We start from the raw sequence: 115,343 nt of genomic DNA on the forward strand, positions 1-115,343 counted from the left end.
TGAATCCGCGGTCGTGTCTGGTCGTGTCTCGAGCCACGATTCGCTTGATTCCTGCAATCGTTGAGACCTTATCCGCCAACGGTTTGCATCATGCACTGCTCCTGGTTGTCTTCTAGCCCTAAAAGAAAGGTTCCTGAAGATGACAGGAAATGCTAAGGTTTGGCGCGCGCCGCTCGCTGGCCTCGCTTCCGTCGCGATGATCGCGACCATGGGCGTGACCGCGTTCACGGCTTCCGCTGCCACGACTACTCCGAAGGTCACGTTCGTGGCTGCGAACGGCACGAAGACGGTCCAAGAAGGTACCGAGGTCAAGCCTGAGTGGCTGAATCCGAGCAAGACGGAAGATTCCGCTGTTACCGCAACTGGTTGGTACACTGCTGCTGGCATTGGTAACGGTACCAAGGTGAAGCCGGGCACGAAGGTCTCCTCTGACGTGACCTACTACGAGCACTACAGTGCTGACGTGTGGAACGTCTCGTTCACTGGTGAGGGCCTCGATGGTGTCGAGGAATACAAGAACGATGGCAACCCGTTTGAGACTGAGGTTGCTAAGGGCGATAAGCTTGCTGCTTGGCAGGTTCCGACCGATCACCAGGGCGATAGCAAGCTGGTTGACGGCTGGATCGCGACCGACGAGACCAAGACCATCAATCCTTCCGAGGGTGATCTTGCCGATTACGCTCGTCTGAACGAGAACAACATTGTGTTCAAGTCCAAGGTCGAGGCTGCTTGGACCGTCACGTTCGACCGTACTGATTTCAAGGGCGAGCGTTGGAACCAGGCTGATGCCGATGCTCCTGCTGCTATTGATGTGAAGAAGGGTGCGAAGTTCTCCGATTACGGTACCGTTCCGGAGTTCGTCAACGCTACCGGCGATCGTATGGTTGCTTCTTGGAAGGCTACTGCTTCCGATAAGACCGCGTTCGATCCGTCTGCTGCGGTGAACGCTTCCGTGGTGCTGCACCCGGCTTCTTCCTCCAAGTTCTACACGGTCACCCTGCATTATGCGGATGCCGCTGGTGCTGACGAGACTGTCAAGTCAGTCAAGGTTGTTGAGGGTACCACGCTGGCTGCCCCGACTGCTCCGACCCGTTCTGCTACTTCCAACTTCGAGTTCTCGTTTGGCGGTTGGTACACCAGCCAGTCCTACGCGGATGCTGCGAAGTACAACTTCGCTTCTCAGGTGACTGCCACCTATCCGAAGGATCTGTATGCGAAGTGGAACATTTCCAAGGTGAAGGTTTCCTTCTACCCGGGTTACGGCGAGAACAAGCCGACTGAGAAGTGGTTCGCTAACAACGACCAGTTCACCGTGCCGGAAGTCCCCGCTCGCGAGGGCTTCATCAGCAACGGTTACGTGAACAAGACCACCGGTGAGTCTGCTTCTAACGGCGAGGGCTACCTCGTTCGCATCAGTGGCCAGACCAAGTTCGGCTTCGACGCCAAGGACAACGACGCGGATACTCTGCTGCACTACGTGACCTCTGATGGTGACAACAACGTGAACAAGACCAACCGCCTGTACGCTTCCTATCAGGTGGATTGGGATGCCTACGAGGATCACCTCGCTTACGTTGAGGGCAAGGTTGACGTCAAGTCGAACAACGGCTGGTTCACTGCTGATTCCTACAAGACGTATGTGAACGCGTACAAGACCCAGTACCTGCCGGCCAAGACCAAGGCCACCGAGAACGGCATCAACAAGGCTGAGTACGAGACCCTCCTCAAGCAGCTCAACGCCCTGCAGTCCAAGCTGGTCGAGGTTGCTGACACCACCCTGTTCCGCGTGTACAACCCGAACAACGGTGACCACTACTTCACCGATAACTACGCGGAGCAGTCTGCTCTCGTTCGCATCGGTTGGAAGGCTGAAGGCGCCCCGTACAAGGTTGTCTCCAAGCGTGAGCGTACGGTCGTCATCAACCCCGGCACTCCCAAGGCTGACACTGATACTGTCAATGCCAACTTCGGTACTCCGGTTTGGAGCGCTTACAACCCGAACACTGGTGAGCACCTGCTGGTCTTCGAGGCTGAGGCTAACGCTCTGGTTAACGCTGGTTGGGTCAAGGAAGCCATCAAGTTCTACACCGTTAAGGGTGGTACTGAGAAGGTTCTTCGTGTGTACAACCCGAACACGAATGGTCCGGCCCACCTGTACACCAAGGCTTCCGAGGCTCGTGGCCTCGCCAAGCTCGGCTGGAAGATTGATAACAACGCCAAGCCGGTGTTCAACCTCAGCAAGTGAGCAATCGCCCACTAACCTAAAAGGCTGAATAGTTAAAGGCTCCCGTCCACTATGGGCGGGAGCCTTTTTGATTATTGTTGGTTCTGTTTTCCGTGTCGGAAGCTTTTGCCGTCGGTCTGGATGGGGTGGGGCTGACGTCTACTATGAGCGTGACTTTGACGGCGAATGCGAGATGAGGGATTTTTCGGCATGGGACGGTACGCGAATCATGGTTGGGTTAACCTTCCACGTGCTGTCCGTCGACGGCGCGGAGATATCGCGTATTGCGGCCCGAACCGTGTTTTTCGATGAGCCCTTCCGCGAGCAGGCTGCGCAATAGTTTGCCCGCGCCCGCGCGTGTCAATCCGGTTTCCTGTTCCACCTCGCTACGGGCTGTGCCTTCGGGGCGTCCAGCGAGTCGTAGGGCGGTTCTCCGGTTGAGAACGGGCGTCGATGCTTCGGCTGAAGCGGATGACAATGGCGTGGTGTTCTCTCGGGCCAACGGACGAGCTTGAGGATTGTGCGAGGGGAGCACGAGCTTGAACGCGTTGTCGCTGATCTCGAACGTTGGTTGGGTGGGACCATCGTGGTAGTCGTCAAGGATTTTGGGAATGCCGGTCCCGTACGCCTCGACCCAACGTAGCCGGTACAGGACGGCCGCGAGCCGGGGATTGCGCTGCAGCGAAGTGCCGAGCATCATGTCACCCTTGGTCATGCCCCGTGGCAGACCGCCGAAGTTCACGAATTCCATGCGATCATCGAACACGCTCACCAAAGCCGGCCCCGAGAACGAATAATCCCGATGCACCACCATGTTCAGCAATGCCTCACGCACCACGGCCGGATGGTAATCGCGTTCGTCATGCCGCTGCAACGATCCGTCGAACGTGGAACGCGTCGAGTTGAACCGGCCAATGTATTCGGCCACGCCGCGGAACTGCGCGAACAACGATCCGGAAAACTCCTGCCTGCTGGCGAACGTGAGCTTGTCCGTCCCCTCGAACACGGCCGCTTTGACCGACGTTGTGCACTGGTCCGACAGTAGCCATGCCAGATTTGTGTACAAGCCGTCCCCATTCAGCAGTCCCAAAGTCCTCCGCTCCCGCGAACCGAACGGAACATCCGCCTCCCCGAACACACGGGACGCCTCCCCGAACGTGAGATCCTGATCGACGCACGCGGCCTCCTCGAAGGAAAAACGCGGCACGCCCCGCAGCATCTCCAGAATGGCCGGCTCGGTCGCCGGGATCGACCCAGCCCCCAAACGCACATACACGCCAGCGGGACGCGGCCCCTTGTCCCGCAGATAATACGGACGATCCACGCCTGGCCTCACCTCCACCAGCACGATCATCTTTCCGCCACACTCCTCCGGGCGAATGTCCACGAAACGCGCCAGATCGGGGCTAATCCCATTGCTGATCGACTGCATCGCACGAAGCATGCACCCGTCAACGTCCGCCACGCCCATCACCGAACCATCGTCGTCCACGCCGATCTCGATCAGCCCGCCACCGGAATTCGCGAACGCCACCACGGTCTTCTTCGCACTGTCATTCCAATCCAGCTTGAACTCCAAATGCTGTCCCTCACGAGTCAACCGCCCACGCCTCCGTACTTCCACCCTTATGCCACTTTTCTGCTACCAACACATAAAAAGTAGCAGAAAAGTAGTACATGAGAAGCAGAAAACAGCGCGGACGAAAGAAACCACCGCCGCAACATATCACCGGAACCCATCCGAGCGCCAATCCCAGTGCGGCAAGCCTCACAACCCGCGCACAGGGATATTGCGAACATTGTCAGTCCGGTTTCCTCGAATCATCAACGCATCCGGGACGTGAATCGGGACCATGCCTCGCATTCCTTATCTATCCCGAGGACGGTATAAGCGAGGAATGTCGTTGGACCCGTGCCGCCAGACGGAACCACCATTCCTTCTCTCCCAGGAGCCGCAATCGTGTCCATTCGTGTCCAGAACCATGGTCCGATCGATTTTCTCGAGTGCGAAAACTCTTATCCGTCAACGGTTTGCGCCGTTTTGTGTTACCGGTTGTCTTCTAGCCCTAAAAGAAAGGTTCCTGAAGATGACAGGAAATGCTAAGGTTTGGCGCGCGCCGCTCGCTGGCCTCGCTTCCGTCGCGATGATCGCGACCATGGGCGTGACCGCGTTCACGGCTTCCGCTGCCGAGTCGCAGACGCCGACGATCACGTGGGTTAAGGCTGACGGTGAGACCAAGTCGTTCAAGTCCCCTACTGCTGAATACAAGGTAACTGCGGCTGTTCTGCAGGACAACGCTTCTGCTGCGCCTACTGGCACCGTGTCGACCGGCTGGTACACCGCCGCTGGTGTTGGTAACGGCGACAAGGTCAAGCCGGATACTACCGTGTCCGAGGATGTGACCTACTATCAGCACTACAGCGCTGATTACTGGACGGTTAAGTTTGACCCGACCGATGACGGCGCGAACAACTCTAAGGGTGTTCTTAACGCCGTCACTGATGTCACTGGTCACGCTGGTGACACCGACGGTGGATATCAGACCGTGGTCGCCAAGGGCGATAAACTGGCTGCGTGGCAGGTGCCTACCGAAAAGCAGGGTAACGGTAAGCTGCTCACTAGCTGGTATGCGACTGATGAGAACGCGAATGCTGACCCCGTTAAGGGCAATCTTGCCGATTACGCGAAGTTGAACACGAGCGAGATCAACTTTAAGTCTCGTCTTGAAGACGCATGGACTGTTGAGTTCAAGGTGGATGACTTCAAGGGCGAATCTTGGGTTCCGGCTCAGGGCGCTGTCACCAAGATCGATGTGAAGAAGGGCGCGAAGTTCTCCGATTACGGCACTGTTCCGGAGTTCACGAACGCTGCTGGCACGCGCTTGGTTTCCTCTTGGAAGGCTACCAAGGACGGTGCGGCGTTTGATCCGTCTGCCGCAGTGAATGCTTCGGTGTCGCTGCATCCGGCATCTTCTTCGTCGTTCGTCAACGTTACGTTCAATTATCAGGGCAACGGCACTGCCGATAAGACCGTTAAGGTTGTCACCGGTTCTTCTCTGCCTGTTCCGGCAACTCCGACTCGTGCTTCTAACGACAATTACGAGTACACGTTCGGTGGCTGGTACGATTCCACGTTTAAGACTGCCTACAACGCGTCTTCTACTGTGAACAACGCGATGACCGTGTACGCCAAGTGGAACATCTCCAAGGTGAAGGTTTCCTTCTACCCGGGTTACGGTGAGAACAAGCCGACCACTAAGTGGTTTGCCAACGGCGACGCTTTCGAGGTTCCTGCTGTTCCGGAGCGTGATGGTTACAAGGCTGTCGGCTATGGTGTTCAGACTAGCGTTGATTCCGATAACAATCCTGTTTATGCCTATGCCGAGGATGCCGAGGGCTACCTCGTGAAGATTAAGCAGACTGCATTCGGCACGACTCCAGCGGCCAGCCTGTCTTACGTCGACACTATTTACGGCGACGGTAACGATGTGCAGCCCTACGCTCTGTCTACCAAGTACACCGTTGTTTGGGAACCGTTTACTTCTTACCTTGAGCGTACCGAACGTCGCGTGGCTCGTAATCTGAAGTCTGACCAGAACCTGTACACGGCTGCTTCCTATGCCGCGTATGTGAAGGCGTTCAAGGCCGAGTACCTGCCGGCCAAGGAGAAGGCTGCCGAGAACGGTCTGAACAAGACTGAGTTCGATACTCTGCTCAAGCAGCTCGAGGGCCTGCAGGCCAAGCTGGTGGAGACTGCGAACGACAAGCTGTACCGCGTGTACAACCCGAACAACGGTGACCACTACTTCACCACTGATCTCACGGAGCAGGCCGCTCTGGTCAAGCTCGGCTGGAAGGCCGAAGGCGCCCCGTACAAGGTCATCGTTAATCGCAAGGATCGCGAGAGCAAGGACAAGTACACTCGTCAGTACTACTTTGGCACTGCCGTGTGGAGCGTGTACAACCCGAACACCGGCGAGCACCTGCTGACCTTCGAGTCCGAGGCCAACGGCCTGGCCAAGGCCGGTTGGACCAAGGAGGACGTGAAGTTCTACACGGTTCAGGGCGGCACCGCTGAGGTCGTTCGTGTGTACAACCCGAACACGAATGGTCCGGCTCACCTGTACACCAAGGCTTCCGAGGCTCGTGGCCTCGCCAAGCTCGGCTGGAAGATTGATAACAACGCCAAGCCGGTGTTCAACCTCAGCAAGTGAGCAATCGCTTACTAGCCTAAAGGGTTGAATAGCTAAAGGGTCCCATCCAAATGGATGGGACCCTTTCTTGTTTCTGTTACTACTGCTCTGTTTCGGCTAACCCGTTTCATGCCTGTCGGTCTTGTTAGGGAGTCAGTGCGCGGCGATCAGGGATTGCACGCGTGAGGCGAACAGCGGGCATCCTGTGTTCGCGAGGTGTTGGATTTCTTCCTGCATGGTGCGTGGGGGTCGTTTCTTCGATGAGACGAGCATGGTCACGACTCGTAGTGTTTCTTCGGGGTATTCGTCGATGAGACGGGTCAGGAATGCGTCCGGCGTGACCGCAGCCAATCCGATCCCGTTGAGCGCGGACGAGGGGAAGTCCTTGATGTTGAATGTGACGATCAATTCCGCACCGGCCTGGCGTGCCGCGGCCACCACATGCCGATCATCGGGATCGGGCAATACCACCGTATCCTCGAGCGGTTCCCACCCATCGGTCATGGCTTGCGGGAACGCACGGTTCATTGCTTGAAAATACCGGGTGATCGCATCATCATCCAACATGCACAAGCGCTTCAACGGGTCACGAGCCTCGTCAAGCACACGACGACTCCACGACAGTTCACACAAGGCGGCATCCCCCAAGGAGAGGATGACGTCGTTCACCCATTTGACCACGAATATGTTCGCGTCGAGGAATACCTTCACCAAATACTCCTCATGATCAGTTGAACTGCTGAACGTAATCAGCGAGCACGCTGTCGGACACGTCCATGGAGTCCATGATCTCGTGAACCTGGTCAAACGCCTCGCGACGATCATGCTCACTGCGCTTCTTGTACTCCAACACGTCATCAAGCCTCATATACCGGTACGACTGGCTACCAAGCCGCGTGTACGGGATAAGACCGTTATCCAACATACGCATAACAGTCCTACGAGAAACCCCAAGGATCTTCGCCGCATCACCCGTCGTGATATGCCCGGCAGCCTTCCCTGCCGTATTCAACACAGCCTCACGAGCACGCTCGTACTCCTCGGCCGTCAACTCGATCACATGCCCCTTACCATCGGACAACTGCGCAACATGCGGGGAAACCCTTCCAGCAACAGCAATGTTCATAACCATTCCTTTCCCATGCTTGCTTACCTCATCCAATCCTACCGCAGAATGGTCACAGTGGACAGAATGGACACAATACGCACCATCACGACACGCAAGCCTGCAAACGTACGCCACGCTCTAACAAGCAGGAAACCCACCCAACTCTCCTCCGAACACGATTCGCAACCAGGCGCACTCCCTACCATTCACCAACCCGCAAAACTGTCTGGAAACACAAACCTATTGACCAGCAAACAAACCCCCGCGATACCGCAATCGTGTCCGATCGTGTCCGGAAGAGCATCCAAACCCTGCCCGCTCGAGCGTCACCCGTTGCACGGCAACGGTTCCCATGCCCCGATACCAACCAGCGTTTCCTAGCCCTAAAAGAAAGGTTCCTGAAGATGACAGGAAATGCTAAGGTTTGGCGCGCGCCGCTCGCTGGCCTCGCTTCCGTCGCGATGATCGCGACCATGGGCGTGACCGCGATGACCGCGTCTGCGGCGACTTCGTCGTCGTTTGTGCCGGCGTCGCAGACCTCTTACACTGTGGTGCTGAACTCCGGTGTCGCGTCTTTTAACAAGGAAGCTGCTCTTGGTCTGGATACCACTCTGGGCGCGGGCAACGATGACGCTTCGCTGTCTTCCGATTCCAAGACGCTGACGATCAAGAACGTTCCGGCCGGCAAGACCGTTGCCGAGGTCGAGAATGCCGCCGAGGCCACGATGACCGCTCCGACGGGCTATGTGTTCACTGCCGGCGATTTCAAGTTCTGGTTTGACGGCGCCACCTATGGCACGTCGAACATGGTTGACGAGTCGCTCACCGTCGCTAAGGCCAGCAACGGCGGCCAGGTTTCTCTGTACGCCCACGTGCCGACCACCAACGGTATTGCGAACATCAACTTCGCTGGTTACTCGGACCCGGTGAAGATCCCGTCCAGCGATAAGCTTGCCACTTGGCAGGTTCCGACCACTTCGAACGGTCAGCATGTCAAGGCTTGGCTGCGCGACGGCGATGCGAACAAGGCGCTTGATCTGAAGACCACGTACACTGGCGACGCAAATTATTCCGCCCAGTGGTACGATCAGACCGATCCGGTCGTCACCTACAAGAACGCTAATGGTTCCACTACTCTTCCGGCTGATAAGACCCAGAATGTTGCTCCGGGCACCGCATTCGACCTGCTGAGCGCTTCCGAACTGGGCATCACCGGTGAGAACGTTGCCGTGGCTTACTATTCCAAGGCTGACAAGTCCGCTCAGTTCACCGCGAACAAGACTGGCGTCACTTCTGACACGGTCGTGTATGTTGCGTCCACTACCCGCAAGACGGTGACCTACAAGTACAAGACTGCGACCGCTAAGGACGACGGCACGTACGAAGTGAGCGCTTACGTCGATTACGGCACCGACACGATCGCACAGAACCAGAACGCTCTCGAGCCGCCGGCTCCGGCGACTCGTGCTGATGGCGCTAAGTTCCTCGGCTGGTACACTAACTCGGATCTGAAGACCAAGGTTGTGTTCCCGTACGCATTCACTGGCTCCGCTACCCTGTACGCCAAGTATGGCGATGCGACCGCAAAGAAGAACGTGAAGGTCACGTTCGACCAGCATTACAACGGTGCTCCGGCTGCCACGTCCGTCACGTACAAGGAAGGCGACAAGGTCGCCAAGCCGGCGACTCCGACCCGTAAGGGCTACGTGTTCCAGTACTGGTACGCGAACGGTGCCGACGACAAGGACGTGTTCAAGGATGATGACCTGAAGGCCACCGCCAACGTCACGTACTTCGCCAAGTGGGCTACCGAAGGTGAGGACGCTTACAACAAGATCTCCACCAAGCTGTCCAATGCCGACAAGCAGTTCACGAACGCTTCCTACAAGGCCTACGAGAAGGTGTACGACGAGTACATCAACGCGTCCGACAAGTCCGTCAAGGAAGGCAAGACTCAGGCTGATGCGACCAAGGCTGTCAAGGCAGCTAAGGAAGCCCTCGTTGAGAACACTGTCAAGCTGTACCGCGTGTACAACCCGAACAACGGCGACCACTTCTTCACCACCAATGCGTCGATCCAGTCCTCCCTCGTGAACCTTGGCTGGAAGGCCGAAGGTGCCCCGTTCAAGGTTGCCAAGCCTTATGCGGATAAGGACGGCAACTACCTGAACCTTGGTGAGCTGATTTACTCGGCTTACAACCCGAACACCGGCGAGCACCTGCTGGTCGCGAAGGGCGAGGCCGAAGGCCTGGCCAAGGCCGGCTGGACGAACGAAGGCGTGATCTTCGCCGTCGCGCAGGGTTCCTCCTCCAAGAGCGTGTACCGTGTGTACAACCCGAACACGAATGGTCCGGCTCACGTGTACGTGGGCAAGGCCGAGGGTGCTTCCCTGGTCAAGCTCGGCTGGAAGTGGGACAACAACGCCAAGCCGGTCTACAAGCTCGGCTGAGCTAGTCTCAACTGAATCAATAATGGTTCAGCATTAGAACGAAGTGTGGTCTCTCCCCTGATTGCGGGGAGAGACCACACTTTTATGTTTCCGTGGCAGTATTTCCTCGAATAAAAAGAAAGCGGTGGTTCTTCCAAGATCTGAATCTTGGAAGAACCACCGCTTCGTATGCTTATGAACCTATCGTGTTAGCGATTGGTGGTTCACTCGGCCTTGAACTTGACGGAGTCCAGCGACCAGCCCAGCTTGACGAGGTTGTTGGCCTCGGCCTTGTTGGTGGTGTAGTGGTGGAAACCGGAGTTCTTGTTGTACACGCGGTACACAGTCTTGGTCGCGCCCTGCGGAGCCAGGAACTGGTACTCGTCAGCATCGAGCACGCCATTCTTGTTCTCGTCGTCATCAAGGTTCCAACCGATCTTGGCCAGCGCCTCGGCCTCGCCCTTGCTGGAGGTCAGCAGGTGCTCGCCGTTGTTCGGGTTGTATACACGGTAAACCTTGGTGCCAAACACAGACTGGTAGGCAGCGGCCTCAGTGGAACCGGACCAAGAGATCGGGTTGAGAGCGGCCTTGAAGCCAACGCCCTCGGCCTTCCAACCGAGCTTGACGACGGCATTGTGCTCAGCCTCGTTGACGGTCAGCAGGTGGTCGCCGTTGTTCGGGTTGTACGCACGGTAGACCTTGGTGTTGGCCTTCTGCACGAGCTTCTTCTGAGCGGCCGCGAGGGTCTTCTGGGCCTCGGCGGTGTACTTGGTGTCGTACGCGGCATTGGCCGGATCGGTCTTGGTGGTGTCGATGTCGTCGACGACCTTCTTGTACTCGGCGAGGGACGCAGCGGTGAAGCGCACGTCGTTCTTCTTGGCACCGTTGAAGCCCTTGACCAGCACCTTGGCAGCGGTCTTGGCGTAATCTTTGGCGGTAGCCTGATCATTGGTCAGCCACTTGGCGGTGAACGTCGTGTTGGCAGTGACCTTCGTGGTGGACGGGTCGAAGACGCCGGCGGTCTCTTCGCTGTCGTAGGAGACGAGCTTGGTGTTGCCGATGTACCAGCCATCGAACACGTAGCCGGCGCGGGTCGGAGTCGGAGCATCGATGTCGCCGTACTTGGTGCCTTCCTTGACCTTGACCGAGGTCGGGGCCGGGGAGCCATCGTAGTACGGGTCGAACGTGAGCGTGTACTCCTTGGTCTTCGACGTCCACTGAGCCGTGTACGCCAGATCATCGCGCAGCTTCTCGTTGAGTGTGGCCTTCACCGCCTTACCGTCGGTGCCGACATAGGTCCAGCCGTTGAACGCGAAGTCATCATTGTCGGACGGAGCCTTGAAACGCTTGGAATCGTTCACCGAAGAACCCTTGAGCAGGTACATGACCTTGTTGGCGGAGTTATCGCCCTTGTTCTTGTACTCAGCGAACGTCGCAGTCACAACATCCGAGGTACCGGCAGAAGCAACCAGCTTGACCGCAGTCACGCCTTCCGGAGCGCCATCCTTGTTGTACTGAGCGATAGACACGGTCTTCAAGCTGCCACCAGCAGTGTACTGAACCTTCCAGTCAGCAGCCTTCGTGCCGAAAACGTAGCCCTGCGGAGCGGTCACATCGTCCGCACGCTCAGCACGATATTCCTTGAGCTCAGTGGCAAAGCTATCGGAAGAGGCAGTGGTCTTGTCGTAGGACACCAGAACCGGCTTCGCAGGAGCCGAGAACAGGAAGAACTCGGAACCAGCAGTCGCACCGGCCGGAGTAGCCTTGGTGCCGCCGTACACGTCCGTGTACCAACCCCAGTCATCGCCATCAGTCGTGTTGGCATCGGTCGGAACCTGCCAAGCAGCCAGCTTATCGCCGGAAGCCAGCCAAGTCTTGCCCGTAGTCGAGTTAGACAGCACCGGCCAAGTCATAACAGAAGCATTGTTGCTCAGCACGTTGAACGTGACCGCGCCATTGGTGGTGTAGTGCGCGTACAGGGTCTTGCCGGCAAGATCCTTCGAAGCCGGATCCACAGCCTCGCCAGCAGTGCCGTCCTTAGTAGTGTACCAACCGGTGAAGTGACGAGCTCCCGTGTTCTTCGGCTGATTGGCAGCAGCGTAGATCTCTTCCAGAGTACCGTTGCCGTTCGCATCCTCAACAGTCACGCTCGTCTTGTTGTTGCCGAAATCACCGTACGTGCCGGCATCCAGCGTCACGGACGCAGTGGCAGCGGAAGCGCTAAACGCGGTCACGCCCATGGTCGCGATCATCGCGACGGAAGCGAGGCCAGCGAGCGGCGCGCGCCAAACCTTAGCATTTCCTGTCATCTTCAGGAACCTTTCTTTTAGGGCTAGAAGACAACCGGTAACACAAAACGGCGCAAACCGTTGACGGATAAGAGTTTTCGCACTCGAGAAAATCGACCGTGCCACGGTTTTAGACACGACCGGACACGACCGCCGTGGCGGTGGCCTTCAGCCGGGAGCGTGTCCGGGATTGCAAGGCCCGTCAGGCTCCGTGTTTTTGCCTCAGGAATCGAGCGTTGCGGAGCGGCGTCCGCTGTCCGCCGTCGGGCGACCCGTTGTCCGTGTCATGCGCGTCCGTTTCATTGCATACGCTCGCATCACACGCTCGCCAAACCTCGACCGCACTGCCGGGAAGGCGTCTCCAGCCGTCGTCCTTTCGTGCTTCAGGAAGACACTTGGACCTGCTCTCAGACCGAGTTGCCGGTGGTCCATGCGTCGGCGTGCCGTTTGAGGTAGGGTTTCAGTCCGTTGATCGCCCATAGCGGCAGGTTGGCGACCCATGATTCGTCCCGGTAGCCGGCCAGACTGGTGCGGATGGCATGCGGGAGCGTGAAATGATCGCGGGCGTATCGCAGGCTTTTGGCCTTGAGGTTCTGTTCGGCCTTGACCTCGATCGGGTACACGACGCCGTCCTGGTCGATGGAGAAGTCTATTTCCGCGTGTCCGTTGGGATTGGCCCAATACGTGGGCTGGTATCCGGCGGCCACGAGCTGCTGGCATACGTACTGTTCGGCGAGTGCGCCCTTGAATTCGGTGAAGACCCGCTGCCGTTCGGTAATAATCGATGGTTCGAGGTCGGCCAGCGCGCAGAGCAGTCCGATATCGGAGATGAACATCTTGAACGTTGATGTGTCGACGTATCCGTTCAACGGTTCGCGCAGCGCGGTGACGCAGTGGATCTGGTGTATGATGCCGTAATCGCGCAGCCAGGTGATGCTTTCCTCGAAATCACGCGCCCTCGCTCCGGGACGCACCACGCCGTAGACGAATTTGCGGTTCTCCTTGGCGAGCTGGGCGGGCATCGTATGCCAAACCAGGCGAATGCGGTCGACCAGTCTGGACGGGGCGTGCTTGGAGAAGTCCAGATCGTACGCGTCGAGAATGTCCCGCTGTATGCCGCGTATCGTTCCGATACCGGCTCCGTTGAGGTGTGCGAGCACCGCCGCCGGCATGCCGCCGACGACCATGTAGCGTTTGAGCAGGTCTTCCAGCCGCGTGGCGAACGGCCCGGCCACGTGTTCGACGTCGCCGGCGACGATGTGCTCGGCAAGCCGCTCCTGGCCTGCGTTCTCGAGATATTCGGCGAAGGTGAGTGGATGCAGCGTGAGCATGTTGACCTTGCCCACGGGGAACGACGAGTCCCGATGCTTGGACACGCCCATGTAGGACCCTGTGGCGATGATGTGCTGTTCGGGCGCTTCCTCGCAAAAGTACTTGAGCGAGGTGAGTGCGCGAGGGCATTCCTGCACCTCGTCGAAAAAGACGAGCGTCTTCCCGGCGCTGACGTCGATGCCGGTGTACATAGACAGGTCCGAAAGGATTCTGCTCGGGTCGAGGTTCCCCTCGAACAGGTCGGCGGCATCCGCGTCGCGCAGGAAATCGATACGCAGCACGTCGTCGTAGTACCGTCGGCCGAACTCGTTGACGAGCCATGTCTTGCCGGTCTGCCGGGCACCCCTGAGCAGCAGTGGCTTCCGGTCCGGACGTTGCCTCCACTCGTCCAAAGACCCCATGAGATCGCGATGCAGTTTCTCTACCATGATCCCCTCCCATCCTCATATAACCGATCTACACATTTTATCATCCAAAAACGTGGAAGACTTACACATTTTTGGATGATAAAATGTGTAAGACTGACAGAGAAAAGGAAAATAAAAGGTCGGCATCGTCATCAAACAATGACAATGCCGACCAAACTTCCATGGCAGGAATGCCGCCGATTCCCGCACAGAACGGTTTCAGCGGCAGACAAAAAACCGCAGGAACCGTTCTGCTCGCTACTCGTCGTCGCTATCGGGCGTACGGTACTGCGCGATGTTCGCGATGGCGGACAGCGGATGCCCCGTGGTGAGCGTGTTGGGCTCGATCGCGGAGAAGCTGGTGTCCCACGTCCACGGCTTCTTGTCCGGACCGTTGCCGGGGATATCGGCCGTGCCGGTGAAGATGAAGTCGGTGCCGTACGCGTGGCCGCCGTGCGTGTTGTACTGGTCGTCGGTGGCGTTCACCTTGCCGAATTTGGAGATGGTGGATTTCAGACCGAAGTAGTTGAACGATGCGTTCCACTCGCCCATGGTGCCGTAGGAGAACTGGTCGTCGCCCGTTTTGATTCTCACGTCGCTGATGTATCCCTTGATCGAGTCTTTGTTGCGTGCGACGCTGCCTTCGGTGGCGAAGATGAACGGCGGTTCCAGCGTGGTTCGGGTTCGGCCGATCTCATGGTCGTTGACGAAGAACTTCACGGTTCCGTCCCAATACCAGGACAGGCGCACCCACGCGTTTTCCCCGCGGTTGGCAGCGGCGAGGTACAGGTATTCCTTGCCTTCCGGGCCGGGTTTGGTGGCGTGTTCCATCACGTTTTCGGCCAGGAACACGGTGTTGCCCGGATACTGCGGGTATCCGAGGTGGATGTCTTTCTCGTATTGGATGCCGAAGGACACCACCACGCCGCCGGAGGATGCGATGTCGATCTTCGTGTGATAGCCGGTGCCGGTACCGGTGAGGTTCATCATGGCGGAGATGGACGCGTACGAGTCGTCTTCCTCCATGGTCACCGGCTGCTGTTCATGGCCTTCCGCGACCGCGTACCAGCCGATGCCTTCGGCTTTCCAGCCGGCTTTCACCAGCGCGTCGTTTTCGGATGCGCTGGTCGTGTAGTTGTGGGAGCCTGCCACCGCGTGCGGATTGTACTGGCGGTAGAGCGGGACGGTCTTGTTTTCGTCCGAGTACCAGCCGACGCCCTCGTATTTCCAGCCTTTTTTCATCAGATAGTTGCGTTCGGTGCGGCTGATGGTGTAGTGATGGTCGCCCGCGTTCTTGTTGTACAGACGATAGACCGGCTTGGATGATGTTTCCGGCGCGTACCAGCCGACGCCCTCGTCTCGCCAGTGTTCGTACAGCAGATTGTCTCGTTCGTCCTTGTCCGCGGTGTAGAAGTGCTCTCCGGAGTTCGGATTGTACAGACGGTACATGGTCACCGAATCTGCGGGAGCGGGCGTTTCATGTCCGGAATTGTTTGCCGTGTTGTCGCTGGTGGTGGTGCTGTTTTCGACGGGATCATCTGCGACGGCGGTGTTGGCGATCAGTCCGCATGCGAGCATCGCGAGCGTCGCTGTGCCTGCGGCGATCACTTGATGCATGCGGTTGTGAAAACGACGATATGACAGACGCGGCATATGAATCCTTCCGGTCTTCTTTCCCCTAGAGTTGCACCGTCCACTATAACCGTGAACGCGGGACAGCGAACGGCATGCGATAAATAACAGCGAGGGTCCGTCATGAAAACGTTCATGACGGACCCTCGTTTATTGACGTCGCCTAACGGCTTCGACTGTCACTTGACTGTCATTTGCGACTGTTGCTGTTTCAGCGTGCCTGCGCGATGTTCACCACGGCGGACAGCGGATGGCCGGTCGTGTGGGTGTTCGGTTCGACCGCACTGAAGGACGTATCCCAGGTCCACGGCTTGCCGTCCGGACCGTTGCCCGGAATGTTGGCGCGGCCGGTGAGGGAGATGTCGACGCCGAGGCTCGGCGCGCCGTGCGTGTTGTACGCGCCGTCGCTGCTGACCGTGCCCTGCTTGGTGACGGTGCCGTTCAGGCCGAAGTAGTCGTTGCGATCGTTCCAGCCGGTGATGGTGCCGTAGGACTTGGCGTTGTTGCCGGCCTTCACCTTCACGTTCTTCACGGTGGCGTTGATCGTGTCGCCGTTGTGTGCGGCGCTGCCTTCGACCGCGAAAATGAACGGGGCGCTCAGCGTGCTCTTGGTGCGGCCGATCTCCTGATCGTTCACGAAGAACTTGACCGTGTTGTTGGTGTACCAGGAGAGGCGCACCTTGACGTTCTGGCCGAGCGGGGCGGACTTCAGATACAGGTACTGCTTGCCCGTGGTGCCGGCCTGCGTGGCGTGCGACATCACGTTTTCGACCAGATACACGGTGTTGCTGGAGAACTGCGGATAGGCGTAGTGGATGTCCTTCTCGTACTGGATGCCGAAGGACACCGTGGAACCGCCGCCGGACAGCACGAGCTTCGCGTGATAACCGGAGCCGCTGCCGCGCAAGTTCATCACGCCTTCGATGGAAGCGTAGGCGCCGTCATTCGCTTGGGTTTCTGCCGGTGCCGGGGATCCGCCGCCGATGCCGTACCAGCCGATGCCCTCGTCGCGCCAGCCGGCGCGCACCAGCTGGGTGCGCTCGTTGGCGTTGGTCGTGTAGTTGTGCGTGCCGGTCTTCGCATGCGGATTGTACTGGCGGTACAGCGGAATCTTGTGGCTCGGATCCGAGTACCAGCCGATGCCCTCGTAGCGCCAGCCGGCGCGCACCAGCGAGGTGCGCTCGTTGGAGTTCATCGTGTAATGATGGTCGCCGGCCACCGGATTGTACATGCGGTACACCGGCTGCGAAGACGAGGCCGGAGCGACCCAGCCGATGCCTTCATAGTTCCAGCCTGCCTCGCGAAGCGCTTCGCGTTCTCCCGAATTGCTCGTGTAGAAGTGCTCTCCGGAGTTCGGATTGTACAGACGGTACATGTTCACGCCGGATGCGGCTTCCGCCTTCGGCGTCATGTTGGGTGCCGCCAGCATGGCGATGGCGGACAGTGCGGCGCATGCGGCCGCACATGCGGCCTTGACCCGCTGCATAGCAGATGATGACATGGTCATCCCCCTATCTCGTTCTCTAATCGACAGCTTCAGTGTAGCGCCAAATACGTAGTAGGGGGTATGAAGTTTCGTCGCGTGGGAAAAGTCGACCGGCCGGGACGAACCGTTAGAGTTTGCCCACGAATCCGGTGATGCCGTCCGCCTGGTACAGCAGCGAATACAGGAACCCGTCGAACACAAGCAGGACAATGAACACAAGGCAAATGGCCGTTCCCAAGCTGGTCAGCGGCACCGGTTCGAGCCGCGCGGCCGGCCGGTTATCGTCCAAGAGCTGGGTTTCCTGCGATCGTGAGAACGACCGGCAGATCATCCAGATGATCGCGAACGCGAACACGGATATCACGCACAGGTAATACCGGCTGGAGTACGCTCCCGGATAACCGTTGTCATAGAAGCCGCGGAATGCGGAATATCCCTGGTATGCGGCGGTGATCAGGAACGCCGTTTCGGCGATGGCGAGAAAGTCGCGAACGCGGCTTTTTGCCAAAAACAGCACGCTCACGGGGATCAGCAGGATCGCGATCAGCCCGACGTGCGCCGGGTCGAACAACGAGAACGTGGACTGCGTACCGGTCATCGACGTGTCGCGAGCGCTGCCGACGATGTTCGTGACGTACGACGTCCATGTGTCAAGGAATTTGCCGACGTAGTACGTGACGTATTCCCACGCGCTGTATGGCAGGCGATCGTTGATACCAACGTAGAAGTACGAGTTGACGTATCCGGTGAAGTCCAGTTTCTGGAAGCTCGGCTGGATCGCGTGGTAGCGTGCCAGCAGCCAGCCGAAATAACCGACTGGAACCACGTACACCGGCAGTGACGCAAGGAATGCGGGCTTGCGGAACACGGCTGCGTTGCGCTCGCGGAAGATCGTGTACAGCACGAGTCCCAGCCCCATGAATCCGGCGACCATGGCCGCGGTGAGCTTGCTGAGCGACACCAGCGCGAATCCGCCGGCAATCAGGAAGAACGTGCACGCGTCGTATCGCCGTTCGCAGTAACGGATCACGCCGGCCACGAACACGGACATGGACAGGAGGGTCAGCGAGTCGTTGGACACGCCGCTCATGGTGTAAATCATGTTCGGCGGGCTGATGACAAGAAGCCCGAACAGCAGATGCAGCATCGGGATCTTGCGGATACGGCTGTATCCGAGGTAGAACACGATCGCAAGACCGATCAGTCCCAGCATGAAGGACACCAGACGCATGCGCGTGATGTGCAGTATCGCCATGTTGCCGTCGATGCTCATGCCGCCGAGCAGCCGTTCGATCTGATAGAACAGCGGCGGATGGCCAAGACGGTTGAATTCCTTGATACTGGTGAGGTCCAGCGCGGTGGAGTCGCCGTTGAAGTTGTAGATCTGCATCGAGGCGAAGTCGGGCACGAGCCCGCCGTGCTGCTTGAGATACGCCACGTACGAGATGTGTGCCAGCTCGTCGGGGAATCCGTGGACGTGCGTCACGTACACCGTGAATTGGAAGATTGCGTATGCGATCAGGCACACGTAGTTTGCCGCGCACAGCATGATCGACTGTCGTCCGGTAAACATGCGGTTGGCCAGCACGTTCAGCAGAATCAGGATCAGGAACGCGACGACGATGGCCGTCATGACGGCCTGATACGGGTACCCGGCGTAGCCGACGGACAGGTTGAGGTACGAGAAAGGGATGGTGCTGCGCACGGCCAGTTCGGTCGAGTCCGGCGTGGATCCCTGCGGCAGGATGTCGATCGGCGTGTCCAGCGAAGCGCCTTGGAATTGCACGGTCGCCGCATTGTCGTCGGTTTTGTCGATGGTGACGGTGAACCGCTTGCCTTTGGCATGGTCGTACCGCACGGGGATTTCGGCGCGGAACAGCGAGTTGGTGACGGTGACCATGTCCGGCGTGAGCATGGTTTTCGCCAGCACGGATCCGGTCTCGCTTTCCGTCACCGTGATCACGTATTTGTTGTGGTACTCGTGCGGCGTTTCGTATACCACGCCGTAATTCGGGTTGCCTACGTCGCCGGCGTCGATAGTCGGGTCGAGCGAAATCGGCAGTTTGACGGATCGCAGCTTGTCCTGCTGTGCGATGAACGACTGGCTGTATTCGTACGTGGAATGGTCGTCGATGTTCGCGGGCTGCGTGAACGCATATGAATAGTGGTACACGATGGGTTTTTTGACCAGCCACACGTTGGCCACAAAGCCGCCGACCAACAGCAGCACCAGCGCGCTGACCGCGAAATACCGCTTGTTGGCATGGCGCGCGATGGTCATGCGGCAGAGCACAATGAGATACAGCACCAGCAGGAACGCGAGCAGCAGGAGCTTTACTTCCGAGCGGAACGCCAGTGCTTTTTCCAGCGATTTCATCTGTTCAGCGGGAATGGAGAATCGGGTTGCCGTCGAACCGTTGAGGGTCGCCTTAGTGCCGTTGACTTGCACCAGGTCGATTGTCGCGGCGCGATACAGCGTCTGGTCTTTCGCGACGACGTTCGCGTCAAGACGATCCAGCCGCACGTTCTCACCGGCGGCCGTGACGGTCAGCGACGCGGAGTCGAGATTCAGTGGATCGACGTGGATCGTGGCCGTTCCGTTGTCCGGATACGCGTTTTGCGTGGCCGATTCGGAGTAGCCGGGATTGTCGTCGAATTGAAAAGTCACCTGCCGTTCCACATCGACGTCGCCGCTGAAGCGCGCGACGTAGTGGACGTTGATGGCGGGGAAACCAGCAATCCCGACGATGACGCCCAGCAGGACGAACAGTACGGTGACGGCGGCGATCCGGTGCGCGCGCACGGATGCGACGGCCTGCTGCAACGTGTTCTTCATGGGAAAACCTTCGATGGACGGCGACGGGTAACCACACCATTGTATACGTGTGCCGTCTCGCTATACTCGTGGTGTGATTAAGCGCAGTTCCCGCAACAGAAACCATACCCAATCCCATGCCATGCCCCGGGCGGGGCTTGCCGGCGTGCCCGCATCGCGTGTTCGCCGCACCCGCATCCCCCGATCCGGCCTGCTGCTGTTGGCGGCGGCATTGCTGATTTATTCGGGCGGGGACCTGTGGCAGAACATTTCGTGGCCGGCGTTCTACAGTTTCGACGAAACGTTGGAGGTGGACTACGTCTACCAGCTCACGCAGGGGCATTTGCCGACGTTCTTCGGCGGAGCCGAGTTCAATCCTTTGCATTTGCAGTATCCGTACGACGTGCAGTGGCGCTATCAGCATCCGCCGCTGTTCTATCTGCTGGAAATGCCGGTTTTTCTGCTGTTCGACACGTTGAATCATCCGATTCGCGGCATTTGGGCCATGCGCGCGCTGGTGTGGGTGATGGGCGTTACACTGGTCTGCACGTCGCGTTGGGCCGCGCGCTGGATGATCGGCCGCGAGGGTTTTGCCGTTTCGCTGGTTCCGGTGATCGTTGCGGCGAACCGTTGCCTGCCGTCGGTGGTGTTCAACTACACGCTGGCCAGCCTGTGGGTGACGCTGCTGATCGGCATGACGGCCAAACTGCTGCGCACGTTGCCGTTTGACGTCAGCACGCGGCGGGGAACGTTCGCAGGCTGGCTGGTCATTGTCACGCTGGCCCCGTTGACGAGGCTGTCCACGATTCCGATCATGGGACTGTGCCTGCTGATCGTTTTCATTGCGGTGCTGCTGGGTGACGAGCACAAGGCGCGCGGCGTGCTACTGCTGACGATTGTGCCGGGAGTGCTGGCCGTGCTCTCGTCCGCATGGTTCTACCTGCGTCTGCACGCGCTGTCGGGGAATTTCACCGGCTCCCAGCCAGAATGGTCCAGCACACACCTGCAGCGAGATACGCACAAGTCGTTCGTGGAATCGTTGCTGAACCCCGGATTCTACAAGAGCACGATGTCGCAGTATCAGAATTCGTCGGTGACCGGCACCCCGCACGGTTGGGCGTTCGTTCTCGCGCTGACGATTATTCCGTTGATGCTGGGATTCTTGGCCATGATTCGGTGGATCGCCTCGGCGGTCAGGAACCGCGATCGCGCCGGCGTGACGAATACGTCGCTGATGGTTGCGCTGCTGTGCTGCGCGTTTTTCGGCACGGTATTCCAGCAGCTGTTGTTCTACAAGCAGGGCGGCAGCGCGAACGCGGTGTACTTCAGCCTGATTTCCATCGTGTTCGCGGTGACGATCAGTCTTGGACTTACTCAGTTCGAGCGCGGGAACGGCGTCGTGGCGAAGTTGCTGGCCGGCTGTTGGCTGGCGTGCAAGCTCGCCACGTTCCTGTACGAGACGAAGCTGCGATGGCCGTTCGCTGCCGGCGGCACGATGGAACAGGCTGGTTCGATGATGCGGTCGGCGGCATGGCTTGCGATCGCTGTCACGGTGGTCGGCGTGCTGTTGGCTGCGGTCACGACTTGCCTGTCTTCCGCCGCACCCGCTCGCCCCGAGGCTCGGTGATCTTGCCAGCAGCGAGCCACTGTGCTGTCAGTTACCGGGTATGCGCGCGTACCCATTCGGCCAGCGGACGGGTGATCTTGTCGTCGGTGAACGATCCGGCCGCCGTGACGGCCGCTGCTTGAGCGGCGCGTAACGCGGCAGGATCGGCCAGCAGCCGTTCGATCGCGTCGGCCAGTGCTGTCGCGTCGCCGGGCTTGACGTACACGACGCCGTCGCCGAGCATGCGCCGCTGCGGCGCAGTGTCGCTGGTGATCACCGCGCAACCGGCGGCCATCGACTGGTACACCTTGTTCGGCACGACGTGCAGGCCCTTGGGCGTGGTGGAGAAAATGCCGAGCGAAATCGCGTGCGAGGCCACCAGTGCCGGCAGCTCCTCTGGCTCAACCCACTCGCGGAACTCCACATTGTCGAGCCCGTCGGCGATGCGGCGCACTTCGACGTAATCCTGTCCCTTGCCAATGAGCGTGAACTTGGACGTGATTCCACGCGAGGCCAATTCCTTCGCGGCCTGCGCGATGACCGGCACGCCCTGCAGCGGCGTGTACAGTCCGTAGAACACCACGTCGTTGGTGCGTGGTTTACGCTGTGCTGCGGCGGGATCTGCCTCGGCGGTCTGTCCGGCTGCGATTGCCGACGACGTGGCCTGGTTGGATTCGGCGATCGCCGTGTTGCCGTCGATCGTAGACGTTGCGCCGTTTTGCGCAGCTCCCGCCGCATACCACTCATCCGGCGCACCTACGGGCACGACCATGGTCTCGTCCCCCGGCTGGCACATGGCCTGATGCTCCTGCGTGTCAAGCAGCGTGAGCGTGGCCGCGTCGATCGCCATGCGGTCGAGCCGGCGCAGCAGCTTGACCTTGAGACCTTGCGCGCCACGGTCCTTGGCCGTGTCGCCGGCGAAGATGAGATGGTCGAGGATGATCGGCACACCCTTGAACACGTGATGCGCGAGCAGCACGTCGAAATGGCCCATGTAGCCGACGAGCACTGCGTCCGGACGCCCGTTGCGCTTCATCCACGCGCGCGCGTCGCGGCGCAGGCCGCGCCACAGGCCGAGCAGGTTCCATGCGAAGCTGAACAGCTTCCACGGCTTTTTGAGAATCTCCACGCGCTGCGCGGTCGAAAGCATGAGCGGACGATTGATCTCCTCCACCACACACCCGTTCTTGCGCAGCCCGTCGATCAGAATCCCCACCCGAGGGTGTTTCCTCACATTAAATGTCCCAAACGCCACCACTCGCGGCTCCGCCGCCTTGGCCCCCTCGGCTGAGGGGGCTCCCGGCGTAGCCGGGTGGGGGAGTGTCACACCCGCGACCTTATCCACAGAGCTATCAGCCACGAACTTCTCCACCGTCGATCCCCGTCGGCGCCCCGTCATACCCGCCGAACTCGTCCTGCTTGCCCCAAATCCGCTGATACGGCTCGCAGTACTGAATCTCCTTCACGCGCTCCAGCTGGTCCTCGACGAGCCTCCGCTGAATCCTCTGCACCTCCGAAATGATCTGCAGTGCAATGCAGAACGCGGCCAGCAGAATCAGCGCCACGCCTGCCAACATCGACTGCAGATGCCCCGCGGAATGCCCCTGGAAGAAGAACACCAGATACCGTACGAACGGAATAAGCCCCAGCACGCCGAACACGATCGCCGCCCACTTGAAAATCACGTTCGACTTGAACATGAGGAAGCTGCGGATGATCGCGCCGCCCGACTTGGCCATGTGCTCGAAAATGTTCGAGAACAGGCGCGATTCGCGCGTCTTCGCGTTCGTGGTGATCGGAATGCTGGTGATCGGCACACGCTTGTTGCCGGCCTGGATGATGGTTTCCATGCAGTAGCTGAATTCGGTGACGATGTTCAGCTGGATGAGCGCCTTCTTCGAGTAGGCGCGGAAGCCGCTGGCCGCGTCCGGAATGTGCGTGCCGGCGGCCTTGTTCACGACCCACGAGCCGAAGTGCTGCATGAGCTTCTTGAACGCGGAGAATTCGGCGATTTTGCTCGTCTGACGGTCGCCGACGACGATTTCAGCCTCGTGCCGCACGATCGGCTGCACGAGATCGGCGATGTACCGGCTCGGATACTGGTTGTCGCCGTCCGTGTTGACGACGATGTCCGCGCCGTGCTTGAGCGCGTAGTCGGCGCCGTCGCGGAACGCGCGCGCGAGGCCCATCGGCTTGGCATGATGCACGAAATGCTTCACGCCGTACGATTTGGCGACCTCGACGGTCTTGTCGGAGCAGCCGTCGTCGATGACCAGCCACTCGACGTCGTCGATGCCGGGAATGCTGGTGGGGAGTTCCTTGAGCACGAGCGGGAGCGTCTGCTCCTCGTTCAGGCACGGGATCTGGATGAAAAGACGCATAAGAAATCAGGCCCTGTCCGCTATAGGATATTTCGACTAGTCAGACACCTTATGGTAATAGCCGAGGCGAACATCGCGCCGGATCACCGCCTGCGCGGCTTGCGCTTCTTTTTGGACTTTCCGCCCGTCATGCCGTCCCGTTGGCTGCCACCCGGCGCATTTGCCGCCGGTCTGTTCGCCGTCTTGCCGACGGCAGCGGCCTGTTTCTGGGCCATCGCGCGTTCTCCTGCGGCCTGCGCCTCCGCAACGCGCTGTTTGTACAGGCGCAGCGCGGCATCCATCGTTCCATCCGCGACTGCGATCTCCCGTTCGCGACGTTCGACGCGCATCGCACCGATTCGCGCAAGCCGGGCGATCGAATCGAAGAACGCGCCCAGAACCAGCAGGGCGAGCGTTGCGGCCGCCGCATACGTCGAGTAGCGCAGCATGTCGTTCAGCTGCTTCGGCTCGTACCGCAGTTCGACGTGATGCGTACCGGCCGGCACTTCGACCGCGCGGAACAGATAGTTGCCCTTGTACACGTCGGTTTTCTCGCCGTCGACGTATGCGGCCCAGTTGCCGTCGTTGTATTCGTTGACCAGCACGTACCGGGCTTCGTTCACGGTTGCGGTGAACGATACCGTTCCGTTCCGGTCGTTGACGATATCGGAGACCGTCTCGTTATCGGCGAGAGGCTGCTGCGATGCCAGCAGCTGTCTGGGATGACTGTGTTTCTTGCTGAAATGAACGGTGGTCTGTTCAAACTCCGACGTCATGTTTTCGAGCAGCTGCTTGTCGTTCGAGAACATGACGGCGGAATCGGTGAGCTGGATCTGGTCGACGTGATCGACGATTTCCTTGGTGGACATGCCGTCGTCATGCGCCGTGGGCGTTCCGAACGACTCCATCTGGTCGATATCGTTGGTGTTGCCGACGATGTATTTCACGCCCAGATAACTGAGCAGATGATCGTTGGCGAATGCGAGGAACTGCGGTCGCGTCGGCGACGCACTGAACGCATGCTGGTTGAGACGTTCGAAATACGCTTTGATGTCGGCGTTCGTGTACACGAATCCGTGGCCGGTGATGTTGCGCACGCCGTAATACATGTTGGTGAGCGAGAAGAAATCCATGCCGCCCAGCGTCACGATTTTCTCCTGATGCTTCGTATTGCGCTGCAGATATCGTATCGTCGAGCTTGCGGCCGGCACGGTCGCCGCGTTCTTTTCGATCATCGGCAGATACGTCGACGCGAACGATCCCATGTCGTACGCGGATCCGCAGATCAGCGCCAGCGCGCACACGCCGGAAATCATGCCGGTCAGGATACGCGGGCCGCCGACCGGCAGCAACAGCAGCACGGCCACGAACATCAGCGCGACGATTCCCGCTATTACGGCATGGTTGTCGTCCGCAACGTCGCCATTGACGATGCGCGCGTACGACTGGTACGTCACGACGATCGCGCACAATATCACCGCGCCGGCGATCCACGTGCGGATCCTGCTCGCGAGCGTTATTTTGCATCGTGTGAAAACGTCGTCAATGTTGATTCCGGCAAGCACGGCAAGCGCAAAATCAAGCAGAATAATGATGCGCACCTTCAGCGACGTATTGACGAACGGCAGCAGCGCGAACACCGGGTCAAACACGTTCGTGAATATCAGCAGCACCAGCACGACAATCGAACCGGCGAAGAATCCGACGCGCTTCTTACGGCGAAAATTCACCACGGTCAGCGGCAGGCTGACGATCGGCAGAATGCCGACGTACAGCGACTGCTCCTGTACCGACTCGTCCGCCTTGTGCAGATAGGGAAACAGCAGGCTGCGCAGGTCATCCCAACTGGCCGTATGCGACGCCTGCCCGGTACGTGACGCGGCGTATCCGTTGGAGCCGATCGAATTCATGAGCGAACCCGTATACGGCAGCGACAATGCCGCACCCAACGCGACCGCAACCGCAAAACCGCACACGAATACGATCAGCCGATACGACGGTTCGGCCCAGTAATCCCTGACTCCACAAAACAGCATGTACGCGCCGGACAAATACAGAAAATACGCCGCATACGTAGGCATTCCAGCGGCCAACATCAAGCCGAGCACTAGTGCGTATCCGGCCCAATACCGCAGCGAAAAACGCTTCAGCGCCTTGTCCATGAACAGGAACAGCAGCGGCGCGTACATGCTCACTTCGGAATGCGGCCAGCCATGCCACATGGTCATCGAAGCGCACAACGCGTACGATACGCCGGAAATGAACGCTCCGCGCCACGTGCAGCCGATCTGCCGGACGAACAGGTACATCGAGCCGAAGGCGATCAGCACCTTGGCTGCGGAAATAAGCTGCTGCGCGGTATCCAACGGCAGCATGTACAGCCAGTTGAGCAACGACATGTATTCGCTCATCGACTGCGGCGCGCCAAGACCAAAATTCGGCAGCCATGCGGTGAACGTCAGCGGCTGAAACGTCTGCGAGGCGATCGGCAAAACATTATCGGCTATGTCGTTCAGCCGCGGTCCGCTGGTCTTCACCCCGGACGAGGAAAACGGCAGGCTTAAATAGTTGGCGTTGGTGAACGACAGTTTCCAATCGCCGAATATCACGGCGTTGTACAGCACGCACAACAGTACGACAAGGCCCGTCAGACACGCGCAAGCCGGCAGCAACCACCGCGTCAACCACTTCTTCATCGAGAAGAACTGTATACCGAGGAGCCGAAATGCTTCAGATCAGCAAGCGGCACGATGCGCAGCAGCGGCAGGCACACCAGGTACGCGGCGAAGATCGCCACGTACGCGAGCGCGAGTAGCAGCAGATTGTCGATCGTGACGAAATGGAACAGCACGCCGCACGCGACGGCCAACGCCGCGTTGAGAGCAAGTGTCTTCCACGCACGCGCGGTGAGCGGTTCGCCGGCCTTGGCACGCACTCGGGCGAACGAGACGAGCATCGCCGTGCCGGTGCAGGCGGCGCTGGCCACGGCGATATGCGTGATGCCGCCGTATTTCGCGGACACGATGAACAGCGGGATTGTCACGACGAGCGAGACGATCGACAGTGCGTCGGAGAATCGGCTGGAACCGAACGAGTTGAGCACCATGTTGAGCATTACGGTAATGCCCATGAAGAAGTTCGAGAACGTCAGGCAGCTCAGCGCGACGGCCGCGACCGTGAACGGCTGGCTGTAGAACGAGGAGAGCAGCGAACGGCTGGACGCGGCGATGATCACGGAGATCGGCAGGATCACCATGAACGCGATGAGCAGGAACTGCTGCATGCGTTCGACCGCTTCGCCGCGCTTGCCTTCTCCAATGAGCTTGGCGACGACCGGCAGGATGATCGTGGAGAACGCTTGCAGCAGATAGTACGTGATTTTGCCGAAGTTCATCGCGCCCGTGTAATAGCCGGCCATTGCGGCCGGTTCGACCACGGCCTTGACGACGAGCGTGTCCATGCTCAGCACGAGCGACACCATGATGAAGAAGAACGAGAAGCTCAGCGTGTGCTTGGCGATGTCGCCGAACGGGATGCGTTCGGGCCGGCGTTCGTTGAGCGGCGCATGGTTTGCGGCGAGCAGGATGCAGCCGAGCACGATGGTGAGCGCGACGGCGAGCAGGAAGCCGACTTCTACGCCGAGCACCGGATCGTCGCGGAAAACGAAGATGATGAGCGGGATCACGCCGAGTTTGGCGATCGGATAGAACGTGCTGAGCAGTGCGCTGATGCCGAAGCGCTGCAAACCGTCGTTGACGCCGAGCAGGATGACCTGCAGGCCGTTGACGATGACGAGGAAGCCAGCGACCTTGAAGTAGAAGTCGAGCGACGGATCGTTGAGCACGAGGCCGAACAGCGGCGCGCCGAAGAAGTCGATGCTGAAGAACACCGCGATGACGAGCAGCTGGAACAGCGTGGTTTTGGCGATCACGTCGCGCACGTCGTACTTGCGGCGTGAGATCTGGCTGGCGAGCGACTGGCGTGCGCCGTTCGAAACGAACATGTACTCGAAGTCCAGCACGGTGATGATCGTGCCGACAATGCCGTACGACGCGGCCGGCATCGTGTTGCCGAGGAAGAAATGAAGCGCGTACCCGCTGACGAAAAACATGATGTTGCTGATCAGATTCAGTACCAGTCCGCGCTTCATATTTGTTGTTATTCCCCTCGTTGCGCTTCCAGCCCCCTCGCCTCCGCCCCTTGGCCCCCTCGGGTGAGGGGGCTGTCAGCGAAGCTGACTGGGGGAGCGTCAGAAGGGACACGTCTCTGTGCCTGCAGCGCAACCGGAGTCCAGTTGCGCTGACATGTGAAATCTCAGTCCCTGCGGAACAAATCGCGCGTGAACACCTTCTCGCCCGCGTCCGCGAGATCGTCGTTCCACCGGTTGGCGACGATCACGTCGGCCTCCTGCTTGAACGCCGTCAGATCATGCGTGACCTTGGAACCGAAGAAGTCCGGCTTGTCCAGCGTGGGCTCGTAGACCACCACGGTCACACCCTTCGCCTTGATGCGCTTCATCACGCCCTGGATCGCAGACTGGCGGAAATTATCCGAACCACTCTTCATGGTCAGACGGTAAATACCCACCACCGGATGCTCCTTGCCAGCCACGCGCTCGAGAATCTCGTCAGCAATGAAATCCTTGCGCGTACGGTTCGCGTCCACGATCGCACCGATCAGATTCTGCGGCACCTGATCATAGTTCGCCAACAGCTGCTTGGTATCCTTCGGCAAGCAGTAGCCGCCGTACCCGAAGCTCGGATTGTTGTAATCGTTGCGAATACGCGGATCCAAGCACACGCCGTCGATAATCGCCTTCGTATTCAAATCACGAGACTCAGCGTACGTATCCAACTCGTTGAAATACGCCACACGCAACGCCAGATACGTGTTCGCGAACAACTTGATCGCCTCGGCCTCCGTCAAACCCACGACCAGCTGCGGAATACCGTGCGAACCATCCGGATTCACGCGATCCTTCTCCGCCGGATCCGCACCATGCGCCAGCAGATCAGCGAACACGTGCGCGGCCTCGACCGCGGCCGGATCATCCTGCGGCGCGCCCACCACGATGCGCGACGGATGCAGATTGTCGTACAAAGCATGACCCTCGCGCAGAAACTCCGGGGAGAACAGGATACGGTCATCATGGAAACGCTCGCGAATCTGCGCGGTATACCCCACCGGAATCGTCGACTTGATCACGATCCACGCGTGCGGCGCATGCTCGCGCACCGCCTCGATCGCCGCCTCTACGCTCGACGTATCGAAATAATTCTTCTTCGGATCATAATTCGTCGGCGTCGCAACCACCGCGTAATCCGCATCCGTGTACGCCTGAGCCGCATCCAACGTCGCCTGGAAATTCAACGGGCGACGGCCATCCGCGTTCTCATCCAGAAAATCCGTGATCTCACGATCCACGATCGGGCTCTTCGCGTGATTCAGCAGCTCGACCTTCTCCGGAACAATATCCAACGCGTGCACCTCATTGTGCTGCGACAACAGCAGCGCAACCGACAAACCGACATAACCGGTGCCGGCAACAGCAATCTTCATGTTCATCCTACTTTCCGCATTGCCGTGAATGATCATCCTTGAGCCATCCTAGTGGGCGGACGGCATTTTCAATGTCGACCAACACGCGACAGCAACGTACGAAAAAGGGTGCGATCCGATGTCGTTTCGGATCGCACCCTGTTCTCACATGGGCAACGTCAGCAGCAACGTTGGAAACAAGCCGTTACTTCAGGCTCTTCCAGGCGATGCCTTCCTGACGCCAGCCGGCCTTGCCGACCTGATCGTACTCACCCTTGCTGGTCGTGTACACGTGCTCGCCGCTGTTCGGATTGTACAGACGGTACACGTTCGTGCTGGCGGACGAATCCACGTACCAAGCGATGCCTTCATCGCGCCAGCCGATCTTGACGAGCTGGTCGTGCTCGCCCTTGTTCATCGTCCAGTTGTGGTTGCCGTCGTTCGGATTGTACTCGCGATACACGGGCTTGAGGTTCTTGTTCGCAGCCTCCTTGGCCGCCGCCGTGAACGAAGTGCCTTCGTCGCGCCAACCGAGCTTGACCAGATTGTCGCGCTCGCCCTTGCTGGTCGTGTAGTGATGCAGACCGGAGTTGCGGTTGTACACGCGGTACACGGCCACCGGCTTCACGGCCGGAACCGGCTTCTTCTTCACGGTCACGTCGGTCCAGCCCTGAATCGCGCCCTTCTCGTCCACAAGGCTGATCTTGTGATCGCCGGAATAGCTGTCCGGAATGTACGCTTCGAAGTAGTACTTGCCGGCGGAATCCTTCTCGATGGACGCGTACGGAGAGCCGTCCGGACCGGTCAGGCGAACCGGGTTGCTGTAGATGTAGGAGTACCAGAAGCAGCTTTCGCCCTTTTCGACCTTCGCCGCGCATTCCTTGGTGAGATTGTTGACGTAGACGCGTGCGACGCTGCCGGCATTCACCGTCTTGTCGGACGTCTGCAGACTGCCCTTGTTAGCGTCGGTCAGATCAGTCGACGGCTTGGTTGCAGGTTCGGCGGTGGTGGTGAAGTCTGGAACCTGCTTGGCGGCGTACGCGAACGGCACGTAATCGCCGTTCTTCAGCTCGATGCGGAAGCCGGCGTAGAGCTGGCTGAAGTTCACGTTCGAGGAATGCCCGCCCTGATTGTAGACCTTGAGCGTCTGGTTCCACAGGTTTCCGTAGAACGGGGCCAGACCGGACTGGGAGAGGTTGCGGTTGCCGTACGTGGTGTTCGGATTCAGGCCGATCAGCGTCAGGTTGAACGTGCCGCTCTCCTTATTGCCCCACGTGTCGTCGTCAAAGTAATAGAAACGAGTGAAACCCTGATACGTGGCCTTGCCGACCACCTTGGTGGCGACGTCCACGATGGCCTGGTCCTTGTGAAGTCCGTAGATCTGGTTATAGGTGGACTGGGTCAGATCGTTGTCCGAGACGCCGGAGCACGCCACGTCGTAAGGACCCCACGCGTAGCCCAGCGTCGGCTTGGCGGTGGTCGTGATCTCAGTGATGCGCTGCACGTCGGCCACGAAGCAGATGTTCTTGATCTGCGGCAGCAGCGACTTGTCGATCTTGTAGTCGATCGCCACGTTCGCCGTGTGAGCGCCGACATCCGACACTGTGATCTTGCTGACGGACGTTTTGTCGCCGATCACATTGCCCGTTGTCTGCGGCAGAATGGCGGTGCTTGAATCAGACTGGCCGTCTGCGTACGCCGTGCCGACGCCGCCGAACAGCGTGCAAGCCGCAACAACTACCGCGGCGAGCTTCCCCAGATTCTTCATGTTTCCTCCTTCATCGGAAGCATGTGAGACGGATTTCCGAATCACGCTTCAAAAAATACCCCCGTATTGAGACGAAAACACTCAGGGTTTTACAAGGTGAAATCGAGACAAAATCAAGGTAAAATCAAGGTGATTTGCAAGGTTTGACTGGAGAGGCAAAGGAGTTTTCTATGTCTGCGAATCGTATCGTACGCAAGATGACCGCCGCCGTGGCTGCGGTGCTGGGCATCATCGCCATGACGTTCGTTCCGGCGAGCGCGTTCGCCGCGGATTCCGGCGGAACGGTCGACATGTACCGCATGTACAACCCGAACAGCGGCGAGCATTTCTACACCGGCAACGGCGCGGAACGCGACCAGCTCAAGCGCGCTGGCTGGCGTTACGAGGGCGTTGGCTGGGTTGCTCCGGCGCATTCCAGCTCACCGGTGTACCGCCTGTACAATCCGAACGCCAGCGATCATCATTACACGCGCAACTCCGCAGAGCGCGATCAGCTGGTACGCTCCGGCTGGCGCTATGAAGGTATCGGCTGGTATTCGTCCGATACCAACCGCAGCTTTACCATCTATCGTCAGTACAATCCGCGCGCCACGTCCGGCTCGCACAACTACACGTTGAACAAGGCCGAGGAAGTCAATCTGGTGCGTGCCGGCTGGCGTGCCGAAGGCGTAGCCTGGTACGGCGTCGGCGGGGCGAAGCCCGCTCCGGCCGAACCGAGCACACCGTCTACTCCGTCCACACCGAGCACGCTTCCCGGTCGTCAGGTCACGCCGGGCGCTTTCTGCAAGAAGGCCGAAGCCGGCCAGCGTGGCACTGCATACGGCAAGATCTATGAATGCTCTTACCATAGCGGCAACAAGATCCCGCACTGGTATCCGGTCAACTGATATCCGCTGATTTCCCCTTATGCGGCGTCATTGGCGTTCACTGTTCAGGACCCGTCGGCATTCGCCGGCGGGTCCTGCTGTTTGTTCGCAGATCCAATCCGCGGCTTGCCGACATGTCGTTGGCTGACTACACGGTGAGATTTGGGTTCGTTGCGCGAGCGGTCTTGTGCGTATCTCGAATCCGATTCTGGTACTGTACGACATTTTTGATACTGCGGTACGATTTCTGGCGGTTATGCGGGGACAACAAAAGACGCTATCTTCACTCAACAAGCGAGGCATGTAGTCGCCGAGAATGATCGCATTTGATACCAAACCACAATGCCACTACTAATATGCAAACGTGTGCCGCCGCTCTACGGGCGTGCAATGCGGCCGTAATGAACAGCTCTTTCCGACGGGACAACGAATCCCGTTTCGACTCGAGAAGAACCAGACCACGGCATGCCAGTTCGATCAGAGAAACCCCCGGCTACAACTCCTATTTCCGCGATCGTGTCCGATCGTGTCCGGAAGAGCATCCAAACCCTGCCCGCTCAAGCGCCACCCGTTGCACGGCAACGGTTCTCGTGCCCTAACACCGACCGGTGTTTCCTGTCCCTAAAAGAAAGGTTCCTGAAGATGACAGGAAATGCTAAGGTTTGGCGCGCGCCGCTCGCTGGCCTCGCTTCCGTCGCGATGATCGCGACCATGGGCGTGACCGCGTTCACGGCTACGGCCGCTGACGTGACGTTCACGTTCAACGTGGACGGCACGAATCTGAAGTTTGACAAGGACAAGGCTCCTGCCAATGTGACCGTGAAGAGCGAGAAGCAGGTTACTGTCAAGGATCTGGACGGTAACGGCATCATCTCCGAGGCTGAGACTACTGCTGTGGACTCTGCCCTTTCCTATGACTCCGCGACTTTCAAGTTCACTGGCTGGTACGACTCGAACAACAACGCCGTGGCTGCGGTTGGTGGCAATGAATCTGCTGTTCGTACTGGCGATTCGAAGGCGACTACGGTTGATGCTCATTATGGTCGTGGCAATGATTACTATATCGTTGCTTTCCAGTACGGTGCGGATACTGTTGCCAAGGAATCTTACTGGTATGTCCTTAAGGGCGACAAGCTTGCTCAGTGGCAGGTCCCGTCTGAGGGCAACACCGGTGATGGCCAGATCCTGACCTCTTGGAAGGGTGATGACAATTCCACGGTTGATCCGACTTCGGATCTGTCGGATCTCCGGCTGAATGATACCAACTGGGTGAATCTGCATGCGCAGTACGCGGATTCCGCTGCTGTGACCTTCTCGACCACTGATTTCTGGAAGGAAGGCCGTACCATCAAGGTCAACGGCGAGAACGCCTCCAAGACCGTTGAGGTCGTGAAGGGTGCGAAGTTCGGCCAGACTGTTCCGTCCGCTACATTCGAGAAGGGCGGCAAAAAGTGGGTTGCTGCCGGTTTCGCCACCGAGGCTGAGGCCAAGAAGGCCGCTGATAAGCGTACCTTGTTCTCCAAAGATACCGTCGTTAATACCGATACCGTACTGTACGCTGTCACTCCTTCCGAGTACTTCACTGTCACGTTCGATCTGAACGGCGGCGAAGGTGAAGCTCCGAAGGCTCAGGACGTGCTCAAGGATGGTACTGCTACCAAGCCGGCCGACCCGACCAAGAAGGCTTCTGCGACTAACAAGTACGCGTTCACTGGTTGGACGACCGACGCCGCCGGTAAGAAGGCGTTCAACTTCTCCTCGAAGATCACCGATGACATCATTCTGTACGCTCAGTACAAGGTTTCCGAGGTCAAGGTCACGTTCGATCCGAACTACGGCAAGGAGCCGGTTGTTGAGAAGTGGTTCAAGGATGGCGACGAGTTCGCTTTCCCGACCGTGAATCGTGATGGTTACGTTCTTTCGTGGGGCGATAACACTGCTAATCTTGACGGCAAGAAGCTGAGCATTGAGCAGCACGTTGATCAAGACACTGGCGAACTGATTGGCAAACTGACCTATCTTGTTTCCGCTGGTGAAGGCACTGATACCGACTATATCCTGCCCTCGTATGTCGCGGAATGGACCGCCGCGGATGCTGAGACACTGACCAAGCTCGAAGGCAAGGTCTCGACCAAGCTCGACAAGGATCAGGATTGGTATACCGCTGCTTCCTACAAGCAGTACAAGGCTGATTTCGAAAGCTATCTTGCTAAGAAGGCCGAGTTTGAAAAGTCTGGTTCTGGCTATACCGTCAAGGAATACGCCGAGCTGATCAAGCTGCTTGCTGATGCTCAGGCGAAGCTCGTGGAAACCGGCAATGTGGCTCTGTACCGCGTGTACAACCCGAACAACGGAGACCACTACTTCACCACCAACCGGAAGGAAGCCACTCGTCTCGTCCAGCTTGGCTGGAAGGCCGAGGGTGCCCCGTACAAGGTCGCCAAGGCTCGTTCCAACAGCGTCTACACCGGTACCGATGAGAAGGGGAACCCGATTTATACCAAGGTTTCCGCTAACTTTGGTACTGCGGTGTGGAGCGTGTACAACCCGAACACCGGCGAGCACCTGCTGACGTTCGAGTCCGAGGCCAACGGTCTGGCCAAGGCTGGTTGGACCAAGGAGGACATCAAGTTCTACACTTCGCAGAACGGCAATGCTCCTGTGGTTCGTGTGTACAACCCGAACACGAATGGTCCGGCCCACCTGTACACCAAGGCTTCCGAGGCTCGTGGCCTCGCCAAGCTTGGCTGGAAGATCGACAACAGCGGCAAGGCCGTGTTCACCCTCACCAAGTGAGACTGAACCAGTCGTTGATCTGATCTAAACACAAAGAAGGTCATTCACTCCATCAGGAGTGGATGACCTTCTTTGCTATATCAGGGGCAGCGGTATGAGATCAAAACCCATATCGTCTTAAGCTCACTTGGCAGCGACCTTGAGGGCCGAAGCCTTCTCGAGCTTCCAGCCGAGCTTGACGAGGCTGCTGGCCTCGCCCTTGCTCGCGGTGTAGTAGTGCGAGCCAGCGTCACGCGCGTTCGGGTTGAACAGACGGTTCAGCGTGGTGGTCGCATTCTGCGGAGCGTAGAAGAACGGAACCGGGTTACCCTGCTTCCAACCAGTCGGCAGCTGGACAGAGTCCTTATACGCCGGAGCATCGTAGGTCCAACCGGCAGCCACAGCAGCGTCTGCCTCAGCCTTCTGAGCGAACAGGTGCTCGCCGGAGACCGGGTTGTAGATACGGTAGATAGCCGTCGCGTACGGAGCCTTCTTCAGCGTGGCCTTGAAGGACACACCCTCAGCACGCCAACCGAGGTTGGCGAGCATCGCGTACTCGGACTGGACGGTCGTGTACAGGTGGTCGGAGTTGTTCTTGTTGTACAGGACGTACACCTTATCGGAAGCCTTCTGCACGAGCTTCTTCTGAGCAGCCTTCAGATCCTTGGCAGCCTGGTTGTAATCGAAGTCACCGTCACCTTCACCGTCGGTAGCGGCGTTGTATGCATCCGTGTACTCAACCAGAGACTGACGAGTGTAGTTGGCCTTGTTCGCCTCATCAACCTCAGCGTCACCACTGTTGATGAGAACGGCGTTCTTCGCATCGTAGTAGGCGCTGCGCTCGGTGCGCTGCCACACGGCAAAGAAGGAAGCCTTGTTATCGGTGACCTTCAGCTCGGTAACCTTCACCGGGAAGAAGTCATCGAAAGCATCCTTAGACACAACAGCCTTGGTGCCGTTGGCCTTGGTGTACTCCCAGCCCTTAAACACGTAGCCAGCACGGGTCGGGGTCTTCGGCTGAGCAAGCCAACCGTTCGCCTTGACCGTCTGGGTCTCAGCAGCCGGAGCGTTGTCGTAGTACGGGTCGAAGGACACAGTCACGTCCTTGGCGACAGCATCCCACTTCGCATACAGGGTGACGTCGGTCTTGACGGAGGCGTCAAGGTTAGCCTTCTGGTTCTTCTTGAACTCGTTGCTCGTGTAGAAGCCGCCGAACGTGTTGTCGCCGGTGCTCTTCGGCTCAGAGAAACGCTTCGAGCTATTGACGGTCGTACCGTCCTTGACCAGCAGGGTCTTGTCGCTGGTCGTGGTCTTCTTGCCGTCATAGTTCACGAAGGTCACCACGTGGGCAAACGTCGTGCTCGCGGTAGCGGTGAACGTCAGATCGCCCTTGCCGTTCTCAATGCCCTTGTTGGAATCGTAAGCAGCGCCATTCGCGTACTTGCCGGTCCAAGTCGGCAGGAAACCACCGTCGTTGCCGTTTCCGTAGTAGTAGCCTTCCGGAGCGGCGACCTTAGTGCCGCTGGCGGCACGGTACTCGGTCTTCGTATCAGCGAAGCTGTCCTTCAGCAGGCTGGTGGTATCGTACTTGACCTTGGCGGAGTTGGTCAGCTGGGTCAGCTGCAGGTACGCGGTATCGCCGCCCTTCAGGTTCTTCACGTCGGTCTTGGAACCACCGTTAGCAGCGGTGTACCACTCGTACTGGTTAGCATCGAGCGGGTTGGAATCCGCAGGAACCTGCCACTCGGCGAGCACATCACCGGAAGCAACCGGCACCACGATCTCGTTGACCGCAGCAGACGGGGTCTTGGAACCATCAAGATTGACGACCGACACCTTGTCGAGGGAAGCGCCAGCCGGCTTGAACGTGACCTTGCCACCGTTCACGTTAGTGGTCCAGTGAGCGGTCAGGGTCTTGCCAGCCAGGGTCTCGTCGTTCGGAGAGACAGCGGTCTTGGAGCCGTCCTCATACCAGCCAGTGAACGTGTAACCTTCACGGGTCGGCAGCTCGTTGTTCAGATTCTCGATCTTCGCAGTCGAATCGTTGCTGTCGGTAATCGTCTTGGACGTCTTGCCATCCGCGAACGAGCCGGCACCAGTGTTCAGGGTGACCTCGGCCGCAGCAGCGGAAGCGCTGAACGCGGTCACGCCCATGGTCGCGATCATCGCGACGGAAGCGAGGCCAGCGAGCGGCGCGCGCCAAACCTTAGCATTTCCTGTCATCTTCAGGAACCTTTCTTTTAGGGACATCGGGTTTTCTTATGGAGACTTTCTCCATCCCGACTGGGTTCATTTTTACCTCTACCCCTAGGACATTGTCAACCCGGGGGCATGGTGCATATCAGCTCCGCATTTTCTACGTTGCCGGTATGCCCTTTCAAGATCGTCAACTTACAGGTACGCCTGTACAGGCGCGCAACGCCTGATATTCCGCCACTTGCGTGACCTATGCCGATGTCCCTAACGGCACTGTTCACCCTAGGGGCGGTTTCTGGGGATAAGCTTGCGGGGACCTTCCGAATGCTGGAAGATTACCTGTTTGTTACGCTTTGATGGGTTCGCTATAAGAACAGTCTATATATTCGGCGTGTCGTATTCGCGTGACGATGCATCGGTCGGCGTGCCCGTCAATCCGCCGATATCGGACCGTTTGCCGATCGTCCATCTGGCGGTCCATCAGACGATCACCGACAAGGAAGCCGTCATCGGCGGCGCTTATCTTCGACGCAACCAACGCGATGCAACGCCGATCACCGCGAACCAACATGGATCAGCGTTAAATCGTCGCCGTCAGCACCGTGCACCGGACGCAACACGCCGAAAGCGTAACTCCTGAAAAAAGTCTGGCAATACCTTTATAGTCCGTTTTAGGCGTGGAATTTGTGTGCGAGCACGGATTATGCACCTACACATAGCGCATGACCTAACTGCGCTGTGTTTTTTCGGGACATCGCGGTGTCGGGAACCCCCACAGGTACGCACAGTATCTGTGGGGGTTCCCGACATTTCAGGGTCGTAATACCGTATCCATCGTGTGAACGACCAGAATTGCAGATGGATGACCCATCCGGGTCGTGTGAACCCGGACGGGCTGAGTGTGCCGTTATTCGGCTCTTCATATTTTGGCGTGTATGAGTTCTGCGTTCCGGGGGCGGTCCGAAGTATCTGAATCGCGCTTTGCGCGATGCTGTGCTTGTTGGCGGCTGCGCCGCGACGCTCCCCCAGTCAGCCTGCGGCTGACAGCGTCCTGCAATTATGGACTCGCTTCGCGAGCGTTATTGCTGGCTCGCTATCGCTCGCTCCTCGCCTAAAAACAGTCCACTGGACTGTTTTCTTCACGGCTCGGCCTAGCCGGGGCCGAGGCTCCGCCAGCATCACAAGCGTTGAACACATGCGGGCGCGACGGCCGGGCCGCCGCTGGAAACACGGCATCGCGCGCGAGCACGATACCGATTTCCATCGCGCGGCAGCGCGATGCCGGGATTGCGCTACCGCGCAATCCCACGACAACACTGCATCACGCGACAACGTGATTCCGACACCACCAGAGGACGCCTACACGCAGCAACAATACGAAAACCCCGTAATGTACCATTTCCACCCACACCACGTCCGACGGGCACGGTGAATCAGTGTCATCCAAGACCGAGTGTGGGCATAGACGGATCATTATCCACAACAGGAAACCAGTTCAAAGACCGAACCCGTGCCAAGCGTGGGTGGAAGCGGATCATTTGATCTGATAATCGTGGGCATATCCGGTTCATTACGAGGAGCGTGGGCATAGACGGCTCATTAAACACGGTCATAAGCCACGCACATATACCGTCCATGCACACACCCTCAGCTACGCACCATCAGCCAACGGCCTTTACACACCAAAACGCGAAGAACCCTAAAACTTCGTAGGAATAAGTGCTAGGCCAGTTTGAAGAACATCCTGTCACTTCCCGGAACATGCTGGAACCCGTTCTTCTCGTAGAATCGTGTCGCGGCATCATCCACCGGATCCACCATCAACGCACGTGCGCCGATGTCGCGACTCACATTGAGCGCCCGGACCACGGCATCATGCAGTAATTTACGTCCAAGCCCCTTGCCTTGGAAACGATGATCCACGCCGAGCATACCCAGCAGGATCGCAGGTATCTGTTCCGGGGTGTTTCTGCGCAGCCAACCGCCGGCGACCGCGGCATGTTCCACGGCATACGCGCTCAACAAATAGAATCCCGCAAGATCGCCGGTCTCGCCAAAAGTTACGTAGACGGCTGCAGTCCCCTGCTTTTCCGCCGTTCTGGCACGTGTTTCCAGCCATTCGTCAATGAGCACAATGCCGCAGTCAAAACCGTCAAGCCGATCGTTCGGATCCAATCGGCGAGGTGCCGTAAATCTCACAGCCATTCAGGTTCCAGCTCGATCAGGTCTTTAGCGGACTTCGGCATAGGCTTGTCGAGAGCCTGCAAAAACTCGTCGAACGACTTGGACGGCAATGTCATCACCGTTTCTTCCTGAATGTCTCGACGCGCATCGGCAACAAGATGATTGATAGCCCATTGCGTGATCGAAGAGCCCTTGAGCGCGGCAGCCATGTCAATGGCCTTACGCTGCTCGGGCGTAAGCCGCATATTGAGGCGCGACGTCCGCGCCTGGTCTGTAGTAACCGTCGCCATGACACCAATGTACATCATTTTGACGTACAAAACAAACAATGTACGACTACCACGTCAATGCCATACCACGCACAACGACAAGGCCGCCGGCACCCGTTCGGTACCAGCGGCCCATGTCATGCGGCGCGGTTCATGCCGCGATTCCCGTCAAAACCGGGATCACAGTCCCTTCCACGCCACGCTTTCCTGATTCCAGCCGATCTTGCCGAGCTGGACGTATTCGCCGTAGCTGTTGGTGTACATGTGCTCGCCCGTGTGGCGGTTGTACAGGCGGTACACGTTCACGGTGCCGCGGTCGGAGGCGTACCATGCGATGCCCTCATTGCGCCAGCCGAGCTTGACGAGATGGTTGCGCTCGGCCGCGTTGAGCGTCCACAGGTGCTGTCCGTTGTTCGGGTTGTACACGCGGTACACGGCCTGGCCACTGCGCGCGGACTTGGCAGCGTTGAACACTTCGCCCTCGTAGTTCCAGCCAATGCGGTCGAGATAGTCACTTTCGGCCTTGTTGGCGGTGTAGTGGTGCAGGCCGCTGTGCGGATTGTACAGGCGGTACACCGGAGCCTTGAGGAACGGCTCGGCGAGCGCGTCGTATTCGTCGAGCAGCGACACGTACTGGTCCACGGTGAACGAGGCTGTGTAGCTCACACCGGCGTTCTGCACACCGGATGCGCCGAAGCCGCGCCATCCCTGCGTGGAACGGTATCCTTCGCTGGACTTGTCGTTCACGGCGAACGCGAAGCTGGCATTGCCGCCGGAGATGAGGTTCAGATAGTGGCCGGCGCCCTGGCCCTTGCCACCGTTGACGGACGAGGCCGAGTCGGTCCACCACAGTTCGGGGTACTTGGAGGCGAGCGTGCCGAGGTTGCCGGCCTTGATGCTCGCGTTGACTTCGTTCTGCGTGGCTTCGTCCTGCTTGGCCATCCACGAGTCGAAATACGATTCCTCGCTCATCCACGCGTCCCACACTTTGTCGCCAGTGTAGCCCCAGCCGAGGTTTTCGCTGCCGGCCACGGACTTGCACGAGTGCGTGCCCGTCTGCGATGCGACGTTGGTGCAGTACTGCGCGATGGCGAGGCCGACGATGTTCACGGTCGCGTCGTCGAGTCCGTACTGTGCGCGGATGTCGTTGAACTTGTGCATCTGCTTGGCCGCGGTGATCGTGTTGTCGAGGCTCGTCGCGTCCTTGTCCTGGCCGAGCTTGGTCTGCGCGATGATGTTGCCGTCGATGCCGAATCCGCTGGTCGCGGCGGAGTCGGCTGCGGTGAGCAGCTGATACGCGGCTTGGGCCGCGTTCTTCTGTTCGGCGGTGATGCGGGTATCGGTGCTGCCCGCGATCCACTTGAAGAAGCCGGCGGATCCCTGCGCGACCTGCGCGGCGGTCACGTCGTTGGTTGCGGGCGTATCGGTGTCGCCGTTGTCGCCGTCGGTCGCGTCGCCGCTGTTGCTGCCGTCGCCGGATTCGCTGTTGTCAGTATTATCGCCGTCGCCGTTATCGCCGTCGCCGCTGTTGTCGCCGGAGTCCGTGCCGTTGTCCGTGTCGCCGGTCGACGTATCGCCGGTCGTACCGTCGCCCGCATCACCGGACGTGTCGCCGGTCGTATCGGACGAATCGTTGTCCTGCGGCTGGTCGTCGATGACGGCCGGCTGGTTGCCGGTGACCGTATCGTCGGTACCGTCGGCGAGCGCCGGCACACTGCCGGCCATCATCATCGACAGTACCGCGGCGGCCGCGGCCAAGCTCGCGCCGACCTTGCCGGCTTTCGCGAAACGCTGCTTGTCGTCACGCTTCATCGCACATCACGCATCCTCTCATTACGCGCAATATCTTCCACCCCCGTATTCTAGCGGCGGGGCGTGCCGGCGCAACAAAAATACGGCGTCACGCGCGAAACGTGACGCCGTATCGGAAACTTGTGCCGTGTTGCCGTACCGCGATGCTGTACCGCAAGCCGGCCATCGAACCATCGAGGGTCCGGTCAGTGTCCGGTCAGTGGATGCGCACGGTGGTGCCCTGCGGCAGCTGGTCGAACAGCCACTTGGCGTCGGGCACGGTCAAGCGCACGCAGCCGTGGGATGCGGGCCGGCCGAGCTTGTTCGCCTCGGAGACGATGTAGCGGCCCTGCGCGTCGGTGGGCACGGTGTGGAACAGGTAGGTGCCCCAGTCCTTGAACGACACCCAGTAGTTCGCACCCATGCCTTCGGACGCGTTGTAGAACGAGGTGCCGCGGTTCTGCACTTGGAACGTGCCGAGCGGGGTCGTGCCGTTCATGCCGGTCGAAGCGAGCATAGTATATATGGTATTGTTGCCGCTTTTCACGTACACGCGCTGAGCGGCGATCGACACTTCGATGTTCAGGTTCGCCACGGCAGCGAGGTTCGGGTACGCTCCGCCGGACGGGCGCAGGTACTGCGGCGTGGGGGCCGCGGTCGCGCCGCCGACGCCGTACCAGGCGACGCCTTCGTCACGCCATCCGGCGCGCACGAGCATGTCGCGCTCGTTGCCGTTGAGCGTGAAGTTGTGCGAGCCGGTGGTCGCACGCGGATTGTACTGGCGGTAGAGCGGGTACGCGCGGTTCTTGTCGGACGAGTACCAGCCGATGCCCTCGTATCGCCAGCCGGCGCGCACGAGCATGTCGCGCTCGTTGCCGTTCACCGTGTACTGGTGGTCGCCGGAATGCGCATTATATAAACGGTATACCGGAGTGCTGGAGCGCACGGGGGCGCGCCAACCGATGCCTTCCCACGACCAGCCGGCCGCGGTGAGCTTGTCGCGTTCGACGGTGTTGGCCGTGTAGAAGTGTTCGCCAGTGTTCGGATTGTACAACCGCTGCATGTCGACCGAACCTTCGGCCGGCTGGGTCGCCATTGCCGTGGTCGGTGCGGCCGCAAGCGCGGTCGTGATGCCGGCGGCGGCGATCATTGCGGCGATCGTGCGGCGCAGATGCAAACGCATGATTCTGTCTTCTTCCTGTCGTTTCTTCGAATCCATCGTCATTGTAGGCGCGCCGCGGGAATACGGCGCGCTTCGCTGCCGGGATATGCGGAGGTCACCGGGTGAACGTCTTATGGAATTTGATGTGACGGGTCCCGGATTACCCCTCAATCACTGCGCGAGCCAGGCGGTGCCTTCCTGGTTCCAGCCGGCCGCGCCGACGGCGTTGTATTCCTTGACGCTGGTGGTGAACACGTGCTCGCCGGAGTTCGGGTTGTACAGGCGGTAGACAACGGTCTTACCGTTCTTGGGCACGTACCATGCGATTTTCTCGTAGTTCCAGCCGGCGGCGACGAGGTAGTCACGCTCCCCCGCGCTCATCGTGTAGTGGTGGTTACCGTCGTGACTGTTGTACAGGCGGTAGACTGGCGTGCCGGTTTCGGCCGCGTAGAACGAGACGTCCTCGTACCGCCAACCTTGCGCGACGAGCATTTTCACTTCGTCGTACGACGTGGTGTAGTGGTGCAGGCCGCTGTTCGGGTTGTACACGCGGTAGACAGGGATGCCGGTTTCGTCGGCATCACTGTCGTCGTTGTCATTGTCGCCTTCGTTTGCAGATGTGACCTCATTGCCGAACGCGTTGAGGTCGACGCGGCCGGTGATACCCGCGACCGAGCCGCCGGACGTGTACTGCCAGCCGCGCGACGTGGTCGGGAAGTCCGTGTAGTCCATGCGCGGGCCGTACTGCGCGACCCAGCGGGTCTTCGCGTGCAGGGCCGTGCTGTTGAGCGGACCGTTAAGATAGCTCGTGTACGAGTAGATGGACAGGTTCGCGTAACCCGCCTCGATGAGCTGCGCGTACCACGCGTTGACGATCTTCTCGTAGACGGCCGGGCTGGTCGGCGGCTTGTGGCCGGTCCACGTCCACTTTTCGAGGTCGTAGTACACCGGGTACGAGAGGTCGCTCGGGCTTACGCCGGCCTCTTCGAGCAGGGCGACGGTGTTCTTGCCTTCGGCCTTGCCTCCCGCCGCGTCTTCCGCGTACGAGTAGAGGTATACGCCGAACGGAATGCCGAGACGCTTGCATTCCTTGATGTTGCGCAGCGCGTACTTGTCAAGCCCGTTGCCCCAGCCGTAGCCAATGCGGATGATCGCGCCCTGGACGCCGGCCGCCTTGGCCTTGGCCCAGTCGATCGTGTACTGCCATTCGGATACGTCGACGACGCTTTTCGCGTCGGACGCGAACACGTTGCCGTCGGCGTCGTAGAACGCCTGCTTGCCCTGGTACGTGCCCCAGTAGGTGCCGTAGTCGACGTCCGGTGCGGAGAATGCGGCGAGGGTGACGCTACTGTCGGTCTTGGTACCGGACGTGCTGCGAACGCTTGCGTTGCGCACGGTCGCGGCAGCGCCGTACGACGATGAGCGGACCGTCGGGGTGCCATCGTTGGCGTCCCGCGTCGCGCCGGACTGTTCAGACTGTTCGGACGATGCGATGGCCGACTTGACGTCGCCCGCCTCGACCGGAATGAACGATTCGCCGTTGGTCTTGGCCAGCGGGTCGGCCGGCGCTGATTCGGTGCCGACGATGCTCGGATCGGTGACGGTCTTGCCGGTTTCAAGATCCTTGACCTTGCCGTCGGACGTGACGGCAAGATCCGGGGAGACAACGGTCGCATCGTCGGGGATACTGTCGTTGACCGTGTCCGGCAGGTCGACGATCGGATTATCCGGCATCGCACCGGTGCCGTCCGCGACCACCGCGTCGTCGGATAACGCCGAACGATCGCCAGCATCGCGATCGCCGGTCACGATCACCGAATCGGAACGGGTCTCCATACGCGGCTCGACCGCGACATCACGCAACGCGTACGCCGGCGCAGCCCCCGCAACAGCCAGCGTGGCGGCGATCGCGATCGTCGCCACGCACGCACGAATCTTCCGAACCATCGGTTCTCCCTCTTCCCAACAATCATTCACGGCCCGTCACACGGACGGCCGCTCGCGCAAACCGCATTCACCGCACAACTTCACCCCAGCGTAGTAGACGTTCGCGCCATCATGCGCGCCTTTTACCACAAATTCATGCAAAATGCTGACAACTCGCCACGGCGTTTCTCGGCATTCGATCGAACCGCGTCCACGGAGCCGTCGCATTGCGCCGAAATGGTATAACGGACGGGAAGAGTCTGGAAACAGGGAAGGATGACAGCCATGACCATGGCACATCGTCAACATCGCATCCGCCGCGCGACGAAGCAAATCGCGGCCGCCACGACGGCGATCGTATGCACCGCCACGCTTGCCGTCGGCACCGCGACGACATCGTTCGCACAAGACGCGGACGCGACGCAGCCGCAGACGACCGTCACGACCGATGGCAACGCCAACGGCGGCGATCAGGACAACGACGCGACGGTAACGTACGACGCGAACGAAACATCAAGCGAGTCGGACGACCGGTCCGACGCGCAGGAACCGTCGCAGTACGACGGCAACGCTGACGACACGACCGGCGACGGTACGACCGATGACGGCACGACCGATGACAACGATACGGCCGATGCGAACGACGGCAGCACCGACGGCAGCACCACCGGAACCGAAGACAGCACAGGCTCGGAAGACGGCACCGGAGATGCCGAGACGGGCAACGACGACTCGGACAAGGACACCGACAAGAGCGATACCGACAAAGACAGCAAAGACGACAAGGACGCCACGGACAAGCCGGCGAGCAAGCCGGAACAGAAGCCGACGACCAAACCGACCAAGCCCGCCGCCAAGCCGAAGCCGGAAGGCTCGGTCGACATGTACCGCCTATACAACCCGAACACCGGCGAGCACCTCTACACCAAGAACGCCTACGAGCGCGACAACCTGCAGGCGCACGACTGGAGCTACGAGGGCATCGGCTGGCGCGCGCCGGTCACGTCCAGCACCCCCGTGTACCGCCTGTACAACCCGAACGCGGGCACACACCACTACACGGTGAACGGCCACGAAAAAGACAACCTCGTGCGCCACGGCTGGCGGTACGAGGGCATCGGCTGGTACTCGTCCGACCACAACCGCGCGTATCCACTCTACCGCCAATACAATCCGCGCAACGGCGCCCACAACTACACACTCAACGGCAACGAGGCGAAGCAGCTGGTGTCGCGCGGCTGGCGCAACGAGGGCATCGCATGGTACGGCGTGAGCGGCGCCGGTAAATCGCAGGCCACCGTGTTCGCGCACAACGTGGCATGGGCCGGACAAGGACTCAACAACTGCGCGCCAACCAGCGGATTCATGATCTTCCGCGCCGCGCACAAGACCCGCTCGGCCAACGGCACGCCGCTGTCGATCGGCGCGATGGAAACGTACATGAAGCAGCGCTGGGACGGTGCCGACTTCTACAACATCGTGGCCGGCATGAACAACTGGGTGGGCCGCAACGCGTTCGTCGCGGTCGAACGGCCGACGTACGCGGTGACGAAGCAGCTGGTGCGCCGCTCGTACGACGCCGGCTACGCGCCCCTGCTCAACGAGGGCGAGCGCCGCGGCGGCCCGCACCTGAACGGGCACAACAACGGCACGTTCGACCATGCGATCGTCGTCGACAAGTACAACTCGTACACGGGCACGGTCACCATCGTCGACCCGCTCACCCCGGTGAAAAGCAAGTACAGCCTGCAGTGGCTCAACGACACGTTCCTGCAGAACTCGGTGATCGGCGACCACGCCGGCATCATCGCCCCGCGGTGACGCGCCGCCGGTTCCAGCCCAACCAGCAATCGCAACAAGGCCCGACGCCCGTATGGACGCCGGGGCCTTTTCCGTATCGCAGCGCGCGAGCGCGTGCGACCAGCGTCACGATGCGCGAGCGTGCGACCGACGCACGAACAGGACCGCATCGGCCTCGTGATCAGCACGCGCCCGATCACGAAGAGGCAAGCTTCTTGAGGCTCACCGGGCATTCGATCTGGGACTTGAGCTTGTTGAGGGAATCGAGCGTGAGGGCCGAGCCGGAGCCGTCCGAAGAAGAAGAAGAGGAGGATGAGGACCCCTTGCCGCCGGACGTGCCGGACGCACCGGACGCACCGGAACCAGCCGAACCGGCAGAACCCGACGTTCCGTTCCCCTCGCTTCCCGCGTCCGTACCGTTAATCGCGCCGCTGTCGCCAGCGTGCACGCCGCCGTCCGAAGAGGAGCTCGAACCGTCGCCGGTCCCGTTCTCCGCCGCATCCTCCGCGGCGTCCGGCACATCCGCGCCGCACTCGTCCGTCACGGCACCGCCGGTGCCCGTGTACTCGCCGTGCTCGCCGATCACCGGCGTCGTGACGAAGTCAAGCGGGCGCGCGCCGGCCTTTTCGGACACGCGCACCGTGTACACGATCACATCCGTCTTGCCGGGCGCGAGTCCGGTATCGGACGGGTCGAGCACGACGAACTGGCGGTCTTCGACCGGGCCGTTCGCCTGCATCACCGCGTTGCCGAACGAGATCGCGGTAATCTCGCCGCCGGCCGGCGCCATCAGCGTGGTACGCAGGTACATCCAACCGGTCTTCTTCTCCTTCTCCTTGCCGGTGACGAACTTGGGTAGTTCGTTGACTTCCCGTTCGGTCAGCGTGTTCTTCAGCCGCAGTACCACCGTGTATTCGTCGCCGAGCTGTGACTCGTCGACGCCGGCCAGCTCCGTGGACATGGCGGGCGCGTCCGCCGCCTGTTCGCTTGACAGCTGCGTGTTGGCGGCGTTGAACGTCTTGCCGCACGTCTTGGTGACGGTTGCGCTCACGTCAAGATACCAGCTGAGCTTGCTGGCCTGCAGTTCGGAAAAATACGCGCCGGTGATCGGCTCGGTTTCCGTGCCGGGCAGCAATCCGGCCGCGTTCGCATCGATCACGCCGGTCTGCACGAGCGCGGCGAACTCGTCGTCGGACTTCATCCACAGTTTGAGATGCGAGCTGGCCGATGTGTCGCGCACGGCCTTGAGCACAGCCGATGCGGTGGACGTGTTCAGCGACGAGAACACGTGGTTCATGATCTTCTTGGACGCGGCGTTCGTGTACTTGTTCTGTTCCTCGTACTTGGGGTGGTCGTTGTACAGGTCGTGCAGGAAGAACCTGACCGTGTTCGTCCCGTCGATCACCTTGCCGTCGGAGAGCGTAACCGACCCGGTCGCGCCGATAAGCGACTGCATGAACACCGGGTCGAGCGCGATCACGCCGGCCACGTCCTTCTTTTCGTTGCCTTTCTGCGATTTCCACAGGTTCGCGAGCGTGATCGCGGCGCGGCGATAGTCCGGGTTCATCGTGGTGGTCTGCGGATATTTCCAGATCCACTCGCCGAACACTTCCGCTTCCTTCGCGTTCTGCTCGTCGAGCGGCTCGCTCGCGTACGTGTAGTCGGTGGTAGTGACGAAGTCGCCGATGGTCACCTTGCCGTGATCCGCGGTGACCGGCGCGATGTTGCCGACCATGCCGCCGGACGAGCGCAGTTCGGCCGGATTGTAAATTGCGACCAGATACGTGCGTTCGCCGTTTTCGCCGAGCAGCTGCGGAATGAGGTCGATGAGCTCGTCGTATTCGTCGAGCAGGCTGTCGGCCGACTTGAGTCCGCTGCGGCCGGCGCTGACGAGCTGCGTGGTTGCGGACAGTCGCGTATCGTGCACGGTCGCAAGCCGTTGCTGCTCGATCGCGATGTCCTTGCGCGCGTCCTTGACGACCTGCGGCAGATCGGTGAGCGGGCTGAGATCAATGGTCTTGCTGTCGGCGGAGAAGTGTTTGAGCCGGGTCAGCACGTCCGACATGTCCGAGAACGGGCCGTCGACCAGATTGCCGACCGCGTCGAGCATGGCGCGCGCGGCGTCGATGTCGTTGCCGTAGGCGGTGTGGTTGCGGATGAACGTCCATTTCGGCGTGTTGAGTTCGTCTCGCAGGGCGCGTGCGGACGTGACGAACTGCTTCGATGCGGTGGGCACGTCCGTGTCGCCGCCGCAGCCGAGCGCGCTGTTGGCGATGCTTTCGCCCGAATGTACCAGTTCGGTCGCGTCGGCGTACATGCGCACGACGGACACGCCGTAGAACAATATGGCGGACAGCACCAGGCCGGTGGCGGCCACGAGCGCGTACGCCGCGATGCGGGCGGGTGTGAGCGGCTCCCTCTGCGGCTTGCCGGAACCGGTGCGGGCAGCGTGCTGAGAGGGGTTCTGACGCATGGGTGTCCTCCCGTCGTGGCTGGTTCGTTACGCGATACGCACCGTATCGTAGCGCGCCAAAATGAAAACGGGAGGCTGTCGGGGCTCGGCGTACGCGGATTGTTCACGTTCACACCTACCGCTACGTAGTTGCTGTGCGGGGTCGTGCGACCGCGATCCCGCCGAGAGGATCAGGAAATGCCCTTACAGTAGGTGACTTCGATGTAGCGGTTGGCGAGGCCCATGAACTGGCCGGTGTTTGGGTCAGTGATCGCGCCGGTTTCCGGGTCGATGATGCCGTTCGTGTCCGCGTCGATCAGCGTGCCGTCGGCCTTGGTGATCGTGTTCGTCGCCGCGTCGTACGTCGATCCGTCGTCCGTGCCGCTCGACGACGACGTACCGTCGGACGAACCGGACGATCCTTCAGTCGATGTCGTACCGTCGGTCGAGGCGTTCGAGTCCGTGCCACTCGCGTCGGAACCGTTCGACGACGTGTCAGAAGAACCATCGGACGAGCCGGACGACTGCGTGGTCGACTCGACCAGCGGCTTGCGGTCACGCAGCTTGGCCCACACGTCGTTCGCGGTCGAGGCCCACACCACCGTGGCCTGCGGATTGAGCGGGTCCGCCTCGATCGGCACGGTCTGCGAATACAAGTGCGACGTGTCGAAATCCTTGAGGCTCATTGCCAGACCAGCCAGCGCGGCCACGTCGGCGAGGCTCTCGCTCATCTGCACGGACTGGATCGCGGCCTTGGCGAGCTGGTACAGCTGGCTCGTCTGCGTGAAGTAGTTCTTCGACAGCGCGGTCTTGACCAGTCGCTTGATCAGATACTGTTGGCGCGTGGTGCGCATGATGTCCGAACCGTCAGTGCCGGTGCCTTTGCGCATGCGCGCGTACTGCGTGGCCTGCGTGCCGTCGAGATGATGGATGCCGCGCTTCAGGTCAAGCTGCGTGGTGTCGTCCTGCGTGTCGACCGGCACGCAGATGTCCACGCCGCCGATCGCGTCGACCATTTTGACCAGGCCACCGAAATCGACGACCATGAAATTCTTGATGCTCATACCGGTCAGCGAATTCACCGCGCTCAACGTGCAGCTCGCAGCCGACGCAAGATCGCCGCCCTGCGCGTACGCGTTCGCGAAAATCGAGTTGAACCGCACGTAATACTGCGCCGCGATCTCGCCGTTCGACGTCGTGCAACTCGGCACGTCGACCATGGAATCGCGCGGAATCGACACCAGATTGATGTACGAACGATCGGCGGCGATCTGCATGACCATCGTCGTGTCCGAATTATGGAGTCCCTGCGTATCGTCCGCAGCACCGCCGACGGCCGTATTGTCGCTGCCTTCGCGCGTATCCTGGCCGATGAGCAGAATGTCGATCGGCTCGTTCGCGTACGGGTCGATCAGTGTGTTCTCCGTATCTTCCTTGCCGTCCTGCACGATCGACTTCACGCCCTGCGCCTTCACCGTGCCGGACATGTCGCTCCACACGGCGGCCGCGGCAGTGCCGACGAACGTCAGCGCCGCGACCAGCACCATCGCGACCACGCTGACGGCACGGTGGCTCACGCGGTATCCCAGCGAGTGCCTCGGCGTGCCGGCGCGATGCCAGACAAGATTGGGCAGCTCCTCGGAAGCCGTGAGTTTATGTGCCGCCATGATCTACCTCCGTTCGCCGCGGACAACCACGACAATCCGGCAAAGGATCGTCGCGAAATGTCGCGATATTCGCGATACGACGCGGTTTTGCTCCTCATGGAGCCGCCGACGATGCGCTGCCGAGCAGCGAATTGCATGTACGTAGGGGAAGTATAACAGAAGGTATCGCGCGGGTTAATGGCGATCATCCAAGGCCAGGAGCGCGATTTCGGCTACGTTGCCCGCATGTTGGAGCTGCTCCGCGCATGTCGCATTCAGGGTTTTCCCAGACTTATTGCAGGACTACAGTAGACTTCGACAAGAAAACATCCACATATCACAGCCATAGTGTTGCCACGGGATGCCCACGCCCTTGCCGGCGCAGCATGGTTCCGACCATCGCCGGAAACGTTCGCCACCGGCCGGCGTCCCGGCCAACGCAACCGACGGCACGCGCCCACGACGGCACGCGACCGCCCAACTCAGGAGAACTGGAGAAGCCGTATGTTCGTTCTCAAGAACGCCTGGGGTCAGCTCATGCGCCACAAACTGCGCACGTTGCTGATCCTCGTCATCGCAGTCGTCGTCGCCTTCGGGTCGCTGTTCACGCTGTCCGTGCGGCAGGCGAACACCACGGCGACCGTCACCGACCGCGCATCCCTCGCACCGGGCGCGATCGTTCGTATGACCGCCGATCAGCAGGCGAAGTACGACGGCACCGACTCCAGCTGGGTGAAGAACTACCTGACCACCGACACGTACAACGGCTACTACGCTGTCGTCACCACCGCCAACATCACGCTCGCCAACGTCAACGCGTCCGAATCGTTCCCTGTGCGCCAGACCAGCGGCTCCATCCAGGCCATCGCGGGCAAGTCCGACGCCGACGCGAGCAAAACCGGCGGCGAATTCACGCTCAAGGCGTTCACGTCCGTCGACACCGCGCGCGACAACGACCTCGGCTCCTACAAGGTCGTCAAAGGCAAGCATCTGAGCTACTCCGGCAAGGCGGAAAAGGGCGCGCTCATCTCGCAGGCCCTCGCCAGCAAGAACAATCTCAAGGTCGGCGACAAGTTCACCGTCGCCAGCCCGTCCGACGCGAAGAAAACCACCGAACTCGTGGTGCGCGGCATCTACGAGTACACGGACGAGGCGCCCGCCGGCCACGGCTCCGACGCCAAGCTCGCCAAGGACAACCGCGACAACGCGATCTACGTGGCCTACAGCACCATGTACACCACCGAATGGGCCAACGAGAAAGCCTCCGACTGGAGCAAGCCGGACCTGAGCTACGTGTTCGAATTCAGCTCCATGAGCGACTACAACAAGTTCGTCAAGAACGTGAAGAAGACAATTAAGGTCGGCTACGAAGTCTCCTCGCCGACCATCGCCAAGTATGAGCAGAAGATCAAGCCGATCACCTCGCTCAACGAACGCATGAACACCGTGTCGATCGCACTGCTCGCGGCCGGCGGCGTGCTGCTGCTCGCGCTCGTGCTGCTCAGCGTGTGGAAGCGCGGCAACGAGATCGGCACCGCGCTGATCTGCGGCGTCTCCCGCGGCCGCATGGGCTGGCAGCTCATGCTCGAAGCGTTCATCCCGCTGCTCGTCGGTCTCGGCCTTGGCCTGCTGGTCGGAGGATTCGCGTCCAAGCCGCTCGGTGCTTCGCTCGCCACCGGCTACGCGACCACGATCGACGGCGGCATGATCTGGCACGTCGGCTGGATCGGGTTGGTCTGCGTGTTCGTGCTCGGCATCGTCGCGGCGCTGCGCGTGTGCTGCTTCGGCCCGAAGAAGCTGTTCGCGGCGCGCACCGGCGTGGCGGCCGGCACCACGGCCGCCACCGCAGCCGAGGAGGCGCAGGCATGAGCGACGCACTCGACAACGACATCGATCAGACCACGAACGAGTCCGCCAACGAATCCACTGACGACAGCAAGAAGGATGACATGACGAGCGACACTAACGATGAGGCCAAGCAGGCTGCCGAACGCGACGAGACGACGGCCGCCGACGCAACCGCCGAGACGACTGACGCGGCCGATACGAACGCCGCCGCGCAGGACGTGCAGTTCAGCATCGTGTTCGATGATGATGACGACGACCATGCCGACGCCGCCGAGTCCGCATCGGACACCACCGCAACCGACGACGACGCCGCCGTCGCCGTCGACATCGCGAACGTGAGCGATAGTCTTGCGTCCGCGGAATTCCCGGACGACAAGGCGACGGACGCCGGCGAATCATCCGCGGACGACGCAGCGGGAAGCGCTGTCATCGGCGACGTGGCGGGCGTGGCCGCGGCCAACGCGGCGCGCGTCAACGAAACGCTCGCACTCGGCAAGCAGGACGACGCGATCGTCGCCGCGGCAGCAACGGCACAGTCCGCCGCGATCTCGGCCGGCGCCGACGATCACGCCGCTTCGGCCGACGACCAGTCGCTGCGACTGTCCGTCCGTCTCGACAAGGAACTCAAGGCGGGCCGCGAGGACGACAAGCTGCTCAAGGCGTACCCGTCACTCGCATTCAACAAGGTGACGCTCACCGACCGCAAGAGCGGGCACAACACGCTCGACCGCGTGAGCGCGTCCTTCTACAAGGGCCACCTGTACGCGATCCGCGTGGACGGCGACGACGAGCGCGTCGCACTGCTCGGCCTCGTGACCGGTATGACCCGCCCGACCGATGGCGCGGTCATGAACAAGAGTCTCAACGTGCTCGAAATCGATCCGGGCGAACTGCTCGGCCACCGATTCGGCCTGATCCCGCAGCGCTACGCGGTGCGCGACGATCTGAACGCCGAACAGAACGTGCTGTACGCGATGGACGCCTCCGGCCGCACGTTCCTCAAGCCCAAGCCGGTGCTGGCGCGTGAGCTGCTCATGCGCGTGGGCTTCGACGCGGACACGCCGAACGTGCCGGCCGGCAAGCTGCCGGAAGCACAGCGCCGACTGGTCGCGATCGCGCGCGCGATCTCGTGCGATGCGGAGGTCATCATCGCCGACGAGCCGACCGGCGGATTGGATGCGGACGACAGCGTGACCGTGCTCAAGGCGCTGCTGTCGCTCACGCACGGCGACGACAAGCGCTGCGTGGTGGTGCTTACCTCCGACGACGAGGTGGCCGAAGTCGCGGAACACGTCACGTATCTGAGCGAGTAGGAGTGTTCGCGCGCTGCCGTGCTGCACGCTTTTCGCGGCTTGCGGCGCGGCAGCGGCGTTCATCGAAAAGCCTTCCGGCGAAACGTCGGAAGGCTTTTCTCTTGCGTGCGCCGGCGCTGCGACGGCGCGTCCGTCAATCATACGCACCAATCGCACGCATCAGCCGCACTCGTCACGGTCACACCATGCGCATGTGGTACTTCTCGGCGAGCGCGGCGATGTCGGGCCGGCCGTACTGTTCGACGAGGGCGAGCCAGCGGCGGCCGTTCTCCTCGCCGAAGCGCCGGGCCTTGGCCGTGTAGGCGTCGACGGACAGGAACTTGGGCGGCGTGGACTTGCTGTGGAATTTGTCGGCCACCATCACGGTTTCCTGCTCGAGGTTGACGGGCGCGTAGTCGTCGGGCGGCAAGGGCAGGTCCTGGCGGATCACGTCCTCGCGCGTGAGGCCCACGCCGGTGTGGTTGCGGGCGAACTGGGCGATCGACTCGTCCACGCCCTGTTCGAGCAGCCACTCGTAGCCGAGCAGGCCGTGCAGAATGTAGCGTTTGCCGTCGAATTTGAGCGGTTCGCCGTCGGAACCGTCGTGCTTGAGCACGCGGTAGGTGCCGATGTCGTGCAGCAGGCCGCCGATCATGACCAGATGCTCGTCGAGCAGGCGCGGCGGCACCTTACCGCCTTCCACTCCCCCGGTCGGGGGCACGATCCACGGCAGCTGCGTCGGCGTCGGTTGGTCCGGTTCAGCTGTCGTGACGGCGGCATCATCGTTCGTCGCAGCGGTTGTTAAATCGGCCGGCAGTCCGGCGTTCACGTCAACCGGCTGCAGTTCGGGCGCGTCCTTCGGCAGCGTGCAGCGCCGAGTGAACAGCGCGTTCTGCCGGCGCGCCAGCTGGCAGGCGATAGTGGCGACGATCACGCAATGCGTGTGGATCAGCTCATACGCTGCCTCGGATGGGGAAATACGGCGATGCAGTTCGTCGATTTGTTCAAGTGTGGGAATGTATCCGCTCATACCCGTCATTGTAGGACGGTGCGGTTCGGGCCGCTTGGGGGCAGGTCGGACGTCTCAGGCAGGGCGAACCGCCCGAACGTCAGATGGAGCGCACGCGGAATTCGCCGGTGCGGTTGGAGGCGACGATCATCTGGTCGTTGTTCAGCCGTGTCCAGCCGTCGGCCTCGTTCTGCTCGAAGCCGGAGCTGGCCACGACCACGCCGGACGGCTTGCCGGTGCGCGCGTCGGTGTCGATCGCACGGTAGCGGATCACGCGATAGTCGTGCGCCTTGTCGGCCTTGCCGTACTGGTCGTAGATCTCGACGATGCGCGGGCTGGTGACCTCGCGGCCGGCCGCGCACAGGGCGATGAACTGGTCCTCGCTCTGGATCATGCAGTTGTAGCTCGACTTCGGATATGCCTGGCGCAGCTGGCGCACGGCCTGCGCGACGGCCTCGTCGAGTGCGAAGCCAAACGCCACGTATTCGAGGATGACCGAGAAGAAAATGGCCGAGTCGGAACGGCCGCCCGTGGACAGGAATGCGCCGCGGTTGACCGGATAGTTGCGGTTGTGGATGATGTTCACGCCGTTCTCGTCGGAAATGTCGCCGTTGTGGATGAACGACAGGCCGTTGGCGAAGAACGGCTGCTGGTTTTCCATGATGAGCGGCTGATGTGAGCTGGCCAGGCGCAGGTGCCACAGCGCGCCGCGCGCCGGGTCGGCGGCGAAGTCGGCGGACAGCGGATCGCGATGGGCGGCGATGGTGCTCTTGTACAGTTTGACGCCGGTTTCGGGCGCGGGCGCGCCGCCGTCCCGGACGTGGGGCGGATCCGCGGGCTCGGAGATCAGCGAGGCTCCCCAACCGTCGTTGTGGATTTCGCTCAGCTCGATGAACTCGCGGGCTGCGGATTGACCGAGCACGTCGTTGAGGCTCAGGTTGGTACCTGCCGTTGCGTATCCCAGTAATCTGCACATGGTTGATTACTGTACCGGAGCCGTGCCGCGACATGACGACGCGGTTATAGGTGTTCTTTATAGCGTGGCCTTGGCGGTCGGATTGGCCTTCGGTCCGCGCTTCGATGCGTCCTTCACTCCGGTCGATTCGCCTTTCGATTTGGCTTTCGACTCGGTCGGTCCGCCTTTCGATTCGGTTGATCCGTTTTTCAATTCGGTATCTGCGGCCGACCCCGTCGCGCCGGTACCAGCCGCCGCGCCCGCTGCCTTTGCGTCACCGCCGGACTGCCCATTGAGGCTCCTCTTGCGGCCGGGCTTGCCGGAGGTGGCGGGAATGCGCTGCATGACGACCGTGGTTTCCCCGTCGGAGGGAAGCCGATGCCGCTGCGGTTCCACGGCGGGCCGCATGCCCGGCACGTTCGCTGAACCGGAGACGCCCCGCTCCGGACGACCCTTCGCGTCGCGCGCGCCGTCCTCGACGGAGGCGACGAGCTCGGCGAGCTGCCCGGATTCGGCCATGCGGCCGTCGTTCGGCTTCTTGAGCGGCACGCGCTTGAGCCGCGGCGGGCGGCGGGTGGCGATGAACAGCGGCTGGACCTCGATGATCGGGTTGAACGGCGCAAGTCCGAACCATTTGACCGGAGAACCGGCCACGTGGCGGATCGCGTACTTGGTGCGCAGGGCGATCGCGCCTCGCGTCGTCACCTTCGACTCCGGCATGAGGTCCTTGTGGACCAGCACGTAGCGGATCGTGCCGATGTCGGGATCGGCGTCGACCTTCGGGTACAGCGACTTCTGCTGCGGCAGTTCGCCGGAGCGGTTAAGGTCGTGCATGATCTGGTGCAGGTACACAGGGATCGACTGCGAGACCTTGAATCCGAGGCGGATGCGCACGCGGAACAGGAAGTTCGTGCCGAAGTTCTCGACCGAATACTCGCGCGTGAACGGCTCGTCGGTAGTTTGCACGGACACTGCCCACCATGCGCGGGCGCGCTTGGGATGGTCCGCGAAGATCGAGAAGAAGATGTCCGTGTCAAGCCGGCGCATTTCCGAATCGGCGGTCATGTACACGAGATTGTCGGCGAAGTACGGGATGCGGAAATCGCCGTGCAAACGTTCGAGCGCAGGCAGAAAATCGCCGGTCTTCATGTGCCGCCGCTGCGAACGTTCGATCTTCGTGCCCTCGTTCCACGTGTACATCACGAACAGGATGGCGAGCGTGAGCAACATGGTGAACCAGCCGCCGTGCAGGAACTTCGCCATCGACGCGATGAAGAACATGACCTGGATCGCCAGGAACACGAGCAGGAACACCGCAGCGCCGACCCGGCGCCCGCTGTACCAGAGGTACACGGTCAGCAGCACGGTCGTCGTGATCATCGTGACCGTGAGCGCGAGCCCGTACGCGGCAGAAATGTGTTCGGAGTCGCGGAACAACGCGAGCACGGACAGCGTCGCCGCCAGCAGCACGCCGTTGACGACCGGAATGTACAGCTGGCCGCGCGTGCGGGCCGGGTAGCGCACCTGCAGATGCGGCATCCAGTTGAGTCGCGTCGCCTCGGACACCATGGTGAACGCGCCGGTGATGAGGGCCTGCGAGGCGATCACGCCGGCCGCGACGGACAGGATCACGGCCACGTAGCGCACGTTCGGGTTCATCATCTGGAAGAACGGGTTGAGCGTGGCGACGCGGGCGAGCGCCGGATTGTGCTGGTTGCGCAGGATCCACGCGCCCTGGCCGAAGTAGCACAGCACGAGCGCGATCTTGATGAACGGCCACGTGAAGTAGATGTTGCCGCGGCCGACGTGGCCCATGTCCGAGTAAAGCGCCTCCGCGCCGGTGGTGGACAGGAACACGGTGCCCATGAGCGCGATGCCGGCGGCGTTGTGCGGGCTGAACAGGAATTTCACGCCGTAGACGGGGTTGAGCGCGGCGAACACGGTCCAGTCGCCGGCGAGGTTGACCGCGCCCACGACCGCGAGGAACGTGAACCAGACGAGCACGACGGAGCCGAACACCTTGCCGATGCTTTCGGTGCCGCGCGACTGCACGCAGAACAGTACGACGATGATGACGACCGTAATCATGAGCGTCAGATCGGGGTTCGCGTCGAACAGCGGCTCGATCTGCGGCAGCGTCGTCAGGCCTTCGACCGCGGAGCTGATGGACACGGCCGGCGTGAGCACCGAATCGGCCAGGAACGCCGCGCCGCCGACCATGGCGGGGATCGCGAGCCATGATCCGTGGCGCCGGATGAGCGAATAGAGCGCGAAGATGCCGCCTTCGCCGTTGTTGTCGATGCGCATGGCGATCAGCACGTATTTGACGGTGGTGATCAGCGTGATCGACCAGAAGATCAGGGAAAGCAGGCCGAGAACGGCCTCGCGGTCGGCGTTCGCGATGCCGCCCTGCCCGGACAGGAACGTCTGCGCGGTGTACAGGGGCGACGTGCCGATGTCGCCGTAGACCACGCCGAGCGCCACGATCGACATGGCGAGCGAGATTTTGTCGGGACCGGACTGCAGTTTGGCCCACCAGCGTCCCAGCGGTCCCTTGGACGCGGTTTCGTACAGCTTCACGGCCTCTTTCTGCTCGGCCTGGCGCTGCTTGGCAAGTTCTTCTTTTTCCTCTTCGGTCAGGGTTCTGCGGGAAACCTTGGGCGCGTTGGTGAACGTGTCGGCTTTCAGCAGGGTTTCGTCAGGTTGTTGCGCCATAACGCATCCTCCACATTGGCGGGGAGTCTCCCCGCTCATGCACCACCTCACACGCAAAGAAGCCCGTCGGAGGGGTTCCGGCGGACTTCTTCGTTGCTTAAGCGGTCAGTATAGGCGCGTGCCGAATGTTTGTCAAATCATCACACAATCGCGGCTGAATCGTGTGGACATCCGTCGACCGATTGACGTATTGCGGTCAGACGCCGTACACCTCGCGCGTCGTGCGTCGCGTCGCGCGTGCAACCTCGGCCACGGGCAGGTCGAACACGTCGGCGAGCGCGGCCAGCGTGTACGGGATCATGTACGGCGCGTTGGTGCGCCCGCGGTACGGCATGGGCGTCAGGTACGGCGCATCGGTTTCGACCATGATGTGGTCGAGCCCGACGATGCGCGCGGATTCGCGGATGCCGTCGTTGCCCTTGTAGCTGCACGTGCCGGACATGCTCAGGTACCAGCCGTGCTCTTTGGCGACCTGCGCCATGTCCGCGTCGCCGGAATAGCTGTGGAAGACGGTGCGTTCGGGCGCGCCGTCGGCGAGGAGCGTGTCGATGACCTCCGCGTGCGAGTCGCGGTCGTGGATCTGCATGGGCAGTCCGAGCTCCTTGGCGAGCGCGATGTGCGCGCGGAACGCTTCCCGCTGGATGTGCGCGGCCGATTCGCCGGTGCGGAACAGGTCCATGCCGGTTTCGCCGATCGCCACTACCTGCTTGGGATAGGCGCGCGCGAGCCGGTTGACTTCGGCCATGGCGTCGTCGAAGCTCACGTCGTGGTACGGCTTGTACTTGACGGCGAGCCCGTCCGGTCCGGGCGCGGCGCGATGGCCGTGGCGCACGGCCTCGTTGGGGTGGATCGCGATGGCCGCGTGGACCTGGCCGGGATGTTCGCGCGCCATGTCGATGGCAACCTGCAGGTTCGTCAGTTCGCAGCCGCAGTCGATGATGCCGCTCACGCCGACGGCCGCGGCCTGTGCGAGCAGTTCGTCGACGCCGTACACGGGGACTTCCGGCTGGCCTTTTTCGACGGCCTCATGGCTCATGGCGCGCGCGAACGGCACGACGGATGCGACGTGCGTGTGGTTGTCGATGACCTGCGCGTCGGCCGGCAGCGCGGGCGGCGCGGGCGCCCAGCTGCGGTCGCGATGATGATGCTTGCTCATGCACCCCAGTCTAGAAGGACGTCGGTCCCTCATCGCTCCGGATAGTCCTTTGCCTTCCGTGCAGAGCCGGTTCCTCCGCCTCCGATCAGCCCGGCTGCCGTTCATCTCTTCGTCTATCCGATCGGCCCTGTCTTCATTCAGCATCCAATAGACCTTCCTTCATCTCCGTCAATCCGATCAATCCTCCTCATCATCGCCAGTCCGGCCTCCCCCATCTTCGATTTGCGTGACATCGAAGATAGCAACCGCCCGATGCCAGCTGCGATGTCACGCCAATCAGCGGGTTTCCGTGACATAGGAGATAGCAGCCATCCATTGCTAACGGTGATGTCACGCAGACAGGCTCCTCAGCGTGACGTTGCCGCTAGCATCCGACCATTACCGGGGAACATGTCACGCAACACACATGTTGAGCGCACCAACCGACGACTATCAAGACCACCGTCGAGATCCGGCTAACAGACGGACGCAAACCAACCAACAATCAACCACCACAATCAGCCATCAAGCTCATTCGCCTTCCGCCATTACATCCCGCCAACGGGATTCGACCGACACAACTTCGCCAACTCAACCTGACCGACAGGATCAACACGCGTCTTCTCCTCGACCAGCCGAACCGAAACCGTATCGGGGGATGCCCATCGCGCGAAGTTTGTTAATCATGGGTAGTCTGCGAACGACATCATCGAAAGTCAATCGGGCGATCTCATGTACCGCCCAATTCAGCAATCTCCGTTCCCGCACGCTTTGCTCGTTCACCACAGTCGCCACGCTTTTGCGATCGGTCATGGCCGGATCGACGTATTTGGCCATACCGTCGTATTCCGCCACCATAACGCGTCCGCCCGGTAGAAACCATGCAAAATCGACGCGATACCATTCCTCGGGGTCATGGGGATTGGCGAACACATGCTGCACGACCGGTTCGATAAACCCCTCCTCCACGATCGTCGCATACGCCAGCGATTCACCGCCGTTGTCGCAGCGCGGATTGGCGTAACGCAACAACCGATCGATCGGTGTGCAATCGCGCCGCAATCCGGCGGACACCGACCGTATCTCATCAAGCGTGACCGCCGACTGTGCCAGAGCGGAGTTCACTATGGGCAGCGCATTGACAAACGGAAGGACCAGCCCGCAGTCCACCATCGTTCGCGCGGCATCGGTGACGCGCAATCCGCCGACTGCGGTCTCGGGAACGGCGGCCATATAGATACCGTGCAGCCCGCCACGGGGCGTGCGGCAAGCAGCGTCGCGCGCCCCGTGCGCGAACCCGTGCACCGTATCGGCAACATACAGACCAGAATGGTGGATGGACCATTGGTGTTCAAATCCGTGGATCGCCGCCGCGGTTGGCCCGGCGAACACCAGCGACGGATGGCCGATCGCGATCGTCCGGGCTATGTGCAGGGTTTGCTCCGTCGGATTCAGCGACTGCCAGTATGAGAGGTCCGCATACATGCCCCGATACGGGCTGACGATCAGACCGGCATGCTTGCGGCGAAGCAAGGCCATTCGGTCTGCGCGGCATGATGCGGTGGCGCATCGGCGGGACCGCTGCGCCTCGGATAGCTGCTGTTCGATACGACGATGTGTTCTCATGCCTTGACGGTAGCGGAAAACGTCCTTAAGGCAAACGAATTTCGGGGTATGTGGTCGAATGGTCGACAAACTGGGCGGATTGTGGATAAGTCGAGCCGAATCGGGCCAAGTTGAATCGGGCCAAGCCGGAGCATCGGCTGAGACCTCGGTTCATCGGCGGATGCGCGTGGCATCGGAGATGGTACTCCGCCAATACCAGCCGTAAAGTCACGCAGGCAGGCCTCGCAGCGTGACATGAATGATGGTACATACTTGCTACTGGGGAGAATGTCACGCCGGCAAACCCATTTGCGTGACATTCTCCCCAGTAACCATCTACCGCTATCCCCGATGTCACGTAGCAACCAAGGGTGCATGCGATATCGGGGACGGCAAAAGACGGCGGCGATGGCTGACAGAGGATGCAAGAGGAGACGACGGCGGTTGACAGAAGACTGCCGGAGACCGCAAAGGAAAGCAAAACCCCTGGTACTTTGCCGGACTCAATATGATGGGTTTTGACTACCCGCAGTCACTGCGCGGTAGCTCCAAGAGGAGCCGAAGAAAAGGAAACAGCCGTGTGAATCCGACAAAGTACCAGGAACGGCCTCAGAAGGCGAGCGGGCGCACGTAGGAGCCGACTTGCGGGATGATGCGCGCGAGCGAACCGTCGGCCTTGTGCACGAGCGGCGCGAACACGGTTTCGCGGTGGCAGCCGTTGCCGCCGTGCCAGCGGCCGACGGGATTGTACGCGAAGCGGTGGTAGGCAACGATCCATTCGTCTGTGCCGGGGATGTTCACGATGTTGTGGTGCCCGGTGGCGTACAGCTTGTGCTCGGGGTCCTGTTCGATGAGCGTGCGCGGTTCGCTCCACGGACCGTGCAGCGATTCGCTCGTCGAGTACTTGACGCAGTATTCGGGGTCGCGCGCGTCGTTTTCGCTCCAGCTCGCGTAGTAGACGCCGTCGCGCTTGTGCAGCCAGATCGCTTCGCGGAAGTCGCCGGGCACCCAGCTGAACGCGCGCGATTCGTCGAACGAAACGCAGTCGTCGTTGAGCGGCGCGGCCCATGCGCGTCCATTGCCCCACAGCAGATAGCGCGTGCCGTCGTCGTCCACGAACACGCCGGGGTCGATCGTGTGGCAGTCGAACGTGCCTTTGCGGACGATCGGCTCGGGCTCGGCAACGAACGGACCGTACGGCGATTCGGCAACGGCCGCGCCGATCTGCGATCCGGCGACGAAGTAGAACACGTAGCGTCCGTCGGGGCGCTGCACGATGCTCGGTGCCCACGCGCCGTCGGAGCCGTCCCACCACGGCACGTCGCGCAGGTCGAGCGCCGGGTAGCGCTTCCATGAGGCGAGGTCGTCGGACACGTACACGCTGAACGCGGTGGTGCCCCAGTTGTCCACGCCGTCGTCGGTGCAGTAGAGGAAGTAGTGCCCGTCGAAGATGGCGAGGTTCGGGTCGGCGCAGTAGCGCTGCAGGGGGTTGGTGGCGAGCCGCATGTTGTTGACGCGGTGCGGCAGTTCGTCGCGCGGCACCGCGCGGACGACCGGCTGTTCGAGTACGGTCATGATGTTCAGGCCTTTCTGGTGTTCTGTTGTTCGCTCGCGCGATCGGCCGCCAAGTCGTTGCCGGCACCACGTTGCGCCCGGCCGTACCGAACTTTCGCGAATCGTGCGATTACATGCTATGTATCGTTATACATGACGACTTGAATCGAGACAAATCGTGTTGCAGTGTTTTGCCGTGAAAATTTTTTCGGTATCCAGTCACGCACCATCCAGCCTTGACGCCCGGTCACGCGATGGCAAAAAGCCCTCATTTTCCATCCCGTTATATTCAACACCCAATAAACACTCAAGTTTTCACGGCTTTCACGGTTATTTTCACGGTTGTGAGGTCACGCGACGGCACCGCAACGATGCCGTTCCATCGCGTGACCACAATCGCAGTCGCGGGATGGCAAGAACTCGCGTTTTGCCATCCCGTGACCTTGTATCCCAGGGCATCCCCGGAGCATCCCCGGGACCGACCAGCCCGGGGCGCCGGCAGAACGCGCCCAACGCAGGCCTGGGACATCCCCAGAGCCGACCGCCGAAGGGCGTTAGCCGTATACGCTCCGCCACCCCGGACCGTCAGCGAATGCAGCTACTTGACGTACTTGTCGTACGCCTTCTGCCACAGCTGGGTCGGCTCGTCGATGTTGAGCTGCTTGAGCTGGTCCTGGAACTGCTTCCATGTCGCATCGGTGGTGCCTTCCTGCACGAACTTGGCGATCTGCGGCATCGCAGTGCTGAACACCGAGGCGAAGTCGTTGGCGACCGTGTTCTGGTCCGCCTCGTCAAGACGGACGTAGATCGGCATCATGTCCTTGGTGTGGTCGTAGTTCTTGTACTGCTCCTCGTTGGCCTTGTCGGCGGCAGCGATGGAGTCCATCGACTGGTCGTTCTTGATGGTCACACTGTCCGGGATCCAGCCGGCGAGGCGGTCGGCGAGCGCCGGGCCCTTGCCTTCGGCCCACGCGTCGATCTGCGCCTGGGTGACGGTGTAGGTGCTGTTGCCGTTGTCCTCGAGGTACTCAGGAATCGCGCCGTACAGCTGCTGCACGGAGTACTTCTCGGAGTAGAGCAGGTTGATGACCTTGAGCGCGGCGTCCTTGTTGGCCGCGTTTGCGCTCATGGACATGTGGTAGTCCTCGAACTCGTTGTTTTCACGCGAGCCGTCCCACACGGTTTCGGACGCGGAGACGCCCGGAGCGGACGGCACCGGAATGGTGATGTACTGCTTGTACAGATCGGAGTCGATCGCGCCGAACGCGGTGCCGTCCCAGCCGAACGCCGCGCCGACGGTCGCCTCGGAACCGCCGGGCTGCAGCTGCGCCCAGTACTTGCTGTCGTCGAGCGTCACCCAGTTGTCGGGCACGAGGCCCTTCTTTTTCAGGCTGGCGAGGTAGTCGAGCACCTGGCGGAACTCGTCGGTCTGCATGTAGTTGCCGACCTTGCCGTCCTTGACGTAGATGCCCTGGCCGGACGGACCGGCGTTGTACTGCGTGACGATACCGGTGGAGTTGAGGAACAGGAACGGGCTCCACCACATGCCGACCTGATCGGTCGGCAGGGCGCGCAGGTGCATCGGGATCTCATCCTGCTTGCCGTTGCCGTTCGGATCCTGCGTCTTGAACGCCTCGAGCACCTTGGTCAGCTCGTCCCAAGTGATCGGCACCTTGAGACCGAGCTTGTCGAGCCACGCCTTGTTGATGAGCATGTGCTGGCCGGAGGCGAGGTAGCCCTTGCCGCGATCGGAGGGCAGGACGCGGATCTTACCACTGACCTCGACGAACTTCTTCGCAATGGGCTTCTCCTCGAAGAACTTCTTGACGTTGGGCATCTTGTCGATGTCGTCGGTGAGTTCCTCGAACACGTCGGGATTCTTGGCGGTGTCGTCCGGATTGTAGGCGCGGATGTTGAGGTCCGCGACGTCACCGGCCGCGAGGGAGGCGTTCTTCTGCTGATCCCAAGCGCTCTGCTGGACTTCCTGCCACTTGATCTTGACGCCGGCCTCCTTCTCGAGGTCCTGCGTCCATTTCATGTCTTTCATCGGGATCTGCGTGCTAGCCTTGACGACCAGAATCTTGACGATCGGCTTGCCGTCCGAAGTTTTGGCGTTGTTCGCAGTGCTGGCGCCGCACGCCGCAACCGACGCGAGCATCGCCAGCGATGACGCGGCCGCAAAGCCCTTGAGAATCACACTGCTCTTCCTGGTGCGCATGATTGTTTCCCGTCTGTGTTGACTATGTTCTCTCCATACCGGCATCCGTCGTTGAATGCAGGCTTTCATTTGCTTGAATCGTGTCAAACAAACAACACGTATGTTATATCGAACTTCTTGAATCGTGTCAACCGGTTACGCCGAGCCTCGCGTGTCGCATCAGCCGAAACACCCCGCCGCAACCGTCGCCACACGGCGGAAAACGGCACCTCCGACGACTCCCAGCCATATCCACGGCCACACCGCAACCGCCGCCCGCCCAACTGTCCGCACCCGCTTGCATGTTGGATATAAGGAGAGTTGCTATGGAAGGTTCCGGCGAATATGGGGTCGCGTTCGACAGCGCGATCGTCAATCTTGATCCAAATCTGCTGGTCACGTTGTGGCGCGTCGGATCGGAAGGATCGCTGACCGCGGCCGCACGCGTGCTCGGCTGGTCGCAGCCGGCCGTCAGCCAGCAAGTGCGTAAGCTCGAACGCGACTGCGGATGCCAACTCATCGAACGCACCGGCCGCGGCGCAGCGCTCACACCGGCCGGCGCGATCCTCGCCAAACACGGCGAACTCATCGCGCTGCGGCTCGCGCAGGCAGGCAAGGAATTCGCCGAATACCGGCGCCGTACCGACACGTCGCTTCGTCTGCTCGCCCCGCCGTCGATCTGCTCGACCATCGTTTCGCGCGCGCTCGCCAAGCTCAGCGTCGACTCGACCATCGACGTCAGCCTCGCTCAGGCCGAACCGCCGGAGGCGATCGCCGCCGTGGCCCGCGACGAGGCCGACTGCGCGGTGATCTTCCGCTATGAAAGCATCCCGCAATATCTCGTGATCGACGACGACGTGCAATTCGACCGTCTCGGCGACGATCCGCTGCTGCTGCTCGCGCGCAAGACGCCCGATCCGGCGCGCGGCGAGTCTGCCGGCAAACAGACGGCCGACGCGCGGTGCGCAACCGACGGACGCGAAGATGGCACGATTGCCGATGCGGCGAACGGCACGGACACAAGCGGAGCAAACGCAAGCAATACGAACGCGGATACCGCAGACGAAAGCGGAACGACCACCGACGACGCGCGATCGGCGCGATCGGAACGACACCCACGCACGGTGCGTCTGCGCGAATACGCGGACCACGGCTGGATCGCCGGCTGCCCGTTCTGCCAGACGAACCTGCTGAGCATGGCACGGCGCGAGGGATTCGAGCCGAACATCACGTACTGCGTGGACGACTACGCGACCACGCAGAGCCTCGTCGCGATCAGCACCAGCGTGTCGATCGTCTCGCGGCTCGCGTCGATGGCGCCCCTGCCGCCGAATCTTGAGCTGCTGCCGATCGACGACCCGTACGCGAGGCGCGGCATCGGCATCATCACGCGCCGCGGCGACGACCGGCCCGCCGTGCGCACGCTCGCGGACGAACTGCGCTGGGCCGCCGCTCCCCTGCTTGAACACTGACCTCACCCCAAGCCATTCGTTTGCTTATGGGTCGTCTAAGCGACATGCGGCGTTCGCGGCTTTCGCAGCACCATGCCGAAGCGCGAGAGTAGAGGCATGGATTATGTGAAGGACATCATCGGATTCGACGCCCAGGCCATCGACGCACTCACCGCGGACAAGCTCGCGCAAAGCGGCAGCGACAAGTGGTCGCGCTACCCGGGTTGCGTGGGCGCATTCATCGCGGAAATGGATTTCGGCCTCGCGCCGTGCATCCAGCGCGCCATCGACCGCGCGGTGCAGGGCTGCGCGCTCGGCTACATCCCGACGCCGTGGAAGCGCCACGTCGCCAAGGCGTGCGCCGACTGGCAGCGGTTGCGCTACGGCTGGAACGTGGACCCGGAGCAGGTGCGCGTCGTGCCGGACGTGGTCGAGGCGTTTGAAATTTTCCTGCGCGAGATCGTCGGTCACGGCAATCGCGTGATCGTGCCGACGCCCGCATACATGCCGTTCCTGAGCCTGCCGCGATTGTATGACGTCGAGTTGGTCGAGATTCCGATGCTGCGCGTCGACGGCCGCAATGCCGGTTGCACGACCGGCTGCGGCGACGGTCGGGCCGACGGCGACTGGCTGTTCGACTTCGATGCGATCGAGGCCGCGTTCCGCGACGGCTGCCGCGCGTTCGTGCTGTGCAATCCGCACAATCCGATCGGCAAGGTCTACACGACCGACGAAATGCTGCGGCTGTCCGCGCTGTGCGAACGGTACAACGTGCGCGTCTTCTCCGACGAGATTCACGCGCCGTTCGTGTTCGACGATCACCGCCACGTCCCGTTCGCGGCGATCAACGAGATGACTGCGCGGCAGGCGTTCACCGCCACGTCCGCGTCGAAGTCGTTCAACATTCCGGGCACGAAGTGCGCGCAGGTGATCCTGACGAACCCCGACGACGTTCGCATGTGGACGGACCGCTGCGAATGGTCGGAGCATCAGACCGCCACGATTGGCGCGATCGCGTCCACGGCCGCCTATGAGGAGGGCGGACTGTGGTTCGACGAGGTGCTCAAGTACGTCAAGCGCAACGCCGAGCTGGTCGACGAGCGCATGCGCCGCGATTTCCCCGGAGTTGGCTACGTCAAACCGCAGGGCACGTACATCGCGTGGCTTGATTTCAACGGGCTGGGCATCGCGGATCCGGCCGCGTATTTCCTTGAGCATGCGGGCGTGGCGCTGACCGACGGCCGCGAGTGCGGTGCGGTGGGCGCAGGCTGCGTGCGCATGAATTTCGCCATGCCGCATCCGCTGCTCGAACGATGCCTCGACCAGATGCGCGACGCGCTCGCCGCGGACGGCCTGCTGCCGGCAGGTGCCATGGCCCCGACCGCGTTGGCTTCGGCCGGACTGACTCGAGCCGATATGCGCGACGCCGCGTGACATCGCCTGCATGCCCCGCACCCATGCGTGACATTGGCGCTATAAGACCCCGGGCTGCTGGTGTCAATGTCACGGCAATCACCCGTTTTGCGTGACATCGGCACCAGTAGCCCAAACGAACTGGGCTCAATGCCACGCATGTTGCCCATCTTGCGTGACATTGAGCCCGGCAGCCCGAGCAAACCAGGAGCAATGTCACGCCAATTACTTGCATTGTGTGACATCGGCACCAGTCCCCTGTCACACAGCAATCGCTAGCGGCGGGTGGATTCGCGTTTGACGAGTTCCCATGCGGCCGTGAGCCGCTGGGGCGCGTCTGGGAAGGCGAGGCCGTCACCGGCATTGTCGCCCGCGTCGCCCGCCGCGTCGATTCCCACGCCGCCGACGTTCGCGTTGATGCGGTCGATGAGCAGGTCAAGCGTCCGGCGCGCCAGATCGTCGAGGTCGGTGCGCACGGTGGTCAGGGACGGGACCGCGTATTCGCTTTCGGTGACACCGTCGAAGCCGACGAGTGCAATGTCGTCGGGCACGCGCACGCCGCGGTCGGCAAGGCCGCGCATGAAGCTGATCGCGATCGTGTCGGTCATGCAGAACACGCCGTCGGCGTCGCGATAGTCGTCGGAGTCGAGCAGACGGTACGCGGCTTCGCGTGCGGGGATCGGATCCCAATGCTCCAACGGCAGGAAGTTGCTCGCGTCCACGTCCACGCCGGCCTCCTCGAACGCGCGCAGGCAGCCGGTCATGCGTCGGCCGACCACACTGGAGGCCATCTTGTCGTCGAGCAGCATGTCGTAGGACGGGCCGACCACCACCACGTGCTTGCAACCGATGTCGATCAGGTGGCGCACGGCCGCAGCGGAGCCGTCCTCGCAGGCGGTGTTCACCGAGTCGAACACCGGGTCGGGGGAAATGTCGTCGAGCAGCACCATCGGCTTGCCGTGCGAGAGCGCGCGCAGTTCCTCGTCGGAGACCTGTCCTGGGCTGAAGATCATGCCGTCGCACAGCTGGCTGGTGACCTTCTGCAGGATCATGATTTCGTCGTCCTTGGAACCGGACGTCTGCTGCACGATCGGCTGGTAGCCGCGACGCGCGATTTCGCGCGACATGGCCGCGCTCATTTCGGAAGGATATGGGCGGTCAAGTTCGTAGATCGCCACGCCAATGATGCCGCTGCGGCCGGAGCGCAGGGACCGTGCCGATATGTTCGCGTTGTAGTGCAGCTTTTGCGCGGCCTGGCGAATTTTCTCCGCCGTGGCCGCGGCGATGCGCGGATCACCGCGCAGCGCGTAGGAAACCGTCGCCCTAGAAACACCCGCCGCCTTTGCGACGTCGCTCATTGTGACCATAACATCCTTCCGACAACGAGCTTGCGATAGGCACTACTTTACATGCCCGACTGGTTAAATCGTGTCAATGCTCGTGTCCATGCGCGCAATGCGGACACGTCCGGCCGACGGACCGTCGATCCAACAAAAATTCCGCCAGTTCGGCGGCAAACGGTCGCACCATTTCTCGGCTGGTTCATCGCACGCCGCGCGTGCCCCGCCGGAACCACAGCCGGAAACCCGACTCCGAATCCGACGGCCGGCATCCCGAACCGGGATCAGCCGAGCAGGGCGAGCAGATCTTCCTTGGTGAGCGAGGCGACGGACGTGCCGGACGCGGTGGCCGCGGCATCCACGAACCGGCTGGCGAGGTCTGTTTTGGCATGCTGCAGGTTGATGATGCGCTCCTCGATCGTGTCCTTGGCGACGATCTGGTACACGTTCACGTCCTGCGTCTGCCCGATGCGGTGCGCACGGTCGGTGGCCTGGTTCTGCGCGGCCGCGTTCCACCATGGGTCGGCGTGCACGACCACGCACGCGCCGGTCAGGTTCAGGCCCGTGTTGCCGGCCTTGAGCGAGATGAGGAACACCGGGGTCTCGTCCTGATTGAACCGGTCGACCAGTTCGACGCGCTGCTTTTTGGGCGTGGCGCCGGTGATCATGTCGTATTCGACGCCGGCCGCGTGCAGCCGTTCGGCGATCAGGTCGAGATAGCTGGTGAACTGCGAGAAGATGAGCATCTTCTTGCCCGCGTCTCGGCACGAGTCGACGAGTTCGGCGATCGCGTCGAGCTTGGCCGACGTGGCTTTCTTCGACGGGCGACCCAGTTTGCGGGCGGTTCCGTCGACCGGCCCGACCTGCGCGGTCTGCCCGGCGTGTACGGTCTGCCCGGCCGGCGCGAGATCGCTCGCAGCAGACGCACCGGACACCGCCTCCACGCCCGCCCCGGCGTTCTCCCCCGCGTTCTCGTAGATGAGCCGCGGATCGCAGCACACCTGCCGCAGCCGGGTCAGCTGCGCGAGGATCTGGATCTTGCCCGTGTTGAAGTCCTCGGGCTTCTGTTTGAGCACGACCGCCCGCAGCTGCTGTTCGAGCGCGGCGTACAGCTTGCGCTGTTCGCCTTCCAACTGCACAGTGATCACGTTTTCGATCTTGTCGGGCAGATCCTTGAGCACCTGCGACTTGAGCCTGCGCAGGATGAACGGCCCGACAAACGCCTGCAGCTTGCCCTGCGCGCGGCCGTCGCCGCTCAGGATCGGCATTTCGAACCGTTCGCGGAAGTGCGCGTAGCGGCCGAGGATGCCGGGCATGAGGAAGTCGAAGATGCTCCACAGTTCGCTCAGGCGATTTTCGATCGGGGTACCGGTGAGCGCGAACCGGTGCCGTGCGTTGATTCGCCGCACGGCCTTGGACGCCTTGGTGGCCGCGTTCTTGATGTACTGGGCCTCGTCGAGCGCCATGCAGAAGAACTCGACGCCCTCATAGTCGTCGACGTCGCGCCGCAGCAGATCGTAGGAGGTGACCAGCAGGTCGGGCACAGTGGGAGCAGCCGAGGTATCCGAGGCGCCAGCAAAGCGCATTCCGGCAACCGATCCGGTCGGACTAGTTGCACCGCCGGCCGGATCAGCCGCATCACCGGTCACGACAACGGACTCGCCCGCATCAGCCGCATCGGCCGCGTTCGCCGCCGTAACATTCGCATCGTTCACCCCTGCATGCGCCTGCACCATCCGAATGCGGTCGAGCAGCGCGCGCCGCACCGCCTTGCCGCCAGCGACGGTTTCCACGCGCAGGCCGGGAGCGAACTTGGCCGCTTCGGCCGCCCAATTGTACACGAGCGACGCCGGGCACACGATCAGGCTTGGCTGCTGCGCCGCGCGCGATTCGCCTTGCCGGGCAAGCAAGAACGAGAGCAACTGCACCGACTTGCCTAAGCCCATCTCGTCGGCGAGGATGCCGCCGAATCCCTTGTCGCACACCGCGTTGAGCCAGCGGAATCCTTCGGTCTGATACGGTCGCAGCACGTTCGCGAGCGAGTCCGGCACGTGGTACGTGGCGGGATCGATCACACGTAGACCGTTCAGGTACGTGCGGAAACCGTCGTCCTTGTCCGCATCGTCCACCTCGTGGTCAAGATAGTACGACTCGTACGCGGGCACTTCGACCGAGCCTTGTTCGAATTCGGCCGGATCGACGCCGAGGTCGGCGGACAGTTCGTCAACGGCGGACGTGTCGACGTTACGCAGGTCGACGAACGCGCCGTTGCCGAGCCGATGGAACCGGCGCTTTCTGCGATACGCGGCGAGCAAGGCGGGCACGTCGGCCGGGTCGATTTCGTCGGCGATCGGCGAAATGCGCACCAGATCGGATTTGACGGACAGGCCGAACTTGATGGTGGGCCGCGGCATGGCGGTCATGCCGTCGAACGCGGGGGTCGCGTACACGTCACCTAGCCCGCGGAACACGGCAAGGCCCTCGGTGAGCAGCTTGTAGATCGCCTCGTCGTCATCGTCGGGCAACAGCGCGACGGAGCCGGCCGGACGCGGGAAGTAGTGCAGCACCGCCTCGACGGCGAGCCGTTCCGTGTCCTTGTCGCGCCGCGCGTCGGCGGGGGTGCGTCCGATGCCGTCGAAGACGCGGAACATGTCGGCGCCGTAGTAGGCGCGCGCATCGCAGGAAATGCCGTGCTGGTCGCGGTCGAAGTAGAACGCGATGCGGCAGGGCACGCGCATGAGCCGGCGCAGCGAGTCGGGCACGTCGATGGACAGCGCTCGTTCGCTGGCATCACCGGTCGCCCCCGTCTTTTTGCTAACGCTTTCATAATTATTTTGTACCGACGTATCGTCGAGGGGCTCATCGTCGGCACGATCGCCGGCTGGTTCCTCCTCGGACCGGGCCGCCGCCGGGGACGCGAACTCGGGCAGCACGGTGCGCGCGAACAGGTCGGCGTCGTTCGCGTTCAGCATCATCGTCGACTGATCGTTGTCGCCGCACAGCAGTTTCAGCAGTTCGCGACGATCGGCCGAAATATCGCCGCAACGGTAGATCACCGCCGGCCGCGCATCACCGTATTCCCGGGAAAACGCGGCGGCCTGAGCTCCGAGCGCGCGGGACGCGGCGCTCGCATTCGACAGCGCGGCATCGTCGGCCGCGATCACAGCCCGCGACAACGGACGCACGATCATATACGTCGACGATTCGCCGGCGACGACCGCCTCCAGACATTGCGTATGGCGTATCGCATACCCGGTGACCGTCGGTTCCACGTTCGCGGCATCGGCTCCCGGCATGCCCGGCAGCATACGTTGTCCAGTCGCCGGGCGATCAGTCACCGGCACAATCGACAGACCGAAATCCGGTTCGCCGACAACCACGCGGGTCGGCAGCGACGGCAGCAGGAATCGCGCACCCGGCGCATAGTCGAGCGTATCGTCCGTGCCGACGTACAGGTCGAGCAGCTCGGCGATCTCATCCTCGGACAGTCGCAGCTCCGAATCATCCGATTTGCGCCAATAGTACGAACGATACGAATCGCCACCGTTCACGCTCGCCCGAATGCGCAGCGCGCGACCGGCAAGATCGAGCACGCGCCGCGAACGTTCGTCGAACGCCTCGCGCGTATGCACGAACGCGAGCCTCTTGCCGTACGACACGAATTCGCGGTCGCGCACGGCCTGCAGCAGGCCGGCGATGTTTTTCACCACGTACGAAACGGACGTGCCGTGCACCACGATGCGCAGTTTGACGCCCCATCCGTCACCCTGCTCCGCGATACTCACGCGCAGCCCGATACTGTTCGCCGGCATGGTGCGAACAGCCTGCGAACCATTGCCGTCAGCAGTGCCGCCCGCGTCGGCAATGCTGCTGATCTCCTTGAGCAGGCCGAGCTGGCGATCCTTCGACTCCCGAGCCAATGCGTCGTCGCGCTGCCGCATGAACAGCGACAGCGCGCGCGACGTGGCCGCCGACGCCTTGCGTTCGACCTCGTCCGCGGCGGAACCGGGGATGCTGCGGAACTCGTACGCGGCCTGGTTGTAGTGCATGATCAGCGCGACGACGTGCTTGCAGTAGCCGCTGGTCGAACGGTTGAACGCGGGGCAGGTGCAGTGCGCCTTGATGACGTCGTGGGCGCGCGTGTCGATATCAGCCCAGACGCGATAGTCGTCCGACGATTCGTACGTGCTGACAACCAACGCGGCCAGCTCGATGCCCTGCTTGATCGGCGCGCTCGTGCATTCGTGCATGCGGCCGGAGTCGACGATGTCCTGGGCGCGCCAGTACGCGTTGCCGGCGAGATGCTGGAGGCGCTTGTCCGGGACCACAGCATTGAGGGAGCGCGAACCGCCGTACGTGACGCCGGAATCCTCGCCGTAGTCGTCGTAATCGTCGTAATCGTCGTAATCGTCCTCGTCGTCATCATCGACGTCGCTCGTGCCACGGCGGTCTCCGTACAAGCCGAGGAACTTCGCGATGTCCCGGTACGAGGGCCTGTCCTTGCGCGAACCAAAACCCATATCGGCCCCTTCCATGCCCGTCTCTGTTCTGTCTGCCGTCGGCCACTGCCTTTCGACAGTAACACCTATCTTCCATAACCGGACAAAAACAAAGCCCCCTTCGTCAGAAGGGGGCTGGAGGAAAAGGCATCCAATACGTTACCGCACGCAATGCAATGGGTTCTGACTACCCCTCAGCCACTTCGTGACAGCTCCCCTGACAAGGGGAGCCGAGAAAAAGGGCTGCGGCGAGGCCTGGCATTGTCTTCACTCGACTCTCGTCTCGTTCAGGCCGGGCCGGTGGACAGTCCACAGGACTGTCCACCGCCGAACGCGACGCTGCGCTAGTCGCGATCGGCGATCGGACCCGGCCATGCCGGTTCGTTCTCCGGCTCACGGGCGGAGGCGATGGTCTCCTCCGGCCAGTGCTTGGCGGGGATGGTCTTGGGCTTGAACGGGAACTTCTCGGCGCGCATCTTCTCGTACGCGGCGATGTCGTCCTCGTGCTGGAGCGTCAGGTCGATGTCGTCGTAGCCGTTCATCAGACGCCAGCGCACGTAGTCGTTCACCTCGAACGGCAGCGTCACGTCGCCGCAGGTCACGGTGCGGTCCTCGAGCGAGACGGTCATCGTGCGGCCCGGCTCCTCCTCGAGCAGCTTCCACAGCAGCTCAACGGACTCCTGCGGCATGATCGCCGCCAGCACACCGTTCTTGGCGGTGTTGCCGTAGAAGATGTCGGCGAAGCGCGGCGCGATGACCACGCGGAAACCGTAGTCATGCAGCGCCCACACGGCGTGCTCGCGCGAGGAGCCGATGCCGAAGTCCGGTCCGGCGACCAGAATCTGGCCTTTCGCATACTCGGGCTTGTTGAGCACGAAGTCCGGGTTGCGGCGCCATGCGTAGAACAGCGCGTCATCGAAGCCGGTCTTGGTGACGCGCTTCAAAAACACGGCCGGAATGATCTGGTCAGTGTCGACGTTGGAGCGGCGCAGCGGCACGCCCACGCCGGTCAACGTGGTGAGTTTTTCCATACGTTTTCTCTTTCTGATGCCCTCTGCTAAGGGCTGACAAGCTTGTGTTACAACGAACAGCGATAGTCTCGCATATCATGTGCCATTTCGAGCGACGCGAAGCGGAGTCGAGAAATCCGTCACGGTAACGAACCGTCGATAGATTTCTCCGTTCGCTTCGCTCAGTCGAAATGACACCGTCATGTAGCGGATTGTGTCACAGGTCGGCCGGCGACGAGATCGTGCCGCGGATGGCGGTGGCGGCGGCGACCTGCGGCGAGGCGAGGTGCGTGCGCGAACCCTTGCCCTGACGGCCTTCGAAGTTGCGGTTCGACGTCGAGATCGAACGCTCGTCGGGCACGAGCTTGTCGGGGTTCATGCCGAGACACATCGAGCAGCCGGCGTTGCGCCATTCCGCACCGAAGTCCTTGAAGATCTTGTCAAGCCCTTCCTTCTCGGCCTGCAGGCGCACGCGCGACGAGGCCGGCACGACGAGCACGCGGTGGATCGACTTGGCCTTGTGGTGGCCCTTCATGATCGCCGCAGCCGCGCGCAGGTCGTCGATGCGACCGTTCGTGCACGAGCCGATGAACACGGTGTCGACCGGGATGCTCTTGATCGGCGTGCCCGGCTCGAGATCCATGTACTTGAGCGCGCGTTCGGCGGCGGCGCGCTTGGTCGCGTCCGCGATCTCGCCCGGCACCGGCACGTTCGCTGTGATCGGCAGACCTTGGCCGGGGTTGGTACCCCACGTCACGTACGGTCCAAGCTTGGTCGCGTCGATGTCTACGACCTTGTCGAATACGGCGTCATCGTCGGTCTTGAGCGTCTTCCAGTACTCGACGGCCTTATCCCACATCTCGCCTTCCGGCGCGTGCGGACGGCCCTTGAGATACTCGAACGTCGTCTCGTCGGGCGCGATCATGCCGGCTCGCGCGCCGGCTTCGATCGACATGTTGCAGATCGTCATGCGCTCGTCCATGCTCATCTTGCGGATCGCGTCGCCGCGGTACTCGATCACGTGGCCCTGGCCGCCGCCGGTGCCGATCTTCGCGATGATCGCGAGGATGACGTCCTTGGCAGTCGCGTCGGCCGGCAGCTCGCCGTTGACATTGATCGCCATGGTCTTGAACGGCTTGAGCGAGAGCGTCTGCGTCGCCATCACATGCTCGACTTCGGACGTGCCGATGCCGAACGCGAGCGCGCCGAACGCGCCGTGCGTCGAGGTGTGCGAGTCGCCGCACACGATCGTCATGCCCGGCTGCGTCAGGCCGAGGATCGGCGCGAACGCGTGCACGATGCCCTGATCGGCGTCGCCCAGCGGATGCAGGCGCACGCCGAACTCCTTGCAGTTCTTTTCGAGCGTGCTCAGCTGCAGTGCGCTCGTCTTGTCCGGGTTCGGACGGTCGATGTCGACGGTCGGCGTGTTGTGGTCCTCAGTGGCGATGAGCTGGTCCACGTGGCGCGGCTTGCGTCCGGCCAGTCGGAGGCCCTCGAACGCCTGCGGGCTGGTGACTTCGTGCATGAGCATCAGGTCGATGTACAGCAAGTCGGGTGCGCCATCGCTGCCCTTGCGTACCAAATGATCGGCCCAGACCTTTTCGGCCAGTGTCGTTCCCATTCGGAATTCCTCCTAATTTTTTCTCGCGAGGTCTTGTACTCTCGCGTCCTTCGTGGTATATAGCCTATGGTTCGAGCCCGGGGAAACGGCCTGCAAGGCCGGTATATGAGATACGTCACGAACACCGGGACATGCCCGTCGCCCGTCGCTGTCGCGAATTACAACACGGGCACGGATTCCGCGTTTTGCGTTTCACTATGTGAGATGGCATAATCGACCACTATGACTTCCTCCAACGCAGACAGCAGCATGCCCAGCGAGCCGAACGCGCCGCTGAACGAGCTTAACGAACCGGCCGACCGCATGGACGCCGTCGACGCGACCGACGCGACGGAATCGGACGCCGACGCGACCGACGCTTCGGCGAACGACGGCGAAATCCACTCCGGCGTCGGCGTGCTCGACAAAACCGTGAAAATCCTCGACGCGCTCGAGTCCGGACCGGCCACGCTCGGCCAGCTGGTCGCCGCGACCGGCCTGGCGCGCCCGACCGCGCACCGTCTCGCCATCGCGCTCGAACGCCATCGTTTCGTGCTGCGCGACCAGCACAGCCGTTTCGCGCTCGGCTCGCGTTTCGCCGAACTGGCCGCGGCCGCCGGCGAGGACCGACTGCTCACCGCGGCCGGCCCGATCCTGCAGACGCTGCTCGATCGCACCGGCGAATCCGCGCAGATCTACCGCCGTCAGGGCGACCAGCGCGTGTGCATCGCCGCCGTGGAACGCGCGTCCGGCCTGCGCGATTCGATTCCGGTTGGCGCGATGCTGTCGATGGAGGCCGGTTCGGCCGCGCAGATCCTGCTCGCGTGGGAGGATTCCGACCGCATGCATCAGGGCCTGCGCCACGCGAAATTCAGCGCCGCCAAGCTCGCCGCCGTACGCAAACGCGGCTGGAGCGAGTCGGTAAACGAACGCGAGGAGGGCGTGTGCTCGATCTCCGCGCCGATCCGCAACGCGTCCGGCCAGGTGATCGCCGCAATCTCGATCTCCGGCCCGTCCGGCCGTATGGGCAACGCGCCCGGCCGCCGTTACGCGCCGCTCGTCATGGCCGCCGGCAAGTATCTCACCGACGCGCTCATCAAGGCGTCGTCCGGCCGCTGAGTTCCTGAGTCCACGCCGTTGAACGGCGCCTCATGCCGCCAATACGCGAAGAGCCCCCTCACCTTGAGGGGGCTCTTGTCATATGCGATCAGTGCCGATCAGCACTGACGGCAGTCAGCGTTCCGACGAACAGTCCAGTGAACTGTTCGTAGCCGGAGCAACATCAGTTGCGACGCGCTGAACACAGCACGCTGACGACAGTCAGCGTTCCGACGAACAGTCCAGTGAACTGTTCGTAGCCGGAGCAACATCAGTTGCGACGCGCTGAACACAGCACGCTGACGACAGTCAGCGTTCCGATCGATTGACGGCGGAAATAATCGCCTTGAGCGAGCTGGTAATGATCGAGGAGTCGATGCCGACACCCCAGATGATCTGGCTTTCCGCATCCTCGCCGACCTGCGCCTCGACGTACGAAGCGGCCATCGCGTCGGTGCCGACGGACATCGTATGCTCGACGTAGTCCATCACCGACACTTCGATGCCAAGGTTCGAGATCGCGTTGATGAACGCGGCGATCGGGCCGTTACCAATGCCCGACAGCTCGCGCACGACCGGTTCGGAGGCGTTCGAAGCGCCAGCGCCGCGATCGAGCAATTTCGCCTTGAGCACGGTGTCCGAACCGTCCTCGCCGGACGAGACCGACACCTTGAGTAGCTTGAGACGACCCCACTGCTCGAGGCTTTCGTCGCGAGTGTCGCCCACGACCGCGCCGGCCGCCGTGGCGCCCGACTCCTCGACCGGCAGGTACTCGTCCTTGAACAGGCGCCAGATGTCCTCGTCCTTGACTTCCTTCTTGGTCTCGTCCGCGTACTTCTGCACGATCTTCTCGAACTCGATCTGCAGGCGCTTCGGCAGGTCGAGGTTGTGGTTCGTCTTGAGCAGGTAGGCCATGCCACCCTTGCCGGACTGCGAGTTGACGCGGATGATCGCCTCGTACGTGCGGCCGATGTCCTTCGGATCGATCGGCAGGTACGGCACGAGCCACACGAAGCTGTCGAGATCGGCGCCGGCACGGTCGGCCGCCATCTGGCGCGCTTCGAGGCCCTTCTTGATCGCGTCCTGATGCGAACCGGAGAACGCGGTGAACACGAAGTTGCCCGCGTACGGGTGACGCTCGGAGATCTTGATCTGGTTGCAGTATTCGACCGTCTTGCGGATCTCCGGCACGTTCGAATAGTCGATCTGCGGGTCGATGCCCTGCGTGAGCAGGTTCAGGCCGAGCGTGACGAGATCGACGTTGCCGGTGCGCTCGCCGTTGCCGAGCAGGCAGCCTTCGACGCGGTCCGCGCCGGCCAGCATCGCCAGTTCGGTGGCGGCCACGCCCATGCCCTCGTCGTTGTGCGGATGGAGGCTCAGCACGATCGAGTCGCGGTCGGTCAGGTTGTTGGACACGTACTCGACTTCGTCCGCGAAAACGTTCGGCGTGGTCATTTCGACCGTGGCCGGCAGGTTGATGATCATCTTGTGCTCGGGTGTCGGCTTGATGACGTCGATGACCGCGTTGCACACCTCGACCGCGTACTCGGGCTCGGTGCCGGTGAACGATTCGGGGCTGTACTCGTAGTACAGGTCGATGCCCTTGGCCTCGCCCTCAAGCTCCTTGCACAGCTCGGCCGCGTCGGTGGCGAGCTTCTTGATGCCGGCCTTGTCCTTGCGGAACACAACCTCGCGCTGCAGCACGGAAACGGAGTTGTAGAAGTGCACGACCGCGCGCTTGGCGCCCTTGAGGCACTCGTACGTCTTGCGGATCAGGTGCTCGCGGGCCTGGGTGAGCACGACGATGGTCACGTCGTCCGGGATCAGCTCGCGCTCGATGAGCATGCGGATGAAGTCATAATCGGTTTCGGACGCGGACGGGAAACCGACCTCGATCTCCTTGAATCCGAGCGAAACCAGCAGGTTCCAGAAGCGCAGCTTGCGCTCGGAATCCATCGGGTTGACAAGCGCCTGGTTGCCGTCGCGCAGGTCGACCGAGCACCAGCGCGGGGCGCGCTCGAGACGCTTGCCCGGCCACGTGCGCTGCGGATAGTCGAACGGCACCTGCTTGTCGTAGGCGACGTACTTGGTGTACGGCATCTTGCTCGGCTTCTGCGGGTCGCCGATGAATCGCGCCGGAGGCAGCAGCGGGTCGTTGTTCCCTCCGTTGGACGCTGCGGCGACCGCCGCAAGATCAAATACCGATGATTGATCCTGACCCATCTCTCCTCCTTTTCTTTGGAATTTGCGCCGGTGGTTCAGCCCGGCCGCATCGTTTACGCGTACGTAACATGTACAACCTTTCATCTTACCGGCCTTGTCCGCGCAAATCGCCGCGATTCCGGCATTCGGAGCGCATTCGGGACACGCAAGGTGAACCGCGCGCGACGCAAACGTGCGGTTCCCGCGCAGATCGCACGCATCGCACGGCGCACGGACTCGTGGCACGGTTCAATGGAACGCATGACACGCTCCCCCAAAACCCAGCAATCGCCGACCGCGCGCACCCCGTTGCGCTTCCGCCGCGACGGCAGCTTCCGTATCCTGCAAATGGCCGACATCCAGGACGGCCCGAACGTCAAGCCCGATACGATCCGCATGATCGAGGCCGCGATCAAGGCCGCCGATCCCGACCTGATCGTGTTCACCGGCGACCAGATCCGCGGCTACGATCCGGCGTACATCGACACGTTCCTGCGCCGCCGCGGCGAGAACCCGGGCGCGAAGGTGCGCCTCGTCACCGAGGTCGAGGCGAAGCTACAGGGCATCAAACGGCGCATCGCGGCCCGGCGCAACCCCGATCTTCCGCCGTCCGAGGACGTCGTCACGCTCGACGACCTGCTCGACGACACCCGGCAGAAGGTGCGCGACACGTTCAGCGCGTTCCTGTCCCCCGCGATCAAGGCCGGCGTGCCGTTCGCCGCGACGTACGGCAATCACGACTTCCAGTGCGGCATCCTCGCCGACGAACAGGACGACATCTACCGCGAATATCCGGGCTGCATGAATCCGGCGCCCGGCACGAGCGAGCTCGCTATCGAGCCGGGAACGTTCGCACTGCCGATCGAATCGTCCGACGGGTCCGGCCGCGTCGCGATGAGCGTGACGCTGGTCAACTCCGGCGACTACGCGGGCAAGCCGGAGGAAAACGACGCGCAGTATCCGCGTTACGTCGCCAATTCGCGCGGGCTCGACCTGGCCGACTCCGACGGATACGGCACGCCGAGCGACAAGGCGGTCGCGTGGCTGGGCGACGTGCAGCGCTCGCTGGCGACGCGCAACGGCGACGGCAAACCGGTGCCCACGATCGCATTCCAGCACATCCCGCCGCAGGAGTTCTACGACTGCCTCAAGGAAGTGCCCGCGTGGACGCCGAACGCGGTGGAGGGAGCGCGCAACTACGCGGGCCACTGCTACGTGCTCAACCACGAGGTGTGCCGGCCGGGCTCGCGTCTCGGCGAGGCGATCGGCTGCGCTGACGACAACGTGGGCGAAGTGGATGCGATGCGTCGCGCGGGCGGCTATTTCGCGCTGTTCTGCGGCCATGACCACAAGAATTCGTTTGTGGGGCACGTCGACGGCATCGATCTCGGCTACGCGCCGACCTGCGGCTTCGAATGCTACGGGCCGAAGTCGCGCTACCGCGGCGTGCGTCTGTTCGAGTTCCGCGAGGACGCGCCGCAGCTGTACGTGACGCGCATGCTCACGTGGGGCGAGCTGGTCGGCCGCTACTCGGGCAACGAACTGCGCGTGTTCTTCGAAGATCACTGTGTGACCGGCGCGGTGAGCCTGCGCAACGAACTGCGCCGTCCGCAGGTGTTTGCCGGCGTCGCGATCGGCACGACGGCCGCGTTCGCCGCGATCGTGCATGCTGCGGTCAGACAGGTCAGACAGGTCAAGCGCTGACGGTTGTGCCCGGGCAGCGGCCGTGGCGGCTGTTGCCCGGGCACGTCTGTACATGTCCTGTTATGTCGTGGTATGATGAAAGTTGTCAGATGTCTGATAACTCAGCGCAGAGCCGTTCACGCCTGACCGGCACGTCCCGCAAGGCGGACGGCGATTCGCCGCAGTCAGCACCGGACGCCGCTCATCCGGCAAACCCGCACCCCTGTCGGAGCGAAAAGTATCGCAATAGGAGCAAAACCTAGTCGTGCGTTGTGTTTGCGCACTATTGTGATGCACAGGACCCGCCGGGGGAACGGTGGTACCGAATGCGACACACCAACGACAACGTCGCACCCCGCAAGGGCAAACAAGACAAGGAGCGTATCATGAGCAACCCATCCGGTTCGGCCGCACTTGAGACGCCGAACCAGAACGGGAACCGAGTCCAGATACCGGGCGATGAAATCCCAGACGACTACACCCAGCAGGAATTGGCGATGCTGGCCCGTCTATCGCTGCAACACACGCCTACTGTCTCCGCGCGCAGCCGTTGCGACGAGACGATGGACGCCATCAAATCCTATATCCTGCACGAGCATCTGCAGCCCGGCGACGTGCTGCCGACCGAAGCGCAGTTGTGCGACACGATCGGCGCCTCCCGATCCTCGGTGCGCGAGGCCGTGCGCAAGCTCGAGGCGCTGAACATCGTCAAGGTGGAGCACGGCAAGGGCACATTCGTCGGGTCACTGTCCCTGGACCCGATGGTGGAGACACTCGCCTTCCGGTCGATGGTGTCCGTGGGCAAGAACTTCGCCGACCTGCAGGACGTGGTCCAGCTGCGCCGGTTCCTGGACCTCGGCTGCGCCGACGAGGTGGTAGCCTCCCTGGCGAACAGCGAGCAGCCCCATCTCATGAAGCTCGCCGACTCCATGACCGCCACCGCGAAGGACGGCAAAACCTTCCTCGCGCTGGATATCGACTTCCACATGGGCATTCTCGACTCGATCGGCAACACCATCGTCAAGCAGATGGTCCGGTCCCTCTGGCTCGTCCACATGGCGGTGCTCCCCCAGCTCGGACTGCCGGTGTCCAGCGAACTCGACCGCACCGCCTCGGCCCACCGCCGCATGCTCGACGCCGCGCTGGCGGGCGACATCGACGCGTATCGCCAGGCCGTCGTCGACCACTACGAGCCCATCGAATCCATCCTCAGACAGCGTATCGAAGACGGTAACGAGTAATCCTCCTGCTCTCTTCCACCGCTTTCATTCCTCGTCCAACGCATTCCACACGCATCAAAAAGGCGGGGTCGGTTCCGGGAACATTCCGGAACCGACCCCGCCTTCGCATTGGAGGAGAACAGGAAAGGAAAGAAACGAATACTGGCCGCCGAGCCGTCAATCCGGTCAGCGCCAGCGGTTTAGACTCAGTCGATTACGGTAGAAGCGCTCACCTCCTCGGCCGTGCGCACCGGTTCCAGGCCGCATTCGCGCAGCACGCGGGCCACGGCCTCCACGTTCGCACCCGTCAGCGCGCGCACCGGATTGGGCATCTGGTTGGTTTCGAACACGCCGAGCAGAGCCATGGCGGTCTTGAACGCGCCCACGCCGGCGCCGAAGCCGGAGACGCCGGAGGTGACGTTCACGATGTTCATCAACGCGGCGAGCCTGTCCTGCTCGGCGCGCACGGTGGCCCAGTCGCCGGCCTCATAGGCCTGCCACATGCGCACGTAGCCGGTGCATTCCACGTTGCCCAGACCCGGCACGCTGCCGTCGGCGCCGGCCATGTAGGCGCCGTCCACCACAACTTCCTGGCCGGTGAGCAGCACCAGCGGATGGCCGGCCTTGCGGTTGGCATCGCACAGGAAGCGGAAGGAGACGTCGTCGTTGGAGGAGTCCTTGACGCCGGCGAGCACGCCGTCGAGGCCGAGGCGGATGAGCAGGTCGCCCGGCAGCTTGACGTGCACGCATACAGGGATGTCGTAAGCGAACAGTGGCAGGTCCACGGCCTCGTGGATGAGGCGGAAGTGGTTCTCAATCTCGGGCAGTCCGCCGAGCGCATAGAACGGCGCGGTGGCCACGATGGCGTCGGCGCCGAGCTCGGCGGCCACTTTGGCGTGTTCGATGACGCGCTCGGTTTCCGTGTCGATGCAGCCGACCAGCACCGGCACGCGTCCGGCGGTGTATTCGATGGCGGCTTCGATGATCTCGCGGCGGCGGGCGTCGGTGCTGAAGGCCACCTCGCCGGAGGAGCCGAGGAAGAACAGGCCGTTCACGCCCGAGTCGATCAGACGGTCGACGGAGCGCTTGAAGCTGGCGCGGTCGAGTTGGCGGTCGGCGGTCAATGGGGTCACGACCGGAGGGATTACGCCGCGGAAAGTGGTGTTCATGATGGTTTCCTTATGTCTGTGTGTCTGTGGGGCTGGTTCGTCGGGAAAGGACGATGGATGGATTCGCGGGTCGGAATTGGACGGGGGAAGGCGATCGGATCTGCCGGATCGACCGGTCAGCCGGCGGCCGCATCGGCGGGAATCATCGATGATCCCGCCGGCTCGGCTGCCGGCGTGGCTACTGTGACCGGAAATCATATGCCCGGACGGGACCGGTACGCCGCCCAGGACGCCGCCCGGACGCTCAGATGCACTCCTCCGGCGTCGGGTGCAGCAGCGACGGCGCCGCACCCAACAGCAGTTTCGTGTAGTCGTCCTGCGGGTTATTCAGCACGTCCCGGGCCAGACCGTGCTCGACGATGGTGCCGTGGTTCATCACGACGATCTCGTCGGAGACGTAGCGGACCGTCTGGATATCGTGGCTGATGAACACCATCGACAAGCCGAGTGACTTCTTCAGATCGGACAGCAGGTTGAGGATCTGCGCGCGCACGGACACGTCCAGCGCGGAGGTCGGCTCGTCGGCGATGATCGCGTCTGGGTTGAGCGAGAGCGCGCGGGCGATGGCCACGCGCTGCCGCTGGCCGCCGGACAGCTGCCCCGGCAGCGCGTTGAGCGCGGACTTCGGCAGGCCGACCATGTCGATGAGTTCGTAGGCGCGCTTGCGGCGTGCCGCCGGATCGCCGAGCTTGTGCACCACGAGCGGGTCCATGAGCTGGTCCTGCACGCTCATGCGGGCGTTGAGCGCGGTGGCCGGGTCCTGGAAGACCACGGAGACTACGCGGCCGATGTCCATGCGCTCCTTGGCGGTGCGCTTGGTCACGTCCTGCCCCTTGAAGAACACGTGGCCGCCGGTGACGGACTGCAAGCCGCACATCACGTTGGCCGTAGTGGACTTGCCGCAGCCGGACTCGCCCACGATGCCGATCGTGCGTCCGGGCATGAGCTTGAGGTTCACCTTGTTGACCGCCGTCACCTTCTTGGGATGGAACAGCGTGCCTGCGCGCGTGGTGAACACGACTTCGGCGTCCCGCAGCTCGATGATCGGGGTTGCGCTGCCGTTGGCGTTGCTGGTGGTTGTGCTGCTCATCGCTGTGCTCCCTTCAGGGCTTCCGCAGCCTCCCGGGCGGCCACTTCCGGAGTGGGTGCGAACCAGTCGTAGGTGAATGCGGGCGCCGGCGAGGGCTCCGGGTCGTCCGGCAGACAGGCCACCATGTGCTGGGTGCCGGGCACGCGCTTCATGACCGGGTGGACGTCGAGTCCGCGGTCCGGGTGCGAGGAACGCGGCGCGAAGCGGTCACCCTTGGGGAAGTCGGCCGGCGAGGGCACGGTGCCGGGCACCTGATGGAGGCGTCCCTGTCCGGCCTCGATGGAGGTGACGGAGCCGAGCAGGCCGCGCGTGTACTCGTGGCGGGGATCGGTGAGGATCTCCTTGGTGGATGCCTGTTCGACGACCTGGCCGGCGTACATGACGGTCACCGAGTGGGCGACCTTGGCCACGAGCGCCAGATCATGGCTGACGAAGATCATCGCGAAGCCGAGCTTCTCGCGCAGCTCGTTGAGCAGGTCGATGACCTGCTTCTGCACGGTCACGTCGAGTGCGGTGGTCGGTTCGTCGGCGATGATGAGCTTCGGGTCGCGGGTCAGGGCCATGGCGATGAGCACGCGCTGGCGCTGGCCGCCGGACAGCTCGTGCGGATAGGATTCCAGCGTGCGCTTCGGGTCGAGGCCCACCAGTTCGAGCAGCTCCTCGGCGGTGCGGGTGCCGCCGCGCTTGGTCAGCTGCTTCATCTGCGCCTTGATGAGCATGGACGGGTTGAGGCTGGAGAGCGCGTCCTGATAGATCATGGCGATTTCGTGGCCGCGCAGGGCGTTGTGCTCCTTGGGGCTCATGCCCACGAGGTTCTTGCCGTCGAACAGGATTTCGCCGCTGATTTCGGCGCGCGGGTCGAGCAGGCCCATGATGGCCAGCGAGGTGATGGACTTGCCGCAGCCGGACTCGCCCACCAGGCCCATGGTTTGTCCGGCGCGCACGGCGAAGGACAGGTGGTCGACCACGTTCACGTCGCCGTGGCGCGGGAACTTGATGCACAGGTCGCGCACTTCGATGACCGGCTTGGCTTGGGACAGCGGGATGAAGCGGTCCTTGCGCTTGAGCTCGGCCTCGCGCAGCTGCGCGAGACGCTTGTCGAGGCTTTCCTTCTGAGCGGCGTAGGCGGCCACCGGGTCCACGAGCAGGCGGTCCTCCTTGCGGCTGAGCTCCCTGCCCTCCTCGCTCTGCTGGATGGGGGCGGTGGGGGCGGCCACCATGGCGTCGGTGATGCCTTCGGACAAGATGTTCAGGCACAGCACGGTGATCATGATCGCCAGGCCCGGGAACATGGCCTGCCACCAGTAGCCGTAGAGCACGCCGGCCTTGGCGGAGGACAGGATGTTGCCCCAGGTCGGGGTCGGTTCGGGGATGCCCGCGTTAATGAACGACAGGGACGCCTCGAACACGATCGCGTCGGCCACGGACAGCGTGGTGAACACCATGACGGGGGCGGCGATGTTGCGCGTGACGTGCTTGCAGAGGATCCACGGCGCGCGTGCGCCGGAGACGATCACCGCGCGCACGTAGTCCTTGCCGTATTCGCTGATGATGTTCGCGCGCACGATGCGGGCCACCTGCGGCACGTACAGCACGCCGATGGAGATGATGATGCCGATCATCGATTGGCCGAGGATGGAGACGAACACGGCGGCGAGCGCGATGGTCGGCACGGACATGACCACGTCGATCAGTCGCATGATAATTTCGGACACCCAGGTGCGCGAGACCGCGGCCACGGCACCGATGACGGAGCCGACGACGAGCGCGAACGCGATGGAGCTCAGGCCAATGACCAGCGAGTACCGTGCGCCGTAGATGACGCGGGAGAAGACGTCGCGGCCGAGGTTGTCGGTGCCGAACCAGTGGTCGGCGGTGGGTGCCTGATAGCTGAGGGTGATTTCGGTCGGGTTGTGCGGGGTCACGACGGACGCGAAGATCGCGGCCAGTGCGAGCACTGCGATGACGATGACGGAGATGCGCGTGCCGATGCTCATGCTCGACCAGCGCTTGACCCTGACTTTGGTATTGGGTTTGTTGAATTCGCGGGTTGCGTTGTTGCTTCCGAGCATCGTCACACCGTCCTGATTCGCGGGTTGATGAGGACATAGAGCAGGTCGACGATCACGTTGACCACCATGAAGGCCAGTGCCACGACCAGTGCCACGCCCTGCACGAGGGTCGGCTGGTTGTTGTTGATGCCGTCGAACATCGCAGTACCCATGCCGGGCAGTGCGAAGATGACCTCGATGACGATGGCGCCGCCCATGAGGTAGCCGATCTTCATGCCGAGCATGGTGACCGGGGTGATCAGCGCGTTGCGGAACACGTTGCGGGCCACGACCACGCGCTTGGGCACGCCGGCACCGATGGCAGTGCGCACGTAGTCCTTGTCGAGCTCCTCGACCATGGACGTGCGGATGATGCGGGTGAGCGAGCCGGCCACGGGCAGGCCGAGCGCGAAGCTGGGCATGGCCATGCGGGCCAGGTATCCGGCCGGGTCCTGGGTGAAGGCGGGCAGTTCGCCGGCGCCGGGCAGCCAGGCCATTTTGATCTGCAGCACGTAGATGAGCAGCACGCCGAGCCAGAAGGACGGGGTGGCGATGGCGATGATGGAGACCACGCGGATGGCCTGGTCGACCCACGTGTCGCGGTACAGGGCGGCCAGCACGCCGAAGATGACGGCAAAGACGATGGCGATGAGCAGGCCGATGAAGGTCAGCTGGAGGGTGATGGGGAATGCGGTGGCGATGCGGCCGCTCACCGGGTCCTTGTTGACGCCGTAGACGCCGAGATCGCCGCGCAGCAGCCCGCCGAGATAGGAGAAGAACTGCTCCCACCAGGGGCGGTCGAAGCCCATTTCGTGCCGGTAGGCGGCGAGCGCCTGCGGGGTGGCGTTTTCGCCGAGGGCGGCGACGGCCGGGTCGTATTGGGAGAAGGACATCAGGAAGTAGACCAGGAGGGTCACTCCGAATGCCATGAACGGCAGGGCGATCAGTCGTCTGCCGAGAAGGCGTAGCAGGTTGTTCAATGGGACTCCCTTGTCGGATTGTTCAAGACAGGTGGTTCAGGGTGGTTCATGATGGCTTGCAGAACGGTGCTCTATCGGGCTTAAACCGCTGCATTCCTTTTCCTCGGCTCCCCTTGTCAGGGGAGCTGTCACGAAGTGACTGAGGAATAGTCAGAACCCATCGTGTCAGGTCTGAAGACTAGTTCTGCAACGGCATGGCCCTCCCGTCTCGCGGACGTTCAATGGCCCGCGGGACGGGAGGGCCTTCGATGGCTGGCTACGGTGTCTGCCGGAGCGGCGCTATCGACTACTTGTTCAGCTCGGCGTTCACGAGGTTGATGCCGGTCGAACCGATCGCGTCGACACTCTTGAACACACCCTTCTTGAAGGCGGTGGTCGTCTGGCGGTGGAACAGCGGGTAGAGCGGGACCTCTTCGCTGAGCAGGTCGAAGCACTGGTTCCAGTAGCCTTGGCGGTCGTCGTCAGTGGAGGCGTCCAGCGCCTTGTCCATCAGCTCATGGAGCTGGGTGTAGCCTTCGGATCCGTTCCAGAAGGTGCGAGTCTTGGTCCAGGCGTTGTCGCCGTACCACCAGTTCATCAGCAGGTCGGGGTCGTTGCCGAACACGGACGGATCGCCGGGGGCGAGCACCATCGAGAAGTCGGCGCCTTCCTTGTCGGTGATGTTCGGGTAGAGGGCGGAGGACGCCATCGACTGGATGTCCACGTTCATGCCGATTTCGGCCAGATCGTTCTTGATCTGCGGGGCCAGCTGGGTGATCCAGGAGTGGTCGGTGGTGTAGAGGGTGAATTTGAGCTCGCCGGTCACGCCGGCTTCCTTGAGCAGTTCCTTGGCCTTCTCCACGTTCTTGGTGTAGACGTTGCTGGCCTTGTGGTAGTTCGAGAAGTTCTCGGGCAGGAAGCTGGTGGCCGCGGAGGCCTGTCCGGACATCTGGTTGTCGATGAGCTTCTGGGTGTCGATCGCGTAGAAGACGGCCTGACGGACTTCCTTCTTGTCGAACGGGGCCTTCTTGGTGTTGAACATGAGGAACGGCAGGTTGAAGCCCTGGACGGTTTCCAGTTCGGAACCGGAGGATTCGAGGGTCTTGAAGGCGTTGGCGGGCACCATTTCCATCACGTCCACCTTGCCGGCCTGCATGGCGGTGACGCGGGCAGTGTCGTCCACGGATACGTTCCACACCATGTGCGCGGCCTGGGCGGGGTGGTCGCCATTGTACTGGTCGTTCTTGTCGAACTTGACCTGCTGGTCGGTGATCTCCGTGTACTTCCACGGGCCGGAGCCGACCGGCTGCGCTTTGAGATCCTCGTCGCTCATGGAGGAGGGGACGATCTGGATGAGGGCGAGACGCTGCTTGAACATCGGGAACGCGCGGGTGAGCTTGAAGGTCACTTCGGTGTCGGACTTGGCCTCGGCGGATTCGATGAAGTCGAGCATGGAGATGTACAGGCTGTCCTCGGCGGTGGTGCGCTTGTAGGAGGAGACCACGTCGTCGGCGGTGACCGCGGTGCCGTCGGAGAACTTGGCTCCGTCGCGCAGCGTGACCACGTATTCAGTGTCGGACACCTGCTCCGGTTCGCCGGCGGCGAGCGCGTTGAACACGGAATAGTCCGTATAGTTGAGCGCGTACAGCGGTTCGGTCACGTGCCAGTTGCCGGCCATGGCGAGGGCGCTGGACGTGGTGGAGGGCGAGAAATCGCGGGTTGCGTATGCGACCTGCGCCGTGATGGTGTCGGTCACGGCCGTGCCGGTGCTCGCCTTGCCTTGGGTGGTACCGTTGCCGCCGCCGCATCCGGCGAGCAGCATGAGGCCCGCTACGGTCGCCGCCACGGCGGCCTTGAATTTTCCGGTCTTCCTGATCATTGGTTCTCCTCGTCGTTGAGTGCATGTAGGACCATCGTTCGAAACGAGACGGTGCCTTTCCTGATGTGAGATGGGTGATGTTTCCGATGGTGGATGATGATTGCTGATGGTTGGTGATTGCCGGTTCTCGCCATGCCGATCGCTCGGTTGGGGGTCCACGAGAACCTGTGGCGTCGTCGTCGAACTGACTTAATGATAAGACGTCTGATGTCTGATTTCAAGTCGGGAGTGTTGCGGGTCACGTTAAGGCAGAGACGCGACGGCCGCATCAGCCGAAACGGCCGGAAATCGACCAGGACAACCGCCGTCTCAGCTCATGCGGCCTACAGCTGCGCCACGAACCAGCGCGTGATGCTCATCGGATGCGTGATCGCGGTGCCCACCACGGCGGCCCATGCGCCGGCGGCCATCACCTGACGCAGCTGGGCGGGCGTGTGGATGCGCCCCTCGCACAGCACGGGCACGTCGGGGAACGCCTCGATCATCCGATCAAGCAGTTCGAAATCCGGGCCGTCGGTTTTCGGCCGGTCTCCCGTATAGCCGGACAGTGTAGTGGAGATGATGTCGGTGCCGGCCTCGACCGCACGCTCGGCGTCGGCGAAACTGCCGCAGTCGGCCATCACGAGCACGCCTTCGTCGTGCAGGGCGTGCACGGTGTCGGCGTAGGTCAGCCCGTCCGGCCGGGGCCGTCCGGTCGCGTCGATGGCGACGATGTCCGCGCCGGCCGCCGCGCAGCAGCGTGCGTGACGCAGGGTCGGCGTGATGTACACGCCTTCCTCGCCGTCCTTCCAGATGCCGATCACCGGCACGCTCACCTGTCCCTTGATGGCGGCGATGTCAGCCAATCCTTGGCAGCGTATGCCTACGGCGCCGCCCTCGACGGCCGCCATGGCCATCTGAGCCATCGTCTCCGGATGGCGCAACGGCTCGCCCGGATACGCCTGACAGCTCACCACGAGCCCGCCTTTGATTCGTTCGATCGTCTGATGCATGGTATTGCTCCTTACCCCCTCTTCGACTCCCCTGTCAGGACATCGCCGTTAAGCAAACGCTGGAGGCGTTTGCAGGTGATGTGCGAGACGGCAGGCGAGCCAGCAAACTGCGGGCACAGCCCGTCCTCAGTTGCAGGCCGAGACTTCGGCGGAGCCGACTGAGGGTGGTTACTTGAAACTACAGTGAATTCAGTGCAGTCGTTATCGAGACTGCTCATGATGCTGCGCGGCAACCGCCGCGCCGATAAGCGGCGCGTCGCCGCCGAGCTCGCCTTCGACGAGCGGCGTGGATTTGACCAGCGCGAGCGCCGATTCCGCAAATCCGGCTCGCAGGGCGTCCCACCAGATCGGTCCGGCCTTGACCACCGATCCAGACACCACGATCACGTCCGGATCGACAAGGTTGCCCATGCCGCCGATGCATTCGCCGAGCGCGCGGGCGCTGTCGGCCAGCACCTCGCAGGCCAGCGCCTCGCCCGCGGAGGCGCGGGCAGCCACATCCGCGCCGCCGGCGACCGGTTCGGGAACGCCGCCATCGCCGTCAGCGGTAGTCGTTTCCCCCGCGCGCATCGCTTCGCAACGCCGGTTGTACAAATCCTTCAACCCCGTGCCGGACGCCACCGGCTCGATGTGTCCTTCTCTGGTGCCGCACGAACACGGAAAACCGCGGCCCAACGCGCTCGGCACGTGTCCGGCGTGACCTGCCACGCCGTGCGCGCCGGTGAACAGCATGCCGTCCGTCACGATGGCACCGCCAATGCCGGTGCCCACGCCGATCGAGAGCACCACGGACTTGCCGCGACCGGCCCCGTAACTGGCCTCGCCGAGTCCGTGCGCGCCCACGTCGCCGATCATGCGCACCGGCAGATCGGTGACGCGCGCGAACGCGTCGTAGATGCGCTGCCCGCACCAACCGGGCAGGATATCGGTAGCGGCGACGATCACGCCGGTCTCACTGTCCGGCACGCCGGCCGCTGCGATACCGACGCCCGCGATCGTCAATCCTTCGGCCGCAGCACGCTCCAGCTGACGTACGGCGAGCGCCACGATGCGCTCCCTGAGATCGTCGCCGCCGCGCGCGGCCTCGGTCGGCATCTCGCAACGGCCCGTCACCGCGGGCGTCCCGTCGGCCGCAATCGGCAACGTCACGAATCCCGAGGCGACTTTGGTGCCGCCGATGTCGAACGTCAGGTACGTGGACGAAACGGGCCCGCTCATGAGGTCGCCGCCTTGGCGACCGCATCATGGATGCGTTCCAGATATCCGAGCCGCTCCTCGATGGCCGCGTCCGCGGGAACGCATACTTTGGCGCCCAGATAGTCGAGCGGGGTGTCCTGTTCGCGCGCGGCCCGCACGGTTGCCGCGATCGCCGCGGCGTCCATGAGCGAGGTCGGCTCGTCCGGGCGCATGGGCAGGTGTCCGTCGATCCAGCCGTATCCGTATTGGGTGGCTTCCGACCCCGCCCCGGAGAACATGAGGCCCTTGAGCACGCCGGCCTGCGCAGCCTGGGTTACATGGTCGACCGCGGTGGCGGCGGCGCGGCCTTCCACCACGGAACGCCCCCAGTTCACGGTCAGTCCGATGCCGGCTTGGAGGCACAGATCGATTTCGTCCTCAATGGGCAGGAATCCCTTTTCCGGTTGTTGCCCGTCAATGTACTTGTCGCAGTGTTCGATCACCAGTTCGGCTCCGGACCAGTCCCACCACGACATCTCCTCCAGCGAGGCGGCCATGGCGTCGCGGCTGGCCCGAGCGGTGGGCGCCGAATGGATCTCGACGAATCGGACGTCTTGGGTGCCGCGCCATTGCGCGAGATCGGCGATCGCATGGCACGCCTGCGCCATGAGGTCGAGGGCGGCTTCGCGTCCGGCTGCGTCCGGGCTGGCGAGGCCGAAGTTCGAGTCCTTCCAGACGTGCTGCATGGTGCCGGGGATGACGGTGACGGTGTTGCCGTGCCAGTGCTCGGGCAGGGCTCCGGCCAGCCAGATGCGGTCCGCAGTTTGCGCAAGGTCGCCGGGGAAGGGCAGTTCGGTGCCGGCGATCCACGATTGTCGCCCGAGCAGGTTGTAGTAGGCCTCTTGGGCTTCCCGCCCTTGAGGCAGCGACGCGTAGGCGCCGACGACGAATGATGGCATGCTGGTTTCCTCCTTGAAAAGCTGGTGCCGAGACATACCCATCCTACTATCATCAGACGTCTGATGTCTAATCTCCGGAGCGTCCGGCCGTCGCTCCACAAAACAGCATCCTGCAACCGACCGTATCGGCGACCTAACGGCCCGCAACCGCCGTTCTATCAGCAACGACCGGCATTCGTCAGCGACTATCAGAAACTGACAACATCCAGCAACATCCGACACATCCACATCAAATGGAAATCACCGGAATCCATCAGCAACAGCCGAAATCCATCAGCCTCCGACATCAACGGTCCTGCTATCTGAACAAACTCACGCCGCGACGCGACATGCAGTACGCGTTGCCCAGCCACGTATGTCGCGAATTCGGCCACACCGCGCCCAATCGCGGCGCGTTCTGGCTCATCCAAATGCTCGGCACGCGGCCGTCGGCGCTGCGTGAGCCGAGCAGGTTGAACCCGTTTTTCTCCAGCAACCATTCCGGATGCTGCGTCGCGATCGCGAGCCCCTCCTCGAGCGTGAGCGGAGTGCGCTCGTCCGAGTCGATAAGCTTGCGCGCCACATCCGGCTCGCGATTGATGTAACACGTGCCGGTGTGCGGTTCGACAACCAGATAGAACGGTCCCTCCGGCGGTTCGAAACCGTCCTGCGGCAGGAAGCTGGCGATATCGCGCGGCGGCATCGTCGTGAATCCGGCCATGCGGTAGATGCTGGTACGCGCGATCAGCGATTCGGGCGACACAAGCTCGCGCGTCGGAATCAGCAGAATATCGACGCCGAGCCGGTGCTGCGGATCATCAGCGTCCGGATCGCACTGCTCAAGCGCGTCGATGAGCGGCCGCGCGAGCGCGCGAAACGCGGCGGCGGAAACGTCCGCCACATCCGGGTACCCCAACGCCACCAAACGGTCCAACTGCTTGCGTGCTTCATCCGATGCGATCGACATAGCTCCCAGCCTACCAGCGGCGACATCCTCCGCATGTTCGCGTGATCGACACCTTTGCGCGAACATACAGACGTTTCGGACGCCATCATCCTCCGTATGTTCGCGTACGCATCGCGATCGCGCGAACATACAGAGGATCGAGGCGGTCTCATCCTCAGCACCCGCCACAGCCAGACCGCCACAGCCAGCCCACAGCCCACCTACAGCAGCCAGCCCGGCCAGCATATGGGAGCGCGCGCGCCGTTAGGCGGCACGGCTCGTAAGATGGTCGGCAAACTTACGTTTCCGCATCAGTCCGCACAAACATAGGGGTTGGTATGTCCGAAAAACTCAAGGTCGGCATTCTCGGCGCGACCGGCATGGTCGGCCAGCGTTTCGTCACGCTGCTCGAGAATCACCCGTGGTTCGAGGTGACCACGCTCGCCGCGTCCGCACACTCGGCTGGTAAGACGTACGAGGAGGCGGTCGGCGATCGTTGGAAGATCGAAACGCCGATGCCGGAGTACGCGCGCCACATGACCGTGGTCGACGGCGACGACGCCGAAAAGGTCGCGTCCGGCGTTGACTTCATGTTCTCGGCCGTGAACATGCCGAAGGATCAGATCCGCGCGATCGAGGAGCGCTACGCGAAGACCGAAACGCCGGTCGTGTCGAACAACAGCGCGCACCGCTGGACGCCGGACGTGCCGATGGTCGTGCCAGAGATCAACCCGGAGCATTTCGCGGTGATCGAGCACCAGCGCAAGCGTCTCGGCATCACGCGCGGCTTCATCGCCGTCAAACCGAACTGCTCGATCCAGGCGTACACGCCGGCTCTGGCCGCATGGAAGGAGTTCGAGCCGCGTGAAGTCGTCGTGAGCACGTATCAGGCGATTTCCGGCGCGGGCAAGACGTTCAAGGACTGGCCCGAGATGGTGGGCAACATCATCCCGTTCATCTCCGGCGAAGAGGCGAAGAGCGAGAAGGAACCGCTCAAGGTGTTCGGCCACGTGGACGACGCCAAGGGCGAGATCGTGCCGTTCGACGGCCCGCTGCGCATCACGTCGCAGTGCATCCGCGTGCCCGTGCTCAACGGCCACACCGCCACCGTGTTCCTCAACTTCGGCAAGAAGGCCACGAAGGAGGAGCTGATCGACCGTCTCGTCAACTACACGTCCCAGGCCGCCGAACTCGGCCTGCCGCACGCGCCGAAGCACTTCATCCAGTACCTGACCGAGGACGACCGTCCGCAGGTCAAGTTGGACGTCGACTACGAGGGCGGCATGGGCGTCTCGATCGGCCGTCTGCGCGAGGATTCGATCTTCGACTGGAAGTTCGTGGGACTCGCGCACAACACGCTGCGCGGTGCGGCCGGCGGCGCGCTCGAATGCGCCGAGATGCTCAAGGCACTCGGCTACATCACCAAGAAGTAAGCCGCTCACGCACTCAAGTGGGCAAATCCTTACATCCTCCGTCCGGACCTATCGGGCGGAGGATTTTCCATATCGGAATCATTCCATTACCGTGACCTTTAAGATAACGCATCGTCGCAACTATCGCGAAGGTCACGCAAAGCACCCTGTCTGCGTGGCCTTCGCGACGCTACGGCGCCATTTCTATCCCGAATGTCACGCAAACTGCCACGCTACCGTGACATTCGGGATACTGCAGCTCCGTCATCATCCCGAATGTCACGCAAAACCGATTTGCGACCGGACCGGCAACCGGACCAGCAACCGAATCAGCGACCAGTGCCGCCGTAGACGACGGCTTCGATCTGGTCGGCGTCGAGGCCGTACGCGGTATGCAGCGCACGAACCGCGTCGTCGAGCTGCTCAAGCGGCACAAGCGCGGCGATACGGATCTCGGACGTCGAGATCATGAGCACGTTAATGCCCTTCTCGCTCAGCGCCGTGAAGAACTTCGCGGCAAGGCCGGAGTGCGTCTTCATGCCGACGCCCACCACGGCCACCTTGCCGACCTTCGTGTTCACATCGAACGAGCGATAGCCGAGCTCCTCGTGCTTGTCGAGCAGCACGTCCTGCACCTGCTGCACGGTCGACTCCGGCACGGTGAAGGAGATGTCCGCGGTGCCGACGGACGCGCCGGCCTGCACGATCATGTCGACGTTGATGCCGGCGGACGCCAGTTCGGTGAAGACCTTGGCGGCCATGCCCGGCTCGTTCGGCACGCCGCGCACGGTGGCGAGCGCTTCGGAACGGTCGTGCGCGATGCCGGAGATGACCGGCGCTTCGGGGCCGAGGTCGGGGAACAGGTCGCCCATGGACTTGTCGTCAGTGGTTGCGTTGGTGGTGTTGTCGCTCATGTTGGTTGCCTTACTCGTTTAAAAAAGTTCGATGTTGTACTGATGTTCGCCGATATTCGCCGATGATCGCCGCGTGTGCGTCGCAGGTCAGTCCAGGTTCGGCAGCATGCGCGGGTCGACGCCGTCCGGCACGACGAGCGTGCCCGGCCGATGCGAGAAGGAGCTGCGCACGTGCAGCGGCATGTTGAATCGCTGCGCGTATTCGACGCAGCGCAAGGCGAGGACCTTGGAACCGCAGCTGGCCATTTCGAGGATCGCGTCGTAGCCGATCGCGGGGATGCGGCGCGCGGTCGGCACGATGCGCGGGTCGGCGGTGAAGATGCCGTCCACGTCGGTGTAGATCTCGCAGATGTCGGCGCCGAGCGCAACGGCGAGCGCGACAGCGGACGTGTCGGAGCCGCCGCGGCCGAGCGTGGTTGCGTCGCCCTTCGCGTTGATGCCCTGGAAGCCGGCTACGATGGCCACGTCGCCCATCGACAGCGCGTTCTTGACGCGATCCGGCTTGACGGCTTTGATGTGGGCCGCGCCATAACGCGCGTCGGTGAAGAAGCCGGCCTGCTGCCCGGTGAACGAGTGCGCGCGGTCGCCTTCCGCATGAATGGCCATGGCAAGCAGGCTCATGGAGATGCGCTCGCCGGCGGTCATGAGCATGTCCATTTCGCGCTCGGGCGGGTTGGAGTCGATGCTCAGCGCCTGATCGATCAGATCATCGGTGGTGTCGCCCATCGCGGAGACCACCACGGCCACCTTGTTGCCTTTTTTCTTGGTTTCGACGACGCGCTTGGCCACACGCTTGATCGAATCGGTGTCGGCGACCGACGAGCCGCCGAACTTCTGCACGATGAGAGCCACTGCTGTCCATTCTCTCTATGGGTTTGCTGCCGCTTAATACTATCTAAGCGGCACGATTATACGGATTCCGGGCTTTCCCCCGTGATCGCCCACCCACCATGCGGACAGCACACTCACCGTCGCGGCTACGCCTCGCGGCGACCGGCGAGCGCACGGCCGAGCGTGATTTCGTCGGCGTATTCGAGGTCGGAGCCGACGGGCAAGCCGCTGGCAAGCTTGGTGACCTTGATGCCGAGCGGCCCGAGCAGGCGGCTCAGGTACGTGGTGGTCGCCTCGCCTTCGATGTTCGGGTCGAGCGCAAGGATGACCTCCTGCACTTCGCTGGTTTTGAGCCGTTCGAGCAGTTTGGGGATGTTGAGGTCGGCGGGGCCGACGTTCGCCATCGGGTTGATCGCGCCGCCGAGCACGTGGTAGAGGCCGCGGTATTCGCGCGTGCGTTCGATGCTCATCACATCCTTCGGCTCTTCGACCACGCAGATCACGCTGTGATCGCGGCGCGGGTCGACGCACACCGGGCACGGGCTCGTCTCGCACACGTTGCCGCACACGTCGCAGAACCGCACTTTTTCCTTGACTTCGGTGATCGCGTCGATGAGCTGCTGCGCCTCCTCGTCGGACGCGGACAGCATGTAGAACGCGATGCGCTGCGCACCCTTCGGCCCGATGCCGGGCAGGCTCGCGAATGCGTCGATGAGGCGCTGGATCGCGCCGTCGTATGCAAGTGCCATGTCAGTCCTCTCCTATGCCGGTTTTGTGCATGCCCGGTGCAGGCCGTTGGCGGTTCGGCCGCCGGGATTCCGCCTGTCCCGGTTCCACCTTGGGCATCAGTCGTCGTACTTGTTCGCTTGGGCGAGATTGCGCGGGTTCTTCGGGTCGTCGGCCTTGAATTCCTCGACCTTTTTGACGTCGAAGAACTTGGTCAGCTCGTCGATGCTCATCGCGGTCGCGGTGCCGAGCGACTGGTCGCTCATCGAATACTCGTCCTCGTCCGGGTCGACCTGCGGAGTCGTCGGAATGCCGGCGGGCAGGTCGGGCGCAAACGGATCGTCCATAGCCGCGGGACCGTTGCCGACGGGACCGCCATTTGCCGGACCTGCCGGACGCGACATCGGATGCCCCCACGGATCGACGTCGTACTGCGGGTCGATCGGCTGGCGATGATCGTCGAAATGATGCACGACGGGCTGGTCGTTGGCGTTCGCTGCGTTCGACGGACCGTTGCCCGCCGCAAACGTTGTCGGCTGCGACTGCTGCGGTGCGGACTGCGCCGATCGCGACCACGGATCGTCGTCCGGCGGCGCGACGGTAGGCAGCGGAATCGGCTGATTCCACGGATCGTCATCGGCCGCAATGCTGGTCGTCGGATTGGCGTTGGCCGCCGGGCTGCCGACGGGAAACGAACCGTGCGCCGGCCCGTCGCCGATCGCCGCGGCTGCCGTCTGATCACGATCGTTGGCAGACGGTTCCGCCGGCCGCTGCGGCTGCACGGGTTGTGCCCACGGGTCGGTGTCGTCGCTCATGTCCGGCACGGCGACGTGCTTGTGATGATGCTCAGGTTGGTCGGCCGCGTCGCGGTGCGCGGACGCGACGGCAGTACCGCCGTTCGTGTTGTCGGACGATACCGCCCACGGATCGTCATCCACCGCGGGCGTCGACGTCTGCACGCGCGTCGACGATGCGACGGCCGGCTGATTCCACGGATCCTCGTCATCGGACAAGGTTGGCGACTGTGCGGCCGGCGGAGTCGACGCTGCCGGCTGCGACCACGGGTCACCGTCAATCGCCGCCGACGGTTGCGCGGGAGACGTTCGGTGAACGTCGTCATCGTCGGCGGACGACGATTCGCCGGTCGCGGCCGGAGCGGCCTGCGATTCGGGTTCCTTGCCGGAGGCCGCGGGCTTCGCCTCCGCGGACGACTGCGCGGCGAGCGTGGCCGACTTGAGGCTTTCCTGCAGCAGCTGCGCCTTGATGCGCTGCTGTTCGTCGGCCGGCAGATCCTTGAACGCCGGTGCGGCGCTGCCGTTCGCCATCTTCTTGGTGGGGGCGAGCGACACGTTCGCGCCGAACGTCTTGTGCACTTCGGAACGCAGAATGGCGACCACCGACGTGGTGCCGTCCACCGCTTCGGTGGCGACGGCGAGCGCGAACGCGTACTTGTTCAGCGGCTTGTCGAATTTGATCCACAGGCGCGGGTGCGCCGGATCCTCGGTGAACAGGATCTTCGGCACGCGCGTGCGGTCGACGTACCGGCGCACGTCGGCCGGCAGGGCCGCCACCAGCGCATCCCACTTCTCGTCCGGCGTACGTGGCGATTCCTCAATGGGCGCCGATGTGGCTTGGGCCGGCTGCGTGGACGTTTCTCCAGTCGCACTGCGCACGCCGGCACTTGAAGGAGAGGACGGTACCGAGCTGCCATTTTCTCGGGCCCCTCGACTGAAGGGACTGTCAGCCGCAGACTGACTGGGGGAGCGTACGCTCGATCCCTCTTGAGACTCGGACTGGGACTCGGATTCAACCGCCGAAGATTCCAGATTGCGGGCGGCGCCCGCGAAACCGATGTGCTGGTTGCGGGAGGCTCCGGCGAAGCCGGAGTGCGCGGAGGCGCGACCTTCGGACGCTCCCCCAGTCGCGCTGCGCGCTCCAGCGTCCTGCAACTGCGGACGGCCTACGGCCGCGCTCTGCTGGCTCGCTGTCGCTCGCGCCTCGCCTAGAAACGCCGCCGGCGTTTCCTTAACGGCTCGGCCCTCAGCCGAGGGGGCCGAAGCTCCGCCTGCTTCGAAACCGGAGCCAGCGGCCGTCAGTGCGCCTTCGCGGCTGGCGAGCAGTCGCGCGGCGAGCAGTTCGAGGCGCATGCGCGGCGAGATCGCGCCGGTCATCGCTCCGAGCGTCGTGTTGATCGTGTCGGCCATCGCGGTTAGCGCGGCCAGGCCAAGTGCCGAGGCCTGACGCTGCAAATCGGCCATGTCCTCGCCTTCGGCCGTGTCGGACATCACCGATTCCGCACGCTCCCCCGCCAACGTGAGCACGAGCAGATCGCGCACGCGCGCCAGCAGATCCTCCACGAACCTGCGCGGGTCGAATCCGCCGACCACGACTTTCTGAATCACCCCGTACAGCGCCTCGCCGTTGCGGTCGATCACCGCGTCAACGGCCTCGCCGATCAGTGTCTCCGGCGTGAAGCCGAGCAGCGCGACCGCCGAATCGTGCGAGATCACGCCGTCCACGGCACCGACCATCAGCTGATCGAGCACGGACAGCGTGTCGCGCACCGAACCTCCGCCGGCGCGCATCGCGAGCTTGAGCACGCCAGGTTCCGGCTTGATCGACTCCTTCTCGCAGATCGTCTCCAAGTACGGGCCCATGATTTCGGCCGGCACCAGGCGGAACGGATAGTGGTGGGTGCGCGAGCGGATCGTGCCGATGACCTTGTCCGGCTCGGTTGTCGCGAAGATGAACATGACGTGTTCCGGCGGCTCCTCGACGATCTTGAGCAGCGCGTTGAAGCCCTGCTGCGTGACCATGTGCGCCTCGTCGAGGATGAAGATCTTGTATCGGTCGCGGGCGGGCGCGAAGCCGGCGCGTTCGCGCAGTTCGCGCGCGTCGTCGACGCCGTTGTGGCTGGCCGCGTCGATCTCGACCACATCGATCGAACCGGGGCCGCCGGTGGCGAGATCCTTGCACGACGCGCACTCGCCGCACGGATGCGAGGTCGGGCCCTTCGCGCAGTTGATGCAGCGCGCGAGAATGCGGGCGGAACTGGTCTTGCCACAGCCGCGTGGGCCGGAGAACAGGTAGGCATGGGTGAGCTTGCCCGCGTCGAGCGCGCGCATCAGCGGGATCGTGACCTGATCCTGCCCGATGACCCCGTCGAAGGTGTCCGGTCGATAACGTCGATACAGTGCAAGTGCCATGCCCACCAACCTACCGCAAGCCGGGTATCCGGCCGACTCGCGGCTTCCCGCCCCACGCCGACACTTTTTGACGCACTGTCAACAAAATCGGCCTACACTGGGACAGGATATGGATTCTCCAGTGGCAGGAGTGGTTATGGCCCGCAAGAACCCCAACGCCGAAAGCATCGGCAACGAACACGAAGCGACGCGCGGCGACGCAAGACGCGCGCAGATCATCCGGGCGGCACGCGAGGCGTGCCTGGCGACCGGATTCGCCAAACTCACGATCAGCGACATCGCCGAACGCGCCGACATGACGCGATCGCTGTTCTATCACTATTTCGAGGACAAGGACGCGGTCGCCGACGCGGTCATCGACGACACGATCGACTCGATGCTCGGCAAGCTCACGCAGTGGAACGCCGAACGCGAGCCGGGCAACATCGACAAGGCGCTCGACAACATCGTGCGGCTCACGCGCGCGATCATCGCCGACGAGGGCCCGTTCAGCACGCGGCTCATCCAGTCGGGCAACGCGGAACTGTACATCAAGTTCATCGACCGCATCGCCGACCGCATCGCCGACTTCTTCGACCGGACCACCGTGCGCGACTTCGAGAAGATGCATGGCATGCCGATTCGCAACGTGCACGAGTCGTTCTATGTGCTCATCGTCGGCCTGATCTCGCTTATCCGACAGCATCCGGAAACGCCGGACCGCGTCATCAAGCAGGTCGTCGCGCAGACCTTCCACATCGAAAACTATCTCGCGTAGCCGAATAGCCGACGACGAGGCCCGATCGTGGGCATAACCGTATGAATGCTGAACCAGATGGCGCGAATCATAACGCTATCTCTCATCTGTGAGGCAGTTTCTGTCTCTTGCAATGGTCTATCTGCGATCTGTGAGGCAACGGATCGGTAAATCATCCGCTATCCACCCCATTATTCGGGGCCGTATGAACGAATATGAGACCGGTGCCCGCGACAAGCTGCCTCACAGATTGCGAATAGACGTGCGCACAAGCTGAAATCTGCCTCACAGATGAGAGAAAGCCGCGCAAAAGGGCTCTTCACTGAAAATTATGGGACTATCTGGCGTGGTCGGAGTCATGACTCACCCGAAGGTCACAACGCTGTGATGCCGCACGTGGCGACGCGCGTACCGTCGGTGACGGTGAGCTCGGTGACGTGGCCGGCTGCCGCGTCGGCGGGCATGCGCACGACCGCGAGCGCTTCGCCGTAGTACGTGCCGGTTGCGCCGGTGACGAAGCTGCCGCGGTTGAACGGCGCCGCGCAGCCGAAGCCGAGCAGGTCGCCGCCGGTCACCGTCGCCCGTAGCGTACCGCGTTCGAGCGGTTTGGTGACGCCGTGTTCGTCGGTGTAGCGCACGCGTACGAACGCAAGACGGCCGGAGCGAACGACTGCCGGACCGCGCGCGTCGACGTCGCAGCCAGTCGCGATCGGCCATTCGACTTCCGCACGCAGTTCGGTGCGATCGGATGCGCTGCACAGCCGGTCGCGACCGATTTCATGTCCGGTCGCGTCATACGTGACCGCTTCGATCACGCCCGGCCGATACGCGCACATGAATCGCGCGATGCACTCGTCGTGCAGCGTTTTGCGCCCGACTTCGTGGCCGTTGATGAACAGCGCGACCGCGGCGGCACGCGCGTACACTTCGACGTGCGCGAGCCGGCCGTCGCAGCCGTTCCAGCTCCATAAGCGGATTGCGTTCGTCATTTTCCATGCGCTTGGCGAATGTTTGTCGTCGGTGTGGTTGACGGGTTGCACGGCGATATACGGGCCGTGGTCGGCTTCGAGCGCGACGCGCGTGTAGTACGCTTCGCCGAGCGGCCGGCCGGTCAGATCGAGGCGGCCGGAGCCGGCGGTGAGCCAGCCGTAGCCGATGCGCAAGGGCGCGTAGTCCTCGTACTCCCACGAGCCGATGCCGGTTTCGCCCATGTAATCCATGCCGGCCCACACGAAGTCGCCGATCACGCGCGGGTGCGCTTTTGCGTATTCGCGGAACCGGTACGCGTCGACGCAGAACGTTTCCGTGCCGAGGATGAGCCGGCGCGGATACTTGTTGAGGTCGTGTCCGTAGCGGTTGATGCCGTAGTTGTAGCCGGCGATGTCCATGTTGGCGAACGCACCGCGCGTGGCCCAGTCGCACGGCGGCAGGGACGCCATCGTTTTCATGAAGTCCGCACCGAGTCGCCCGGCAAGCTGGTTGAAGAATTCGCTGCCGACGACGTGGTGCGACGCCGCGTTTGGCAGCAATCGGCCGGTTTGCTCGAATGCCTTGCGAAGGTTAGCTGCGCGTTTCGCCTCGCGTGCGGCCTTGCGGTCAGAGTATTGGCCGAGCCGGATCGCGCTGAGCAGGTTGAAGAAAATGTTGATGCCGCAGGTGACGGGCCGTGTCGGGTCGAGCGCGTGCAGCCGGCGGGTCATCGCGCCGGCGATCGCGATGCCGCGATGATGCGCGGTTTCGCCGACCTCGTTGCCGGTGGAGTACATGATGACGCTGGGATGGTTGCGATCCTTGGCGACCATGTCGGCAAGGTCCTGCCGCCACCATTGGCTGAAATGGTCGACGTAGTCGTGGCGCGTTTTGTGGATGTACCAGTGGTCGATGTATTCGTCCATGACGAGCATGCCGAGCCGGTCGGCGGCGTCGAGCAGGGCTTTCGAGCACGGGTTGTGCGCGGAGCGGATCGCGTTGTAGCCGACGCGTTTGAGCAGCGTGAGTTTGCGTTCCTCCGCGTCCGGGTAGGCGCATGCGCCGAGCACGCCGTTGTCGTGGTGGATGCACGCACCTTGGATGATGACGCGTTTGCCGTTGATCTTGAAACCCTCAGACCCCCATGCGAGCGTGCGGATGCCGAACGTGACGGTGGTTTCGTCCGTGTCATGCGTGCCGTCCGGATTGGCGTGCGCCGATTCGTAGCGAATGCGCGCCGTGTACAGGTTCGGTTCGTCCGGCGACCACAAGCGTGGGTTGGGAATGTCGAGCGTGACGGAGGTCTTTCCCTTAACGGGAGTCACACCGGAGCTGGCAACGGGTTTGACGTTCCCCCAGTCACGGCTGTGCCGTGCCAGCCCCTTCAGCCGAGAGGGCCGGGAATCCGCCAGCTCGTTGACGGCTTCCTCAGGCGTTACGGCCACAGTGACAGCGCCGGGGGCGGTGGTTTCGATAAGGAATTGGACGCGGGCGGGCTTGCCGCCCGGCGAGTTGGACAAGCCGGATGAATCAGGCGAATTAGGTGAATCGAACGCTCCAATCGACAGCGTGCGCACGGTGACGCCATTGAGCTTGATATGGTCGCGCGGCGCGACCCACAACGTGACCGACCGGTAGATGCCGGCGCCCGAATACCAGCGCGAGTTCGGCTGGTCGGCATTGCGCGCGATCACGCGAATCTCATGCTCGCGGCCGATCGTCAACGCGTCGCTCACGTCGACGGAAAAGTCCGTGTATCCGTACGGGCAGAACGCGACCTGCCGCCCGTCGATCCACACTTCCGCATCGTGGTACACGCCTTCGAATTCGAGGATCATCGCGCGTCCGGTCAGGTCCTCCTCCGGCGTGAACCGGCGCACGTACTCGTAGTCGCGCCCCTCGAACCAGCCCGAGTTGATACCGCTTTCGGCGACGGGCGTGCGCGGCTCGGACAGCATCGCGTCGTGCGGCAGCGTCACCGGCACGAACGGCTCGTCCGCCGCGCCGAGATGCCGGTACGACCATCCGTCGTTGAATTCGATCGCACGCATCGCCCCTCCGATCGTTGACCACACCAGCTTAGTCGCGGGGATCGCCGACCGTCACCGGCCGTTCCAGCCGAGGTCACGGGAGATGGCGTCGGCGGTGTCGCGCACGAGCGGGCCAAGCTGGCGCATGCGGTCGGTGGGCATGAACGTTTTGAAGCTGGAGACGGAGATGGCGCATACGATCGCACCGCTGGCGTCACGCACGGGCGCGGCGATGCAGCGCACGCCGGGTTCGTTCTCTTCCAGGTCGAACGCGAATCCCTGCCGCGCGTAGCGGCCCATCGCGCGCGCGAACGCGGTCGCTCCGGAATAGTCGTGTTCGGGCTGGCGTTCCATGCGCGCGCGGTCGTCGAGATACTGCCGCTCCCAGCGGTCGGGCCGGTCGAGCAGCAGCGCCTTGCCGATGCCGGTGTAGGTCAGCGGCATGCGGCAGCCCGGCCACGATCGGATTTCGATGTTGCGATTGCCGCGAACCTTGTCAAGATAGAGGGTTTCGCCGTTGTCCTCCGCGGCGAGATGGATCGTGTCGCGCGTTTCGTCGGACAGGTCGAGCAGGTACGGACGCGCGACGGCGGGGATGGAAATGTCCTCGCGCGCCTGGAAGCCGAGTTCGATGAGTGCCGGTCCGAGGGCGAGCGTGCCCTCGACCGTGTCGCGCAGCATGCGTTCGGCGCGCAGCGCCTGCACGAGACGGTGCGTGGTGCTGCGCGACAGGCCGGTCATCGTGGTCAGATCGGCGAGCGTACGCGACCCGGCGGCGACGGCCCTGAGCACGGCGATGCCGTTGATCAGGGTCTGCGCGCCGGGGACGGCGGGTTCATCGGTTCGGGTCATACCGTTCATTCTCTTGGCTCCCCTCGTCAGCACAAGGACACATGGCACGGCATGGCACAGGAGGGTTCAGCCTTCTTGACTACCCCTCAGTCGGCTTCGCCGCCAGCTCCCCTGGCAAGGGGAGCCAAGAGGAGAAGATCCGTACTGGGCGAGTTCGGCGGCGAGGCCGCGCACGTAGACGTCGGTGTCGCCGGCGACGGCGACGAACGACGCGCCCCATTCGAAGTACTTGCGCGCGGTGGCCGGGTCGAACGCGAGCGAGCCGATCGCCTTGCCGTGACTGGCGATCACGTCGAATGCACGGCGAATCTCGTCCTGGATCGCGCCAGCGTCGTCCGGGTGGCCGAGCGAGGCGGACAGGTCGGCCGGTCCGATGAAGATGCCGTCGATGCCGTCCACGGACGCGATGTCGTCGATATTGTCGAGCGCCTCGCGCGATTCGACCTGCACGATCAGGCAGATTTCGTCGCGCGCGGTGGCCATGTAGTCCGGGATCAGCCCCCAGCGGCCGGAGCGCGCGATCACGCCGCCGACGCCGCGAATGCCAGTCGGCGCGTATTCGACCGCGCGGACCATGAGTTCGGCCTCCTCACGCGTGTTGACCATCGGCACGAGCAGCGTCTGCGCGCCGAGGTCGAGCACCTGCTTGACGAGCACCGGATCGGCCGCCGGCGGTCGCACGATCGGCGTGGTCGGGTATCCGTGGCAGGCGCGCAGCTGCGCGAGGATCCCGGTCAGGTCGTTCGGGCCGTGCTCGCCGTCGATGAGCAGCCAGTCATAGCCGATTTCGGCGGCGATTTCGATGGACGTGGGCGATCCCATAGCGATCCACAGGCCCTTGAGCTGCGGGCGGTCGGCGGGATTCGCACCCGCGGCGGCGGCCGCGACCGCATCTTTCAGCGCCGCCTTGAACGGATTGTGCGGCAGTGGTACGGAAGTCATGCAACGCTCCTTTGTGCGAAGGCGAGCTCTCCCTGGGGAGGAGGCTGGCATAGCAAAGCCGGCAGGAGGGCGTCCAAACACATTTGATCTCCATCAAAGTGGTCGAATGTACGCTCCCCCAGTCGGCTTCGCCGACAGCCCCCTCAGCCGAGGGGGCCGAGGACGGAAGAACAATCAGTGCTGGAACGGGCGCTCGAGCGGGCAGTCGCGGTTGAGCTCGACGCCGAAGCCGGGCTTGTCGAGCTGCTCGGCGGTCATGATGCCGCCTTCCGGCACGGGCTCACCGACGAGGATCGGGTCGAACTGCGGGCGCAGGCTGTCGGCGTGCGGCGAGGTCATCAGGAACTCGCTGAACGGCGTGTTCGTGAACGTGATCACCGCGTGGTGCGAGTAGACGGACGAGCCGTGCGGCACGACCAGCTGGCCGCGCGACTTGGCGATCGCCGCGATCTCGCACAGTGACGTCACGCCGCCGCACCAGCCGACGTCGGGCTGCAGGATGTCGACGCCCGCGTCGGACAGTTCCTTGAACCCTTCGATCGTGCCGGTGTGTTCGCCGGTGGTCATGAGCATGCCCGCGGGCATGTTCTTCTTGAGCTGGCGGTACGACTCGATCTGGTTCGGCGGGAAGCATTCCTCGATCCACTTGAGCTTGTACGGCGCGGCCGCGTGCGCGAGCTTGGTCGCGTAGTTGACGGTCTGGCTCATCCAGCAGTCGAACATGAGCCAGAAGTCGTCGCCGACGCGCTCGCGCATGTCGGCGAGCATGGCGATGTCCTTGGCGATGCCGGCGTCGTCGTCGGCCGGACCCCAGTGGGTCGGCATCTTGCCGCCGATGAAGCCCATTTCCTTGGCCAGATCGGGGCGCGCGCCGGTCGCGTAGAAGTGGATCGTGTCGCGCACGGCGCCGCCGAGCAGCTTGTAGACCGGCAGGTGCAGCACCTTGCCGTAGAGGTCCCACAGCGCGAGGTCGACGCAGGAGATGGTGTTGATGACCACGCCGCCGCCACCGGAGTAGAACAGCGTGGAGTTGAGCATCTGGTCGTGGATGAGCTTGATCTGGTCGACGCGCTTGCCTTCGACGAAGCGGGAAAGATGATGCTCGACGATGAAGCAGCCCGGATTGCCCGCGGTGGACACCGCGAAGCCGGTGGTGCCGTCGGATGCCTCGACTTCGACGACGAGCGTGCCGAGCACGTTGATGCCGAACGACTGGCGGGACTGCTTGTATTCGTCGTACTTGCTCATCGGGGTGGCGATGTGATCGTCGATCCAGTGGTCGTGGCCCTGGTCGTGGTAGTCGCCGCCGCCCTGGCCGTGGACCTTGGCCGCGGCCCCGCCCATCGAGTAGGCGCGGATGGCGGTGATCGTGGGCAGCTTCAGTGATGGCGCCAACGTCATGGTGGTTCCTCTCCGTCGCGGAATTGGTGGTTGTCCCCAACGCTACCGCTGATGGAACGCCGTCCCCATATGTGGGACGGCGTTCCATGTGTGGTGAACTGGTGCCTATAGTGAGGTCGATGCGGGCCGTCACGCGCATGCGCCGACCCCGTCGCACTACAGTCGTCTGCGCCGAAGGAGCTTCAATGACCAGCAACACGTACCATTTCGAAGGCAAGGTCGTCATCGTCACGGGCGGCGGCACCGGCATCGGCCGCGCGATCACGCGAGCGTTCCTCGACAACGGCGCGACCGTCGTCGCCGTCGGCCGCAAGCAGGCCCCGCTGGACGAAACGGTCGCCGGCTACGAGCGCGGCCACACGCACATCACCGACGTGTCCAGCCACGCGCAGGTCGCCGAACTCGTGCGGTCGGTCGTCGACGAATTCGGTCATCTCGACGTCGTCGTCTCCAACGCCGGCATCTTCGAGGGCGGCGAAATCGAAAACGTGTCCGACGAAGTCTGGCACAAGCTGTTCTCCGTCAATCTCGACGGCCTGTTCTACCTGACCAAGGAGGCGCTGCCGCACCTCATCAAGTCGCACGGCAACATCGTCGTCGACACGTCCGTCTCCGGCCTGCGCGGCGACTGGGGCCAGACCGCGTACAACTCGACCAAGCACGCGATGAACGGCTTCGTGCGCTGCGTGGCGCTCGACTACGGCGCCAAGGGCGTGCGCGTGAACGCGTTCGCGCCCGGTTTCATCCAGACCGACATCAACAAGGAGGTGTGGACCGATCCGGAGCGCGTCAAGCCGTACACCGACCGCGTGGCGCTCGGCCGCACGGGCCGCGCCGAGGACTGCGCCGGCATCGCGTTGTTCCTCGCCTCTGACGACGCCTCGTACCTGACCGGCCTCGTGGTGCCGGTCGATGGCGGCACCACGGCCGCGACCGGTCAGGGCCGCAACTCATACGAGAACGACACCCGTTCCGTGCTCTGATCCGATTCCGCAACAACCGTTTGGCCCGCCGCGTACCGACGTTCCACGGCGGGCCAAACGGCCATTATTGTCATCCGCACCACTGTCAAAGGAGACAGCATGAGCGAAATCGTCATCGACCGACTGGCAACGATCATCCCGGAAACCGACGCGCAGCGCGACGAGCCGCGGCCGTTCATCGACACGCACGTCCATCTGATGCAAACCAGCCTGTACCCGTGGTTCAACCGATCGAAGGCACTCACGTTCGAAGGCCCGTGGGATCCGCTGTTCGACGCGGGCGACTACGTGGCGTCCGATCTGCGCGCGGAAACCGACGGCACGCCGATCGAACTGGTCGGCGCGGTGCACGTGCAGGCGAACGCGGCCGATCCGATCGCCGAGGTCGACGCCGTGCAGCGCATGAGCGACGAGTCCGGATGGCCGATCATGATCGTCGCCGGCGGCGACCTGAGCTCGCCCGGCATCGAGGCGACGCTCGAGCACGAAGCCGCGTATGCGAACGTGCGCGGCTTCCGTCAGAACCTCAACATGCACGCGCATCCGCTGTACCACTACGTCGATAAGCCGTACATGGACGACCCGCAGTGGCTGGCCGGACTCGGCCTGCTCGGCAAGTACGGCATGAGCTTCGACATGCAGCTCTACCCGACGCAGTTCGGCCGCGCATGCGAGGTGATCGACGCGCATCCGGACACGCTGTTCATCCTCAACCACGCGGGCATGTGGGCCGATCGCGACTTCGCCGGCTGGAAACTGTGGCGCGACGGGCTGCGCGAGCTCGGCAAGCGCGGCAACTGCGTGGTCAAGATCTCCGGTCTCGCGTCGATGGACCACCGTTGGACGCTGGAGAGCATCAAGCCGGCCGTGTACACGGTGCTCGACTCGTTCGGCGTGAACCGCACGATGTTCGCGTCGAACTTCCCCGTCGACAAGCTGCACGGCACGTACGCGGACATCATCCACGGCTTCGCGCGCTGCGTCGAGGATCTGAGCGCGACCGAACGCGATGCGATGTTCGTCGCAAACGCGCGGCGGTACTACCGGTTCTGACTTTGGGGCGTCGTCACCGGGCCCTGCCATCGGAGCGCGCGTGCGATGACTCCTCGGTGACGCACGTGCGCATCATTATCATGTCACCATCGCGCGCGCAGAGACGCCCAGCACCGCGTGACTCGTGCCTGTGATTGCTGCGATTCCGCACCTTACGCGAGGAACTCGCCGGTGATCGGATCGCGGCCGTCGCGTTCGATCGCGGCGAGCGTGCGACTGCCGTCGTCCTCGGCATGTGCGCGGGAGACAGCCGGCGGCACGAGCACGCGCAGGGCGCGGTCCTGAGCGGCGACGCGGACCGGCAGATGGCCGATGTACTCGCCGTCGGCCATGAGCACCGGCGGTTCGGCGCCTTCCGCGGCGCGCGTAATCTCGACGTCGCGCACGCGCTTCCAACCGAAGATATGCGAAGCGAGCAGGCGGCCGTTGTAGCCCTTGGAGATCGCGTCGGCGATTTCGAGCGCGTTCGGCATATGGTCGATCCAGATCAAGTCGAGCAGCCCGTCCGCGAAGCGCGAGTACGGCGAGACCTCGAGTCCGCCGCCGATGTGCCGCGAGTTGGCGACGGTGACCATCGGCGTGATGATGTCGCGTTCCTCAACGCTGCCGTCGGCGAGCGTGGCCTTGATGTGATAGCCGTATCGCTTGAGATGCGTGACTTCGACAAGCACGGCGGCGAAGTAGCGCAGGGAGCCGCCAGGCAGGCGCGAATGGTTGGCCCGGTCATTGATACTCGCGTCCAGACCGCAGTTGAGCATGCCGCCGTAGAAGCGGTCGATCGGCGGCAGGTCGGCGTTTGGTTGCGCTGCCGTGTCGGCCGGCTGACCGTCCAGATTGCCGTCCGTACCGCCGAGCAAGTTGCCGGTGGCCGCGTCGACCGCGTAACCGCCGGGCAGGGACGTGACGCGTCCCATGTCCACGTCGATGTGGCTGCCGCGCACGATCGCGCCGACGATGCCCTCCACCGCGGTTGCGATGCGGTTGACCGGAAGGTCGAGTCCGCGCGCGAAATCGTTGCCCGATCCGGTCGCAACGATGCCGAGCGGCTTGCCGCTGCAGCCGACGGCGTTCGCACCGAGCGCGATCATGCCGTCGCCGCCGACCACGACCAGATGCGTGTACTCGTCGCGCCGGTCGCGGGCACGGTTCAACGAATCGTCGAAGCTCGTGCCGGTCAGGTCGATCACGCCGAAGTCGTAGCGTTCGCCGGCTTCCTCCAGCAACGCCATGACCTGCGCGTCGATTTTGGCACCCTTGCCTTTGTCGGACACCGGATTGCCGATCATCGCAACCACGGTGCGCGGCGTCTGTCGGGGTGCGGTTCGTTCTTCGCTCATACCGTCACCATAAACCAACCCGCGGCATACATGCCAGTGGCGTATTCCGACGATTCGCACCGCATTGTCGTCCACGATGCAACCGCCTACACGATACAGTCGGCATCCCCCGACTTCCAGCGACAACGCGGCGCTTGACACCACCGATCCAGGTCCGGCTCCGACATGCCGCACACGGCAACGAAGATCAGCTTGCGGCGAGCCCTTTATCGATCAGCGCGCGGATCGCTTCGGACGTTTTCATGCCATGCTCCTGCGCGTACTGCTTCACGCGGCGCTCCCCGTCCGGGTCGATGCGGAACTGCATGATCTTGCTGGCGCGCTCCCGACCGATCTTCAGCGGGCGGCCGCGACGCAGCTGGCGGATCCATTTGCGTTCCTGCGGGGTGGGGTCTCGCATCCACGTCTTGCCTTCGGCGATACGTTGTTTGAGCTCTTCCTCGGACCAGTCGATATCGTACCCTCGTTCAGCCTCCTCTACTGCCTTCTGAAACCGAGCGGCCACTTCAGGCGGAAAATCAGAATCCTCATAAATCGGTACACCGTGGTGGTAGTAAACCATCGCCCGCTTCTTTCTAACGTTTCGTTGTACTTTTTCCGTATCGGCATGGCATGAATCAACCACCAGCGGTCATCATCAAACAGAAGGATCACTTCCAACGCCACTCCATGCTGAGTGAACCCCAGTAGAAGATCCTTCGGAGGATCCTCCTGCATGACTTCCCGACGCATGTAGTGCTCCACCACATACATCGAGTCCTCCAACGGGACGCCGTGTTTGAACGCCGACCGTTTCACGCCGATTCCATTATTGTAATACATAAATCACCTTTCTGGCGCAGACGTGCGGCATCACTCGCATGCGACCGGTCCGGCACGGGAGGAGCGTTCGACATGTGGCGCGAAGGGGACTTGCGTGGCGACGGCGACGGTCACCTGCACGTCTTCGCCGTCGATCGCGCAGGCATCGAGACGCGATGCAACCCCGTCGGAGCCCAGACCGGAACCAGCGAACTCACGAGCAAACGAGGAGACGACCACCGACGCGACGCCGCACGAATCGTCGGCTCCGTCGCGCAACGCAACCGCCGCCGACAGTGCCGCAAGATCGGCAGCGGAACGGGCGCGTGCCTGACAGACCAGCAGATTGCCGGCCGCCGCGACCACGCTCAGCATCACGGCGACCAGCAGGATCAGCATCACGCCGGCGACCGTGCCCGAACCGACATCCGCACCGCGCAACCAATGGCACAAGCAACCACCCGGCCGTCCGCATAACCGCCTACGCAAACGGTCTCGCGACATCGTTCGATCGTGCGGCGTGCGGCACGGCGTCGCGTCGCGTCCAGATGACACCGCATGAAACCGTTTGGCCATCAAGACGCCGCCCGGCGCATACAGCAGCGACGAGCAGCCTCCGCACAAGGGCACCAGCATCAACGTCATGACAGCACTCCCGTCGCTTTGCCGGTCACATTGGTCGGCAGCACGCCGATCGGGTCGGGAACGACCGGACACTGCACGGTCACGGTCGCAAGATCGCTGTCTCGCGCCACCGACACGGACACGTCGTCGCCGGCAACCACGCGCGCCGTGGCACTCGGATCGGCGTCGTCGCCTGCAACGACCAGCTCGCGGGCGGCTGCGGCGGCCGCATCCTGGCAGTCCATCGACACGACGACCGTGCGGGTAAGGCACATCAGCAGCAACGCCACGACCACGACGGCGGGGAGCACCACCGCGAACTCGGCGGTGGCGGCTCCCTCGTCGACGGATTTTCCGACCCGTCGCAACGCGGCGATGATCGTGGTGAACAATCGCCGTCGCATGATCGTCACCCGACGTTCAAGGCTCTCTTGACGATGTTCGTCAGCAATGTCTTGATCGCGTCGGATTTGAGCACGGTCATCAGCACGCCAGCGAATGCGGTGGCGGCGATCAATACAATCGCATATTCCGCGGTGGCCGCGCCTTCTTCCGGTTCGGCGGCCAGCGCGCGCAGTTTCGCGTCAAGCCCGTACAGTTCGCAGCTGCCGCGCACGTACAGGTCCATCATGCGCTGCTTGGTGCCGGTGAACAGTCCGGCCGGGCCGTCCGCGTTGATCGGCAATACATCACTCATGGCGTTCCTTTCGCTCGAGTCCGCGCCCCCGTTGGCCGCGGTTCAGTTACTATGCACGATTTCGCGATCTTGTCGAGCGAAAAACGGGGTATGTGGTCGAAAGGTCGGACGATACCCCCTACTTGTCCACAGTCGGCGTGTCTGTCCACATTTTTTGTGGACAACTCCGATTCGCAGCGCGCTGTTATCCACACGATGTGGACGGCGATCACAGCGGCGATCCCAGTGCCCATATCTTCCTCGTCATCAGTATGGCGAATCCGTAACCACCCATTCCATCGCCGCAACGAGCCGATCCGGCGGACGATGACGAGCATCACGGCATGGCGAAAAGCAAAGTCGACAGTGCGCGGCGGCGCACGGTGCATGCGGAAACCGCCGCTACAGCAGGAACGAGGCGATGGCCGGGATCACGCCGACGATGATGAACGCCGGCAGGAAACACAGTCCCGTCGGCAGGAGCAGGCGCACAGACAGCCGTCCTGCCGCTTCTTCGATGCGGGCCCGTTCGTCGGCGTCGAGCTGTTCGATGGCCGCATCCAACCGCGCGATCGGCGATACGCCGCGTCGCCACGCAGGTTCCAGCGATTCCTCCAGCACATCGAACAACCGCCCGTACGCCGCATCATTCGCTCGCTTCGCACGACTCGCACGAATTCCATTCGAGCCGTTTCCGGTCGTCGTGCGGGCTGCCGCCTTCTCGGTCTCGGCGCGCGCCTCCAGCCACGCATGATGCCAGCCGACGCCCGCGCGCAGCGATACGGCCGCACGCCGCAGGCCACCGCCGCACACGCCGCCCATCGACTCGCCGACCGCGTCCAACGCGCTCGGAATGGAGGATCCCTGCTTCACGGCCACGGTCAGCAATGCCAGCACCAGCGTCATCGAGACATCGGCGTCGTCAGCGATGGTCGGCCGACCCGCACGCGAGCCGACCGCAGCCAAGTCACGGGAATCTTCAGCCAGCAGACGCACGGCGATCGCCGTGCCGATGGCAGCCAACAACGCGTAACCCATGCGCACCTCCATGCGTCCGGCATCGGCAATGCCGGACGTCCTTCCCACCGCCGATCACCAACGCATCTCGCTTTTCCGTGCGGGAACGCGCGAATCCGCCCCTGCGAACCCGCGCCCCGCCTCTTGGTTTCTTCCTCTTCGGCTCACGACTGGTCGGGAACGGGAGCCGCGTCCGAGCCGGCTCATGGCGTCAAGTCCATGCCGCGCAGCAGCGCATGGGTCCAGGCCAGACCGGCGATATAGCAGCACGCTCCCAAGGCAAGGCAGAACAGGCCCTGCGGGGCCCCGAACAGGAATGCGACCGGGCGGGAACCCATAAGCTCGCCGAGCAGGATGGTGGCCACCGGCAGCCCGGACAGCAGACGAACCGTGGCCTTGGGTACGGCGAAGACCTGCGCGCGAAGATCCTCCATGTTTCGCGAGCGACGGTACGTTTCGCCCACCGCTTCGAGACAGTTCGCCGCAGGACAGCCGAGACGATCGCTGATGCGCGCCGCGACGGCGATTTCGGTGGCGACCCGATTGATCTGGTTCGTCGTTTCCCGGGGTAGCGCACGTTCCGCCAATACGTCGCGAATGCGCGGCTCGGTCAGTCGTCCTACGGCGAAACCTTGTCGCGATTGTTCTGAGAACGCTTGCAAAAGTGAGCCACCGCTACGTAACGTCGCGCATGCGGAAGCGATCACAGACGCAATGCCGACACGGGAGGACACCGGACGCTGCGCACCCCCGCGCATGCCGTCGCACTGAGCCTTGGTCATATGCATAAGCCTTGCTATAGAAGCGTCTTCTCTGTATGTCCACACGACGATCGACAGTGCCGTCATCGTCGCAGCCAACACCGGCAGCACCATCGGACCTCCCGTCACCATGCACGTCATCGCATTATGAATACGTTTTCTAAATATCAGACAGATCATCGAATATGCAAGCAACGTCTACCGCACCCATCGATCGGCAAATTCGTCCCACAACGGACCGGACATCGGAGTGCCCAACCCGTCCCAGATCGCAACCACGCGACCGGACAATCGTCCGCCGGCATCAGCCTCCAGATAACCGATCTGGCTGATGTATCGCCGTCCGGACACGTCACGTTTCACGTGAAACACCGCATCGAACGCATCCTGCGTCAGCATCGCCGTCGCATCCACGCTCAGTCCGGCCAGCAGGCCGAGCGATGCCAAACGATTCGGCACACGTTCCACACTGTCCGCATGCAACGTCGTCATGCCGCCGTGATGGCCGGAATTGAACGCGCGCAACAGGTCTGCAATCTCCTCGCCGCGGCATTCTCCGAGGATCACGCGATCCGGCCGCATGCGCAGCGTGGCCTTGACCAGCTCAGGCAACCCAACCGCGCCCGCCCCTTCCACATTGGATTCGCGCGTGACCAGCGACACCCGATTGCCGCCTCCGAGCTCCCCCAGCTCGCGCACTTCCTCCACAGTGACGATGCGTTCGTTCGCGGCGCATCGGCCGAGCAACGCCTTGAGCAGCGTTGTCTTGCCGGCTCCCGTGCCGCCCGTGACC

78 protein-coding genes and 2 pseudogenes (1 of these 80 only partly in view) are annotated in these 115,343 nt (G+C 62.5%); 19 read left to right on the plus strand and 61 right to left on the minus strand.

Annotation, left to right across the window (positions count from 1 at the left end):
- The first annotated feature begins 139 nt into the window (after window positions 1-139).
- On the plus strand, window positions 140-2,245 hold the full coding sequence (locus tag BBIA_RS09845) for an InlB B-repeat-containing protein (RefSeq protein WP_033494473.1): 2,106 nt from the start codon (window positions 140-142) through the stop codon (window positions 2,243-2,245).
- Window positions 2,246-2,462: 217 nt separating this feature from the next.
- Here the strand turns inward: BBIA_RS09845 and BBIA_RS09850 are convergent, their stop codons facing one another.
- Window positions 2,463-3,803: an RNA-binding domain-containing protein gene (locus BBIA_RS09850; RefSeq protein WP_033494474.1), complete on the minus strand. Its 1,341-nt coding sequence runs from the start codon at window positions 3,801-3,803 to the stop codon at window positions 2,463-2,465.
- Window positions 3,804-4,311: 508 nt separating this feature from the next.
- Between BBIA_RS09850 and BBIA_RS09855 the strand changes: the two genes are divergently transcribed.
- Complete coding sequence (locus tag BBIA_RS09855) at window positions 4,312-6,438, plus strand: InlB B-repeat-containing protein (protein WP_033494475.1); 2,127 nt, start codon at window positions 4,312-4,314, stop codon at window positions 6,436-6,438.
- 132 nt (window positions 6,439-6,570) lie between these two features.
- On the opposite strand, the gene BBIA_RS09860 is transcribed toward BBIA_RS09855, so the two are convergent.
- Together BBIA_RS09860 and BBIA_RS13470 are read right to left on the minus strand one after the other, a co-directional pair.
- Complete coding sequence (locus BBIA_RS09860; protein ID WP_033494476.1) at window positions 6,571-7,128, minus strand: PIN domain-containing protein; 558 nt, start codon at window positions 7,126-7,128, stop codon at window positions 6,571-6,573.
- A gap of 16 nt (window positions 7,129-7,144) precedes the next feature.
- Window positions 7,145-7,543: a helix-turn-helix domain-containing protein gene (locus BBIA_RS13470; protein WP_051923960.1), complete on the minus strand. Its 399-nt coding sequence runs from the start codon at window positions 7,541-7,543 to the stop codon at window positions 7,145-7,147.
- Window positions 7,544-7,929: 386 nt separating this feature from the next.
- On the opposite strand from BBIA_RS13470, the gene BBIA_RS13475 reads away from it, so the two are divergent.
- On the plus strand, window positions 7,930-9,975 hold the full coding sequence (locus BBIA_RS13475) for an InlB B-repeat-containing protein (RefSeq protein ID WP_051923961.1): 2,046 nt from the start codon (window positions 7,930-7,932) through the stop codon (window positions 9,973-9,975).
- A 203-nt stretch (window positions 9,976-10,178) separates the two neighbouring features.
- Here the strand turns inward: BBIA_RS13475 and BBIA_RS13480 are convergent, their stop codons facing one another.
- The 5 genes from BBIA_RS13480 to BBIA_RS09895 all read right to left on the minus strand — a co-directional run bounded on the left by BBIA_RS13480 (window position 10,179) and on the right by BBIA_RS09895 (window position 19,935).
- Entirely contained in the window at window positions 10,179-12,263 is a 2,085-nt protein-coding gene (locus tag BBIA_RS13480; protein ID WP_051923962.1) for an InlB B-repeat-containing protein, read from the minus strand.
- Between the two features lie 386 nt (window positions 12,264-12,649).
- Window positions 12,650-14,002 (minus strand): ATP-binding protein, encoded by a 1,353-nt coding sequence (locus BBIA_RS09880; protein WP_051923963.1) that lies wholly within the window; start codon window positions 14,000-14,002, stop codon window positions 12,650-12,652.
- A gap of 237 nt (window positions 14,003-14,239) precedes the next feature.
- Window positions 14,240-15,634 (minus strand): hypothetical protein, encoded by a 1,395-nt coding sequence (locus tag BBIA_RS14605; RefSeq protein WP_193786503.1) that lies wholly within the window; start codon window positions 15,632-15,634, stop codon window positions 14,240-14,242.
- A 190-nt stretch (window positions 15,635-15,824) separates the two neighbouring features.
- Window positions 15,825-17,114, minus strand: coding sequence for a hypothetical protein (locus BBIA_RS13910; RefSeq protein ID WP_152600579.1), 1,290 nt, complete (start codon window positions 17,112-17,114; stop codon window positions 15,825-15,827).
- Window positions 17,115-17,226: 112 nt separating this feature from the next.
- The gene (locus BBIA_RS09895) at window positions 17,227-19,935 is read right to left on the minus strand and encodes a hypothetical protein (RefSeq protein ID WP_033494477.1); all 2,709 of its coding nucleotides are present in this window, start codon (window positions 19,933-19,935) and stop codon (window positions 17,227-17,229) included.
- A 145-nt stretch (window positions 19,936-20,080) separates the two neighbouring features.
- On the opposite strand from BBIA_RS09895, the gene BBIA_RS09900 reads away from it, so the two are divergent.
- On the plus strand, window positions 20,081-21,541 hold the full coding sequence (locus BBIA_RS09900) for a hypothetical protein (RefSeq protein ID WP_152600580.1): 1,461 nt from the start codon (window positions 20,081-20,083) through the stop codon (window positions 21,539-21,541).
- Between the two features lie 31 nt (window positions 21,542-21,572).
- On the opposite strand, the gene BBIA_RS09905 is transcribed toward BBIA_RS09900, so the two are convergent.
- From BBIA_RS09905 to BBIA_RS14960, 6 genes are all read right to left on the minus strand, one after another.
- Window positions 21,573-22,736: a glycosyltransferase gene (locus BBIA_RS09905; RefSeq protein ID WP_051923964.1), complete on the minus strand. Its 1,164-nt coding sequence runs from the start codon at window positions 22,734-22,736 to the stop codon at window positions 21,573-21,575.
- A gap of 136 nt (window positions 22,737-22,872) precedes the next feature.
- Entirely contained in the window at window positions 22,873-23,901 is a 1,029-nt protein-coding gene (locus BBIA_RS09910; RefSeq protein WP_081892264.1) for a glycosyltransferase family 2 protein, read from the minus strand.
- An 83-nt stretch (window positions 23,902-23,984) separates the two neighbouring features.
- On the minus strand, window positions 23,985-26,564 hold the full coding sequence (locus BBIA_RS09915; RefSeq protein ID WP_160268254.1) for a YfhO family protein: 2,580 nt from the start codon (window positions 26,562-26,564) through the stop codon (window positions 23,985-23,987).
- A gap of 8 nt (window positions 26,565-26,572) precedes the next feature.
- On the minus strand, window positions 26,573-28,030 hold the full coding sequence (locus tag BBIA_RS09920; RefSeq protein WP_033494481.1) for a lipopolysaccharide biosynthesis protein: 1,458 nt from the start codon (window positions 28,028-28,030) through the stop codon (window positions 26,573-26,575).
- A gap of 164 nt (window positions 28,031-28,194) precedes the next feature.
- Window positions 28,195-29,439 carry a nucleotide sugar dehydrogenase gene (locus BBIA_RS09925; protein WP_033494509.1) on the minus strand — a complete coding sequence of 415 codons (1,245 nt, stop codon included), beginning with the start codon at window positions 29,437-29,439 and terminating at the stop codon, window positions 28,195-28,197.
- Window positions 29,440-29,623: 184 nt separating this feature from the next.
- Window positions 29,624-31,186 (minus strand): hypothetical protein, encoded by a 1,563-nt coding sequence (locus BBIA_RS14960; protein ID WP_238548491.1) that lies wholly within the window; start codon window positions 31,184-31,186, stop codon window positions 29,624-29,626.
- 170 nt (window positions 31,187-31,356) lie between these two features.
- Here BBIA_RS14960 and BBIA_RS14610 point away from each other — a divergent pair, with 170 nt between their 5' ends.
- A complete protein-coding gene (locus BBIA_RS14610) occupies window positions 31,357-32,073 on the plus strand; it encodes a hypothetical protein (protein ID WP_193786504.1) in 717 nt (238 codons plus the stop codon).
- Window positions 32,074-32,694: 621 nt separating this feature from the next.
- Window positions 32,695-34,848: an InlB B-repeat-containing protein gene (locus BBIA_RS09945; RefSeq protein ID WP_033494482.1), complete on the plus strand. Its 2,154-nt coding sequence runs from the start codon at window positions 32,695-32,697 to the stop codon at window positions 34,846-34,848.
- 123 nt (window positions 34,849-34,971) lie between these two features.
- On the opposite strand, the gene BBIA_RS09950 is transcribed toward BBIA_RS09945, so the two are convergent.
- On the minus strand, window positions 34,972-37,050 hold the full coding sequence (locus BBIA_RS09950) for an InlB B-repeat-containing protein (protein ID WP_033494483.1): 2,079 nt from the start codon (window positions 37,048-37,050) through the stop codon (window positions 34,972-34,974).
- 316 nt (window positions 37,051-37,366) lie between these two features.
- On the opposite strand from BBIA_RS09950, the gene BBIA_RS09955 reads away from it, so the two are divergent.
- Window positions 37,367-37,663 (plus strand): hypothetical protein, encoded by a 297-nt coding sequence (locus tag BBIA_RS09955; RefSeq protein WP_152600581.1) that lies wholly within the window; start codon window positions 37,367-37,369, stop codon window positions 37,661-37,663.
- A 1,082-nt stretch (window positions 37,664-38,745) separates the two neighbouring features.
- Here the strand turns inward: BBIA_RS09955 and BBIA_RS09960 are convergent.
- The 5 genes from BBIA_RS09960 to BBIA_RS09980 form a co-directional block, all read right to left on the minus strand.
- The gene (locus BBIA_RS09960; RefSeq protein ID WP_338010488.1) at window positions 38,746-39,198 is read right to left on the minus strand and encodes a GNAT family N-acetyltransferase; all 453 of its coding nucleotides are present in this window, start codon (window positions 39,196-39,198) and stop codon (window positions 38,746-38,748) included.
- A gap of 20 nt (window positions 39,199-39,218) precedes the next feature.
- Window positions 39,219-39,497 carry a type II toxin-antitoxin system TacA family antitoxin gene (locus tag BBIA_RS09965; RefSeq protein ID WP_033494513.1) on the minus strand — a complete coding sequence of 93 codons (279 nt, stop codon included), beginning with the start codon at window positions 39,495-39,497 and terminating at the stop codon, window positions 39,219-39,221.
- Window positions 39,498-39,656: 159 nt separating this feature from the next.
- Entirely contained in the window at window positions 39,657-41,288 is a 1,632-nt protein-coding gene (locus BBIA_RS13485; RefSeq protein WP_051923965.1) for a hypothetical protein, read from the minus strand.
- A 196-nt stretch (window positions 41,289-41,484) separates the two neighbouring features.
- A complete protein-coding gene (locus BBIA_RS09975; RefSeq protein WP_238548492.1) occupies window positions 41,485-42,450 on the minus strand; it encodes a L,D-transpeptidase family protein in 966 nt (321 codons plus the stop codon).
- A 150-nt stretch (window positions 42,451-42,600) separates the two neighbouring features.
- Window positions 42,601-44,376: a glycoside hydrolase family 25 protein gene (locus BBIA_RS09980; RefSeq protein WP_033494486.1), complete on the minus strand. Its 1,776-nt coding sequence runs from the start codon at window positions 44,374-44,376 to the stop codon at window positions 42,601-42,603.
- Window positions 44,377-44,640: 264 nt separating this feature from the next.
- Between BBIA_RS09980 and BBIA_RS14965 the strand changes: the two genes are divergently transcribed.
- A complete protein-coding gene (locus BBIA_RS14965) occupies window positions 44,641-46,176 on the plus strand; it encodes a hypothetical protein (RefSeq protein WP_051923966.1) in 1,536 nt (511 codons plus the stop codon).
- 175 nt (window positions 46,177-46,351) lie between these two features.
- Here the strand turns inward: BBIA_RS14965 and BBIA_RS09990 are convergent, their stop codons facing one another.
- Together BBIA_RS09990 and BBIA_RS09995 are read right to left on the minus strand one after the other, a co-directional pair.
- Window positions 46,352-48,628 (minus strand): DUF4012 domain-containing protein, encoded by a 2,277-nt coding sequence (locus BBIA_RS09990; protein ID WP_033494487.1) that lies wholly within the window; start codon window positions 48,626-48,628, stop codon window positions 46,352-46,354.
- Window positions 48,629-48,798: 170 nt separating this feature from the next.
- On the minus strand, window positions 48,799-50,274 hold the full coding sequence (locus tag BBIA_RS09995; RefSeq protein WP_033494488.1) for an LCP family protein: 1,476 nt from the start codon (window positions 50,272-50,274) through the stop codon (window positions 48,799-48,801).
- Between the two features lie 483 nt (window positions 50,275-50,757).
- Between BBIA_RS09995 and BBIA_RS10000 the strand changes: the two genes are divergently transcribed.
- Window positions 50,758-52,122, plus strand: a complete 1,365-nt coding sequence (locus BBIA_RS10000; protein WP_051923967.1) for an FtsX-like permease family protein — start codon at window positions 50,758-50,760, stop codon at window positions 52,120-52,122.
- On the plus strand, window positions 52,119-53,414 hold the full coding sequence (locus BBIA_RS10005) for an ATP-binding cassette domain-containing protein (protein ID WP_081892272.1): 1,296 nt from the start codon (window positions 52,119-52,121) through the stop codon (window positions 53,412-53,414). The genes BBIA_RS10000 and BBIA_RS10005 overlap by 4 nt, the downstream gene beginning before the upstream one ends.
- A 178-nt stretch (window positions 53,415-53,592) precedes the next feature.
- Here BBIA_RS10005 and BBIA_RS10010 read toward each other — a convergent pair whose 3' ends face one another.
- From BBIA_RS10010 to BBIA_RS10040, 7 genes and pseudogenes are all read right to left on the minus strand, one after another.
- Window positions 53,593-54,423 (minus strand): HD domain-containing protein, encoded by an 831-nt coding sequence (locus BBIA_RS10010; RefSeq protein WP_035138348.1) that lies wholly within the window; start codon window positions 54,421-54,423, stop codon window positions 53,593-53,595.
- Window positions 54,424-54,502: 79 nt separating this feature from the next.
- Window positions 54,503-55,378 (minus strand): class II glutamine amidotransferase, encoded by an 876-nt coding sequence (locus tag BBIA_RS10015; protein WP_033494490.1) that lies wholly within the window; start codon window positions 55,376-55,378, stop codon window positions 54,503-54,505.
- A 528-nt stretch (window positions 55,379-55,906) separates the two neighbouring features.
- Window positions 55,907-58,072 (minus strand): annotated as a pseudogene (locus tag BBIA_RS10020) (KUP/HAK/KT family potassium transporter); the annotation flags it as partial.
- Window positions 58,073-58,268: 196 nt separating this feature from the next.
- Window positions 58,269-59,228, minus strand: a complete 960-nt coding sequence (locus BBIA_RS10025; protein WP_033494491.1) for a TatD family hydrolase — start codon at window positions 59,226-59,228, stop codon at window positions 58,269-58,271.
- A 588-nt stretch (window positions 59,229-59,816) separates the two neighbouring features.
- A complete protein-coding gene (locus tag BBIA_RS10030; RefSeq protein WP_152600582.1) occupies window positions 59,817-60,746 on the minus strand; it encodes a CTP synthase in 930 nt (309 codons plus the stop codon).
- A gap of 675 nt (window positions 60,747-61,421) precedes the next feature.
- Entirely contained in the window at window positions 61,422-62,387 is a 966-nt protein-coding gene (locus BBIA_RS10035; protein WP_033494492.1) for a family 43 glycosylhydrolase, read from the minus strand.
- Window positions 62,388-62,964: 577 nt separating this feature from the next.
- Entirely contained in the window at window positions 62,965-64,584 is a 1,620-nt protein-coding gene (locus BBIA_RS10040; RefSeq protein WP_081892274.1) for a type 2 periplasmic-binding domain-containing protein, read from the minus strand.
- A 305-nt stretch (window positions 64,585-64,889) separates the two neighbouring features.
- On the opposite strand from BBIA_RS10040, the gene BBIA_RS10045 reads away from it, so the two are divergent.
- Both BBIA_RS10045 and BBIA_RS10050 read left to right on the plus strand, forming a co-directional pair.
- Window positions 64,890-66,035 (plus strand): LysR family transcriptional regulator, encoded by a 1,146-nt coding sequence (locus BBIA_RS10045; RefSeq protein ID WP_051923969.1) that lies wholly within the window; start codon window positions 64,890-64,892, stop codon window positions 66,033-66,035.
- A gap of 105 nt (window positions 66,036-66,140) precedes the next feature.
- Entirely contained in the window at window positions 66,141-67,448 is a 1,308-nt protein-coding gene (locus tag BBIA_RS10050) for a MalY/PatB family protein (RefSeq protein ID WP_238548493.1), read from the plus strand.
- A 254-nt stretch (window positions 67,449-67,702) separates the two neighbouring features.
- Here BBIA_RS10050 and BBIA_RS10055 read toward each other — a convergent pair whose 3' ends face one another.
- From BBIA_RS10055 to leuC, 5 genes and pseudogenes are all read right to left on the minus strand, one after another.
- Entirely contained in the window at window positions 67,703-68,605 is a 903-nt protein-coding gene (locus BBIA_RS10055) for a LacI family DNA-binding transcriptional regulator (protein WP_338010489.1), read from the minus strand.
- A gap of 57 nt (window positions 68,606-68,662) precedes the next feature.
- Window positions 68,663-68,800: pseudogene (locus BBIA_RS15120) on the minus strand (LacI family DNA-binding transcriptional regulator); the annotation flags it as partial.
- A 251-nt stretch (window positions 68,801-69,051) separates the two neighbouring features.
- A complete protein-coding gene (locus tag BBIA_RS14970; RefSeq protein ID WP_081892280.1) occupies window positions 69,052-73,302 on the minus strand; it encodes a DEAD/DEAH box helicase in 4,251 nt (1,416 codons plus the stop codon).
- Between the two features lie 308 nt (window positions 73,303-73,610).
- Complete coding sequence (leuD, locus tag BBIA_RS10065; RefSeq protein ID WP_033495654.1) at window positions 73,611-74,297, minus strand: 3-isopropylmalate dehydratase small subunit; 687 nt, start codon at window positions 74,295-74,297, stop codon at window positions 73,611-73,613.
- 196 nt (window positions 74,298-74,493) lie between these two features.
- Entirely contained in the window at window positions 74,494-75,897 is a 1,404-nt protein-coding gene (gene leuC, locus BBIA_RS10070) for a 3-isopropylmalate dehydratase large subunit (protein WP_033495656.1), read from the minus strand.
- 303 nt (window positions 75,898-76,200) lie between these two features.
- Here leuC and BBIA_RS10075 point away from each other — a divergent pair, with 303 nt between their 5' ends.
- Window positions 76,201-76,995 (plus strand): IclR family transcriptional regulator, encoded by a 795-nt coding sequence (locus tag BBIA_RS10075; protein WP_033495729.1) that lies wholly within the window; start codon window positions 76,201-76,203, stop codon window positions 76,993-76,995.
- A 288-nt stretch (window positions 76,996-77,283) separates the two neighbouring features.
- On the opposite strand, the gene leuA is transcribed toward BBIA_RS10075, so the two are convergent.
- Complete coding sequence (leuA, locus tag BBIA_RS10080; RefSeq protein WP_033495658.1) at window positions 77,284-79,197, minus strand: 2-isopropylmalate synthase; 1,914 nt, start codon at window positions 79,195-79,197, stop codon at window positions 77,284-77,286.
- A gap of 240 nt (window positions 79,198-79,437) precedes the next feature.
- On the opposite strand from leuA, the gene BBIA_RS10085 reads away from it, so the two are divergent.
- A complete protein-coding gene (locus BBIA_RS10085; RefSeq protein ID WP_051923970.1) occupies window positions 79,438-80,880 on the plus strand; it encodes a metallophosphoesterase family protein in 1,443 nt (480 codons plus the stop codon).
- Between the two features lie 365 nt (window positions 80,881-81,245).
- The gene (locus BBIA_RS10090; RefSeq protein ID WP_081892314.1) at window positions 81,246-82,100 is read left to right on the plus strand and encodes a FadR/GntR family transcriptional regulator; all 855 of its coding nucleotides are present in this window, start codon (window positions 81,246-81,248) and stop codon (window positions 82,098-82,100) included.
- A 185-nt stretch (window positions 82,101-82,285) separates the two neighbouring features.
- On the opposite strand, the gene BBIA_RS10095 is transcribed toward BBIA_RS10090, so the two are convergent.
- The 9 genes from BBIA_RS10095 to BBIA_RS10135 form a co-directional block, all read right to left on the minus strand.
- Window positions 82,286-83,248: a dihydrodipicolinate synthase family protein gene (locus BBIA_RS10095; protein WP_033495660.1), complete on the minus strand. Its 963-nt coding sequence runs from the start codon at window positions 83,246-83,248 to the stop codon at window positions 82,286-82,288.
- Window positions 83,249-83,492: 244 nt separating this feature from the next.
- Window positions 83,493-84,338 carry an ABC transporter ATP-binding protein gene (locus BBIA_RS10100; RefSeq protein ID WP_033495661.1) on the minus strand — a complete coding sequence of 282 codons (846 nt, stop codon included), beginning with the start codon at window positions 84,336-84,338 and terminating at the stop codon, window positions 83,493-83,495.
- Window positions 84,335-86,410 (minus strand): dipeptide/oligopeptide/nickel ABC transporter permease/ATP-binding protein, encoded by a 2,076-nt coding sequence (locus tag BBIA_RS10105; RefSeq protein WP_081892282.1) that lies wholly within the window; start codon window positions 86,408-86,410, stop codon window positions 84,335-84,337. The genes BBIA_RS10100 and BBIA_RS10105 overlap by 4 nt, the downstream gene beginning before the upstream one ends.
- Window positions 86,411-86,412: 2 nt before the next feature.
- Complete coding sequence (locus tag BBIA_RS10110) at window positions 86,413-87,369, minus strand: ABC transporter permease (RefSeq protein ID WP_152600630.1); 957 nt, start codon at window positions 87,367-87,369, stop codon at window positions 86,413-86,415.
- 286 nt (window positions 87,370-87,655) lie between these two features.
- Window positions 87,656-89,227, minus strand: a complete 1,572-nt coding sequence (locus BBIA_RS10115; protein WP_033495664.1) for an ABC transporter substrate-binding protein — start codon at window positions 89,225-89,227, stop codon at window positions 87,656-87,658.
- Between the two features lie 323 nt (window positions 89,228-89,550).
- Window positions 89,551-90,219: an N-acetylmannosamine-6-phosphate 2-epimerase gene (locus BBIA_RS10120; protein WP_033495666.1), complete on the minus strand. Its 669-nt coding sequence runs from the start codon at window positions 90,217-90,219 to the stop codon at window positions 89,551-89,553.
- Between the two features lie 201 nt (window positions 90,220-90,420).
- Window positions 90,421-91,437 carry an ROK family protein gene (locus tag BBIA_RS10125; protein WP_033495668.1) on the minus strand — a complete coding sequence of 339 codons (1,017 nt, stop codon included), beginning with the start codon at window positions 91,435-91,437 and terminating at the stop codon, window positions 90,421-90,423.
- Complete coding sequence (locus tag BBIA_RS10130; protein WP_033495670.1) at window positions 91,434-92,354, minus strand: DUF4862 family protein; 921 nt, start codon at window positions 92,352-92,354, stop codon at window positions 91,434-91,436. The genes BBIA_RS10125 and BBIA_RS10130 overlap by 4 nt, the downstream gene beginning before the upstream one ends.
- Window positions 92,355-92,652: 298 nt before the next feature.
- A complete protein-coding gene (locus BBIA_RS10135; RefSeq protein ID WP_033495672.1) occupies window positions 92,653-93,300 on the minus strand; it encodes a DUF5701 family protein in 648 nt (215 codons plus the stop codon).
- Window positions 93,301-93,617: 317 nt separating this feature from the next.
- Between BBIA_RS10135 and asd the strand changes: the two genes are divergently transcribed.
- Window positions 93,618-94,712, plus strand: coding sequence for an aspartate-semialdehyde dehydrogenase (gene asd, locus BBIA_RS10140; RefSeq protein ID WP_033495674.1), 1,095 nt, complete (start codon window positions 93,618-93,620; stop codon window positions 94,710-94,712).
- 308 nt (window positions 94,713-95,020) lie between these two features.
- Here the strand turns inward: asd and BBIA_RS10145 are convergent, their stop codons facing one another.
- From BBIA_RS10145 to dnaX, 4 genes are all read right to left on the minus strand, one after another.
- On the minus strand, window positions 95,021-95,605 hold the full coding sequence (locus BBIA_RS10145; protein ID WP_033495676.1) for an ACT domain-containing protein: 585 nt from the start codon (window positions 95,603-95,605) through the stop codon (window positions 95,021-95,023).
- Between the two features lie 87 nt (window positions 95,606-95,692).
- Complete coding sequence (locus BBIA_RS10150) at window positions 95,693-96,457, minus strand: aspartate kinase (RefSeq protein WP_035138353.1); 765 nt, start codon at window positions 96,455-96,457, stop codon at window positions 95,693-95,695.
- 125 nt (window positions 96,458-96,582) lie between these two features.
- Window positions 96,583-97,185, minus strand: a complete 603-nt coding sequence (gene recR / locus BBIA_RS10155; RefSeq protein ID WP_033495678.1) for a recombination mediator RecR — start codon at window positions 97,183-97,185, stop codon at window positions 96,583-96,585.
- Window positions 97,186-97,281: 96 nt separating this feature from the next.
- The gene (dnaX, locus tag BBIA_RS10160) at window positions 97,282-100,368 is read right to left on the minus strand and encodes a DNA polymerase III subunit gamma/tau (RefSeq protein WP_033495680.1); all 3,087 of its coding nucleotides are present in this window, start codon (window positions 100,366-100,368) and stop codon (window positions 97,282-97,284) included.
- A gap of 136 nt (window positions 100,369-100,504) precedes the next feature.
- Between dnaX and BBIA_RS10165 the strand changes: the two genes are divergently transcribed.
- Entirely contained in the window at window positions 100,505-101,125 is a 621-nt protein-coding gene (locus BBIA_RS10165) for a TetR/AcrR family transcriptional regulator (protein ID WP_051923971.1), read from the plus strand.
- A 353-nt stretch (window positions 101,126-101,478) separates the two neighbouring features.
- Here the strand turns inward: BBIA_RS10165 and BBIA_RS10170 are convergent, their stop codons facing one another.
- The 4 genes from BBIA_RS10170 to rhmD all read right to left on the minus strand — a co-directional run bounded on the left by BBIA_RS10170 (window position 101,479) and on the right by rhmD (window position 107,298).
- On the minus strand, window positions 101,479-104,124 hold the full coding sequence (locus BBIA_RS10170; protein ID WP_051923972.1) for a glycoside hydrolase family 2 TIM barrel-domain containing protein: 2,646 nt from the start codon (window positions 104,122-104,124) through the stop codon (window positions 101,479-101,481).
- Between the two features lie 51 nt (window positions 104,125-104,175).
- On the minus strand, window positions 104,176-104,955 hold the full coding sequence (locus tag BBIA_RS10175; protein ID WP_033495682.1) for an IclR family transcriptional regulator: 780 nt from the start codon (window positions 104,953-104,955) through the stop codon (window positions 104,176-104,178).
- Between the two features lie 66 nt (window positions 104,956-105,021).
- On the minus strand, window positions 105,022-105,897 hold the full coding sequence (locus BBIA_RS10180; RefSeq protein WP_081892284.1) for an HpcH/HpaI aldolase family protein: 876 nt from the start codon (window positions 105,895-105,897) through the stop codon (window positions 105,022-105,024).
- 174 nt (window positions 105,898-106,071) lie between these two features.
- On the minus strand, window positions 106,072-107,298 hold the full coding sequence (gene rhmD / locus BBIA_RS10185; RefSeq protein ID WP_202962047.1) for an L-rhamnonate dehydratase: 1,227 nt from the start codon (window positions 107,296-107,298) through the stop codon (window positions 106,072-106,074).
- Between the two features lie 185 nt (window positions 107,299-107,483).
- Here rhmD and budC point away from each other — a divergent pair, with 185 nt between their 5' ends.
- Together budC and BBIA_RS10195 are read left to right on the plus strand one after the other, a co-directional pair.
- Window positions 107,484-108,281, plus strand: a complete 798-nt coding sequence (budC, locus tag BBIA_RS10190; RefSeq protein ID WP_033495684.1) for a meso-2,3-butanediol dehydrogenase — start codon at window positions 107,484-107,486, stop codon at window positions 108,279-108,281.
- Window positions 108,282-108,380: 99 nt separating this feature from the next.
- Complete coding sequence (locus BBIA_RS10195; RefSeq protein ID WP_051923973.1) at window positions 108,381-109,334, plus strand: amidohydrolase family protein; 954 nt, start codon at window positions 108,381-108,383, stop codon at window positions 109,332-109,334.
- 152 nt (window positions 109,335-109,486) lie between these two features.
- Here the strand turns inward: BBIA_RS10195 and BBIA_RS10200 are convergent, their stop codons facing one another.
- The 9 genes from BBIA_RS10200 to BBIA_RS10240 form a co-directional block, all read right to left on the minus strand.
- A complete protein-coding gene (locus BBIA_RS10200; RefSeq protein ID WP_033495686.1) occupies window positions 109,487-110,671 on the minus strand; it encodes a diacylglycerol/lipid kinase family protein in 1,185 nt (394 codons plus the stop codon).
- Window positions 110,672-110,858: 187 nt separating this feature from the next.
- Window positions 110,859-111,071: a hypothetical protein gene (locus BBIA_RS10205; protein ID WP_033495688.1), complete on the minus strand. Its 213-nt coding sequence runs from the start codon at window positions 111,069-111,071 to the stop codon at window positions 110,859-110,861.
- A gap of 77 nt (window positions 111,072-111,148) precedes the next feature.
- A complete protein-coding gene (locus tag BBIA_RS10210; protein ID WP_051923974.1) occupies window positions 111,149-111,493 on the minus strand; it encodes a hypothetical protein in 345 nt (114 codons plus the stop codon).
- A gap of 30 nt (window positions 111,494-111,523) precedes the next feature.
- On the minus strand, window positions 111,524-111,925 hold the full coding sequence (locus BBIA_RS10215) for an Rv3654c family TadE-like protein (RefSeq protein WP_238548494.1): 402 nt from the start codon (window positions 111,923-111,925) through the stop codon (window positions 111,524-111,526).
- A gap of 188 nt (window positions 111,926-112,113) precedes the next feature.
- Window positions 112,114-112,500: a TadE family type IV pilus minor pilin gene (locus BBIA_RS10220; protein ID WP_051924003.1), complete on the minus strand. Its 387-nt coding sequence runs from the start codon at window positions 112,498-112,500 to the stop codon at window positions 112,114-112,116.
- A 5-nt stretch (window positions 112,501-112,505) separates the two neighbouring features.
- Complete coding sequence (locus BBIA_RS10225) at window positions 112,506-112,793, minus strand: DUF4244 domain-containing protein (protein ID WP_033495691.1); 288 nt, start codon at window positions 112,791-112,793, stop codon at window positions 112,506-112,508.
- A 381-nt stretch (window positions 112,794-113,174) separates the two neighbouring features.
- Complete coding sequence (locus BBIA_RS10230; RefSeq protein WP_051923975.1) at window positions 113,175-113,810, minus strand: hypothetical protein; 636 nt, start codon at window positions 113,808-113,810, stop codon at window positions 113,175-113,177.
- Window positions 113,811-113,992: 182 nt separating this feature from the next.
- A complete protein-coding gene (locus BBIA_RS10235; protein WP_238548495.1) occupies window positions 113,993-114,571 on the minus strand; it encodes a type II secretion system F family protein in 579 nt (192 codons plus the stop codon).
- A 177-nt stretch (window positions 114,572-114,748) separates the two neighbouring features.
- Window positions 114,749-115,343 carry the 3' portion of a TadA family conjugal transfer-associated ATPase gene (locus tag BBIA_RS10240; protein ID WP_033495693.1) on the minus strand. It continues 401 nt past the right edge of the window, so the window shows 595 of its 996 coding nt (coding positions 402-996); the start codon falls outside the window, past its right edge; the stop codon is at window positions 114,749-114,751.

Source organism: Bifidobacterium biavatii DSM 23969 (genome assembly GCF_000741165.1).
GTDB classification, from domain to species: domain Bacteria; phylum Actinomycetota; class Actinomycetes; order Actinomycetales; family Bifidobacteriaceae; genus Bifidobacterium; species Bifidobacterium biavatii.

What these genes read in the sequence shown, in the direction of transcription:
- BBIA_RS09845 (WP_033494473.1), top strand. Translation starts at nt 140, where the DNA reads ATGACAGGAAATGCTAAGGTTTGGCGCGCGCCGCTCGCTGGCCTCGCT.
- BBIA_RS09855 (WP_033494475.1), top strand. Translation starts at nt 4,312, where the DNA reads ATGACAGGAAATGCTAAGGTTTGGCGCGCGCCGCTCGCTGGCCTCGCT.
- BBIA_RS13470 (WP_051923960.1), bottom strand. Translation starts at nt 7,543, where the DNA reads ATGAACATTGCTGTTGCTGGAAGGGTTTCCCCGCATGTTGCGCAGTTG.
- BBIA_RS13475 (WP_051923961.1), top strand. Translation starts at nt 7,930, where the DNA reads ATGACAGGAAATGCTAAGGTTTGGCGCGCGCCGCTCGCTGGCCTCGCT.
- BBIA_RS13480 (WP_051923962.1), bottom strand. Translation starts at nt 12,263, where the DNA reads ATGACAGGAAATGCTAAGGTTTGGCGCGCGCCGCTCGCTGGCCTCGCT.
- BBIA_RS09880 (WP_051923963.1), bottom strand. Translation starts at nt 14,002, where the DNA reads ATGGTAGAGAAACTGCATCGCGATCTCATGGGGTCTTTGGACGAGTGG.
- BBIA_RS14605 (WP_193786503.1), bottom strand. Translation starts at nt 15,634, where the DNA reads ATGCCGCGTCTGTCATATCGTCGTTTTCACAACCGCATGCATCAAGTG.
- BBIA_RS13910 (WP_152600579.1), bottom strand. Translation starts at nt 17,114, where the DNA reads ATGTCATCATCTGCTATGCAGCGGGTCAAGGCCGCATGTGCGGCCGCA.
- BBIA_RS09895 (WP_033494477.1), bottom strand. Translation starts at nt 19,935, where the DNA reads ATGAAGAACACGTTGCAGCAGGCCGTCGCATCCGTGCGCGCGCACCGG.
- BBIA_RS09910 (WP_081892264.1), bottom strand. Translation starts at nt 23,901, where the DNA reads ATGCGTCTTTTCATCCAGATCCCGTGCCTGAACGAGGAGCAGACGCTC.
- BBIA_RS09920 (WP_033494481.1), bottom strand. Translation starts at nt 28,030, where the DNA reads ATGAAGCGCGGACTGGTACTGAATCTGATCAGCAACATCATGTTTTTC.
- BBIA_RS09925 (WP_033494509.1), bottom strand. Translation starts at nt 29,439, where the DNA reads ATGAAGATTGCTGTTGCCGGCACCGGTTATGTCGGTTTGTCGGTTGCG.
- BBIA_RS14960 (WP_238548491.1), bottom strand. Translation starts at nt 31,186, where the DNA reads ATGAAGAATCTGGGGAAGCTCGCCGCGGTAGTTGTTGCGGCTTGCACG.
- BBIA_RS14610 (WP_193786504.1), top strand. Translation starts at nt 31,357, where the DNA reads ATGTCTGCGAATCGTATCGTACGCAAGATGACCGCCGCCGTGGCTGCG.
- BBIA_RS09945 (WP_033494482.1), top strand. Translation starts at nt 32,695, where the DNA reads ATGACAGGAAATGCTAAGGTTTGGCGCGCGCCGCTCGCTGGCCTCGCT.
- BBIA_RS09950 (WP_033494483.1), bottom strand. Translation starts at nt 37,050, where the DNA reads ATGACAGGAAATGCTAAGGTTTGGCGCGCGCCGCTCGCTGGCCTCGCT.
- BBIA_RS09965 (WP_033494513.1), bottom strand. Translation starts at nt 39,497, where the DNA reads ATGGCGACGGTTACTACAGACCAGGCGCGGACGTCGCGCCTCAATATG.
- BBIA_RS13485 (WP_051923965.1), bottom strand. Translation starts at nt 41,288, where the DNA reads ATGAAGCGTGACGACAAGCAGCGTTTCGCGAAAGCCGGCAAGGTCGGC.
- BBIA_RS09975 (WP_238548492.1), bottom strand. Translation starts at nt 42,450, where the DNA reads ATGCGTTTGCATCTGCGCCGCACGATCGCCGCAATGATCGCCGCCGCC.
- BBIA_RS09980 (WP_033494486.1), bottom strand. Translation starts at nt 44,376, where the DNA reads ATGGTTCGGAAGATTCGTGCGTGCGTGGCGACGATCGCGATCGCCGCC.
- BBIA_RS14965 (WP_051923966.1), top strand. Translation starts at nt 44,641, where the DNA reads ATGACCATGGCACATCGTCAACATCGCATCCGCCGCGCGACGAAGCAA.
- BBIA_RS09990 (WP_033494487.1), bottom strand. Translation starts at nt 48,628, where the DNA reads ATGCGTCAGAACCCCTCTCAGCACGCTGCCCGCACCGGTTCCGGCAAG.
- BBIA_RS09995 (WP_033494488.1), bottom strand. Translation starts at nt 50,274, where the DNA reads ATGGCGGCACATAAACTCACGGCTTCCGAGGAGCTGCCCAATCTTGTC.
- BBIA_RS10000 (WP_051923967.1), top strand. Translation starts at nt 50,758, where the DNA reads ATGTTCGTTCTCAAGAACGCCTGGGGTCAGCTCATGCGCCACAAACTG.
- BBIA_RS10005 (WP_081892272.1), top strand. Translation starts at nt 52,119, where the DNA reads ATGAGCGACGCACTCGACAACGACATCGATCAGACCACGAACGAGTCC.
- BBIA_RS10010 (WP_035138348.1), bottom strand. Translation starts at nt 54,423, where the DNA reads ATGAGCGGATACATTCCCACACTTGAACAAATCGACGAACTGCATCGC.
- BBIA_RS10015 (WP_033494490.1), bottom strand. Translation starts at nt 55,378, where the DNA reads ATGTGCAGATTACTGGGATACGCAACGGCAGGTACCAACCTGAGCCTC.
- BBIA_RS10025 (WP_033494491.1), bottom strand. Translation starts at nt 59,228, where the DNA reads ATGAGCAAGCATCATCATCGCGACCGCAGCTGGGCGCCCGCGCCGCCC.
- BBIA_RS10030 (WP_152600582.1), bottom strand. Translation starts at nt 60,746, where the DNA reads ATGGCCTTGCTTCGCCGCAAGCATGCCGGTCTGATCGTCAGCCCGTAT.
- BBIA_RS10035 (WP_033494492.1), bottom strand. Translation starts at nt 62,387, where the DNA reads ATGACCGTACTCGAACAGCCGGTCGTCCGCGCGGTGCCGCGCGACGAA.
- BBIA_RS10040 (WP_081892274.1), bottom strand. Translation starts at nt 64,584, where the DNA reads ATGCGCACCAGGAAGAGCAGTGTGATTCTCAAGGGCTTTGCGGCCGCG.
- BBIA_RS10045 (WP_051923969.1), top strand. Translation starts at nt 64,890, where the DNA reads ATGGAAGGTTCCGGCGAATATGGGGTCGCGTTCGACAGCGCGATCGTC.
- BBIA_RS14970 (WP_081892280.1), bottom strand. Translation starts at nt 73,302, where the DNA reads ATGGAAGGGGCCGATATGGGTTTTGGTTCGCGCAAGGACAGGCCCTCG.
- leuD (WP_033495654.1), bottom strand. Translation starts at nt 74,297, where the DNA reads ATGGAAAAACTCACCACGTTGACCGGCGTGGGCGTGCCGCTGCGCCGC.
- leuC (WP_033495656.1), bottom strand. Translation starts at nt 75,897, where the DNA reads ATGGGAACGACACTGGCCGAAAAGGTCTGGGCCGATCATTTGGTACGC.
- BBIA_RS10075 (WP_033495729.1), top strand. Translation starts at nt 76,201, where the DNA reads ATGGACGCCGTCGACGCGACCGACGCGACGGAATCGGACGCCGACGCG.
- leuA (WP_033495658.1), bottom strand. Translation starts at nt 79,197, where the DNA reads ATGGGTCAGGATCAATCATCGGTATTTGATCTTGCGGCGGTCGCCGCA.
- BBIA_RS10085 (WP_051923970.1), top strand. Translation starts at nt 79,438, where the DNA reads ATGACACGCTCCCCCAAAACCCAGCAATCGCCGACCGCGCGCACCCCG.
- BBIA_RS10090 (WP_081892314.1), top strand. Translation starts at nt 81,246, where the DNA reads ATGAGCAACCCATCCGGTTCGGCCGCACTTGAGACGCCGAACCAGAAC.
- BBIA_RS10095 (WP_033495660.1), bottom strand. Translation starts at nt 83,248, where the DNA reads ATGAACACCACTTTCCGCGGCGTAATCCCTCCGGTCGTGACCCCATTG.
- BBIA_RS10100 (WP_033495661.1), bottom strand. Translation starts at nt 84,338, where the DNA reads ATGAGCAGCACAACCACCAGCAACGCCAACGGCAGCGCAACCCCGATC.
- BBIA_RS10105 (WP_081892282.1), bottom strand. Translation starts at nt 86,410, where the DNA reads ATGCTCGGAAGCAACAACGCAACCCGCGAATTCAACAAACCCAATACC.
- BBIA_RS10115 (WP_033495664.1), bottom strand. Translation starts at nt 89,227, where the DNA reads ATGATCAGGAAGACCGGAAAATTCAAGGCCGCCGTGGCGGCGACCGTA.
- BBIA_RS10120 (WP_033495666.1), bottom strand. Translation starts at nt 90,219, where the DNA reads ATGCATCAGACGATCGAACGAATCAAAGGCGGGCTCGTGGTGAGCTGT.
- BBIA_RS10125 (WP_033495668.1), bottom strand. Translation starts at nt 91,437, where the DNA reads ATGAGCGGGCCCGTTTCGTCCACGTACCTGACGTTCGACATCGGCGGC.
- BBIA_RS10130 (WP_033495670.1), bottom strand. Translation starts at nt 92,354, where the DNA reads ATGCCATCATTCGTCGTCGGCGCCTACGCGTCGCTGCCTCAAGGGCGG.
- BBIA_RS10135 (WP_033495672.1), bottom strand. Translation starts at nt 93,300, where the DNA reads ATGTCGATCGCATCGGATGAAGCACGCAAGCAGTTGGACCGTTTGGTG.
- asd (WP_033495674.1), top strand. Translation starts at nt 93,618, where the DNA reads ATGTCCGAAAAACTCAAGGTCGGCATTCTCGGCGCGACCGGCATGGTC.
- BBIA_RS10145 (WP_033495676.1), bottom strand. Translation starts at nt 95,605, where the DNA reads ATGAGCGACAACACCACCAACGCAACCACTGACGACAAGTCCATGGGC.
- recR (WP_033495678.1), bottom strand. Translation starts at nt 97,185, where the DNA reads ATGGCACTTGCATACGACGGCGCGATCCAGCGCCTCATCGACGCATTC.
- dnaX (WP_033495680.1), bottom strand. Translation starts at nt 100,368, where the DNA reads ATGGCACTTGCACTGTATCGACGTTATCGACCGGACACCTTCGACGGG.
- BBIA_RS10165 (WP_051923971.1), top strand. Translation starts at nt 100,505, where the DNA reads ATGGCCCGCAAGAACCCCAACGCCGAAAGCATCGGCAACGAACACGAA.
- BBIA_RS10170 (WP_051923972.1), bottom strand. Translation starts at nt 104,124, where the DNA reads ATGCGTGCGATCGAATTCAACGACGGATGGTCGTACCGGCATCTCGGC.
- BBIA_RS10175 (WP_033495682.1), bottom strand. Translation starts at nt 104,955, where the DNA reads ATGACCCGAACCGATGAACCCGCCGTCCCCGGCGCGCAGACCCTGATC.
- BBIA_RS10180 (WP_081892284.1), bottom strand. Translation starts at nt 105,897, where the DNA reads ATGACTTCCGTACCACTGCCGCACAATCCGTTCAAGGCGGCGCTGAAA.
- rhmD (WP_202962047.1), bottom strand. Translation starts at nt 107,298, where the DNA reads ATGACGTTGGCGCCATCACTGAAGCTGCCCACGATCACCGCCATCCGC.
- budC (WP_033495684.1), top strand. Translation starts at nt 107,484, where the DNA reads ATGACCAGCAACACGTACCATTTCGAAGGCAAGGTCGTCATCGTCACG.
- BBIA_RS10195 (WP_051923973.1), top strand. Translation starts at nt 108,381, where the DNA reads ATGAGCGAAATCGTCATCGACCGACTGGCAACGATCATCCCGGAAACC.
- BBIA_RS10200 (WP_033495686.1), bottom strand. Translation starts at nt 110,671, where the DNA reads ATGAGCGAAGAACGAACCGCACCCCGACAGACGCCGCGCACCGTGGTT.
- BBIA_RS10205 (WP_033495688.1), bottom strand. Translation starts at nt 111,071, where the DNA reads ATGCGAGACCCCACCCCGCAGGAACGCAAATGGATCCGCCAGCTGCGT.
- BBIA_RS10210 (WP_051923974.1), bottom strand. Translation starts at nt 111,493, where the DNA reads ATGTATTACAATAATGGAATCGGCGTGAAACGGTCGGCGTTCAAACAC.
- BBIA_RS10220 (WP_051924003.1), bottom strand. Translation starts at nt 112,500, where the DNA reads ATGCGACGGCGATTGTTCACCACGATCATCGCCGCGTTGCGACGGGTC.
- BBIA_RS10225 (WP_033495691.1), bottom strand. Translation starts at nt 112,793, where the DNA reads ATGAGTGATGTATTGCCGATCAACGCGGACGGCCCGGCCGGACTGTTC.
- BBIA_RS10230 (WP_051923975.1), bottom strand. Translation starts at nt 113,810, where the DNA reads ATGGGTTACGCGTTGTTGGCTGCCATCGGCACGGCGATCGCCGTGCGT.
- BBIA_RS10235 (WP_238548495.1), bottom strand. Translation starts at nt 114,571, where the DNA reads ATGACCAAGGCTCAGTGCGACGGCATGCGCGGGGGTGCGCAGCGTCCG.